Annotated in this window: 83 protein-coding genes and 2 tRNA genes (2 of these 85 running past the window's edge); 49 read left to right on the forward strand and 36 right to left on the reverse strand. The window is 69.0% G+C overall.

From position 1 onward, the window contains the following. The 3 genes from NWFMUON74_RS09735 to NWFMUON74_RS09745 form a co-directional block, all read right to left on the reverse strand. A protein-coding gene (locus tag NWFMUON74_RS09735; RefSeq protein ID WP_187687505.1) for a MarR family winged helix-turn-helix transcriptional regulator crosses the window boundary here: on the reverse strand, positions 1-141 show its 5' portion. Its footprint begins 309 nt before the window's first position; 141 of the gene's 450 nt are visible here — the first part of the coding sequence; the start codon lies at positions 139-141; its stop codon lies off the left edge, out of view. A gap of 176 nt (positions 142-317) precedes the next feature. Continuing rightward, positions 318-1,736: an alpha/beta-hydrolase family protein gene (locus tag NWFMUON74_RS09740; RefSeq protein ID WP_187687506.1), complete on the reverse strand. Its 1,419-nt coding sequence runs from the start codon at positions 1,734-1,736 to the stop codon at positions 318-320. 233 nt (positions 1,737-1,969) lie between these two features. Beyond that, positions 1,970-2,761 (reverse strand): hypothetical protein, encoded by a 792-nt coding sequence (locus NWFMUON74_RS09745; RefSeq protein WP_187687507.1) that lies wholly within the window; start codon positions 2,759-2,761, stop codon positions 1,970-1,972. Between the two features lie 184 nt (positions 2,762-2,945). On the opposite strand from NWFMUON74_RS09745, the gene NWFMUON74_RS09750 reads away from it, so the two are divergent. The 3 genes from NWFMUON74_RS09750 to NWFMUON74_RS09760 all read left to right on the forward strand — a co-directional run bounded on the left by NWFMUON74_RS09750 (position 2,946) and on the right by NWFMUON74_RS09760 (position 7,001). Then, complete coding sequence (locus NWFMUON74_RS09750) at positions 2,946-4,223, forward strand: sensor histidine kinase (RefSeq protein ID WP_425300714.1); 1,278 nt, start codon at positions 2,946-2,948, stop codon at positions 4,221-4,223. Positions 4,224-4,507: 284 nt separating this feature from the next. Beyond that, the gene (locus NWFMUON74_RS09755) at positions 4,508-5,167 is read left to right on the forward strand and encodes a response regulator (protein WP_187687509.1); all 660 of its coding nucleotides are present in this window, start codon (positions 4,508-4,510) and stop codon (positions 5,165-5,167) included. 49 nt (positions 5,168-5,216) lie between these two features. Further along, a complete protein-coding gene (locus tag NWFMUON74_RS09760) occupies positions 5,217-7,001 on the forward strand; it encodes a serine/threonine-protein kinase (protein ID WP_187687510.1) in 1,785 nt (594 codons plus the stop codon). Positions 7,002-7,338: 337 nt separating this feature from the next. On the opposite strand, the gene NWFMUON74_RS09765 is transcribed toward NWFMUON74_RS09760, so the two are convergent. The 6 genes from NWFMUON74_RS09765 to NWFMUON74_RS09790 all read right to left on the reverse strand — a co-directional run bounded on the left by NWFMUON74_RS09765 (position 7,339) and on the right by NWFMUON74_RS09790 (position 16,176). Continuing rightward, entirely contained in the window at positions 7,339-8,370 is a 1,032-nt protein-coding gene (locus NWFMUON74_RS09765; RefSeq protein WP_187687511.1) for an ATP-dependent 6-phosphofructokinase, read from the reverse strand. Positions 8,371-8,437: 67 nt separating this feature from the next. Continuing rightward, positions 8,438-9,415, reverse strand: a complete 978-nt coding sequence (locus NWFMUON74_RS09770) for a serine hydrolase (RefSeq protein ID WP_232110935.1) — start codon at positions 9,413-9,415, stop codon at positions 8,438-8,440. Between the two features lie 128 nt (positions 9,416-9,543). Next, on the reverse strand, positions 9,544-10,485 hold the full coding sequence (locus NWFMUON74_RS09775; protein ID WP_187687512.1) for a serine hydrolase: 942 nt from the start codon (positions 10,483-10,485) through the stop codon (positions 9,544-9,546). Beyond that, positions 10,475-14,017, reverse strand: coding sequence for a serine/threonine-protein kinase (locus NWFMUON74_RS36855; protein WP_425343084.1), 3,543 nt, complete (start codon positions 14,015-14,017; stop codon positions 10,475-10,477). Before NWFMUON74_RS36855 ends, NWFMUON74_RS09775 begins: the two co-directional genes overlap by 11 nt. 72 nt (positions 14,018-14,089) lie before the next feature. Continuing rightward, positions 14,090-14,803 carry a response regulator gene (locus tag NWFMUON74_RS09785; protein ID WP_232110936.1) on the reverse strand — a complete coding sequence of 238 codons (714 nt, stop codon included), beginning with the start codon at positions 14,801-14,803 and terminating at the stop codon, positions 14,090-14,092. Beyond that, positions 14,800-16,176: a histidine kinase gene (locus tag NWFMUON74_RS09790; protein WP_187687513.1), complete on the reverse strand. Its 1,377-nt coding sequence runs from the start codon at positions 16,174-16,176 to the stop codon at positions 14,800-14,802. Before NWFMUON74_RS09790 ends, NWFMUON74_RS09785 begins: the two co-directional genes overlap by 4 nt. Positions 16,177-16,359: 183 nt before the next feature. Here NWFMUON74_RS09790 and NWFMUON74_RS09795 point away from each other — a divergent pair, with 183 nt between their 5' ends. From NWFMUON74_RS09795 to gatB, 4 genes are all read left to right on the forward strand, one after another. Beyond that, positions 16,360-16,680: a hypothetical protein gene (locus NWFMUON74_RS09795; protein WP_187687514.1), complete on the forward strand. Its 321-nt coding sequence runs from the start codon at positions 16,360-16,362 to the stop codon at positions 16,678-16,680. 22 nt (positions 16,681-16,702) lie between these two features. Next, entirely contained in the window at positions 16,703-17,476 is a 774-nt protein-coding gene (locus tag NWFMUON74_RS09800; protein WP_187687515.1) for an ABC transporter ATP-binding protein, read from the forward strand. Next, positions 17,473-19,965 (forward strand): FtsX-like permease family protein, encoded by a 2,493-nt coding sequence (locus NWFMUON74_RS09805; RefSeq protein ID WP_187687516.1) that lies wholly within the window; start codon positions 17,473-17,475, stop codon positions 19,963-19,965. The genes NWFMUON74_RS09800 and NWFMUON74_RS09805 overlap by 4 nt, the downstream gene beginning before the upstream one ends. Positions 19,966-20,041: 76 nt before the next feature. Then, entirely contained in the window at positions 20,042-21,553 is a 1,512-nt protein-coding gene (gene gatB, locus NWFMUON74_RS09810) for an Asp-tRNA(Asn)/Glu-tRNA(Gln) amidotransferase subunit GatB (RefSeq protein ID WP_187687517.1), read from the forward strand. A 9-nt stretch (positions 21,554-21,562) separates the two neighbouring features. Here gatB and NWFMUON74_RS09815 read toward each other — a convergent pair whose 3' ends face one another. Together NWFMUON74_RS09815 and NWFMUON74_RS09820 are read right to left on the reverse strand one after the other, a co-directional pair. Next, on the reverse strand, positions 21,563-22,780 hold the full coding sequence (locus NWFMUON74_RS09815) for a glycosyltransferase (RefSeq protein ID WP_187687518.1): 1,218 nt from the start codon (positions 22,778-22,780) through the stop codon (positions 21,563-21,565). Positions 22,781-22,877: 97 nt separating this feature from the next. Continuing rightward, the gene (locus tag NWFMUON74_RS09820; RefSeq protein WP_187687519.1) at positions 22,878-24,002 is read right to left on the reverse strand and encodes a PQQ-dependent sugar dehydrogenase; all 1,125 of its coding nucleotides are present in this window, start codon (positions 24,000-24,002) and stop codon (positions 22,878-22,880) included. A gap of 146 nt (positions 24,003-24,148) precedes the next feature. Here NWFMUON74_RS09820 and NWFMUON74_RS09825 point away from each other — a divergent pair, with 146 nt between their 5' ends. Further along, complete coding sequence (locus NWFMUON74_RS09825) at positions 24,149-24,979, forward strand: DoxX family membrane protein (protein WP_187687520.1); 831 nt, start codon at positions 24,149-24,151, stop codon at positions 24,977-24,979. Between the two features lie 636 nt (positions 24,980-25,615). Here NWFMUON74_RS09825 and ilvD read toward each other — a convergent pair. Next, the gene (gene ilvD, locus NWFMUON74_RS09830; protein ID WP_187687521.1) at positions 25,616-27,457 is read right to left on the reverse strand and encodes a dihydroxy-acid dehydratase; all 1,842 of its coding nucleotides are present in this window, start codon (positions 27,455-27,457) and stop codon (positions 25,616-25,618) included. Positions 27,458-27,810: 353 nt separating this feature from the next. Then, complete coding sequence (locus NWFMUON74_RS09835) at positions 27,811-28,362, reverse strand: PH domain-containing protein (protein ID WP_187687522.1); 552 nt, start codon at positions 28,360-28,362, stop codon at positions 27,811-27,813. 359 nt (positions 28,363-28,721) lie between these two features. Here NWFMUON74_RS09835 and NWFMUON74_RS09840 point away from each other — a divergent pair, with 359 nt between their 5' ends. The 3 genes from NWFMUON74_RS09840 (at position 28,722) to ilvC (ending at position 32,298) form a co-directional block, all read left to right on the forward strand. Beyond that, positions 28,722-30,671, forward strand: coding sequence for an acetolactate synthase large subunit (locus NWFMUON74_RS09840; RefSeq protein ID WP_187687523.1), 1,950 nt, complete (start codon positions 28,722-28,724; stop codon positions 30,669-30,671). Continuing rightward, on the forward strand, positions 30,668-31,171 hold the full coding sequence (gene ilvN / locus NWFMUON74_RS09845) for an acetolactate synthase small subunit (protein ID WP_187687524.1): 504 nt from the start codon (positions 30,668-30,670) through the stop codon (positions 31,169-31,171). Before NWFMUON74_RS09840 ends, ilvN begins: the two co-directional genes overlap by 4 nt. 125 nt (positions 31,172-31,296) lie before the next feature. Then, positions 31,297-32,298, forward strand: coding sequence for a ketol-acid reductoisomerase (gene ilvC / locus NWFMUON74_RS09850; RefSeq protein WP_187689046.1), 1,002 nt, complete (start codon positions 31,297-31,299; stop codon positions 32,296-32,298). 69 nt (positions 32,299-32,367) lie between these two features. Here ilvC and NWFMUON74_RS09855 read toward each other — a convergent pair whose 3' ends face one another. Continuing rightward, on the reverse strand, positions 32,368-32,892 hold the full coding sequence (locus NWFMUON74_RS09855; protein WP_187689047.1) for an SMI1/KNR4 family protein: 525 nt from the start codon (positions 32,890-32,892) through the stop codon (positions 32,368-32,370). A 201-nt stretch (positions 32,893-33,093) separates the two neighbouring features. On the opposite strand from NWFMUON74_RS09855, the gene NWFMUON74_RS09860 reads away from it, so the two are divergent. Continuing rightward, the gene (locus NWFMUON74_RS09860; protein WP_232110937.1) at positions 33,094-34,134 is read left to right on the forward strand and encodes an acyl-CoA thioesterase; all 1,041 of its coding nucleotides are present in this window, start codon (positions 33,094-33,096) and stop codon (positions 34,132-34,134) included. Positions 34,135-34,154: 20 nt separating this feature from the next. Here the strand turns inward: NWFMUON74_RS09860 and NWFMUON74_RS09865 are convergent, their stop codons facing one another. After that, positions 34,155-34,796 (reverse strand): TetR/AcrR family transcriptional regulator, encoded by a 642-nt coding sequence (locus NWFMUON74_RS09865; RefSeq protein WP_187687525.1) that lies wholly within the window; start codon positions 34,794-34,796, stop codon positions 34,155-34,157. A gap of 130 nt (positions 34,797-34,926) precedes the next feature. Here NWFMUON74_RS09865 and NWFMUON74_RS09870 point away from each other — a divergent pair, with 130 nt between their 5' ends. Next, positions 34,927-35,931, forward strand: a complete 1,005-nt coding sequence (locus tag NWFMUON74_RS09870) for an oxygenase MpaB family protein (protein ID WP_187687526.1) — start codon at positions 34,927-34,929, stop codon at positions 35,929-35,931. Positions 35,932-35,976: 45 nt separating this feature from the next. Here NWFMUON74_RS09870 and NWFMUON74_RS09875 read toward each other — a convergent pair whose 3' ends face one another. Further along, complete coding sequence (locus NWFMUON74_RS09875; RefSeq protein ID WP_187687527.1) at positions 35,977-36,213, reverse strand: hypothetical protein; 237 nt, start codon at positions 36,211-36,213, stop codon at positions 35,977-35,979. A 199-nt stretch (positions 36,214-36,412) separates the two neighbouring features. Beyond that, positions 36,413-36,829 (reverse strand): PPOX class F420-dependent oxidoreductase, encoded by a 417-nt coding sequence (locus tag NWFMUON74_RS09880; protein ID WP_187687528.1) that lies wholly within the window; start codon positions 36,827-36,829, stop codon positions 36,413-36,415. 580 nt (positions 36,830-37,409) lie between these two features. On the opposite strand from NWFMUON74_RS09880, the gene NWFMUON74_RS09885 reads away from it, so the two are divergent. Continuing rightward, positions 37,410-37,628: a hypothetical protein gene (locus NWFMUON74_RS09885; protein WP_187687529.1), complete on the forward strand. Its 219-nt coding sequence runs from the start codon at positions 37,410-37,412 to the stop codon at positions 37,626-37,628. On the opposite strand, the gene NWFMUON74_RS09890 is transcribed toward NWFMUON74_RS09885, so the two are convergent. Next, on the reverse strand, positions 37,613-38,800 hold the full coding sequence (locus NWFMUON74_RS09890; RefSeq protein WP_187687530.1) for a DNA cytosine methyltransferase: 1,188 nt from the start codon (positions 38,798-38,800) through the stop codon (positions 37,613-37,615). The two genes, NWFMUON74_RS09885 and NWFMUON74_RS09890, sit on opposite strands and share 16 nt — an antisense overlap. Positions 38,801-39,159: 359 nt before the next feature. Here NWFMUON74_RS09890 and NWFMUON74_RS09895 point away from each other — a divergent pair, with 359 nt between their 5' ends. Both NWFMUON74_RS09895 and NWFMUON74_RS09900 read left to right on the forward strand, forming a co-directional pair. Continuing rightward, positions 39,160-39,600 carry a very short patch repair endonuclease gene (locus NWFMUON74_RS09895; RefSeq protein ID WP_269475346.1) on the forward strand — a complete coding sequence of 147 codons (441 nt, stop codon included), beginning with the start codon at positions 39,160-39,162 and terminating at the stop codon, positions 39,598-39,600. Positions 39,601-39,648: 48 nt separating this feature from the next. Then, complete coding sequence (locus NWFMUON74_RS09900; protein WP_187687532.1) at positions 39,649-40,425, forward strand: NgoMIV family type II restriction endonuclease; 777 nt, start codon at positions 39,649-39,651, stop codon at positions 40,423-40,425. A 48-nt stretch (positions 40,426-40,473) separates the two neighbouring features. Here the strand turns inward: NWFMUON74_RS09900 and NWFMUON74_RS09905 are convergent, their stop codons facing one another. Further along, positions 40,474-41,307 (reverse strand): hypothetical protein, encoded by an 834-nt coding sequence (locus NWFMUON74_RS09905; protein WP_187687533.1) that lies wholly within the window; start codon positions 41,305-41,307, stop codon positions 40,474-40,476. A 387-nt stretch (positions 41,308-41,694) separates the two neighbouring features. Here NWFMUON74_RS09905 and NWFMUON74_RS09910 point away from each other — a divergent pair, with 387 nt between their 5' ends. The 3 genes from NWFMUON74_RS09910 to NWFMUON74_RS09920 all read left to right on the forward strand — a co-directional run bounded on the left by NWFMUON74_RS09910 (position 41,695) and on the right by NWFMUON74_RS09920 (position 45,676). Then, positions 41,695-42,330 carry a hypothetical protein gene (locus NWFMUON74_RS09910; RefSeq protein ID WP_197986995.1) on the forward strand — a complete coding sequence of 212 codons (636 nt, stop codon included), beginning with the start codon at positions 41,695-41,697 and terminating at the stop codon, positions 42,328-42,330. A gap of 74 nt (positions 42,331-42,404) precedes the next feature. Beyond that, the gene (locus NWFMUON74_RS09915; RefSeq protein ID WP_187687535.1) at positions 42,405-43,838 is read left to right on the forward strand and encodes a ParB N-terminal domain-containing protein; all 1,434 of its coding nucleotides are present in this window, start codon (positions 42,405-42,407) and stop codon (positions 43,836-43,838) included. After that, positions 43,835-45,676 (forward strand): DEAD/DEAH box helicase, encoded by a 1,842-nt coding sequence (locus tag NWFMUON74_RS09920; protein WP_187687536.1) that lies wholly within the window; start codon positions 43,835-43,837, stop codon positions 45,674-45,676. The genes NWFMUON74_RS09915 and NWFMUON74_RS09920 overlap by 4 nt, the downstream gene beginning before the upstream one ends. 139 nt (positions 45,677-45,815) lie before the next feature. On the opposite strand, the gene NWFMUON74_RS09925 is transcribed toward NWFMUON74_RS09920, so the two are convergent. Next, the gene (locus tag NWFMUON74_RS09925) at positions 45,816-46,160 is read right to left on the reverse strand and encodes a VOC family protein (RefSeq protein ID WP_187687537.1); all 345 of its coding nucleotides are present in this window, start codon (positions 46,158-46,160) and stop codon (positions 45,816-45,818) included. 283 nt (positions 46,161-46,443) lie between these two features. Here NWFMUON74_RS09925 and NWFMUON74_RS09930 point away from each other — a divergent pair, with 283 nt between their 5' ends. The 8 genes from NWFMUON74_RS09930 to NWFMUON74_RS09965 all read left to right on the forward strand — a co-directional run bounded on the left by NWFMUON74_RS09930 (position 46,444) and on the right by NWFMUON74_RS09965 (position 52,958). Further along, positions 46,444-47,655: a DUF418 domain-containing protein gene (locus NWFMUON74_RS09930; protein WP_187687538.1), complete on the forward strand. Its 1,212-nt coding sequence runs from the start codon at positions 46,444-46,446 to the stop codon at positions 47,653-47,655. Positions 47,656-47,705: 50 nt separating this feature from the next. Beyond that, entirely contained in the window at positions 47,706-48,098 is a 393-nt protein-coding gene (locus NWFMUON74_RS09935) for a MerR family transcriptional regulator (protein ID WP_187687539.1), read from the forward strand. Continuing rightward, entirely contained in the window at positions 48,095-48,958 is an 864-nt protein-coding gene (locus tag NWFMUON74_RS09940) for a TIGR03619 family F420-dependent LLM class oxidoreductase (protein ID WP_187687540.1), read from the forward strand. Before NWFMUON74_RS09935 ends, NWFMUON74_RS09940 begins: the two co-directional genes overlap by 4 nt. A gap of 206 nt (positions 48,959-49,164) precedes the next feature. After that, on the forward strand, positions 49,165-49,926 hold the full coding sequence (locus NWFMUON74_RS09945) for a bestrophin-like domain (RefSeq protein ID WP_187687541.1): 762 nt from the start codon (positions 49,165-49,167) through the stop codon (positions 49,924-49,926). A 20-nt stretch (positions 49,927-49,946) separates the two neighbouring features. Beyond that, positions 49,947-51,047 (forward strand): hypothetical protein, encoded by a 1,101-nt coding sequence (locus NWFMUON74_RS09950; protein ID WP_187687542.1) that lies wholly within the window; start codon positions 49,947-49,949, stop codon positions 51,045-51,047. 70 nt (positions 51,048-51,117) lie between these two features. Beyond that, positions 51,118-51,579, forward strand: a complete 462-nt coding sequence (locus tag NWFMUON74_RS09955; RefSeq protein ID WP_187687543.1) for a VOC family protein — start codon at positions 51,118-51,120, stop codon at positions 51,577-51,579. A 43-nt stretch (positions 51,580-51,622) separates the two neighbouring features. Beyond that, on the forward strand, positions 51,623-52,081 hold the full coding sequence (locus tag NWFMUON74_RS09960; protein WP_187687544.1) for a pyridoxamine 5'-phosphate oxidase family protein: 459 nt from the start codon (positions 51,623-51,625) through the stop codon (positions 52,079-52,081). Between the two features lie 73 nt (positions 52,082-52,154). Beyond that, positions 52,155-52,958 carry an SAM-dependent methyltransferase gene (locus NWFMUON74_RS09965; protein ID WP_197986996.1) on the forward strand — a complete coding sequence of 268 codons (804 nt, stop codon included), beginning with the start codon at positions 52,155-52,157 and terminating at the stop codon, positions 52,956-52,958. A 3-nt stretch (positions 52,959-52,961) separates the two neighbouring features. Here NWFMUON74_RS09965 and NWFMUON74_RS09970 read toward each other — a convergent pair whose 3' ends face one another. Then, complete coding sequence (locus NWFMUON74_RS09970; RefSeq protein WP_187687545.1) at positions 52,962-53,246, reverse strand: antibiotic biosynthesis monooxygenase; 285 nt, start codon at positions 53,244-53,246, stop codon at positions 52,962-52,964. A gap of 29 nt (positions 53,247-53,275) precedes the next feature. Further along, positions 53,276-53,677, reverse strand: coding sequence for an SRPBCC family protein (locus NWFMUON74_RS09975; RefSeq protein WP_197986997.1), 402 nt, complete (start codon positions 53,675-53,677; stop codon positions 53,276-53,278). 453 nt (positions 53,678-54,130) lie between these two features. Here NWFMUON74_RS09975 and NWFMUON74_RS09980 point away from each other — a divergent pair, with 453 nt between their 5' ends. After that, positions 54,131-55,123 carry a M48 family metalloprotease gene (locus NWFMUON74_RS09980; RefSeq protein WP_187687547.1) on the forward strand — a complete coding sequence of 331 codons (993 nt, stop codon included), beginning with the start codon at positions 54,131-54,133 and terminating at the stop codon, positions 55,121-55,123. 132 nt (positions 55,124-55,255) lie between these two features. On the opposite strand, the gene NWFMUON74_RS09985 is transcribed toward NWFMUON74_RS09980, so the two are convergent. The 3 genes from NWFMUON74_RS09985 to NWFMUON74_RS09995 all read right to left on the reverse strand — a co-directional run bounded on the left by NWFMUON74_RS09985 (position 55,256) and on the right by NWFMUON74_RS09995 (position 58,852). After that, complete coding sequence (locus NWFMUON74_RS09985) at positions 55,256-56,653, reverse strand: alpha/beta fold hydrolase (RefSeq protein ID WP_197986998.1); 1,398 nt, start codon at positions 56,651-56,653, stop codon at positions 55,256-55,258. Positions 56,654-56,840: 187 nt separating this feature from the next. Beyond that, the gene (locus NWFMUON74_RS09990) at positions 56,841-57,845 is read right to left on the reverse strand and encodes a Gfo/Idh/MocA family protein (protein ID WP_187687549.1); all 1,005 of its coding nucleotides are present in this window, start codon (positions 57,843-57,845) and stop codon (positions 56,841-56,843) included. After that, positions 57,842-58,852, reverse strand: coding sequence for a LacI family DNA-binding transcriptional regulator (locus tag NWFMUON74_RS09995; RefSeq protein WP_187687550.1), 1,011 nt, complete (start codon positions 58,850-58,852; stop codon positions 57,842-57,844). The genes NWFMUON74_RS09990 and NWFMUON74_RS09995 overlap by 4 nt, the downstream gene beginning before the upstream one ends. Positions 58,853-59,115: 263 nt before the next feature. Between NWFMUON74_RS09995 and NWFMUON74_RS10000 the strand changes: the two genes are divergently transcribed. From NWFMUON74_RS10000 to iolD, 6 genes are all read left to right on the forward strand, one after another. Continuing rightward, positions 59,116-60,018, forward strand: coding sequence for a TIM barrel protein (locus NWFMUON74_RS10000; protein WP_187687551.1), 903 nt, complete (start codon positions 59,116-59,118; stop codon positions 60,016-60,018). Positions 60,019-60,153: 135 nt separating this feature from the next. Beyond that, positions 60,154-61,161, forward strand: coding sequence for a sugar ABC transporter substrate-binding protein (locus NWFMUON74_RS10005; protein WP_232110939.1), 1,008 nt, complete (start codon positions 60,154-60,156; stop codon positions 61,159-61,161). A 17-nt stretch (positions 61,162-61,178) separates the two neighbouring features. Then, complete coding sequence (locus tag NWFMUON74_RS10010) at positions 61,179-62,228, forward strand: ABC transporter permease (protein WP_187687552.1); 1,050 nt, start codon at positions 61,179-61,181, stop codon at positions 62,226-62,228. Beyond that, the gene (locus tag NWFMUON74_RS10015; protein WP_187687553.1) at positions 62,225-63,007 is read left to right on the forward strand and encodes an ATP-binding cassette domain-containing protein; all 783 of its coding nucleotides are present in this window, start codon (positions 62,225-62,227) and stop codon (positions 63,005-63,007) included. The genes NWFMUON74_RS10010 and NWFMUON74_RS10015 overlap by 4 nt, the downstream gene beginning before the upstream one ends. Next, entirely contained in the window at positions 63,004-63,981 is a 978-nt protein-coding gene (gene iolC / locus NWFMUON74_RS10020) for a 5-dehydro-2-deoxygluconokinase (protein ID WP_187687554.1), read from the forward strand. The genes NWFMUON74_RS10015 and iolC overlap by 4 nt, the downstream gene beginning before the upstream one ends. Beyond that, positions 63,972-65,807, forward strand: a complete 1,836-nt coding sequence (iolD, locus tag NWFMUON74_RS10025) for a 3D-(3,5/4)-trihydroxycyclohexane-1,2-dione acylhydrolase (decyclizing) (protein WP_187687555.1) — start codon at positions 63,972-63,974, stop codon at positions 65,805-65,807. The genes iolC and iolD overlap by 10 nt, the downstream gene beginning before the upstream one ends. Positions 65,808-65,823: 16 nt before the next feature. Here iolD and NWFMUON74_RS10030 read toward each other — a convergent pair whose 3' ends face one another. Further along, positions 65,824-66,471, reverse strand: coding sequence for a dihydrofolate reductase family protein (locus NWFMUON74_RS10030; protein ID WP_187687556.1), 648 nt, complete (start codon positions 66,469-66,471; stop codon positions 65,824-65,826). Positions 66,472-66,571: 100 nt separating this feature from the next. Here NWFMUON74_RS10030 and NWFMUON74_RS10035 point away from each other — a divergent pair, with 100 nt between their 5' ends. The 3 genes from NWFMUON74_RS10035 to NWFMUON74_RS10045 all read left to right on the forward strand — a co-directional run bounded on the left by NWFMUON74_RS10035 (position 66,572) and on the right by NWFMUON74_RS10045 (position 68,111). Then, positions 66,572-67,060 (forward strand): winged helix-turn-helix transcriptional regulator, encoded by a 489-nt coding sequence (locus NWFMUON74_RS10035; RefSeq protein ID WP_187687557.1) that lies wholly within the window; start codon positions 66,572-66,574, stop codon positions 67,058-67,060. A 92-nt stretch (positions 67,061-67,152) separates the two neighbouring features. Then, positions 67,153-67,365: a cold-shock protein gene (locus NWFMUON74_RS10040; RefSeq protein ID WP_187687558.1), complete on the forward strand. Its 213-nt coding sequence runs from the start codon at positions 67,153-67,155 to the stop codon at positions 67,363-67,365. Between the two features lie 542 nt (positions 67,366-67,907). Further along, positions 67,908-68,111, forward strand: a complete 204-nt coding sequence (locus tag NWFMUON74_RS10045; RefSeq protein ID WP_187687559.1) for a cold-shock protein — start codon at positions 67,908-67,910, stop codon at positions 68,109-68,111. Between the two features lie 63 nt (positions 68,112-68,174). Here the strand turns inward: NWFMUON74_RS10045 and NWFMUON74_RS10050 are convergent, their stop codons facing one another. Next, the gene (locus tag NWFMUON74_RS10050) at positions 68,175-69,251 is read right to left on the reverse strand and encodes an alkaline phosphatase family protein (protein ID WP_187687560.1); all 1,077 of its coding nucleotides are present in this window, start codon (positions 69,249-69,251) and stop codon (positions 68,175-68,177) included. 258 nt (positions 69,252-69,509) lie between these two features. Between NWFMUON74_RS10050 and serA the strand changes: the two genes are divergently transcribed. Beyond that, positions 69,510-71,108: a phosphoglycerate dehydrogenase gene (gene serA, locus NWFMUON74_RS10055; RefSeq protein WP_187687561.1), complete on the forward strand. Its 1,599-nt coding sequence runs from the start codon at positions 69,510-69,512 to the stop codon at positions 71,106-71,108. 120 nt (positions 71,109-71,228) lie between these two features. Here serA and NWFMUON74_RS10060 read toward each other — a convergent pair whose 3' ends face one another. Next, complete coding sequence (locus tag NWFMUON74_RS10060) at positions 71,229-72,101, reverse strand: VOC family protein (protein ID WP_187687562.1); 873 nt, start codon at positions 72,099-72,101, stop codon at positions 71,229-71,231. A gap of 85 nt (positions 72,102-72,186) precedes the next feature. On the opposite strand from NWFMUON74_RS10060, the gene NWFMUON74_RS10065 reads away from it, so the two are divergent. After that, a complete protein-coding gene (locus NWFMUON74_RS10065; RefSeq protein ID WP_187687563.1) occupies positions 72,187-73,143 on the forward strand; it encodes an Lrp/AsnC family transcriptional regulator in 957 nt (318 codons plus the stop codon). Positions 73,144-73,672: 529 nt separating this feature from the next. Then, entirely contained in the window at positions 73,673-74,680 is a 1,008-nt protein-coding gene (locus tag NWFMUON74_RS10070; protein WP_187687564.1) for a 3-isopropylmalate dehydrogenase, read from the forward strand. Between the two features lie 234 nt (positions 74,681-74,914). Here the strand turns inward: NWFMUON74_RS10070 and NWFMUON74_RS10075 are convergent, their stop codons facing one another. After that, positions 74,915-76,102 (reverse strand): MFS transporter, encoded by a 1,188-nt coding sequence (locus tag NWFMUON74_RS10075; protein WP_187687565.1) that lies wholly within the window; start codon positions 76,100-76,102, stop codon positions 74,915-74,917. Between the two features lie 172 nt (positions 76,103-76,274). Between NWFMUON74_RS10075 and NWFMUON74_RS10080 the strand changes: the two genes are divergently transcribed. The 4 genes from NWFMUON74_RS10080 to NWFMUON74_RS10095 all read left to right on the forward strand — a co-directional run bounded on the left by NWFMUON74_RS10080 (position 76,275) and on the right by NWFMUON74_RS10095 (position 78,905). After that, positions 76,275-77,048, forward strand: a complete 774-nt coding sequence (locus NWFMUON74_RS10080; RefSeq protein WP_187687566.1) for a fumarylacetoacetate hydrolase family protein — start codon at positions 76,275-76,277, stop codon at positions 77,046-77,048. A gap of 14 nt (positions 77,049-77,062) precedes the next feature. Next, positions 77,063-78,523: a glutamate--tRNA ligase gene (gene gltX / locus NWFMUON74_RS10085; protein WP_187687567.1), complete on the forward strand. Its 1,461-nt coding sequence runs from the start codon at positions 77,063-77,065 to the stop codon at positions 78,521-78,523. Between the two features lie 124 nt (positions 78,524-78,647). Further along, positions 78,648-78,719: transfer RNA gene (locus tag NWFMUON74_RS10090), tRNA-Gln, on the forward strand. Between the two features lie 113 nt (positions 78,720-78,832). Beyond that, positions 78,833-78,905, forward strand: a tRNA-Glu gene (locus NWFMUON74_RS10095). A gap of 38 nt (positions 78,906-78,943) precedes the next feature. Here NWFMUON74_RS10095 and NWFMUON74_RS10100 read toward each other — a convergent pair. Together NWFMUON74_RS10100 and NWFMUON74_RS10105 are read right to left on the reverse strand one after the other, a co-directional pair. Then, positions 78,944-79,441, reverse strand: coding sequence for a pyridoxamine 5'-phosphate oxidase family protein (locus NWFMUON74_RS10100; protein ID WP_187687568.1), 498 nt, complete (start codon positions 79,439-79,441; stop codon positions 78,944-78,946). A gap of 55 nt (positions 79,442-79,496) precedes the next feature. Beyond that, on the reverse strand, positions 79,497-80,198 hold the full coding sequence (locus NWFMUON74_RS10105) for an IclR family transcriptional regulator (protein WP_187687569.1): 702 nt from the start codon (positions 80,196-80,198) through the stop codon (positions 79,497-79,499). Between the two features lie 113 nt (positions 80,199-80,311). Here NWFMUON74_RS10105 and leuC point away from each other — a divergent pair, with 113 nt between their 5' ends. From leuC to NWFMUON74_RS10120, 3 genes are all read left to right on the forward strand, one after another. Continuing rightward, on the forward strand, positions 80,312-81,736 hold the full coding sequence (leuC, locus tag NWFMUON74_RS10110) for a 3-isopropylmalate dehydratase large subunit (RefSeq protein WP_187687570.1): 1,425 nt from the start codon (positions 80,312-80,314) through the stop codon (positions 81,734-81,736). Between the two features lie 34 nt (positions 81,737-81,770). Continuing rightward, entirely contained in the window at positions 81,771-82,379 is a 609-nt protein-coding gene (gene leuD / locus NWFMUON74_RS10115; protein ID WP_187687571.1) for a 3-isopropylmalate dehydratase small subunit, read from the forward strand. A 156-nt stretch (positions 82,380-82,535) separates the two neighbouring features. Then, positions 82,536-83,195: an HU family DNA-binding protein gene (locus NWFMUON74_RS10120; protein WP_187687572.1), complete on the forward strand. Its 660-nt coding sequence runs from the start codon at positions 82,536-82,538 to the stop codon at positions 83,193-83,195. 78 nt (positions 83,196-83,273) lie between these two features. Here NWFMUON74_RS10120 and NWFMUON74_RS10125 read toward each other — a convergent pair whose 3' ends face one another. From NWFMUON74_RS10125 to NWFMUON74_RS10135, 3 genes are all read right to left on the reverse strand, one after another. Next, the gene (locus NWFMUON74_RS10125; protein ID WP_232110940.1) at positions 83,274-84,242 is read right to left on the reverse strand and encodes an NUDIX hydrolase; all 969 of its coding nucleotides are present in this window, start codon (positions 84,240-84,242) and stop codon (positions 83,274-83,276) included. 35 nt (positions 84,243-84,277) lie between these two features. Then, on the reverse strand, positions 84,278-86,461 hold the full coding sequence (locus NWFMUON74_RS10130) for an RNA degradosome polyphosphate kinase (protein ID WP_187687573.1): 2,184 nt from the start codon (positions 86,459-86,461) through the stop codon (positions 84,278-84,280). A gap of 66 nt (positions 86,462-86,527) precedes the next feature. Then, positions 86,528-87,307, reverse strand: coding sequence for a CofC family guanylyltransferase (locus NWFMUON74_RS10135; RefSeq protein WP_187687574.1), 780 nt, complete (start codon positions 87,305-87,307; stop codon positions 86,528-86,530). A gap of 174 nt (positions 87,308-87,481) precedes the next feature. Between NWFMUON74_RS10135 and NWFMUON74_RS10140 the strand changes: the two genes are divergently transcribed. Together NWFMUON74_RS10140 and NWFMUON74_RS10145 are read left to right on the forward strand one after the other, a co-directional pair. Beyond that, a complete protein-coding gene (locus NWFMUON74_RS10140) occupies positions 87,482-88,477 on the forward strand; it encodes an NAD(P)H-dependent glycerol-3-phosphate dehydrogenase (protein ID WP_187687575.1) in 996 nt (331 codons plus the stop codon). A 34-nt stretch (positions 88,478-88,511) separates the two neighbouring features. Next, complete coding sequence (locus tag NWFMUON74_RS10145) at positions 88,512-89,609, forward strand: D-alanine--D-alanine ligase family protein (RefSeq protein WP_187687576.1); 1,098 nt, start codon at positions 88,512-88,514, stop codon at positions 89,607-89,609. 27 nt (positions 89,610-89,636) lie between these two features. Here NWFMUON74_RS10145 and NWFMUON74_RS35650 read toward each other — a convergent pair whose 3' ends face one another. Together NWFMUON74_RS35650 and NWFMUON74_RS35970 are read right to left on the reverse strand one after the other, a co-directional pair. Beyond that, a complete protein-coding gene (locus NWFMUON74_RS35650) occupies positions 89,637-101,510 on the reverse strand; it encodes a sigma-70 family RNA polymerase sigma factor (RefSeq protein ID WP_342452781.1) in 11,874 nt (3,957 codons plus the stop codon). Between the two features lie 232 nt (positions 101,511-101,742). Continuing rightward, positions 101,743-115,343, reverse strand: the 3' portion of a protein-coding gene (locus NWFMUON74_RS35970) for a LuxR C-terminal-related transcriptional regulator (RefSeq protein WP_187687577.1). 58 nt of this gene lie beyond the right edge of the window; 13,601 of the gene's 13,659 nt are visible here — the last part of the coding sequence; the start codon falls outside the window, past its right edge; it ends in the stop codon at positions 101,743-101,745.

Below are 115,343 nucleotides of genomic sequence, written 5' to 3' on the forward strand. Positions count from 1 at the left end.
CGGACCGGCAATGGCCAGGCGGCTCAGCAGCAGGTAGGCGCTGCGTTCCAGGCGGGTGTTGTCGCGGCGGTATCGCGGGTTGAGGGTGTACCGGCCGAGCAGCATGGTCTCGAATTCGACGAGGTCCGTGGGCTTGTCCATGCCGTCCTTCCGCCTGTTCGCGCTGCCGGTCCGCGGGGACCGGTATAGCACGGGCACCGTTGCCCGGGCCGATGATGTGCGCGGTACACATACTATGTGCCGTGCACACCGCTCCGGTGGCCCGGTGCCGCGGGCAGGTCACCGCGGCGGACACCGTGGTCACCAGGCAGGCGTCGTCAGCAGGACCCCAGGGCGGTCCCCTGATCCGTACCGTAGCGGTGACCGTGGCCCGGCGGCGGACCGAGAGCCGTCAGCAGATCGGCCGTCGTCTGTATGAAGCCGAGCACAGGCAGCCAGCGCGGGTGCGGGGCGTCCGGCCGGGTGCCGGTGAGATCCGGTGCGCGCCAGAGCAGTTCGGGTGTCCACTGGACGACCGGGTCGGAGGAGTTGGCGAGAACCGTCGCGCCGGCGCGGTGCACGCGCCCCGCGGGCGGCCCGGCCCACAGCGCGGCGCAGACCCGGCGTTGCTGATCGGCCTCGTCGGCGAAGATCGCGCTGCCCGCGGTGGCGCCGAGGCTCTGGCCGTAGACGTAGAGGCGGGGCCGCTGCGCCAGCGTGGCGATCCGCCGCTCCACGGCGGTGAACAGCGCGCGGGCGGAGTCCTCGGCGGAGCGGCGGCCGAAGACGAAGGTCGCCCAGCTCGGCGCGGCCGAGTACTGCAGGCCGACCAGTGCGACATCGCCGCCGAACCGTCGCTCGAGGCCGTCGGCGGCGTGCGAGTCGATCCAGCCGGACCCGGTCGGCACCGTCACGACCAGATGGGCGCGCTCGAAGCCGCCGGAGCGTTCCAGTTCGCGGATGGCCAGGGCCACGCGGGACTCGAGGTCGGGCGCGGAATCCAGCCCGACGTAGGTCCGCACCGCGCGCGAGGTGACGGTCCCGGCGACGAATTTGCGGCCTTCGGCGCCGAGCGTATCCCAGCCGACCACCGAGGCGGCACTGCCCGATCGGGCCATCGAAAGTGGTTGTGTCAGTGTGGAATCCGAGCCCGCATCGGCGACGGCGACGAAGCGGTGCCGATCCATCGCGGTCGGCAGCAGCACGAACTGGGTGGACAGCGCCGCGACCAGAACCAGTCCGGCGCTGCGGCGCCGGCCGATGCGTCCGGCACACCAGCGCAGGCCGCGCACCGTGCCGACCAGAATCAGCACGATCAGGGCGGCGCCGACGGCGCAGCGGCCCCAATGTCCGAGCGAGACGGCCGGTACGCCCATGGCGGCCCGCAAATCGTTCTGCCACTGCTGAGCCCGTACCAGGCACGCGCTGACCACCAGCGTCCCGGTGAGCGCCACCGGCATCCGGGCGCCGGGAAGTTCGCGGTTGATGTCGAAGCCGCGACGTCGAGTGAGCGCGCGCAGCGCACCGGCGACGGCGAACGCGAGGGTGACCAGCAAGGCTGTCAGGATCGCCTGGGCGGTGGCGGTGCGGGGCAGCAGCCCGGGCGACAGCGAGGCCGCGGCGCCCAGCGACACGGCCAGTGACGTCCCGAGGCGGGGCGGAGTGCGGAATCGGCGGCGGGGCGCGCGGCCGATCACAGGCGGGCGGAGCTCGAGTCGGGCAAGGCGGCCCTCTGGCCCGGCAACGGTGGTAGACATGCGAAATCCTCAGTACGGCTGGGTAATTCGAGACGGCGCGGGATGCGCTGACGGCGGGCACGCCGAAGACGCCGTGCCACCCGTCGGCGGTCAGGTACCGCGCGCACCGGCACGGCCGTGCGGGTGCGGCGGGGAATGCGGCCGACGAGTCGGCCCTCACGAGCCCACCGGGCTCACGAGTGTGTGTGTCCGGGTGCGTCGGCGACGCCGCCCGGTGCGGGTCGTGCCCGCGGTCAGTACGCAATCCGCGGCCTCCGGCGCAGCAGTGCGGCCGGTGTGCTGCCGCGGCGGCGCAGCCTGCGGATGCCCAGGATCACCGCGAGCACGGCGACGATGCCGCCGACCACCGGGGCAACCACCTGGTGACCCACCTCGGCGCCGGACAGCTCGGTGCCGAACACGTACTCCGGCACGGGCGTCGCGTAGTTCTGGCGACGGGAGTTGAGATCGACGGCGGTCGTGGCGACGCTCGCGAGGACCTCGCACCGGGTCTTGTCGAGTGGCTCGGAATGGTTGCCGCAGGCCGCGTACATGCGGTGTTCGAGGGCGGCGTCGACGGCCTGCCGCGCCCACGGGCCGAGCGGCTGATGCTCGCGTTCGGCGTAGCGGAGCAGATCGTAGCCGAGGTCGTGGGCTTTGCACGCCGTCTCGAAATCGGGTGGCAGCGGGATGGGGGAGGAACAGCCGCCGCTCGGGTCGATCAGCAATCCTTCCGCTACTACGGGTCGATAGCCCTGCTGGGCCGGGAAGTCGTCGGGGATCGCCGCCTCCCAGGGACGGTCGCCGGTCAGCTCGGTAACCGCGGTCCGCGCCGCCGCGCTCTCGGGGGCGGGGTGCGAGATGGCCGCGGCGGCCGCCGGGGCGAACGCAACGGTCGACCCCGCCACCATCGCGACCACACCCGCGGCTCCCGCCATCCGCCGTAGCCGTCCGGAGCTGCCGGGCGGTGCGCCCGCATCCCGCGAATTCGACGAGCCGGCGATCGACTCGGCGCGGGATGGGTGGTCCTGCGTTGCATCGCTCATGACAGCCTAGGTTATGGACCGGCACCTCACCCGTCCTCACGCCGGGGATAGATTCCGCGGCCGCAGCCGCGGGGGACACCGGCGGGCGGCTCGTACCGGGGTAGGGGGTGTGAATTCACCCGGGGGTATGACGACGCAGGTCGAGCGGATTTCTACTGTCGTAGGCATGGCTCGGATGGCGCGGATGGCGCGGCTTGTGACTGGGACGGCACGCGACCCACAACGGATGCGGCTCGCCTTCGACGGGTTCACCGCGTTGGTCACCGCGATCCTGTTCGCCGTGGCGTGGCCGACGCTGCACGTCACCCATCAGGTGCCCGCGGCGGCGCAGCCGTTCATCGCGGGACTGGCGGCCGTGCCGTTCGCGCTCGTGCGGGTGAATCCGGCTCTCGGCTGGGCGATTTCGGCGGCTTCCGCACTGGTGATCGCGATGGCCATTCCCAACCAGCCGGGCGATACGCTGCCGTTCCAGGTCGTGCACATCCTGGTGTTCTTCTCGCTGCTGTTCGCGGTGGCGGTGCGGGCGCAGATGCAGATCGTCGCGGTGGCGTGGTTGTTCTCGTCGCTGCTGTTCGCGACCAGCATGGCCCGCACCGGTGATGCGGCGTTCGGTTGGCCCATCGCCATGTCGGGGCTGGTGGTGTTCGGTCTGCTGGTGCGCTGGCTGGCACTCTCGCGCCGGGCGCTGGTGCGGCAGGAAGAGGAGAACGAACTCGAACGTGCCCGCCGGGCGATTCTCGAGGAGAAGGCCCGCATCGCCCGCGACCTGCACGACGTGGTCGCCCACCACATGTCGATGGTGGTGGTGCAGGCACAGACGGCGCCCTACCGGGTCGCCGACGTGTCTCCCGCGGCGCAAGCGGAGTTCGCCTCCATCGGCGCCTCCGCGCGCGAGGCGCTCAACGAGATCCGCAGCATGCTCGGTGTCCTGCGCAGCGACGGACAGTTGCCCGAGCACGCACCCCAACCCGCGGCCGCCGACGTGCTGGCCGTGCTGGACGGCGCCCGCCGGGCCGGTGTGTCGATCGAGTGGGCCATCGACGGTGAATTGGCGACCATCCCCGACACCACAGGGCTCGCGCTCTACCGGATCGTGCAGGAATCGCTGTCCAATGCCTCGCGCCATGCGTCGGGCTCGGCCGTGCGGGTCGCGATCAGCGTCCGCCCGGGCGCGGCGGAGGTCGTCGTCACCAACGGCCCGGGAACGAGCGTGGCGAGCGGCACCTCCGGCACCGGCGTCGCGGGTATGCAGGCCCGCGCCGAGGCTATCGGCGGGGCCCTCACCGCCGGCCCGCGCCCGGACGGCGGTTTCGAGGTGCGTGCGGTACTGCCCTTCGGCACCGACGCGATCGCCCCCGCACCCGCCCAACCCGAGACTCCCGCCCTCGATTCCCCGACTCCCGCACCCGATTCCCCCACTCCCGCCCTCGAACCGTCCGCCGCCCCGACCGACCGGGCGTGACGTCAGGTCGCGCCCGATTCTGTGGTCGTGTCGTGGTTGGGCCCGTTCCTGTGGTCGTGTAGTGGTCGCGTCCGTTCCTGTGGTCGTGTAGTGGTCGCGTCCGTTCCTGTGGTCGTGTGGTGATCGCGCCCGATTCTGTGGTGGTGTGGTGGTCGTATCGATCCCGCGGCCGTGCGGTTCGTCCGAGGGGCCTGCCGGTGCGGTGGTTCGGTGCGCCGCGTGCGAAACTCGTTGCGATGTCCATCCGTCTTGCGGCGATCGCCCTATAGCTGAGGTCTCGTCACGTGCCGATTACCGTGTTGATCGCCGACGATCAGGCGATGGTGCGGCAGGGCTTCGGCGCCCTGCTCGCCGCCCAGTCCGATATCAGCGTCATCGGTGACGCGGCCGACGGCAAGGTCGCCGTCGAAGAGGCCAAACGGCTACGCCCCGACGTCGTGCTGATGGACGTGCGCATGCCGGAGATGAACGGCCTCGACGCCGCGCGGGCGATCCTGGCCGCGAATTTCGATCCGCCCATCCGGGTGCTCATGCTGACCACCTTCGACATCGACGACTACGTCTACGAGGCGCTGAGCCTGGGCGCCAGCGGATTCCTGCTCAAGGACGCGCCCGCCGAGGAACTGGTGCGCGCCGTGCGGGTGGTCGCGGACGGCCAGGCGCTGCTGGCCCCGACGGTGACCCGGCGGCTCATCGCCGACGTCACCCGCCGCCGCGCCCGGCCCAAGCCGACACCCGCGCTCGACGCCCTCACCCCGCGCGAACGCGAGGTGCTGGAACTCATCGCGAAGGGCATGTCCAACACCGAGATCGCCGAGGCGCTGTTCGTCGCCGAGCAGACCGTGAAAACCCATGTGTCCAAGGTGTTCTCGAAGCTGGAGCTGCGTGACCGCGCGCAGGCGGTCGTGCTGGCCTACGAGTCCGGCCTGGTCACCCCCGGCTGACGGGGCAGGTAGGATCCCGGCTCGTACCTCGCAGGAAGGGGATCGCCAGGTGTACAGCAGCGGTGACGTGTTCGCCGGGTTCTCCATCGAGCGCCTCCTCGGCCAGGGCGGGATGGGGTCGGTGTACCTCGCGCGCCACCCGCGCCTGCAGCGCCTCACGGCCCTGAAGCTGCTGAACCGGGAACTGTTCGCCGACGCCGAGATTCGCGCGCGGTTCGAACGCGAGGCCGATCTGGCCGCGCAGCTGGACCACCCGAACATCGTCGCCGTCTACGACCGCGGCGTCGAGGACGAGCAGCTGTGGATCAGCATGCAGTACGTCGACGGCGTGGACGCGGCCACCGTGCACCCGCACTCGCTCCCGCCGGAGCGCGCGGTGCAGATCATCGAGGGCGTCGCCGCCGCGCTCGACTATGCGCACGGCAACGGCGTACTGCATCGGGACGTGAAGCCCGCCAACATCATGCTGGCCCGCTCCGGCGGCGGCAAGGGCGAGCGGGTGTTCCTGACCGACTTCGGTATCGCGCGGCTGCGCGAGGATTCCCAGCACCTCACCCAGGCCGGGATGTTCACCGCCACCCTCGCCTACGCGTCCCCCGAGCAGATGACCGGCGCCGAACTGGATCACGGGTCGGACCAGTACTCCCTGGCCTGCGCGCTGTATTGGCTGCTCACCGCGACCGGCCCGTTCGATTCCGAGGATCCCGGCGAGGTGATCCACGGGCATCTGCAACTGCCGGTGCCGCCCGCCAGCATGCGCCGGATCGGGCTGTCGCCCGCCATGGACGTGGTGATAGCCAAGGCGATGGCCAAGCGTCCGCGCGAAAGGTTCGCCAGCTGTAGCGAATTCGCGGCCGCCGCCCGGCACGCGCTGACCGCTCCGGCCCCCGTCGGGCCGACGACGGGCCAGCTCCCCGCGGTGGGCACGCCGCTCGCGGCGGCGAGTCCGCCTGCCCCGCAGGCATATCCGGCGTCCGTGCCGGTAGGTGCGCCGCTCGAGGCGGCGGCGGGCGCGGTGGCGCCGGGAGCCGCCGTTCCGCCGCTCGTCGCCGCGGGCCTTCGGCCCGGCATGCCCGTGCCCGCGCCGGGTGGTCCCGCCGCGCCGCCCGCGACCGCGACCCCGGCGCCGGCCGCACCCGGATTCGGCCCGCACCCGGCGCCCTATCCGCCGTCCCGGCGCTCGTCCGGCGTGCTGGGCTGGCTCATACTCGTGGTGGTGCTGCTGGTCGCGGCGCTGGCGGTGGTCATCGGCGTCGTCGCCTCCGGTGACGACGACGCGGACACGGACGGTTTCGACACCACCACACCGCCGCGGATCTCCGACCCGGTGCAAGGTCTGCAGGCGATGCACGCCGCCTTCCCGCGACTGGTGCCCGACCTACCGGCCGGTGACAGCGCCGGTAACGGCATCGGCTTCGGCGGCAAGGTGTGTTACGCGACCAGGGCGGGACATCCCTTGGTCCAGCACAACGAGGGCCAGCCGCTGCTGGGCAACTGGATCGCCGCGTGGGACTGCTGGGCGGGTGACGACGAGCAACCGGACTACGCGCTGCTCGCCTACGGTTCGCCCGCGGACGTGTACACCGTCCTCGCGCGCCTGCCCCCCAACCGGAAACTGGTGGAGCACAACAGCGGCAGCCCGTACACCAACCACCGCTGGAACACCCCCGAAGATCAGCCGCGCACCACCTACTACGTGACAACGTCGTTCGAGAACGACGCCGAGCGCTCGCACTACCTGCTGTTCTGCAGCGACGACTACTGGCCGTCGACGCCACGCGGCTTGTCCGCCGCCGCCTTCGCCGAGTGGTGGAAGTCCTTGCCCCTCAGGTGATTCACAGCCCCTCAGGCGATTCGCAGCCCCTCAGGTGATTCGCAGCCCCGGTCACGGGGCCGCGCGTTCGTCGAGGACCATGTGCCCGGCATCGACGAGGATCTGCCTGGCGCGGCGGCGCACCCGGCAATCATCGACGGTGCAGCACCTGTGGATCTGCATCGCTTCGTGCGCTCGATCGGGTGTCAGCGGACCGGGATCCACAGTGCAGTCGAAGAGGAACATCATGGTGGCTACCAGCGTTCTTCGCGGAAAGTCCGGGCGGGGATACGACCCCGGTAAGCGTATCCAGGTTCGGGGCACCGCGTGAGCGGTACGGGGTACCCGGAGACGACGCTCAGCCGAAGAACGCCGCCGCTTCCTCGTGCCGGTCGGCCGGCACCAGCTTCAGCTGCTTGGTCGCCTCCGCCAGCGGCACCAGTTCGATCTGGGTGCCCTGCAGCGCCACCATCTGCCCGAACTGCCCGTCGTGCACGGCCTCGGTGGCGTGCACCCCGAACCTGGTCGCCAGCACCCGGTCGAACGCCGTCGGTTTGCCGCCGCGCTGCACGTGCCCGAGCACCGTGGTGCGCACCTCCTTGCCGATGCGGCGCTCGATCTCGACGCCCAGCTGATGCGCGACGCCGGTGAAGCGCTCGTGGCCGTATTCGTCGACGCCGCCCTCACGCAGGTGGAACGAACCCTCCGTCGGCTTGGCGCCCTCGGCCACCACACAGATGAAATGCGAATCACCGCGCTGGAAGCGGCGTTTGATCATCGTGCACACCTCGTCCACGTCGAAGGGCACCTCGGGGACCAGGGTGAGGTGCGCGCCGGAGGCGATGCCGGAATTCATGGCGATCCATCCGGCGTGCCGGCCCATCACCTCCACCAGCATCACGCGCTGATGCGATTCGGCGGTGGTGTGCAGCCGGTCGATGGCGTCGGTGGCGATGGTGATCGCGGTGTCGTGGCCGAAGGTGGTGTCGGTGCAGTCGATGTCGTTGTCGATGGTCTTGGGCACGCCCACCACCGGGACGCCCTCGTCGGCGAGCCAGCTGGCGGCGGTCAGGGTGCCCTCGCCGCCGATCGGGATGAGCGCCTCGATGCCGTTGTCGTCGAGGGTCTGTCTGATCCGGCCCAGGCCGGCGCGCAGCACGTCGGGGTTGGTGCGCGCGGTGCCGAGCATGGTGCCGCCCTTGGTGAGCAGCCGGTCGGTGCGGTCGTCGTTCTGGATCTGGATCTTGCGATCCTCGAGTAGGCCGCGCCAACCGTCCTGGAAACCGACGATCGCGTCGCCGTAGCGGCCGTTCGCGGTGCGAACGACTGCCCGGATGACCGCGTTCAAGCCTGGGCAGTCCCCGCCTCCGGTCAAGACTCCGATGCGCATGCCAGCTATCTTGCCGGGCGCACCGCGGCAGCGCAGCCCCGGCCCCGTGAACCCTCGGTAACAGTGCTCAGCGCGTGACGGGGCACTGCCCGGCGGGCAGTTCCCCGAGGTGCTTGCCGACCAGGGCGCCCAGCTTGCTGAGGATCTGGGTACCGTCCTCGAATCCGCCCGAATTGGATTGCGCCGCAAGGGCGATGGCCATCTGCCCGGACGGCGTGGTCACCAGCCCGAACTGGCGGACCAGATAGCTGCCGCTCGGGTCCGGACCCCAGCCGCCCTTGTACTGGGCGTTGTCCAGCCGCCCGATGCCCCACTGCTGGCCCCACACCACCTTGCCCATCAGCCCGACGACGGTGTCGGCGTCGGGCAGGCAGGGGAGCCGGGAGGCGAATCGCACCTGGTCGGCCAGGGACCACTCGGCCTGGCCGAAGGCGGAGTACTCCGCGCGGCGGCGGGTCGCGGGCACCTCGGTGGTAGTGTCGCCGCCCTCGCGCAGGACCGCCTCCACGGCCTGCGCCGCCTTGTCCGGCGCGCCCAGCGACTGCCACAGTCCGTCAGCGGCGCTGTTGTCGGATTCGGTGATGGCCGCCGACATCTGGGACGTGCCGGTATTGCCGTTGGCGCGCAGCACCGCCAGCGTCAGCGGCACCTTCATCGTCGACCAGGCCGGGCCGGAGGTCCAGTCGCCCATGGACGTCAACCGGTCGCTACCGACGGCCATCAGCGCGATACCGGCGTGGCCGCCCAGGGACGGTTGCACGTCCTTGAAGTCGGCGGCCAGCGTGCCGGGCAGGGCCACCATCGCGCCGACGGTGGCGTTGGCCGGGCGCGTCACCGTGGTGAGCGGGTCGGTGTCGGTGGGGGCGGAACAGGCGGCGGCGCCGAGGACCAGCGCGCCGCACAGTACCGCGGTCAGCCGCCGGATCGCTCCGGTGCGCGGCCGTATTCGCTCGGTTTTCGTCGCTCCTGCACCGAAAAAGCCTGGCTGTGGGCATTTTTCGGCCCGCCCGGAACGGCCGCCCGGACGCCCGTGTGCTGCGTCCACCGGTTCACCTCCACCATCACGGGGCGGCCCGCCAACCGGACACCCGTCAGTCGAGGCATTGTGTGCTTTCCGGGCGCAGCGGTCAAATGCCGCAACTCACGGTGGCACATCTGCGACGGCCGCCGCGCTCACCTCCGGCACTCGCCGCCGCCCAACTCGCGGATGTGTTTTGCCAGCAGAGCGGCCATCTTGTCGAGCATCGCGGTGCCGTCGTCGAACGTGCCCGAATCCGGCTGTGCGGCAAAGGCCACCGCGAGCTGGCCGGACCAGGTGGGGATGAGTCCGAACTGGCGGACCAGGTACGCGCCCGTCTCGTCGTCGGGACCCCAGCCGCCCTTGTACTCGGCGCCGACGAAGGCGCCCAGGCCCCAGGACTGGCTGGAGGTGATCTCGCTCATCAGATCCACCACCCGCGCCGCCTGGGGCAGACACGGCAGGCGGCTGGCGAAGCGCACCTGGTTGAGCAGCGTCCACACGGTCGCGCCGAAGGCCAGCGGGTCGTCGACCGTCTCGCGCGCCTCCGGATTGTGCCGGTCGGCGACATCGGTTGTGGTGTCCCCGGTTTCGCGCAGCACCGCCTCCACCGCGTCGGCCGCGCGATCGCCGCCGCCGATGGCGTCCCACAGCTGCTGGGCCGCCTCGTTGTCGGACGCGGTGATTGCCGCCGATGCCGTGTCGAGCAGACCCTCCGGATCGTTGCGCAAGGCCACCAGCGCCAGCGGGACCTTGATGGTCGACCAGGCGATGCCGGTGGTCCAGTTGCCCAGGGTGATCACGCGGTCGCCGCCGACCGGCATCACGGCCAGGCCCATGGTGCCCGGCAATTCGGCTTGCAGCGCGGCGAATTCGTTGGCCAGCGAGTTCGGGACGGCGAGATCGTCACCGACGCGATGCGGTGCGGGCTGCTGCTGCGCCTCGTTCACGGTCGGGGCCGCGATCACGACCGGCTCGTCGGCCACCGGAAGCGGAGCACCGGCGTGCGCCGTGCACGCCGCGATCGTCGCCGTCGACACCACCAGCAGCGCCCATCGAAAACCTTTGCGCCGGAAACACTTCACCTCAGTAGACATACACCACCGCGTTCTCGCCACCGGTACAGGTGATGATCCGGCCCGACGGCGAGCAGTTCATCGTGTACGACCGGCCGGTGACCGGACTGACAGCGACCACGGAGGTCGGTGTGCCGGAACCGGTCTCCGCCTCCTCGGCGTAGGCCGCGCGCACCGCCTCGGCGAACGCGCACGACGTGACCGAGGTGCCCGTCGCCGATTTCGTGTACTTGCCCTGCGAGCGGGTCGCGCCCTGGCACTCGGTGGCGCCGGCGGGCACGGCCGCGGTGGTGGTCGCGGTGGACGTGCCGCTGCTCGACGCCGTCCGCGGAGGCGGCTGGGAGACCGGGACATTCGAGTCGGTCGGGCCGGAAGCCACCGACGGAGCGGTGCTGCCCGGCTTGCTCACGAACCGCCAGCCGACCACGGCCGCCACCGCCGCGAACGCCACCGCCAGCACGCAGAGCACGATCGGCAGCACGATGGAACGTCTGCGCGAGCCGCCGTACCCGTCGTCGTGCTCGGGCGCGGCCCGGTCGGGGTCGGGCCGGCCGCCGAAGGCGTAGTCGTATTCCTCGTACTCGTCGCCGTATGCCTGGGGGTGCCGGTAGTTGTCGTCCGGGTGGCGGTAGTTGGCATCCGATCGGGTGTACGCGGACTGTGCGTAGTTGCCGGGGTACTCGTCGTCGGGGAGGGGGTAGTTGTCGCCGGGCCGGGCGTAGTCGGCCTCGGTGCGGGCATAGGGATCGTCGGTGTCGGCGTAGGCGCCCCCGGGTGCCCGGTAGTCGGATTCGGTTCGGCCGTAGGCGTCCTCGGCTCCGGCGCGGTCGGCCGCGGACCTGCGATAAGGATCGCTGAGTTCCGGGCGTTCGGCCGCTCCAGCGTAGGCGTCGTCGGATTCGGCGTACGGGTTGCTGCTCCGGGGGTATTCGTCGTCGGGTCCGGGGTAGTCGGCCTTGGTCCGGGGGTACGTGTCGTCGGAGCCTGGGTAGTCCGCCTTGCTCCGGGCGTAGGTCTCCTCGGGATCGTTGGGTGCCTTGGTTCGGGGGAAGTCATCCTCGGGATCGGAGTAAGCCGCTGGCCGGAGGTAAGGGTCGTCGGATCCGGTGTCGAAATCGTCCGGCCGGGCGTAATGATCTTCGGAGCCGCGGCCGCTGGATTCGGGCCGGAGGTAAGTGTCGTGGGGTCCGGCGTGGATGTCGGGCTGGTGGTAGGTGTCGTCGGGTCCCGCGTAGGTGTCGCGCCGGGGGTAGGTGTCGCCGGGACCGGGTTTGGTGTCGGGCTCGGGGTAGGCGTCGTCGCGTCCCGCGTGGGTGTCGATGCGCCGGGTGTAGTCGTTTTCTGTTGCGGTGTAGCCGCTGTGGTTGTCGGGTTCGTGTAGTGGGTAGGCGCTCGGGGGCTCGACGTATTCGCCGGGGCTGGGGTTGTCTGCGGCGGGATGAGTGGAATTCCCGGCCAACGGGGTGAACTGGAATTCGTCGGGGCGCACCAGCGTCGGGTCCGTCGGCCGGATCACCGGGAGGTCGCCGGAGGTGTCGCGGTCACGATCCGGGTCGGCGGGCGGGATGATCCGCAGCGACCCCGTGGTCGGAAACCCGGTGGCGGGACGGCGCGCGGCATCCTCGCCGGGGCGTGAGCGCCGTTGTGTGCCAGCGGCTTCGGTGCCCGGGGGAGTACCGGGCCGCCGCTGCGGCAGACCGGTCGCGGATCCCGCCGTTCCGGTTCGCATCACGGTGGTGGGTTGCGTGGCAGGCGGTTCGCTCTCGGGAGTCGCGACCGGGCCGCGCGGTGGGAAGCGGGCGGGAATGGTCGGGCCCTCCGGCCCGAACGGCTGGAACAGATTCGGTTCCCGAGCCGCTGCGGCGGGCTCGTTCCCTACCCCTTGCGAGGCCCGCGGGTCTCCGGCGCTGCCGATCGGGTCTCCGGCTTCGGAGCCGGGCCGCCGTCCGGCAGCAAGATCGGCCAGACTTCCGGCAGAAACGTCGGATGGTGCTCCGGCAGCAGTGGGGGATGGGCCTCCGGCCGGGGTGTGGGATGGGGTTTCGCCAGGGTGGGGCGGAGTCTCAGCAGGCGTGCGAGATGAGGCTCCGGCACGAGTGGGGGATTGGCCTCCGGCAGAAGTGAGGGACGGGGCTTCGCCAGAGGTGTGGGACGGGGCCTCAGCAGGCGTGCGGGAAGGGCCTCCGGCAGAAGTGTGAGATGGGGCTCCGCCAAGGGCGTGGGATGGGCTGGCAGGAGGGTAGGGGCGGCTTCCGGGTGCGGAGTCGAGCGGGCTTTCGGCGGGGTTTCGGGGGGAGCTTGCGGCGGCAGGGTGGGAGGGGCTTGCGGCGTCGGCGCGGGGGGAGGCCGGGGGCTCGGCTGGGGCACGGTCGAGACTGAATGGGCGTGGGCGTTGCGGATTCCCGGGTGGTTGCGCGCCGACCCGCGAGGATGTGTTCTCGGTATCGGATCCGGGGCCGTGTCCGACCACGTACCGGCCTCGGGGCGGATTCGGGTCGGCGGGCGGAAAATGCTGTACCGCCTCCGATTCGGCGGGCGTGCGGACGGAATCATCGAATGCGCCTGCGGCGGTGGAGAATTCGCCGGTGCTCGCCGCGTAGCGATCGGACGCGTAGTCGTCCTCGGCCTGGTGGCTCGTGTCCTCGGCGAACATGTCCGGCCCGTCGTAGCCGGGGGTCGGAATGCTCCCGGTATCCACCGGGGTGTGGCCGTATCCCACCGACAGCCCGAATGCCGCGCGGGCGGCGCCCGCGAACTCGCCTGCGGTGGCGTAGCGATCGTCCGGCGCCTTCGCCATCGCGTGCGCGATCACCGCGTCCAGTGCGGGCGGGACGTCCGAGCGTTGCAGGCTGGGCCGCGGCGGCGGATCGGACAGGTGGGCGCGGATCAGGGCGCTCACGTTCTTCGACGGATACGGCGGTGCGCCCGTGAGGCATTCGTGCAGCACACACGCCAGAGAGTAGATATCGGCACGGCCGGTGACCGGGCCGACATCGAACCGTTCCGGCGCCATATAGGTATAGGTCGCGGCGGCGGTGCCCACCAGCGTCACACTGCTGTCGCCCTCGCTGCGGGAGATACCGAAATCCGAGAGATACGCGAAATCCGATGCGGTGACGAGGATATTGGCGGGTTTGACATCGCGGTGCACCAGGCCCGCGCTATGCGCGGCGTCGAGAGCGGCCGCGACCTGCTCGACCAGAGCGACGGCACGGTCCGGGTCCATCGGACTGTGCCGGCGCAGCAGCGTGCGCAGGTTGTCGCCGCGCACCAGCCGCATGTCGATGTAGAGGACGCCGTTGATCTCGCCCCAGTTGTGAATCGGAATGACGTGTGGTTCCGACAAACCGGCCGTGGCCTGTGATTCGCGGCGAAACCGGGCCTGGTACGCGGGATCCTCCGCCAGTGCTCTCGGCAGCAGCTTCAGCGCGACGACCCGGTCCCTGTTGGTGTCGTAGGCCTCGTAGACCTCGCCCATGCCGCCTCTGCCCAGCAGCGAGCGCAGCTCGTACGGGCCGAATCTGTCGCCGGCCCGCGACCGCGGTGCGTCCACCGGTGCAACCTCCACATCCTGGGCAGGGTGCGAAACCCGTGCCCGGTGTGCCACCGGGGTTGTGCCTGCCCCTCAGACTGCCGATTCTCCGGGTGCGACCACGCCGTGGTCAAACGCGTACACGATAGCGGCGGCCCGATCCCTTAACCCGAGCTTGCCGAAAATGTGCCCTACGTGGCTCTTTACGGTCACCTCCGAGATACCGAGCTCGTCTGCGATTTCGGAGTTGACCTGACCGCGACCTATCAGCCGGAGCACCTCGAACTCGCGAGCGGTCAACTCGGCGAGGCGGTTCTGCGCTTTCGCCGGGGCGGGACGCACCGATCGATACGCCGAGAGCACGCGACCGGTGACCGACGGGTCGAGCCAGGACCCGCCCGCGGCGACCGTGCGGACCGCGCGGATGAGGTCTTCGGCGGGGGAGTCCTTCAGCAGGAACCCGGCCGCGCCCGCCCGCAGTGCGCCCGACAGTAGCTGCTCGTCGTCGAAGGTGGTGAGCACCAGGACCGGGGGCGCGCCCTCGCGGGCGCGGAGCAGGCGGGTGGCGTCGATGCCGCCGACCCGTTTCATTCGCAGATCCATCAGCACCACGTCGGGGCGCTGGGCTGCCACCGCCGAGGGCACCTCGTCGCCGTCGGAGCATTCGGTGACGGCGAAGCCGTCGCGGCGGCGCAGGATGCGGCGCAGTCCGCCGCGCACCAGTTCCTGATCGTCGACGACGAGGACCGTGATGGTGTCGGCCTCCGCCTCCACCGCGCTGCCCGCGGTATCCGCTCCCGTTGTCACGTGCCCTCCTGCATTTTCCTGGTCATCGAAACGAAGGCATCGCGCACCACCCGCAGCGGATCCTCCGTGCCGGTGACCACGCAACCGCCCGTCGGCTTGCCGGCCCCGAGCGGGATGTGGGCGCGCACCTGCCAGGTGTTGCCGTCGTGCGGGCCCGCGGTCAGCGAGCCGCCCAGCAGGGTGGCTCGCTGGCGCATGCCGGAGATGCCCATGCCGCCGCCGCGATGCACGGTCCAGCCGGGCAGGGTGTTGATCACCGTGGCTGTCACCGCTGCCTCCGTCACCTCGATGCGGAGGACTACCTCCGCGCCGGGCGCGTGTTTCGCGACATTGGCCAGCGACTCCTGGCTGATCCGGTACAGCGCCAGGCCCGTGGTCGCCGAGACCGCGGCGGTGTCGCCGGTGATCGTGCAGTCGACCGGAAGGCCCGCGCGCACGAAATCCGTTACCAGACCGTCGATGTCGTCGAGCCCCGGCTCGGGTGTGCTGCTGGACGGGCGCTGATCGAGCAGGCCGACCGTGCGGCGGATGTCGGACATGGCCTGGCGGCCGAGGCGTTCGGCGTCGGTGAGCGCGTCCACCGCCTCGTCCACGTCGCGGTCGGTCTGCAGAGCGTGGCGGGCGGCGGTCAGGTGCAGCATGGTGACGCTGAGCGAGTGCGCGATCACGTCGTGCACCTCCCGGGCGATGCGGCGGCGCTCCTCGTCGGCGGCGCGGATCGCGCGGATCTCCTGATTCTCCCTCTCCTGGTAGAGGAATCGGCGCTGGAACTGCAGCATCAGTCCGACCATCCAGCCCAGTACGACGCCGACCAGATACATCGGCAGCCCGCCGTCCACATTGCCCATCGCGGCGAAGACGACGAGTTGGAGCATGGCGGCGAGGGTGGCCGCGATGCTTATCTTCTTCGGGGCGATGGCCGCGACCTCGCCCACGACCACCGTCAGCACCAGAGGCGCGCAGTCGGGGGATACCGGCTGCGCCAGGAAGATCGCCGCGGCCGTCATGGCCGATCCGGCCAGTACGACGGGGTGCGGCTCCAGGTCGAACAGGAAGATGATCGGGTAGCACAACACCAGGATCGCCACCGCGACGAACGGCAGCGTCGTGGCGAAGTAGTCGTGACGTAGCGCGGCCGCGGCGATCGCGGTGATGATCATCGCGCCGTCGGCGGTGTAGACGACCGAGGCCGGGTAATCGTAGCTGCTGTCCTCGATTTTGCGACGGACCGAATTCACCGGGTCGTGCAGGAATTCGCGGAACCGGGCGCTGATCCGGCCGGACAGCCGCGCCTGGGCGGCGGTACCGGTCGGCCCGGTCTCGCCTTGCCCGGGGGCCCTGTCGCCCCGCCCGGTGGCGTCGGTCACAGCCATTCTGCAAGGCTAGCCGCCCGGCCGGGACCGCGGCATCGTGCCGTGAACGCACCGGTTCTCCTACCACGGTAGGAGTGGAAGTCTCGTCCGCGGCACGACGACTGCGCGGCCCGGCCGCCGTAGCGTGAAAGGCACCGTGCCCGGTGGTGAGCGGCGGGCACACGCACAAAGGAGGTGGGTGCGATGACGTGGCGCGATCTGCACGCTCGTACCGAAATCCTGCACGAGGTACTCGCCCGCGCGGCCGCGGACCCGGCCACCCCCGGCATGTTCTACGACCTTCCCGACTGCGACCGACTCTTCGGTGGCCCCGCCGGCGTGCTGGCCGCACTGCAGTACCAGTGGGACAACCACATGCGCGCAAAGCTGGATCAGGCCCAGATGGTGGGGCAGTCGGCCGCCGAGGCATACCTCGAGCTGGCGGCCGAGCAGCCCGTGCTCAGGGCCGTGCTGGACGCCCAGGACGCCCGCCGCTGGCGGGAGGCCCGGGCGTTGGCCTCCTGATCCGGCACCGACAGCCAGCAGCATGCCGGCGTGCGTAGCACCGCGCCGAAGTACGACAGAGAGGGCGACCGCCGTGTTGGAACTGACCGATGTCACCAAGGAGTATCTGGTCGGAAAGCAGCAGGTGCGTGCGTTGGACGGCGTGAGCCTGCGCATCGAGGCAGGTGAGTTCACCGCGATAATCGGCCCGTCCGGCTCCGGCAAGAGCACCCTGCTGCACCTGCTGGGCGCGCTGGATACGCCCAGCTCGGGCTCGATCCGGTTCCGCGGTGAGGAGATCGGCACACTGGACGACAACCGCCAGTCCGAATTCCGGCGTCATCGCGTGGGTTTCGTGTTCCAGTTCTTCAACCTGCTGCCGACGATGTCGGCGTGGGAGAACGTCGCGATCCCGAAACTGCTCGACGGCACCGGGTTACGCCGCGCCAGGCCACGCGCGCTGGAGCTGTTGGATCTGGTCGGCCTCGGTGACCGCGCCGAGCACCGCCCGGCCGAGCTGTCCGGCGGCCAGATGCAGCGCGTGGCCGTGGCCAGGGCGCTGATCATGGACCCGCCGTTGATCCTGGCCGACGAGCCCACGGGCAACCTGGATTCCAAGACCGGCGCGGCGATCCTCGAACTGCTCGGCGAGATCACCGGCACCGGCAATTCGGTCGTGATGGTGACTCACGACATGGGCGCTGTGCAGTACTGCGACCGGGTGGTCACGCTGCGCGACGGCCGAATCGGCTCGAACGACAAGGTCGAGCGCGGGCACGCGAGCGTCGCCGAGATCGAGAAGGCGGTGCGCGCGTGATCGGTGCGGGCTGGGATCGGCTGCGGCTGTTCAACATCGGCGAACTTCTGATCCACCGCGGCCGCACCCTGATGTCGATGGCGGTCATGGCGGTTTCGGCCGCGCTGCTGGTCGCCGTGCTGAGCATCGCCGGCTCGGTCACCGGCTCGGTGGACAAGCTCACCCACGCCCTCGGCGGCAAGGCGCAACTGGAGATCTCCGGCATCACCGAATCCGGCTTCGATCAGCAACTGCTGCCGGAGCTGCGGGCCGTGCCCGGCGTCGAGGCGGCCGTCCCGATGCTGCGCACCCGGGTGGGCAACCACGGCGACCGGACGCTGCTGGTCGGCGCCGACGCCAGTGTGGCGGCGCTGGGCAGCGACCTGGACGGCCCGATGCGCGGGGATGCGGCGAAGCTGCTGTCGGTTCCTAACGGCGTCCTGGTCGGCGCGGCTCTCGGACATGCCGAGGGCGAACGATTCCGGCTCGGCTCGGCCACCGTCACGGTCGCGGGCGTGCTCGACGAGGCCGCCTCGAAGGACCTCAACGGCGGGCATATCGTCGTCGCCACCCTGCCGGTGGCACAGCAACTGGTGAACCGCGTCGGCATGCTGGACTCCGTCCAAATCGTCCCGAGGCCGGATACCGATGTCGGACAACTACGTTCGGACCTGACCGCGGTGGTGAACGGGCGAGCGGTGGTGGCCGACCCGAGCCTGCGGACGGCGCAGGCCGGAGGCGCCATTCAGCTGGTCCGCTACTCGACAACGATGGCATCCGCCGCCGCGTTGATCGTCTCGGGGTTCCTCATCTACAACGCGATGAGCATGGCCGTGGCGCAACGGCGTCCGATGCTCTCGCTGTTGCGCGCGATAGGTGGCCGGCGCGGGCCCATGGTGCGCGACCTGGTCGCCGAGGCCGCCCTGCTGGGCGTGGTGGGCGGCGCCATCGGCGCGGTGATCGGAATGTTCGCGGGGCGCACCGCGATCGACAAGATCCCGTCGGCGATGGTGGCCGCGGTGGAGTCGCGCACCGAGTACATGGTGCCGTGGTACGCGATTCCGGTCGCGATCGCCGCCTGCGTCCTCGCGAGTGTGGCGGCCGCCTCGATCGCCGCCCGGCAGATCTACAAGGTCGAGCCGATCGAGGCGCTGGCTCCGGTCGGGGTGTCGAAATCCGATCTGGTGCCCCCGCTACTGCGGTGGCTGGCCGGGCTCACCGGCGTGGGGATGATCGTCGCGGCGGTATTCGTCGCCGAGGCGAAGCTGGGCCGGTTGTCCCTGGCGGCCATCTCGCTGTCGATCGCGGGAGCGGTGGGGCTGTGCTTCGCGGCGTCCGGGCCGATCATCCGGTTGGCCGCGGGAATCGCGCGACTGTTCGGCGCCCCGGGCGCCCTGGGCGCGACCACCATCGAGCGTGCCCCGCGCCGGGTCTGGGCGACCACCATGACGGTCATGATCGGCGTCACGGCGACGGTCGCGATGGGCGGCGCATCGCGCAACCTGGTCGATTCGGCGGCGGCGTCGTTCCAGGACCTCGCCGACCGCGACGCCTACGTGAGCCCGTCGGCGCTGGCCGAATTCCCCACGGGCCCATTGCTTCCGACCGACCTGCGGGAGCGGATCCGCGCGGTGCCCGGAGTGGAGAACGTCGGCGCCGCCCAGATGGCCTTCGCCACGCTCGGCCGCGACCGGGTGATGCTGCAGGCCTACGAGAACGGGGTGCGCTCCTCCCTGATCGGCGAGCTGGACCCGGCTGTGCCGAAGCAGATGGCGTCCGGCGAGGGTGTGGTGCTGTCGCGAGACGTCGCCAAATCACTGGGCGTCCACCAGGGCTCGGTGCTGGACATGCCGACTCCCACCGGCATCCACAACGTCCGGGTGCTCCAGGTGATCCCGTACTTCTCGGCCGTCTCCGGCATCGTGCTGCTGGACATCGACATCATGCGGCAGTGGTACGAACGGCCCGGCGAGACGATCCTCGGCGTCGATTTCGCCCCCGGCGCCGACGAGGCCGCGGTGCTGGCCGCTCTGCGCCGGGTCGCCGGGCCCGACCTGGCCGTCGACACCGGCCAGGAGGCGGTGGCCGCGGTTTCCCAAGGCGTGCAACAGGGAACGTCGTTGTCCAGTTCGATTCTCTGGATCGTGGTTTTGGTATCCACCGCGGCGTTGCTCAACACACTGATGCTGTCGGTGCTGGAACGCCGTCGCGAACTCGGCGTGCTGCGCGCGATGGGCACCAGCCGTCGCTTTCTGTTGCGCACCGTGATCACCGAGGCCATCGGCATCGGAATGGCCGGTGCCGCAATCGGATTGGTCACCGGTGCCGCCGTGCAATACCTCGCCACGCTCGCGATGGGCCAGGCCATGACCATCGACGTGGTCTACCGGCCGAGCCCGATCCTGTTGGTCTACGGTGCCGCCGCGCTGATCCTGGCCCTGCTGGGTGCCATCCCACCGGCCTTCCGCGCGGCCCGGATGCCGATCGTCGAGGCCATCGCCGCCGACTGATCGGTCGAGGAGGGGAACCCTCACCCGGCTCGGGCGGGTGAGGGTCACCGGGGCGACCTTACTTAGACTGAGAGACATGACTGCACCCACGGTGGACTTGATGGACTATGCCGACGTCGTCGACCGGTACGAGCCGGTGCTGGGCATGGAGGTCCACGTCGAACTGGGCACCGAGACGAAGATGTTCTGCGGGTGCCCGACGACCTTCGGCGCGGAGCCGAACACCCAGGTGTGCCCGGTGTGCCTGGGCCTGCCGGGCTCACTGCCGGTGGTGAACCAGAAGGCCGTCGAGTCGGCCATCCGCATCGGCCTCGCGCTCAACTGCTCGATCACCCCGTGGGGCCGGTTCGCCCGCAAGAACTACTTCTACCCGGACCAGCCGAAGAACTACCAGATCAGCCAGTACGACGAGCCGATCGCCACCAACGGCCACCTCGAGGTGCCGCTGGACGACGGCACCACCTTCCGGGTGGAGATCGAGCGCGCCCACATGGAGGAGGACACCGGCAAGTCGGTGCACGTGGGCGGCGCCACCGGCCGCATCCACGGCGCCAGCCACTCGCTGCTGGACTACAACCGCGCCGGCGTGCCGCTGATCGAGATCGTCACCAAGCCCATCACCGGCGCCGGCGACCGGGCGCCCGAGGTGGCCCGCGCTTACGTCACCGCGCTGCGCGATCTGCTGAAGTCGCTCGGAGTGTCCGACGTGAAGATGGAGCAGGGCTCGCTGCGCTGCGACGCCAATGTCTCGCTGATGCCCAAGGGCGCCACCGTCTTCGGCACCCGCACCGAGACCAAGAACGTCAACTCGCTGCGCAGCGTCGAGGTGGCGGTGCGCTACGAGATGCGCCGCCAAGCCGCGGTGCTCGCCTCCGGCGGCACCGTGATCCAGGAGACCAGGCACTTCCACGAGACCGACGGCAGCACCTCGTCGGGCCGCGTCAAGGAGACCGCCGAGGACTACCGCTACTTCCCCGAACCCGACCTCGAGCCCGTCGCGCCCGACGCCGCCTGGGTGGACGAGCTGCGCGCCACCATCCCGGAGTACCCGTGGCTGCGCCGCGCCCGCATCCAGGCCGAGTGGGGCCTGTCGGACGAGGTGTTCCGCGACCTGATCAACGCCGGAGCGCTCGATCTGATCATCGCCACCGTCGACGCGGGCACCTCCGTCGACGCCGCCCGCTCCTGGTGGGTCAACACCCTGACCGAGCGGGCCAAGGAGCGCGAGGTCACCCTGGAGGAGCTGCCGATCACCCCGAAGCAGGTCGCCGAGGTGGTGGCGCTGGTGGACGCCAAGACCATCAACAGCAAGGTCGCCCGCCAGGTCGTCGACTTCGTGCTGGCGGGCGAGGGCGATCCGGGCCAGATCGTCGAGGCCAAGGGCCTGGGCATGGTGTCCGACGACTCGGCCCTGCAGGCGGAGGTGGACAAGGCGCTCGCCGCCAACCCCGACATCGCCGACAAGATCCGCTCCGGCAAGGTGCAGGCGGCCGGCAAGATCGTCGGCGACGTCATGAAGGCCACCCGCGGCCAGGCCGACGCCGCCCGCGTCCGCGAACTGGTACTCGCCGCCTGCGGCGCCGCCTGACGCGGACGGCTATCCGCCGTTCGGCGCTTGCTCCTGCGCGACCAGCATGGCCGCCGCCACGGCCGTCCCGCCCGTGCGGAGCGACCCGGCCAGGGTGGTGGCGCGGCCTCGGGCCGCCGGAGCGAGCGCGATCTCGAATGCGGCGGAAAGGGATTCGGGGCTGGGAGCCGACCCCGGACCGAAGGCCGCGCCGATCCGCAGCTCGGCCACCCGGCGTGCCCAATACGGTTGGTCGGCCAGCTGCGGTATCACCACCTGCGGCGTGCCGGCGCGGGCGGCCGCCATCGTCGTGCCCGCACCCCCGTGATGCACGACGGCCGCAACTCGGTCGAACAGCTCCTGGTGATTCACGTCGCCGATGGTGAGGCAGTCCTCCGATTCGTCGGCCGGTGCCGGCTCGGCCCAGCCGTGGGAGACGATCACCCGGCGGCCCTGCGCCCGGATCGCCTCGACGGTCAGCCGCGTGATGTCCGAGGCGGCCATCGGCATGCTGCCGAAACCCACGTACACCGGTGGTGCGCCGGCGTCCAGAAACGCCGTCACCTCGGCGGGCAGTGGACGCGGGTCGGGCAGCAGCCACGCGCCGGTCTGCACCACGTCGAGGTCGGCCGGCTCCTGCCACGGATCCAGCACCGGGTCTGTCGCGAGCAACGGCCGATCGGTGAAGGTGTGGTCGCGGATATCGCGCAGCGGTGCGAGACCAGCCGCTGCCCGATGGGTGTTGAGCGCCGGGCCGAACAGCGCATCGATGTTCCGGGCATCCAGGTCCCAGAGCGCGCGGTTGCCGGTCTCCGGGGGGAACCGCCAACCAGGGTAGGGCGGCGGGCGATGTGGCGAGGGCAGGGTGAGTTGCTGAAAACTGGCGTATACGTAGCGAATTCCCAATTTCTCGGCCACGGAGTGGGCCGCGGCCGCGGCCGGGAACTGCCCGGCCGCCATCAGCACATCACATCCCTCGGCCGCCGTGGCGACGGTGTCGAACTGCGCCGCGATCAACTCCGCCGCGCGGTCGAGCAGTTCCTCCGGCGATTGGTCACCGCCCGCCAGCATCCGCCGGACCGACGGGCCGACCGGGATCATCGGCACCCCGACCTCCGCCAGCCGTCCCGCGAAGTCCGGCGGCGCGCACAGCCGCACCTCGGCGCCGATCTCCCGTAACCGGATCGCCAACGCGACCATCGGCTCGACGTCCCCGCGCGACCCGTACGTCGACAACACCACACGCACTCGGCAACTCCGTTTCGATCGGACCGGCTTCGGCCACAGGCTATGCGCCGACAAGGTTCTCGCGCCCGGACACCGGCCAGGACTGGGGAGCCGCGACTCAGTCCGGCGTGCCGCCGCCGCCACCCGACGGCGAGATGACGACCACGCGGTCGTCGGTCGGGGTGGGCTGACCGCCGACCTTGTTGGCGGTGCTGGCCCAGATCAGGCCGTTCGGGCCGGGGGCGGCGTCGTTCAGGCGGCCCCACTTGTCCTGGTACATCAGCGCCGGGGCGGAGGTGATGGCGTGTGAGTCCTTCTCCACCTTGGCCATCGCCAGGCCCTTCGCCTCGGACATGGCGACGGCAACGAAGTCGTCGCCCGCCACGCAGCCGGCGACGCCGGGGTGATCCGGCCAGTTCCAGGCGGTGGTGATGGCGCCGTTCGGATCCAGGCGCTGCAGGCGGTCGGCGACGGCAGTGCGGTCGGTGAACCAGATGTTGCCCTCGACGTCGGGGCACACGCCGCCGGCCGTGCCGATCCCGGACGCCAGCACCTCGGGCGCGCTGCTGCCCGGCGCGGGGTTGGTGAGCCGCAGCAGTTTCCCGGCCAGCGAACCCTGGTCGGCCGCGGCGCCGGGGTTGCCCGCGTCACCGGTCAGCACCAGCATCTTGTCGGCCGCGATGAACTCGATCGAACCGCGATTCCCGCTGTCACTCTTGGGAATTCCGGTGAGGATCGGCTTGGCGGTGCCGTCCGCGCCGATACGCACCACGCGGTTGTCGCTGCCGGTGGTGATGTAGGCGTAGATCAGCTTGTCCTCGCCGTAGGTGGGCGAGAGGGTGATGTCGAGCAGGCCGCCGTCACCCGAGGCGTCCACATCTACCTGCGCCATCTGCTTCAGGTAGTACGGCCACGGCCCGGGATCCTGCGTGTCGATCATGAAGATCATGCCGGTGGCGCGCTCGGCGACGACGCCGGTGGTGCCGTCCGGCATGGCGAGCACGCCCGTGGATTCGTTGATGCAGCTGGCGACGACGCTCGAGTCGGGGTCCTCGCACGGCCCGGGCGGCCGCTTCTTGGTGCTCGGCGGTTGCGGAGTGGTCGGCTCGACGCCTTCGGGCCGGATGGTCGGTGCGGGGGTGAACGGATCCGACGCGGATTCGTCGAAGCGCGCACAACCGGCCAGCAGACCGGCGGTGACGGCCAAGCTCAACGCGACACGGCCGGCGACAACCACACTCATGGCTCAGACGTTACGGAAATACCCCGCCGGACGCTCGCACGGGGTTGGCCCGCGGGCGCGGGTGTGCCGCCGCGCGGGCGCGAGTGTGGCGGGACACGCCGAGATCGGACAGCGCCCGGACTGTCCGCCCGTCATACTCTGAGCCCGTGACCGACAAGCCGAACCAGACACCGGAGTCGAACGAGCCGCCGGACAAGGCAGCGCACGAGACGGCCAGTCACGCGGCCACCAGCCCTTTCGACAACCCGACCGGTGAATTTCCGCCGGTCCGACCGGAATCGGGGAAGCAGGTCCCGCGCACCGACGACGAACTGGGTCTCGAGCCCGAGGTCCCGGCCGCCGGTGCGGCGGGCGCCGCTGGGCCCGGCGAGTCGGACGAGCCCACCTACGCGTTCGCCACCATCCCGCCCGCCCCGGCGGCCACGGCCGAGAACGGCCGCAAGCGCCGCCGCGACACCCGCCGCGGCACACTGGATCTGGGCCTTCTCGGCCTGCGTCTGATCCTCGGCCTCACCTTCCTCTATCACGGCGTGCAGAAGCTGGCGGGCTGGTTCCACGGCCCGGGTCTGGACGGCACCCGGCACATGCTGGAGCAGGGCGGCTGGAAGCACATCGAGCTGTCCACCGCGATGCTCACCATCTCCGAGGTCGGCGGCGGCGCGCTGGTGCTGCTGGGCCTGGCCACCCCGCCGGCGGCCGGTGCGCTGCTGGCCTCGATCGCCGACGCCTGGCTGTGGAAGCAGGGCATGGACCCCGGATTCCAGTACAAGACAACGGAGTTGGAGGCGATCCTCGCGGGCTTGGCCGCAGCGCTGATCCTCACCGGTCCCGGCCGCCTGTCGTTCGACCGCAACCGAGGCTGGTCCACCCGCCCGGCCTGGGGCTCGTTCGTGGTCCTCGTCCTCGCCATCGCCGCGGCCGTCGGCGGCTGGCTCGTGCTGCACGGCGGCAACCCTTTCGTCGGCACCATCGACTGACGTCCCCTGCATTCCCGGCACAAAGCACGCCGGGAATGCAGGGAATGTGGGGGCACAGTGCTCAACCGCATGGCACGGAATGTGCGGGGCGCTCAACCGCATGGCACGGAATGTGCGGGGCGCTCGATTGCGTGGCAGGGGATGTGCGGGGCGCTCAACCGCATGGCACGGAATGTGCGGGGCGCTCGATTGCGTGGCAGGGGATGTGTGGGGTGCTCGGTGGCGTGGCTGGGAATGTGTGGGGCGCTTGGTGGCGTGGCTGGGAATGTGTGGGGCCGCTTGGCCGCGTGGTGGGGGGTGTGGGGCGCTCGGTGGCGTGGCAGGGGATGTGTGGGGCCGCTTGGCTGCGTGGTGGGGGATGTGTGGGGGTCTCGGTTGCGTAGCAGGGAATGTGTGGAGTCGCTCGGCCACGTGGTAGGGAATGTGAGGGGGCTCGGCGGCATGGCAGGGGATGTGGGGCGCCCGGTGGTGCGGTAGGGAGGATGTGGGGCCGCTCGGCCGCGTGGTAGGGAATGTGTGTGGAGTGCTCGGCTGCGTGGTGGGGAATGTGTGGCGAACCATTTGCGGGGGACGCTCGCCGAACGGCAGAAGGCCGGGATCCCGTCAGGGGTCCCGGCCTTCGGGTGGGGTAGGCGTTCAGGGCACCCGGCGAACCGCGCCCTTGTCGGCCGAGGTCGCCAGCGCCGCGTAGGCCCGCAGCGCGGTGGTGACCGTGCGGTCGCGGTGCAGTGGCTGCCACGGCCGTTCGGACGCTTCCATCTTCGCGCGCCGCTCGGCGAGAACCTCGTCGGGAACCAGCAATTCGAGCGCGCGGGTGTGCACGTCGACGCGGATGCGGTCGCCGTTCTCGATCAGGCCGATGGCGCCGCCGCTGGCCGCCTCGGGCGAGATGTGCCCGATCGACAGACCCGAGGTGCCACCGGAGAAGCGGCCGTCGGTGATCAGCGCGCACTGCTTGCCCAAGCCCAGCCCCTTCAGGAACGAGGTGGGATGCAACATCTCCTGCATGCCCGGCCCGCCGGACGGCCCCTCGTAGCGGACCACGACCACATCACCCGGCTTGATCTGCTTGCCGAGGATGGCCGACACCGCCTCCTCCTGAGACTCGACCACCACGGCCGGGCCCTCGAAGGTGAACAGATCCTCATCGATACCGGCGGTCTTGAGGATCGCGCCGTCGGGAGCGATATTGCCCCGCAGCACGCACAGCCCGCCCTCGACCGTGTACGCGTGCTCGAGATCGCGGATGCAGCCCCCGGCCGCGTCGGTGTCCAGCGACGACCACCGGTTGTCGGTGGAGAACGGCTCGGTGGTGCGCACCCCGCCCGGCGCGGCGTGGAACAGCTCGAGGGCCTCCTCGGAAGCCTTGCCGGAGCGGATGTCCCAGGTGTCGAGCCACTCCTCGAGGGTCGGGGTGTGCACGGTGGTGACGTCGGTTTCCAGCAGGCCAGCGCGGCGCAGCTCGCCGAGGATGGCGGGGATGCCGCCGGCGCGGTGCACGTCCTCCATGTGGTAGTCGGAGTTGGGCGCGACCTTCGACAGGCACGGCACCCGGCGGCTGATCTCGTCGATGGTGTCGAGGGTGAAGTCGATCTCGCCCTCCTGCGCCGCAGCGAGGGTGTGCAGCACCGTGTTGGTGGAACCGCCCATCGCCACGTCCAGCGCCATCGCGTTGCGGAAGGCCTTGGCGTTGGCGACGTTTCGCGGCAGCACCGACTCGTCGTCGTCGCGGTAGTACCGGGTCGCGAGGTCGACGATGGTGGTGCCCGCCCGCTCGAACAGCGCCCGGCGGGCGGAGTGCGTGGCAAGGGTGGAGCCATTGCCCGGCAGCGCCAGGCCCAGCGCCTCGGTGAGGCAGTTCATCGAATTGGCGGTGAACATGCCCGAACACGAACCACAGGTCGGGCAGGCGCTGCGCTCGACCTCGGACAGGCCGTCGTCGGTGACAGCGCTGGAGGCGCTGGCCGAGATGGCGGTGATCAGGTCGGTCGGGGCCTGGGCGACGCCGCCGACCACCACGGCCTTGCCGGCCTCCATCGGCCCGCCGGAGACGAACACGGCCGGGATATTGAGCCGCATCGCCGCGTTGAGCATGCCCGGAGTGATCTTGTCGCAGTTGGAGATACACACCAGCGCGTCGGCGGTGTGCGCGTTGACCATGTACTCCACCGAGTCGGAGATGATCTCGCGGCTCGGCAGCGAGTAGAGCATGCCGCCGTGCCCCATCGCGATGCCGTCGTCCACGGCGATGGTGTGGAACTCGCGCGGCACCCCGCCCGCGGCGCGTACCGCATCCGCCACGATCTCGCCGACGTCCTTCAGATGTACATGGCCCGGCACGAACTGGGTGTAGGAGTTCGCGATGGCCACGATCGGCTTGCCGAAGTCGGAGTCGGTGAGGCCGGTGGCCCGCCAGAGGGCGCGAGCGCCCGCGGCATTGCGTCCGAAGGTGGTGGTGCGTGAGCGAAGCGGTGGCATGGGTATGGGTCCTAGGTCGTCGGGTACGGGCCCGCCGGGCCGTCGGCGAGGACGGATCTCTCACGGTCCCCGAATCGGCGCTCGTCGTTCCGGTGCTGCCGGAATCGGGTCGCCCGGGCTGGTCGGCGACTGTGCCGAGAATCTCGGCGGCTGTTCCAAGGTACTCCCGCGGGTGACGGACAGATGCGCCGGTAGGCAGCCCGCGGGAAGTCGTCGGCGTCGCGCGGGCACCAGCTGGTCCAGCCGTGGCGTGCGCGCCGCGAAGAAGAGCGGTATCGGGTTGCAGCGCGGCACCCGTCCTTGTTGTTCCCGGCACGGCGGCACGGGTGACGTCCCGCCGCGGGTATCGGCCGCTATTTCGGCTCGGTGCCGTCCGCATCCGGAGCGTCGGCCGCGGGCTCGGTATCGGGAGCGGACGCGGCGGGCTCGGTATCGGGAGCGGACGCGGCGGGCTCGGTATCGGGAGCGGACGCGGCGGGCTCGATATCCGGAGCGTCCGCCGCGGGCTCGGCATCCGGAGCGTCCAGGTCGGGCTCGGTGTCCGGCTGGGCGAAGGGGTCCGGGATGCGGCCGTTCGACGCCGCGACCAGCAGCCGCAGGCGGTCGTAGCTCACCGCGGGCAGCGCGACCTCGGAGTCGTCGGTCAGATGCGCACGTACGAAGCCGCGCTTGGGAATTCGCAGACCCTTGATCTGCGACCAGTCCAGGTGCCGCGACCCGAACACGGTCCGCAGCCGTAGCCCGCCCTCGGACACCGTGGTCCGGGACCGCTCGATCCACAGGGACACGGCGGCCGGTATCGCGAACAGCACCCACAGCACCGCGGGCCACCCGAAGAACGGGAACGCCACGCAGAACACCAGGATGAGCACTCCGATATGACCGAGCCGGGGAATTCTGATCACCCGACCCGTATCCGCTCCGCTCGCGGCGGTATGCGACGATCGAGCAGGTGGCACGGATTGATGCGGCGACGACACACCCCCATCCTCGCATCACGGTAGACAGACAGACGAAACCGCCCCGTCTCACATAATGGGACACCACATGTCAAGGAATTTGACTCATCGGCTCTCGCACGCATACCGTCGTGCGCGTGAATCGAATCGAGCTTCTCGTAATCGGCCGGCGCGTCCAGCGCTGAGCCTGACAACGTCAAGCTCGCAGCTGCGACGCGCCACCCTCGATCAGCTTCGGCTGTCGGGGGCTTTTTTATGTTCAGGCAAGTTCTGTGACCAGAACAACAAGCAGTAAGGAAAAGACGGTGAGCGCACCTACCGCACGGCCCGGGCCCTCGGCTCGCAGGCCCGCGCCTTCGGCCAACCAGCCGACACCGGCGGCATCCGGAAACCGCCGCCAGGTCCCGCCCGAGAAGGTGACCGGCGCGCAGTCGGTCGTCCGCTCCCTCGAGGAGCTCGGCGTCGACACCATCTTCGGCATTCCGGGCGGTGCGGTACTCCCGGTCTACGATCCGCTGTTCGATTCCACCAAGGTGCGTCACGTCCTCGTCCGGCACGAGCAGGGCGCGGGTCACGCCGCCACCGGCTACGCGCAGGCGACCGGCAAGGTCGGGGTGTGCATGGCCACGTCCGGTCCGGGCGCCACCAACCTGGTCACCCCGATCGCCGACGCGCAGATGGACTCGGTGCCGCTGGTCGCCATCACCGGCCAGGTGGCACGCTCGCTGATCGGCACCGACGGCTTCCAGGAGGCCGACATCTCCGGCATCACCATGCCGGTGACCAAGCACAACTTCCTGGTCAACGATCCGATCGACATCCCGCGCACCATCGCCGAGGCCTTCCATCTGGCCGCCACCGGCCGCCCGGGCGCCGTGCTGGTCGACATCCCGAAGGACGTGCTGCAGGCGCAGACCACCTTCAGCTGGCCGCCGGAGATGCGGCTGCCCGGCTATCGTCCGGTGACCAAGCCGCACGGCAAGCAGGTGCGCGAGGCCGCCCGCATGATCATGGAGGCGAAGTCGCCGGTCCTCTACGTCGGCGGCGGCGTGATCAAGGCCGACGCCTCCAAGGAACTGCTGGAACTGGCCGAGCTGACCGGTATCCCGGTGGTCACCACGCTGATGGCGCGCGGCGCGTTCCCCGACAGCCACCAGCTCAACATGGGCATGCCGGGCATGCACGGCACCGTGGGAGCGGTTGCGGCACTGCAGAGGTCGGATCTGTTGATCACTCTCGGCGCGCGCTTCGACGACCGCGTCACCGGCCGCCTGGACTCCTTCGCCCCGAACGCCAAGGTGATCCACGCCGACATCGACCCCGCCGAGATCGGCAAGAACCGGCACGCCGACGTCCCGATCGTGGGCGACTGCCGCGAGGTGATCGGCGAGCTGATCGAGACGCTGAAGGCCGATCCCGCCGCCAAAGGTGTTCCGCTGCTGAACCTTTCGGAGTGGTGGTCCTACCTCGACGGCGTCCGCAAGCAGTACCCGCTGGGCTGGACCCCGCCCAGCGACGGCTCGCTGTCGCCGGAATTCGTGATCGAGAAGCTGGGCGAGCTGGCCGGTCCCGACGCCGTCTACGTGGCCGGCGTGGGCCAGCACCAGATGTGGGCGGCGCAGTTCATCAAGTACGAAAAGCCGCGCACCTGGCTGAATTCCGGTGGTCTGGGCACCATGGGCTACGCCGTCCCGGCGGCCATGGGCGCCAAGATGGGCGCGCCGGACAAGGAGGTCTGGGCGGTCGACGGCGACGGCTGTTTCCAGATGACCAACCAAGAGCTGGCCACCTGCGCGGTCGAGGGCGTGCCGATCAAGGTCGCGCTGATCAACAACGGCAACCTCGGCATGGTCCGGCAGTGGCAGACCCTGTTCTACGAACAGCGCTACTCCAACACCGACCTGGGCACCCACACCCTGCGCATCCCCGACTTCGTGAAGCTCGCGGAAGCCTTGGGCTGCCACGGAATTCGCGTGGAGAAGGAAGAGGATGTCGAGGCCGCCATCCGGGAGGCGCAGTCCATCAACGACCGCCCCGTGGTGATCGACTTCATCGTCGGCAAGGACGCCCAGGTGTGGCCGATGGTCGCCGCGGGCACGTCCAACGACGAGATCATGGCCGCCCGCGGCATCCGCCCGCTGTTCGACGAGGACGAGGCCGTCGCCGAGCCCGCGGTGATCCACGAGGCCATGTCGCATGAGAAGGCCACGCTCAACGCGCACGAGCGGGCCACCCGGAAGGGGACCGAACAATGAGTACGACCCACACCCTGAGCGTGCTCGTGGAGGACAAGCCGGGCGTGCTGGCCCGCGTGGCCAGCCTGTTCTCCCGGCGCGGGTTCAATATCGAATCGCTCGCCGTCGGCGGCACCGAGGTCAAGGACATCTCGCGGATGACCATCGTGGTGACCGTCGAGGACCTGCCGCTCGAGCAGGTCACCAAGCAGCTGAACAAGCTGGTCAACGTCATCAAGATCGTGGAGCAGGACGCCGAGAATTCGGTGGCCCGCGAACTCATCCTGGTGAAGGTGCGCGCCGACGCCAGCGTGCGCACCCAGGTGATCGAGGCGGTCGGCCTGTTCCGGGCGAAGGTGATCGACGTGTCGCCCGACGCGCTCACCGTCGAGGCGACCGGGACCAGGTCCAAGCTCGACGCGTTGCTGCGAATGCTGGAGCCGTACGGGATTCGCGAGATCGTGCAGTCGGGTGTGGTGGCCGTGGGACGCGGGCCCAAGTCGATCACCGCGACTCGTTAGAGTTGTCCGGATCGACAGGGCAAATTCTCAGCTCGTGGATCCGAACTTTGATACCGCGCGCCCGCCGGCGCGCTGACCGAATGCTTATAGAGATTCCAGAAGGGATATAACCAGTGGCTGTCGAGATGTTCTACGACGACGATGCCGACCTGTCGATCATCCAGGGTCGCAAGGTCGCCGTCATCGGTTACGGCTCCCAGGGCCACGCGCACTCGCTGAGCCTGCGCGACTCGGGTGTCGAGGTGCGCATCGGCCTCAAGGAGGGCTCGAAGTCGCGGGAGAAGGCCGAGGAGGCCGGGTTGACCGTCGGTACGCCCGCCGAGGTCGCGGAGTGGGCCGACGTCATCATGGTGCTCGCCCCCGACACCGCCCAGGCCGGCATCTTCAAGGAGGAGATCGAGCCGAATCTGAAGGACGGCGACGCGCTGTTCTTCGGCCACGGCCTGAACATCCACTTCGGCCTGATCAAGGCGCCGGGCAACGTCACCGTCGGCATGGTCGCGCCGAAGGGCCCGGGCCACCTGGTCCGCCGTCAGTTCGTCGACGGCAAGGGCGTGCCCGCGCTGATCGCCATCGACCAGGACCCGAAGGGCGAGGGCCAGGCGCTGGCGCTGTCCTACGCCAAGGGCATCGGCGGCACCCGCGCCGGGGTCATCAAGACCACCTTCAAGGAAGAGACCGAGACCGACCTGTTCGGTGAGCAGGCCGTGCTGTGCGGTGGCACCGAGGAGCTGGTGAAGACCGGTTTCGAGGTCATGGTCGAGGCCGGTTACGCGCCGGAGATGGCCTACTTCGAGGTGCTGCACGAGCTGAAGCTGATCGTCGACCTGATGTACGAGGGCGGCATCGCCCGCATGAACTACTCGGTCTCCGACACCGCCGAGTTCGGTGGCTACCTGTCGGGCCCGCGAGTCATCGACGCCGGCGCCAAGGAGCGCATGAAGGAGATCCTGCGCGACATCCAGGACGGCACCTTCGTCAAGCGCCTGGTCGCCAACGTCGAGGGCGGCAACAAGGAACTGGAGTCGCTGCGCAAGCAGAACGCCGAGCACCCCATCGAGGTCACCGGCGCCAAGCTCCGCGGCCTGATGAGCTGGGTCGACCGGCCCATCACCGAAACCGCCTGAGCTACAGCGCTTTCGGGGCCCCCGCCGGGATGGCGGGGGCCTCTTGCGTTCGGGCTGCGCGTTCCCGGACTACCGGGTGTGGACCTGTTGGACGTGGTGGACGGGGAGGGGGAAGTGCTTGTCGGAGAGCAGGACCGAGCGCAGGTCGCCGGTGAGGGCGGAGGCGAGGAACTGGGTGCAGGTGTGGGGAACGTGTTCCCAGAGGGGGCCGCGGCCCTCGTTGATCAGGACGGTCCAGTCGTCGGGCTGCCGGCCGGGGCGGACGAGCCAGTAGAGCATCTCACCGTTGTCGGTGGTGGCCCAGGGGATGATCCGGGCGCCCGCTTCCTCGAGTTCGGCCGGTTTGGGCTCGAACTCCCACAGGTCGTTCAGCTCCTCGGTCTGCCAGTCCTTCCACTCGAACAGGTCGTAGCTCGCGTCGGGGCAGCCGGGCGCCATGACGCGGAGGTAGTTCTCCCAGTGGCTACCGCCGTAGGTGTCGACGAACTCCTTGTAGTCGGTGGGCAGCCGGAATCCGAGCGTTCGTTCCACGTTGTCCCAGTTGGTATCTGGCGCGGGGGCGGGCGGAGGGACGATTTGCCGGAGTTGATCCATGGACGCGGTCACCGGTCGATTCTCCAGCAAAACCAGCGCTCGCTCGGCAAAACGTGGGAAGGATCGCTCGACTTTCGGACGGCCGCGCCCGCCGCTACCGGGAAGCCCGGCTACTCGCCCGTAAACCGCCGCGGTGTCTATGGTGCTTCGCGACAACGGAGTCAGAGAACCGAACTCTGCCCGAACGGATAGTGACACCCCTTGCCCTCAGCACAACTCGCGCCCACCGTTCCCAGCCCGGCCTCGGCCGGCCGGCGGTCGGAGGCGATTCACCGGTTCCTCGTCAAACCCGCCGACGCGGGCATTCTCGGCTCCGTCGACGGCGGGCGATTGCTCGAATGGATCGACAAGGTCGCCTACGCCGCGGCGGCCCAGTGGAGCGGCCGCTATTGCGTGACAGCGTATGTCGGCAACATCCACCTCGACCGCCCGATCGTGCCCGGCGAGCTGGTCGAGCTGCACGCCAAGCTCGTTCACACGGGCCACACCAGCATGCATATCCTGGTGACCGTCTACTCGACCGATCCCACGCGGGTGAAGCCGGTACAGACCTCGCAGTGCCTGACGATCTTCGTCGCGGTGGACGACGACAAGCGTCCCGCCCAAGTGCCGCAATGGGATCCGGCGACCATCCTCGAGCTGGAGCGTCACCGGCAAGCCCGCGCGCGGATCTCGGTACGCAAGCAGATCGAGCAGGCCATGGCCACCCAGCAGTACACGGCGGCGGGCACCGCGCCCAGCGCCACACTGCGTTTCCTCGCCGCGCCCTCCGACATCAACTGGGGCGGAAAGGTGCACGGCGGCCGCACCATGGGCTGGATCGACGAGGCGGCGTGCGTGTGCGGCGCGGATTGGTCCGGGCGGCACGTCATTACCTCCTATTTCGGCGGAATCCGGTTCTATCGGCCCATTCTCATCGGTCACGTGGTCGAGATCACCGCGCGGCTCATCCACACCGGGCCGCGCAGCATGCACATGAGCGTCCACGTGACGGCGACCGAAACCCATTCCGACGTACCGGAACTCGCCGCGCACGGGCTGGCGGTCGTCGTCGCCGTGGACGAGCACGGCAAGGCGCGGCCGGTGAGACGGTGGCAGCCGGTGTCGGAGGAGGACCGGTCGCTCGATGCGCACGCCCGGCAGCTGATCGAATTGCGTTCTCTGGTCGAGCCTTTCACCCTCGCGGCCGCGGTTCCCGCGGACGCGGAGCCGAGTCACTTCCGGATTCCTGCCGCGAAGTAGGTTGTGGCGCGGTCGAAGCGCTACCCCGAGGCGCGCTGTACGCCTCGGGGTTTCGTGACACCGGCGGTCAGGAGGTCGGCGATCACGTCTACGAGATGGTCGCGGTCGGTGTGGAATTCGCCGCGCAGCCAGGCGCCGACGAGTTCCAACGTCCCGCTGACCAGGACGTAGGCGTTGAGGTCGATGTCGCGGGGGTCCGGGGCAGGTGCGAGGAGCAATTCCCGGGCGACCGCCGCCATGGCGTCCGCGATGGCGTGCTGGGTGTGCACCCGCGCCCGCTGCAGCACCTCGGTGCTGTTGGCGAGCAGCAGCGCGTTGCGGCGCGGGTCGGCGGCCAGAAAATCCAGCGAGGATTCGGCGGCCGCGCGGATCTGCACGTCGATGTCCGGTCCGGCGGCGAGCGTGGCGGCGATGACGGCCTGGATTCCTCGCGACGTGACGTCCTCGGCGAGCGCCTCGAGTAGCGTGTCCCGGTCGGCGAAGTGCTCGTAGAAGTAACGGTCGTTCAGCCGGGCGCGAGCGCAGACGGCCCGTTTGGTGACCGCGCCCGCGCCGCCCTCGGCCAGCAGATCCAGGGCTGCGTCCAGGAGAGCGGCGCGGCGGCGCTCACGGCGTTCCGGCGCGCCGACGCCGCCGTAGGTCCGAGGGGTCTCGTCACTCATGATCTTGACCATCTCACATTTCTGGTGCACTCTGACACCAGAAATTTTTGGTGCCGCTGTGCACCAGAATAGCCGGATGCGGCGCCCGCAGCCCCGAGCAGCGCGGATGCTGGAACAAGGGAGTTCTCCGATGACTTGCCCCGTCACCCATCAGCAGCCGTCCGCCACGTCGCAGGACCAGACGCCGGCGGTGGTGAAACGGTTCGAGCGCGTGGGCGGCTCGGTGTTTCTGCGCTTGTTCGGCATCGGCCTGTACGACCAGACGATGCTGCCGCCGATCTCGGCCGCCCTCGAGCACACCGGCCGGGTGCGCTACGAGCCGTGGGGTCGCGCGATCCGCACGACCGCGTCGGATCAGATGGTGTTCCACGGCGAGGAGGCCGACCGGCTCGCCGAATCCGAGCGGCTGTTGCGGCTGCACCGCGACGTCAAGGGTATCGGTCCTGATGGTGAGCGGTACTCGGCGCTGCATCCGGAGACCTGGAACTGGGTCCTGTATTCGTCGTTCTTCGTGCAGCGCACCGCATTTCTCGCCGTCACCGGCGAACGACTGTCGGCCACGGACGACCAGGCGATCTGGGATCACTTCCGCGCCAAGGTATCCGGGCTGGAACTGCCGGGCCGCTCGCGTCTGCTCGAGGACTATCGCGACGTGGTCGCCCACTACGACCGCATGGTCGAGGAAAAGCTCACCACCACCGCGACATTGGCGGCGGCAGTCGGTGCGGTCCGCCGCGCGCCCCGCCCCGACTTCCTTCCCCCGGCCGCCGAGCCGCTCTGGCGCCTCGGCGCTCCGGCGATTCGTCACGTGATCACGATCCTCGGCTGCGGCGGCATGCATCCCGGCGTCCGCGCACGCATGCCGATCACCTGGACTCGCCGCCACGAGCGGGAGTACCAGGCGATGACCGCGGTGCTCCAGCTGGCCTACCGCTGGTTGCCGGCCACGGTTACGGACACCCCGCTGGTCCGCAACCGCCGGCGCTACGAGAAGCTCATCGCGAAATACCGGGGGATGGGTTTGGAATCGTTCGTCCCCGCGCCGGGCCGTGGCGACTCGTTCGCGCGGGCCGCCGATTCGAACAACGCTTCCGCGCCGGACGAGTCCGCCGAACGCATCGACCCGGCCCGGTAGCCGCACCGCACGACGGCGTGCGGTACCGGGCCGCGGCACCGTGAATCAGCTGCTGCCGAGCCACCCCGGCGGCACGGCCTGCCGCCACCCGTTACCCGGGTGATTGCGACGACGGTCGCGATCCCAATCGTCCCAGTGATCATGGCGGTCCCACGGGTTGTCCCACAGCCCCGGCCGATCCCACGGATGGTGCCCGTGCCCGCCGTGAACCTCGGTAACCCCCGGCCCGGCACCCGCATCGGCCTGCGCCGGAATCGTCACAACAGCCAGCGGAGCAGCCACAACGGCTCCCGCCACAGCCACCCGCGCCACAGTGCGCCTGGTTATCGATAACAACATGCATCCTTCCAACTCAACTGCCGTGCCAGCAGTCTCACCCATCTCGATGGGAACGTCACGGGGGCTAGCACCAGTACGGGGGACAAATCCGTCCCCGGGCTGATCCGACCTCAGGGTCTACCCTGACCCCGTCTCGCACCACTCACGGCACATCCCGCGCCCCGCCATCCGGATTCGCAGGATCGATGTGCCAACTGTGAATCCGCCGCGGACGGATCCGAATCACCTCATCGCAGAACCACTCCGGATTCACCGGAATCTCCTCGACCCGCACAATCTCCGCAATCCCCCGAACCTCCACCCCCCGCCCCCACCCAGGCTTCACTTCCCCCGGCTCATCGGGAGTCATGTCATCCACCACAAAACTCACATTCGGGTTCTTCCGGATGTTGCGGTAGCGCTGGGCATTGGGATTGGGACCCCCGATGTCGATCGTCCCGTCGGGGTTGAGGCGGAAGCCGACGGGGACCTGATGGGGGTGGGAGGCGGGGGTGACGGTGGCCAGGCGGCCGAGGCGCTGGGATCGGAGGTAGGCAAGTTCGGCTTCGGTGAAGGACATGACCATGACACTAGGACCTCAACAGGGGTTGAGATCAACGCTCGCTATCATGCAGCTGGGGTGCGGTGATAGCGTGCGCGCAGCGACTGATTTCCTCATCTGTAGGTAGCTCGACCGATCATATTTGGTCGGTTTCGCCATTTGTAATGTGACGAAGCGGAAGCGATTCCGGTCTCCGAGAATCTGTTCCGCGCGGTGCTTACGTCCGTGGTCTTCTCTTCGGTAGCGTGGGTTCTTGATATAGATTTCCAGGACTGTGTTGCCGCTCCACATGTCTGTACGGAACAGTGCATCGGCTAGCGGGTGAGCTAATGCGTCGATTCCCATCTGACGTAAGCCGTACCGATTCGCCATCGGAGAGCGCTGCGAACGGCTGTGGTGGCTGCCTTCCTTGTGTATTTCTTGTATCTGATCAGGCGGTCCTCTGCCTTGTGTCGGATGTCCCACACGGGCTCTTTAAGCCACCTTTTCGGGACGGCTCCTCACTCCATTCATCCCTGAACTCTTGATAGCTATATACCTTGCCCAGGTCCTCCGCGCAAAAATGAAACAAGTGTGAGAACGCAAAATCAGGACGCCAGTGCCGGATGATCTGAACGGTTTCCTCAAAGCTCTCGTGAAGGTCGCCGAGCGGGTGCTCGGTATCGAGTTTTCGGATTTCTTCCGGATCGATCTCGAAAATTGCCGAACTCTGGTGACCGAGAACATTTTCAGACTAGGGCAGAACACCGACACGGTCTCTGTCGCCGACCGTGACCGGTCGTGTTGGCGACGAAGTCTTGGTCACCTCTTCGCCTGATCGCGTTTCTGCGCCTTCTGCAGCACATCCAGGATGGACTCGCCTACGGCCTTGGCTACCGGCGGCGGAAAGGCATTGCCTACCTGGCGGTACTGCGCCGTCTTGCCACCTGAAAACTCCCATTCGTCCGGAAACCCCTGGATGATCGCCGCCTGCCGAACGGTGAGCATCGGGCCGTCCGGACCGAAGAGGTCTCGCTCCTCGGTGCGCTTCTCGAGGCACGTTTCGATATCGTTGGCAACGCCCATGCCGGAGACCCCGAGTTGCTTCCACGACGCCTTCGCCCGGCTCGGCCCAAGGTCCGCGCCCCCGTGTTTCTTCGATCCCCCGACGAGTGTGGGTGCGATGCCCCCGCCCTTGCCCTTGAGTTCAGCATCGCGTCGGCGCGCCGTCTTGCGCCATCTTTCGTAGGCCCTGCGCGCTTTCTCGGCGTGAATGCCGTCGAAATATCGCTCATACCTCTCGCGCATCGAACTGTCGAGGCTTTCTGCGACGCTGACCGGGTCTTCGTGCGTCTGGGTAGGCCATTTATAGGCCAGTTTTCCGATGACGTCATTGCGGAAAGCGACGAGAACCGCGCGCGGTCGCAATTGCGGTACACCAAAATCGCTGGCCTCTAGGATGCCCCACTTGCCAATAGTGTACCCGAGGCCGGGTTCTTTCACTTTTTCGTCATCGTCATCGATATAGGTCCCACCCTCCAGCCTTGCCTGGATCCAGTCGCGATAACCCGAGAACTTCGGGTCCATGATGCCGCGGACATTTTCGATCAGGACGGCGCGTGGCTTGAGAATGTCGACCAATTCCAGCATGCGCGGAAAGAGATCGCGTTCATCATGTTTGCCCAGCTGCTTGCCTGCATGGGAGAACGGTGGGCAGGGTACGCCGCCGGCAAGAAGATCCAAGCCGTGCTGGCTCAAAATATCAGCGCTCTTGCGCAAGTCGTCGTCCGGGTGGAACTTCTTGACATCGATGGAAAGGATGTCGCAGTGCTCCCGCTCCCACGCCCAAACTTCGTGGTCTTCGATATTGAGTTTGAGAGTCTCGACGGCGTGCTCGTCGATCTCGATCAAGGCCAGATGGCGAAACCCCGCCTGGTGCAGGCCTACTGCCTGCCCGCCGGCTCCGGCACAAATTTCGATAGACGTGAATCCCTGTTCCAACGGCAACATTCCGGTGGTGTCATGCTGCTTAGGCCGACGAGGCCTGCTGGTTCGGCGCTGGGGGGCAGTCGATCGGCGTTGGGTTCTGCTTTTCTTTTGCGGTAGTGTCTCCCGGGCATTGTGCCCGACCGCTTCGAACAGTGGCTCAGTCGCTGCGGGGATAGATGTCGCCGGCACTCGCTCACCGTCTGTGTCTGCGTCGATGAAGCAAAGGTCGGTCACACTGATGCCTTTCGATGCGGAGGCCGGGGTGGGGCGGACGTGTGTGCGGGAGTATCTTTCCGCACGACATTCGCCCGCCTCGAACTGGGACCGCTGTGACTGGAAGCCGATCGGAAGAAGCCAGGAGAAAGGCCCACGAGCAGGGCCTGTACCCCGCACCTCTCAATGAGGGGCGTTCCCGGAACATGCGAGCCAACCGCCGATCCGATACCAAGCCTGAGGTTGCACTGCGAAGCGCGCTTCATCGGCTGGGGTACAGGTACCGCAAGGACTTCCGGCTCGACCTCGGCTCGATCAAGGTCCGGCCCGACATCGTGTTCACGGCCCGCAAGGTGGCTGTCTTCGTGGACGGTTGTTTCTGGCATATGTGTCCCGAGCACGGTCGTGAGCCGACGACCAACGAATGGTATTGGGCCCCAAAGCTTCGGCGGAACATCGAGCGAGATCGAGCTGCGGACGCGGCTCTGGCCGCTGCCGGATGGCAGGTGGTTCGGCTGTGGGAGCACGAGAGCCTGGACCGTTCCGTCGCCACCGTCACCAGAGCTTTGGAGAGCGGACCCGAACATGTGAGCGATCATATGGGATAGATCGGGAGATGGCGGAGAGACTCTCCGGACGCGGTAGATTACCCGGCTATGGGCGCGATGTTCCGGACCGACTTGCTGGGCTGGAAGCCGAGCAAGAAGAACAAACTCGGCTGGAGCTGGGTCCCGAACTCGGCTGACACCGACAGCGTGTCCAGCCTGCGGCTGGCGGCGCACGTCCTGGAGCGGATCAATGAACCAAACCCGAACTCGACTGGGGTGAAACCCATTGTGCCGCCGGATAATCCAGGCGGATTGCTTGAGACGCAGGTGCTGGCGGATCTGGACACCCAGCTTCGTGTCCTGGATCCACGCCGGGAGTGGTGTTTCGCCCGCGGCCGAGGCATCGACGAGTACGCGCAATACCAGCATCTAGCGGGTGTGGAGGCCGCAATCGCCAAGAATCCGAATCTTCGAGTGACCCTCGGCACCGACTACCTGATCAAGCCAGATGTGCTGGTCGGGATACTCGGAACGCCTACCAGCACAAATCACCCTTGGCTGCACGCTGCAATCGCGTGCAAGTGGACGATCAGGTCGGACCGTGTGCAGAACATCCGTCACGAAAACGGCAACATGATCAGGCACAGACGGGGCCGCCTGCCGCACTTGGTGACGGTTACGGCCGAACCGCTGCCGACGCGGCTGGCTTCGATCGCACGCGGTACGGGCGAGGTCGATGCGACCTACCACATTGCCTACGACGAACTGGCCGAAGCTGTTGCTACACACGGGAGCCTGGAACAGCGGGATGCGTGGGAAGAAGTGACCAAGCAGGGGCGGCTACTCGACTACAAGGACTTGGCAAGGTCGCTGGTGGACTGGTAGACGCTGGAAACCGCCGCCACATCGGGATGGCGGTGGCCGTGGGTCAGCTCACGACATCGCTGTAGATTCAGAGCTGGCAATCGCGTGGGCGAGTAGGGCAGTAGCATCATCCACCCTGCTCTGTCCTAGTAACGCATGCGCGATCTGCATCGCCTCGCGACTGCCCGAGGCGCGTTGTTCAGGTCGGCCGCCGGCGTAGCTGATGATCGTGTCGCTCGCTTCGGACAGGTGCAAATCACGGCAGGTGCCGATAGCATCGGCGGTCTCCGCCGGATCAGCCTGGGTGCCGACATGACGGATCAGTCCGTTGGCGTGCTCAAGATTGCCGGCGGCGAAGTACTCGATCAGGCTTGCAGCGGGCGGCCACACCAAGTCGGTCCTTTTGTCGTTGTGCCGGTCCCCTCGCTGGTGGGGGACCGGCACAACGGCGGAGGCGATCGCGGACCGGATTTCAGCCGGCTTGGCCATCGCCCGCGCCCCGCGTTCCGGCCTAGTACCGCCGCATGCCGGGCATATTGTCGGCAACTGGTGGTTCTCATCAGCAACCGAGCCGCTCCTGGTGGACTGGTTGGCGAGTGCCCGTCGGCGCCCGTTGAGCTCGTTCCAACCTTCCTCGGTCCCATCGTCCCCGTACGCGAGTTCGTACAGCGCTTTGAGCTGCGCTTCTCCTGGCGGCCGCTTACGTATGCCGTGGACCAGGTCCCACAGGGCTGTCTTGCTGAAGTACCTTCTCTCCTTCAGTTGCTTTTCCTCGTCTGAGCTGAGCGGTCGTTCGTTCGCAAGTTTCCGCAGCGCTTCGCACCTCTCCTGCGACTTCTCCTCGAGCTTCGCCGCGACGCAGGCTAGTGAGGAGAGGCCGGTTCGCTGGATAAGCTCGCGCACCGCGTATCCAAGCTCGCGCTGTGCGGTTGGTGCGGTTCTGATCCGGTCCTCGTGAAAATCTCCAGGTCTTCCCAAACTCGTTCGCCTCCAGTCGAAGTCGTTGACACACGCCCTACGATTCTGCCTGCTCCTGGACGGGTTGCGTGGACGATCCTGTCCTGGATTCGTCCTGAATCTCGCGTGGGGACAAGTTCCAGGAACCAGGACACGCTGACCGAAAACCAGGACGCGATTTGCCTTTCCAAACTGTTGCCGCTCGTGTTCTCTGGTAACCAGCTTGGTGGGCGGGCAGGCGTGCACAGGTGGCTTGGCTGTCGCTTCGGCGAGAATGGGAAGGTAGATTTCTGAATGACTATTCCGTCATGGACCGATTCGAAACTCGGCACTATGAAGCGCGTAGCGCTCTGGCTTTTGGAAGTGGTTGGCGAGGGTGAGTCGTTCACCAAGACTCAGCTGCGCGAGGCGTTTCCCGAGACGTCTCAGATCGATCGCCGCATGCGCGATTTGCGTGATTTCGGCTGGCGCATCGACACCAGCCGCGAAGATCCCACGCTCGGGTCACACGAGCACCGATTCGTCAGCTGGGGCGAGGCGGTGTGGGAGCCTGGCAAGGGGACGCGGAAGGTCGGTGCGACGGTGACAGCCGCTGAACGGCATGAGGTGTTGATGCGAGACGGCCACAAGTGTCGATCGTGTGGGATCGGCCCGGGCGAGAAGTACGTCGGCACGTACATCACTTCGCAGCTTGATGTCGCACGACGTTCCGTTCGAATGCCCAACGGAGAGACGGAGATGCAGTTGGTGATCGAGTGTAACCGCTGCCGTATCGGCGGGCGGGAGCTAACTGCCGACGTCGGCGATGTTCTGGCCCGCATCGAGCGTTTGCCTGTCTATGAGCGAATGATGCTGGCTGCCTGGGTTGATCAGGATGCCAGGGGGTTTAGTGAGGCAGAGGATCTGTGGGCCGCCTATCGGACCCTGCCAGCTGACTCCAGAGAAGTCGTCCGAGCGGCCTTGAGATAGTCGGCTGGAAAGTCTCCGTCGCCGGCCGGGGGCCGACCGCATTTCTGCACAGCCTATTTAGGAGAATTTCCATCATGTTCACTGACTACGGGCTTCCCCCGAACGCTGCGGCTACCCGTTCGATGGTCGAGCAACGGCTACAGGAGCAGCGCGCGGGTGCGGGGGTACCTGAGACCTTGACGGTGGAGTGGCGTGGTGGGCCGCTTCACATCGAGGTAATCGACATGCCGCTCGATGTTCTGTCTTATAACCCTGGGACGCATCGGATCCGCGCGCAGCGCAGTCTCGATCCAGTTCGTGACGCAGCACTGACAGCGGACCCTTGGAGTCCGGAAAGCCAAGACTACCTACGGCATTTGCTGACGATACGGCCCTCGGAGCCTGATCATCGCGATCCGGCCTTCGATGATTTGAAGAAGAGCCTCGAAGAGCACAAACAGATCGAACCCGGCCTGATCACGCGTGATGGAATCCTCGTCAACGGCAACACCCGTTGTGCCGCTCTTCGAGAACTCAACAACATCTCGAGTATCCGTGTGGGAGTGCTGCCGGCGTCCTGTACCTGGGATGACATCAACGACGTCGAGCTGTCTCTTCAGCTCCGGCCTGACGAGCGACGTAACTACTCGTACATCAACCATCTGCTCGCGATCGAGGAACAGAATATTCAACTCAATCGCGATTTGTCGGTGATCGCCAAGGCGTTCCATACCACAGTGAAGGCCTGCGAGCGCGATCTCTGGATTCTGGCTCAGTTGCGGGATTTGATCCAGCGCAGCACCACTGCCGACGGTCAGGCGCTGCGGCTCATGGATCTGGAGCGCTCGAAGGAGAAGCTCCTCGAACTCTACCGCGCCTACATCAAGGAAAGCGGCAAGAGCAAAGAACGAGCCGAGGTGTTGAAGGAGGCTCGGCTCGCGGCGATCGTGCTCGACTACTCGAAGACAGACATTCGCTGGATCGAGCCAGATTTCCAGAGTCGATATCTGGACAAGGCTTTGCCCGATGAGTTCAAAGTGGCTGCAACCGATGCCCCGCCTGCCGTCGAGATTCCTGGATTGGGTCGGTCCGTGAAGCCGACTGGAGCGAATGTCGTTGCCGCGCGTGCGATGACCGACAGGTTACTCCAGGCGAAGGCTGTCGAAGCGGCCGGCGAGGCAGTTGCGCCTGCTGTGCTGGCGGTTGCTTCCAAGGTCGTCGAGGCGTACAACCGCGCATTCGAAGAGGCCATTGAATCAGCCGGCCGGGACGGCCGGTTGCGGAAGAAGCGACTCGCTGCGCCGGACCGGATCAATGATGCGTGCAAAGACCTCGAGCAGTCGATCACCGACTTGGTTATGTCCAGGGGAAACTCGAGTCTGGACGAGGATGCATTCGACGACGCTATAGATCGGCTTCGTCTTGTCTTGGACAACCTCGCGCTCGAGGCGCAACGCACTATCGCATTGCCAGGAGACGGTCTTGCCTGGCTGATCGCTGCTGTGAATGTGAAGGCACCCGAGCTGTGACTCGACCTGCAGATGCGCCATCGCTGCGATTGGCCTTCGACGTAACGCGCACCCGTGTGGAGCTGCGGACGCTGCCGGCATTCCAGCACGATTTTGCTCAGCTGACGGCGCGGATATCGACGAGCGGTCGTCGCGGCGCGCTATCCGCGGAGGTTGATCTCGACGATTTCCTGGTGAATCTGTCCGAGCTGGCCACTTGGCCAGAACTCGATGTCGAATGGGATGCGGACCTCAGAGAGCTTGTCAGTGGTGTTCTCGATGATGCCGACGCGATGCAGCGCAGCCTGGAGCAGGGGCCGTCAGCACGCGCGATCGATACAGTCCGGCCCGACGAAGTCTTGGGTTTGCTGGGTACGGACTGGGTTGCGGACCTCACAGCCTTCCAGCAACGCGATATCGCGCACCTGCTTTCTCTGCGCCACGGGGCCAACTTCAGCGTGCCTGGCGCGGGTAAGACTCGGGTGGCCCTTGCGGTCTATGCGGCGATGCGTGAACGCGGAAAGGCCCTGCGGCTCTTGGTAGTAGGGCCAAAATCGGCATATGAGTCGTGGGAGTACGAGAGCTCGATCTGTTTCAGGGAACCTCTGCGCACCGCAGTGGCTGGGCGAACAACTGATCCTCTCGCAGAACTGCGCGTCGTGAATTACGAGCGACTGGGCCGCTCGCTGCCCGGCATGGCTGCATGGCTGCGAACAGGGCCGTCGATGATCGTGCTGGACGAGGCCCATCGGATGAAGCTCGGGGCCAGAGGTACTTACGGGTCATCGTGCCTGGCGCTGGGGCCCCTGGCGGATAGGCGGTTGATTCTCACTGGTACACCGGCTCCCAATGGAGCAAAGGACCTGGAGAGCCTTCTATCGTTCGTGTGGCCGGGTCACGGAAAGCGGGTGGTGACAGAGGCTGTCGGTGGCGGAGATCTGGCCTACGCCAGTTCGGTGCTGCGGCCGTTGTTTACCAGAACGACCAAGCATGAACTGGGTCTGCCACCATTCGAGCCGAAGATCCACTACCTGGACATGCCGCCTGTTCACCGGGAGGTCTACGAGGCGCTCAAAGGCAACTTTTCTGCCCGGGCCGAGGGGTCGCGGTCGGGTATAGAGGCATTGGGCCGGGCCATGCTTCGGCTGCTGATGGCAGCAACTTGCCCGACCTTGCTGCTGGAGGGCGCAAGTCGATACGAACCGCTGGAATATCAAATCCCCGCGCTGGTTCCATCGCCTGGTGACTCGTTATTCGAGCTCCTCCAAAAGCTTCCGAGTGTCGAGCTGTCACCCAAGTATCAAGAGACACTGAAGATTATCGCCGACAACGTTGCGCGAGGACGCAAAACGCTGGTGTGGACCACTTTCGTTCGTAGTGTCACTACATTGGAGAAGCTTCTCGGTAGCTATAATCCGGCCACAATTCATGGAGGAACTCCCGATCGTGATGAGCAGCTGCGCCGTTTTCGCCAGGATCCTGCTTGTCATGTCCTGATATCCAATCCGGCCACGCTCGGCGAAGGTATCAGCCTTCATCATGAATGCCACGATGCGGTGTATGTGGATCGGGACTTCATGGCTGGCCGTTTTCTTCAGAGTCTAGACCGTATTCATCGACTCGGCCTGGCGCCCGATACCGAGACGAGGGTCACTGTGCTGGCAACTCGCGGTACTGTCGACGAAATCGTGGAACTTCGGCTTGCGGAGAAACTCGAGTTCATGGGCCGTATCCTGGACGATCCCGCAGTCCAGCAACTTGCCGATCTGCAGGAAGAACCGGCAGTCGGTGCGGGGATGGACGCTGCCGACGTTCGTGCGCTTCTGAGGCATCTCGATAACGCGCCCCGGACGAGCTAGGGGTGGCCTGTGCCAGGTGGCGTACCGCGTGGCCGAAGTGGATCACCTTGGCAGAGCGTTTCGGGGTACGCCGATCTGGGAGAGGAAAAGGGACCGCCGTTCCGGCGGTCCCATCCGAGGAAGTACGGCGTATCGGGGTTCAGTTCTGGGCCAGGCCGATGATGTTGCCCTGGGGGTCGGCGATGATTGCTACCTGTTTGCCGCCGCCTACGTCGTGGGGCTCTTCGGTTACCTTGGCGCCTGCCTCGACCAGGGCTTTGACCTGGGCGTTGATGTCGTCGACGGTCCAGAAGGGGGTGGCGCCGGTCATGCCTCGCTGCCGGCCGTTGGGGACCAGGCCGACTGCTATGCCGTCGGGGGTCTCGAAGTGGACGTAGTAGGGCTGGTCGACGGCGGGGTCGGTGCCTAGTAGGGCGGTGAACTGGGCTTTGGCTGACTCGATGTCGGTTACCGGGTAGAGGATCGCGTCGAGTTTCTTCGCCATCGGAGGGGGTCCTTTCGCTGTGGGGACTTCGTTGATTCCCACGCTATGCTGCGGCATTGCCGAGGGCTTCTCGATTCCTGACCGATCGCTCGGGTCCGAGTGTCAGGTGTCGTCCGGCAGATGACAGCGGCCGGAGGTCCCCTGCCGGTGCGAAGCAGGGGAGTGGAACGAGGTCAATACTGCGGAGGTCTCATCCCCGTGCTGCCCGCGGAGGATTCGATGAGCCAGGTAATCGGCACAGTGGGCGACGCGAAGGTGCGGTCGCGCGGCATAGCGTGAGTGGATGTCAGGTTCGATCGAGTCGACGCGCACCGCGGTGGGACGGCGGATCGCCGAGGTCGACATGCTGCGCGGGTTCGCGCTGTTCGGCATCCTGGTCACCAATGTCGTGGTGGTGACCTCGCTGCTGAATCTCACCGGGCCACGCGATGATCCGAGCCCGCGCTTCGACGGCGGCCTGGACACCTTCTCCACGGGTGTGGTGGACGGGCTGTTCCTCGGGCGGTTCTACCTGCTGTTCGCCTTCCTGTTCGGCTACTCGTTCACACTGCAGATCGCGGCGGCCGAGCGTGCGGGGGTGTCGCCGCGGGCTCGGCTGCTCCGGCGCTGCGCCGGGCTGTTCGCGATCGGACTCGCGCATGTGCTGTTGCTGTGGATCGGCGATATTCTCACGTTGTACGCGGTCTTGTGCCTGGCTCTGATCCTGCTGCGCAAGCTCCGCCCGCGTACGGCTGTCATCACCGGCGTGATCCTCTACTGTCTGTTCGCGCTGCCGGCGCTACTGCTGCCCGGATCCGACACCGGCGGCGGGCAGATCGCCGACTTGGCCCAGGTCTTCGACCTGCAGCGCCTCTCCGACGGATTCACCGGCAGCTTCACCGACACGCTCCGGACGCAGCTGTTCTTCGGACCGCTGTTCCTGTTGTTCACCTGGATCGGCCAGGGCATACCCAGCCTGGCGATGTTCCTGATCGGCATGGCGGCGGGCAAACGCCGGGTCTTCGAAGACGGCGAGCTGATCCGCCGCTGGACTCCGCGCACGCTGTGGGCGGGATTCGGTGTGGGACTGCCGATTTCCGCTGTTACCTGTGCCGACGGTGCCGGGTGGGTGCACATGCCCGCCTTCTGGTTCGGTGTGCAGGAACTGGTGAATCCGCTGATGACCTTCGCGTATATGGCGCTGGTACTCCGGCTCGCCCGTTCGCGGTGGGCGTCGCCGGTCGCGCGGCTGGCGCCCGCCGGGCACATGGCCGCGACCAACTACATAGGCCAGTCCGTGGTGTTCATGCTCGTCTACACCGGCTACGGGTTGGCGCTGGCCGATGACATCCCGCCGCCCGTGGTGATCGGCATCGCGGTGATCACGTTCGCGGCGCAACTGTGGTTCAGCGCCCGGTGGTTACGCAACCACGCCTACGGCCCGGTGGAGTGGGTGCTGCGCGCGGTGACCTATCGCACCCGGCCGCAGTGGCGCGCCACGCACAGCTTGCCTTGACATCAACGTCAACGTTTAGCGTCATGGCAGCGGTAGAGCGAGGAGGTTGCATGTTGATCGGAGAACTGGCCGATCGCGCCGGGACCAGTACGCGGGCGTTGCGGTACTACGAACAGCAGGGCCTGGTGCGGCCCGCGCGGTCGAGCAGTGGGTATCGCGTGTACGACGAGCAGGAATTGCAGGTCGTGCGCAAGATTCGGGCGCTGCTCGAGCTGGGGTTCGACCTGGCCGATACCCGCCCGTTCGTCACCTGCCTGCGCGCGGGGTATCGCAGCGGTGACGAGTGCCCGGACTCCGTGGAATCGTTGCGCCGCAAGCTGAGTGAGGTCGACGAGGCCATGGGCAGGCTCGCCGAGGTCCGGGAACGCCTGCGCGAACAGCTGGCCGAGCCACTGTGTGAATTCACGTATCCGGCGGAGCCGACAGGAGGAGAGCGGCCGTGAAGTTCGCGATCAGTTACAGCACGGCCTTCAACGGCACCGATCCCGATCGGCTGGTGGCCTTCGCCCAGCATGCCGAGCGCTGCGGTTTCGAGGCGCTGTATGTGCAGGACCATATCGCGCTGTATCCGGGTGCGGCGTACGGTGCGGGGGAGTTGCCTCCGACGCTGCCGTACTTCGATCCGCTGGACTGCCTGAGTTTCGTCGCCGCGGCGACGCAGCGGTTGCTGCTCGGCACCGGGGTGTTGCTGCTGCCGTATCGGCATCCCGTCGTGCTGGCGAAACGCCTTGCGACAGTGGACGTTCTGTCCAAGGGTCGAATGCGGCTGCTGACGGTCGGGCTCGGCACGCTGCCGGGGGAGGCGAAGGCGACGGGTGTGGACTTCGCGAGCCGGGGCCGTCGTGCGGACGAGGCCATCGATGTGCTGCGGCTGCTGTGGTCCGGCGGCCCGGAGGGGGTCGACTACCGCGGCGAGTTCTTCGCCTTCGACAAGCTGTGCAGCTTTCCGAAACCGGTTGGGGTGCGCGAACTGCCGATTCATGTCGGTGGATCGAGTCGCGCGGCCGCCCGGCGCGTCGGCCTGCGGGGTGACGGGTACTTCGCCGGTGGCATGTTGACCGAGCACGAACGGGATCATCAGATGTCGTTGGCGCGCAAGGCAGCTGCCGATGCCGGTCGCGATCCCGCGGCCCTGGAGTACACGCGCTGGGGGTCCGGCGACATGTCCGCCGAGCGGGTACAGGAACTCGCCGAGCATGGGGTGGATCGTGTTGTGGTGAACTTCGCGGGCGCCGACGCTGCAGGGCAGCTCGACCAGATGGCTGAATTCGCAGCGAGATTCGGCCTCGCCACGAGCAACTGACCTACAAGGATATCCGCTGCCGCGCCCGGTGTGAAGCCCTTCCGCCGAGCCGGTCCCGCAGCTCCCGGCCGGATGAATCCGGGATCGTGTCGCGCCCATTCGGCCCGCCTGCTGCGACGAATACCCTTCGACCGCAGTTACTTTCGTCGGACCGGGCCTGTCCCGGTTGTGTCGGCGTGCCCGGATGTGGTGTGTGAAGGGGGAGCATGGTTCCCGAGCTGATCGTCGCTGTATTGGCCGCGATCGCGGCTGTGCTGGTGTTCATCGCCGGCGCGCGGCTGCGGCCTACATCGTGGCAGGAGACCGAGGAGCACGCGGCGGGGGAGCTGGTGCTCGATGTGGTGAAGAATTTCTTCGTCGCGGTGGTCGCTTTCGTGGTGGTGCTGTGCTGGCAGCAGTACGACAATGCGCAGACCCACACGGTGGCCGAGGCGAAGGCCCTGGTCGAGACCTATTGGGCCGCACACCAGATGCCGGAGCCGGACCACCAGCGCATCCAGAGCCAGGTGCGCGAATACACCGAGCAGGTCGCCGGGCCGGAGTGGTCGATCATGGCCCACGAGGGGCGGCTCAGCTCGGACGCCCAGCGGACACTCGATTCCCTGCGTGACTCGGTGCACGCGATGCAACCCGCCGATCCCGAGGTCGAGGACCTGCGCTCCAAGGTGCTCGACAGCCTCGACGACGTGGCGGACGCGCGGCACGAACGGGAGGTCGATGTGCGGCGCAGTGTCCCCGGTTTCCTGTTCCTCGCACTGGTTTTCGGCGCGATCCTGATGCTGGTGATTCCGGTGCTGTCCGGTGTCAAGCCGACCATCAGCAGCGTGCTGATGATCGCGCTGCTCGGTGTGGTGGTGGGACTGATCCTGCTCGAAATCCGAAACCTCGACCGCCCCTTCTCCGGAGCGACCATCGTCCCGCGCGACGCCTACGAACTGGCACTGGCCCGCTACCAACACGTCGACTGACGCCGAATGCGAGGTGTGGGATGCACGTCGAGAAACACACGGCCACAGCGGCGCTCGCCGCGACGGCCGTCCTGGCCTCGTTGACGCTGTGCGGTCCCGCGCGAGCGGAGGCCCCCGACATCCGTCCGCTGGTCGATGAAATCGTGAGCGGGAGCGCGGCGCGGCCGGGCGATGGTGCTCCGGCGTCCGGTGACAGCGCCCAGGGCCCCGAAGATACTTCTGATCTCGAAGGCGACATTGCCCTTTCCGTACCGAATGCTGTTGCGGCGCAGAGTATGAGCGGTAACGCTGCGCCGGGCCCGACCGGCAGCGCGGCGTGGGGGGCGGGCGCCAGTGGCAGCGCCCCTGCAGGGGACGAGAGCGGCTTCCTGGAGAGCCCGCTCGGGTTGGGTGGCGGCCCACCCGCTCGGGCGGTCGCCGGGGGCGCCCGTCCCGAAGCCGAGGAGCGTGGTGAGATCGAGATCGGAAACCCCGTGGCGGCGTTCGGACTCGACACCGGAAGTGTCGCGACGGCCTGTGCCGGGAGTGCGGTCGCGGGCAGCTCGGCCGTGCTGCTCGGATCGGCGACCGGTAGCGGCCTGGTGCCGGGCCTGATAGGTCCCGGATCGGCGGGTTCAGGCGCGGGCAGCGCGGCGGTCGGACTCGGATCCGCATCCGGTAGCAGTCTCGTGCCCGGCCTGGTCGGCACCGGATCGGGCGTGGGGAGTGCGGGAGTAGCGCTCGGTAGCAGTCTCGTGCCGGGGCTGATCGGTACCGGTTCGAGTGGATCGGCTCTGGGTAGCGCGGCCGTAGGGAGCGCCCTGAGCGGAAGCGCGCTGCTCACCTGCCTCCTGTTGTTGCCGTCCATCCCACCGCTGCCGGAACTGCCGCTTCAGTTTCCCCCGCTACCCGCGCCGCCCCTGCCGGTCGCGCCGCCCAGCCCGAACATCGTGAACGCCCCCAGTCCGCCACCCGCCCCCGAACAGCAACAGGCAATGCCCGCACCGCGCCGCGAACGGCCACCCACCCCTGCTCTTCCCGACCATCACACCGCGATCAACACCGTTATCCTCATGACCCTCCTGGTCGTCGCCGCCGCGGCGAGCCGCGGTCGCGCGACGATCCGCCGCACACGCCTGTAGGCGCGGCCGGGATTCGGCCGTGACCAGCGGCAGGTCCGCGACGATCTACCAGACTGATAGAACCCACACGGTGAACACCTTCTATCACTGCTTCGTCGTCCAGGACATTCAGCACGCGACCCACGATCTCACCCGCGCGCTGGGCGTGCGGTGGAGTCCGATCCGCACGGGAAGGCTCGGCGAGTGGGACTACCGCATCGTCTTCTCGGTCGAGGGGCCGCCGTTCTTCGAGGTGATCCAGGGCGACCCCGGCAGCCCGTGGGATGCGACCGGCGGGTCTCGGTTCGACCACATCGGCTACTGGTCCAGCGACGTCACGGTGGACAAACGCCGCCTGGAGGAACGGGGCGCTCGGATCGAATTCGACTCCTGCCCCTACGGTCGGTCCTTCACCTATCACCGCATCGACAGCATCGGTGTGCGGGTCGAATTGGTCGACATCGCGGTGCAAGAAGGGTTCCTGCACTCCTGGAGTCCCGGCGGGGCCGCGATGCCCGCCCTCGATCTGGACCGGCCGACGCCCGAGTCGTAGCAGACGCGCCGCGATCGTGTGGTCTCCCGCTACTGTGCCTAACGTGCGGGAACGGGAACTGCTGGAGGAATACATCGCGGGTGCCGGGCTGATGCAGCTGTCGACGGTGTGCGCGGACGGTACGCCTGTGGTGTGCACGGTCTGGTACGTGCCGAGCTTCGCTCCGGACCGGATGCTGTTCATATCTCGGCAGGATCGGGTGCACTCCCGAAATATCCGGCGTAACCCGGCAGTCGCGGGGGCCGTGCTGGCGGACCCGCCGACCGAGTTGGGGTTGACCGGGCGGGGCGTGTCGTTCACGGGGCGGGCGGCGGAGTTGCCCGGTACCGGAATCGACGCGAAGAAGCGGGCATTCGCGGCGCGGTGGCCGCGTTCGACGGGGGTACTCGGTGCGATGCCGGACTGCGCGTCGCGGATGTACGAGATCGCGGTCGAGCGGTGGGTGTTGTTCGACGAGGAGAACTTCCGGGAGAGTCCGCGCCGGGAGATCGCCGGGCAGTAAGGGCGTGGACCATCCGTGCCGGAGGGGCGATGATGGCAGGGCAGGGGCGAACAACCGAGTGCGAGGAGGTCGCGTGGAGCGCACGCCCGATTGGTCGCCCGACGATATCGACCCGACGGTGCCCAGCTCCGCCCGGATGTACGACTATGTGCTCGGCGGATTCAACAACTTCGAGGTGGACCGCAAACTGTCGGACTGGGTCTCGCAAACCATGCCGGAGGTGGCGCGGGGCGCCCGCGACAACCGCGCGTTCCTGCGGCGCGTGGTGACATTCCTGGTGCGCGAGGCGGGGATTCGGCAGTTCCTCGATCTCGGCTCCGGCATACCGACGGCCGGAAATGTTCACGAGATCGCGCAACGGCTGGCGCCGGAGACGCGGGTGGCCTACGTCGACATCGATCCGGTGGCGGTCTCCGTCGCCCGGCGCCTGCTCACGGGCAACCCGCACGCCACCGCCGTGCGCGGCGACCTCACCGATATCGAGTTGGTCCTCGCCGATCCCGACGTCCGCGACCTGATCGATTTCACCCGGCCGGTGGCCGTGCTGCTGGTGTCGGTGCTGCACTTCGTGCCCGAGTCGGCGCGGCCCGCGGACATCATCGCCCGGGTGCGAAAGGTGTTGGCGCCCGGCAGTTTCCTGGCCATCTCGCACTTCACCGACGACGGTCAGGAGGAGTACGCGAGGCGCATCGTCGCGATGTCGCGCCAGACCCCCACCCCGACGACGCCGCGCACGTGGGCCCAGGTCGCGGACCTGTTCACCGGATTCACCCTGGTCGCGCCGGGGCTGGTGGACGCCGCCGAGTGGCGGCCGGAGGAGCCGGACGCGCCCGCCGCCAAGTCGGGCTGGTACGGCGGCGTGGGCGCACTGGATTGAGCGCTATCTGGAGTACAGCTTGTAGATCTCCCGGGGACGGACCTCGCGCTCGTCGAAGGCGATATCGATGTCCGGCGCGCCGTCGAGGGTGAACGCGGCGGTGTAATCGTCCTCCGTCTCCCAGTGCGCGGCCGACACCACGGCGGCATTGTCGTCGGTGACCCAGTAGTCCACCGACAAGCAGCCGCGTGTCGTACCCAAGAACTCCGCGACCCGGCCGACTCGATCGACGAAGTCGTCGAAATGGGCGGCGGCGGGGTAATGGAATGCGACGAATCCGACAGACATGTCGGGTCTCCTTTCTCGTGCGGGTGATGTCACCCGCGGGCCTTCACAAGGGTTTTCGGGCGATCGGCCGAGGGGGCGAGGGCTCGCAGCGCCCGCACCGGCAGACTCCAGCGCGCCGGTCGGCGCACCGACCCGGTGAGCGCCAGCTCGGCGCGATCGAAGCAGTCCTCCAGGCAGGCGTCGTGCAGCCACCGGAAACCGAACGGCCATGTCAGCCGCGCCGGACCGCGCAGACGCAACACCAGCAGATGCTCGAGCTCCACCGCCTCGTCCCCGGCGGGCCGGACGGTGAACTCGTGGAACCCGTCGAAGCCGCGCGGTCCGGTGAACCGGCACCGAACCCGCAGCCCGGGCTGGTACTCCTCGACGGTGTAGCGGACCGGCCCGTGCCCACCGGCCGCACCGGCGCCGAGTGGCCGGTCGAAACGCATCGGCGGCCAGCGCCGGCCGGGCCAGAGTCGATCATCCTCGCTCGCAAGGGAATCGAGCAGTGCACCGGCCTCGGCAACCGTTCCTGGAACCCGACGCGTGTGGATATTGAGCACGGCCATGGGTCGTCAACCTTCCGATGTCGTTATAGAGGGAATGCTCTAAAACGAATTAGAACATACACTCCATAACGGGGGAAGTCGCCCGCCGGATGATCCGCGCCACTGGTACTCGGCGAATCACCGTCGGGGACGGGGTGGCCGGAAGTTGACGGTGGCGTGATTGCGTAAGGTGCCTCGTGTGCTGATGGGCACCGGCCTGACCGCAATGGTTCGGCGCGATTGCCGCGATGTTGCCGGATGGCATAGGGGTTCGCGGCGTGAAACTGTTCACAATCGCGCCCCGCACTCCCGTGCGGCCCGGCGTCGCGGGCTCGATTCGCTGTACCGTCGTGCATGACCTCCGAAGTGATCGCGAAGGCGAACCACCCCGGTGGGGCGGCCGTCAGGAGCACGCCACTGGATCGGATGCGGGTATGGGTGGCCGTATCGCTGGCCGCGCTGCCGACCGCGGCGGTGCTGACGGTGCTGCTGTACGGGCTCGGTCTGGCGATGGGTTTATCTGTCGCGGCTGTGATTCCGGTGCTGTGGCTGCTCTGCTGCCTCGCCTGGGGCGCGATGTACTTCCGTGGCGCGCAGCGGCGATGGCCCGCGGCGCGGTTCGGCCTGCGCCCGCCTGCCTACGCTGAGCAAGCCGGTGTGGGCGCGGCGTGGGACACGGTCGCCCGGCAGGCCGGGGCGCCGGCCGCGGCGTATTCGCTGTGGGTGCGTGACGCGGACCGCCGGGACCCGCCGCCGGACCGGGTGATCGCGATAACCACGGAGTCGCTCGCGCATTCGACGCCGCGTGAGGTGGAGGCGGTGCTGGCCCGCGAACTCGGTGCGCGGGTGCACGGCCGGGCCGCGTTCGCGCGCTTCGTGTTCCGCCGCTACAACGCCCCGGTGGTGCTCGGTGAGCGGGCACTGCTGTCCGGGCTGGTCGGCATCGGCGAGACCCTGGCGCAACGGGTGCCCGTCCGGGGCGCGCGGGTCTTCAGCGGAGTCTGGAATGCCGCGAGCCGGTTGCTGGTGGCCTGCCCGATCGTGGCCATGGCCACGGTGATCGTCGGGCTCCCGGCGGCTCTGCTGCTCCGCCTGCTGCCCGAATTCGCGTCGTTGGCGCTGGCCCCTCTCGTCCGCCGGACGGTCTACCGCGCCGACGCGACGGCGGCCGACCTGGGATACGGGCCGGATCTGTGCGCGGTCCTGTCCCGGCACCTGCCCGAGCATCGGGCTCGCGAGTCGGATCCACTGTCGCTGTCCGCCACGGTCCTGGGTCCGACGGCCGACGAGCGGATCGGGCGGGTGCGAGACCGTCTGGACGAGCTGGCTCGGCTGACACGCACCTGATCCGCTCGCCCGGGTGCCTTCGCCGATCCGCGCGGGGGTGCGGCTCGGTGATCACCCGGATCATCGAAGTGCCCGATAGCTTTGGGCTGAACCGGAATTCGGTGGGCGGAATGCGCCTCGGGCGCGGAACTGCTACGGCTGGCAGTGGCTGTCGTGTTGGGGGAGGGCCTGATCGATGAAGTAGTTGTCGGCGGCCGCGGTGGTGCAGGTGTTGCGGCCGTAGACGCCGTGACCCCAGCCCTCGTAGGTCAGCAGCACGGAACCGGGCGTGTCGGCCGCGACGCCGGCCGCCCATTCGTACGGGGTCGAGGGGTCGTGCCGGGAGTTCATCAGCAAAACCGCTGGGGCGTCGGTGATCCGCGGCCGGTGCGGTGGGTTCGGCGGTGGCGGCCAGTTCGCGCAGATGCTGCCGGCGATCCAGGCGAAGTGGGATCGGAGCGTTCCGGCGTGCCGTTGCTGGTCGCGCCACAGCTCTTCCCACCGGGCCTGATCAGGGATGTCGAATGACCAATCGGAACAGGCGATCAGCTCCGGTGCGGGAACCGGCTCGCCGCGACGGACCGGGGCGGTGGCGGCCGTGACCACGGGTGGACGATCATCCATCGCCCGCAGCTCGTCGGCCGAGCGCCGCCAGTCGGGCTGGTACAGCGATTGCAGTGCGGTATGGCTCAGTTCCGTCGGCCCCAACGGTTTTCCGGCCGGATCGGACAGTTCGCCGCGCAGCGCGCGGCCGTACAGCCGATCGAACAGTGCGGGCACATCGGTGCCGTGCAGCGAGCAGGCGGATACCCGCTCGCACCAGGATACGAACTCGGCGAACGCGTCTCGGCCGCCGTGCGCCTCGGTGGCGAGGAATTCGGTCCCGGCCAGGCTGTGGTCGTCGATGCTGTCGAGCACCATCGCACGAACCCGCCTCGGGAACAGTTCGAGATATGCCTGGCCCGACATGGTTCCGTACGATCTGCCGTACAGGCTGACGGTCTCCTCGCCCAGTGCGTTCCGCAGCGCGTCGACGTCTCGCGCCACGCTCGCGCTGTCGAGGTGATCGAACAGCGGCCCGGTGTACTCCCGGCAGCTGTCCACGAGTTCCCTTGTATACGAGGCCACTTCGGTGAGTCGGCCACCGGCATCGGGTACCAGGTTCGGCCGCGTCGCGGCGAGACCGGCATCGCAGCGCAGCGGATGACTGCGCCGCACGCCGCGAGGATCGAAACCGACAAGGTCGAAACGCTCCCGCAACGCCGGAGAGAAGCGATCGCCGTGCAGCAGCTCGTCCACTCCGGAGGTGCCGGGACCGCCCGGCAGGGATATCAGGGTGCCGATCCGGCCGGGGTCGCGGGTTCGCTTCCGCGCCACGGCCATATCGATGGCCGGGCCCTCGGGCTGGGACCAGTCGACCGGCACCGCGATGGTCGCGCATTCGACTTCGGCGTTCTCTGCGCACGGCCGCCAATCCAGGCTCGGCGCCCGGGTGGCCGCGGTGGTGCACGCGGCCAGGCCGGCCGCGAGGCCCAACAGGGCCGAGACCATCGGAAGGACGCTTCGCCGCAATCGCATGGGTGGAGCATGGCGGGCCTGGCCACGCCTCGGCATCACCGTGCAGAGGGATTCCGGGCTCGCTCTCGGGTAGGGGATCGCGGTACTTCTCGTCCGTCTCGCGCGGACTTGCCGCGTGGTCCCGGTTCGCGGAGCGCCATCGGCGGCACGCCCACGGCGGTCAGCGGACCTCGGCGAGCGTGACCGGCCGGTGTTCCCGCCGGGACAGCTCGCAGGCTTCGGCGATATAGAACGCCTCCAGGGCTTCCCGCGGCCCGCACGGGTTCTCGGCCCGCCCGGCGGCAACCTCGGTGAAGACCGATAGTTCCGCGGCGTAGGCGCGGCCGAAGCGCTCCAGGAAACCGGGATGCGCCGGGAAGGGTGACGCCGGGTGGTCCGGCTCCATCGAGCGCAGCGGCGCCCGGTCGCCCAGCCCGACAACGGCATTGCCGCGCGAGCCCAGCGCCTCGAGGCGGACGTCGTATCCGGCGCCGTTGTAGCGGCTCAGCGAAACCGTCGCCAGCGCACCGTCGTCCAGCCGCAGTAGCGCCGCGGCGGTGTCCACGTCGCCGGCGTCGGCGAAGAACCGCTCACCGCGGTTGGCGCCGAGCACGAACACCTCGCTCACCTCGCGCCCGGTGACCCAGCGGATGATGTCGAAATCGTGGACGCCGCAGTCCCGGAACAGGCCCCCGGAGCGCGGAATGTAGTGCGCCGGAGGCGGTGCCGGGTCGAGAGTGGTGGCGCGCAGCGTATGCAACCAGCCCAGTTCGCCGGACGCCACGGCGGCGCGCGCGGCGGTGTACCCGGCGTCGAATCGGCGCTGGAAACCGACCTGCAAGGGAACGCCTGCGTTCTCGACGTGCCGGATTACCGCGAGCGTGCCCGCGATATCGGCAGCGACCGGCTTCTCACAGAACACCGGGATGCCGCGATCGGCCGCCGCGACGACGAGTTCGGGGTGCGAATCGGTCGCGGTGGCGACCACCAGCCCCGCGATGTCCGAAGCCAGGAGGGTTTCGATGTCGGGGGCGAACTCGGCGCCGAGTTTGGTGGCCGTGGCCCGTGCGCGTTCGGCGTCGGCGTCGGCGACGACGACCTCGCTCACCGTGGGCAAGGCTTTCAGGATCTCGGCGTGCGCGCTGCCGATCCGGCCCGTGCCGGCGAGGCCCACCCTGATGGTCATGACGAACTCCTGGGCGGGGCCGTGGTCGCGCGGACGACCAGCGACGGTGGCACGCGCATGCGCACCGGGGCGGAGCGCTCGTCACGCAGCCGTTCGATCAGCGCCGCCATGGCGAGGCGGCCGATCTCGACGCGGGGCTGGTCGACAGTGGTCAGCGAGATGTGGTGCAGGGCGGCCAGCGACGAGTTGTCGTAGCCGACGAGCGAAACGTCTTGCGGGACCCGTAGTCCGGCCTCCGCCAGCGCGGACATCGCGCCGACGGCGTTGAAGTCGTTGCCGCACAGCAGGGCGGTGGGAAAATCGTTGGGGGAGAAAAGGTTCAGCAGCGTGCGTACGGCCGCCATCCCGGCCGCGTCGGTGTGCTCGCTCGGCACCACCAGGGGCTCGAGGCCGTGGCGGCGCATGGCGGCCAGGTAGCCGCGCCGCCGTGGTGTCGCCGTGAACGCCGCGCCGCCGTCGAAATGCACGATCCGCCGATGTCCCAGCGACACCAGGTGATCCACGGCCAGCCCCGCGCCGGTTTCACCGTCGTCGTTGACGGTGTCGATGCCGGGGACCACGGAACTGCGTGACACCAGCACCACCGGGTAGTGGCGGGCCGTCTCGCGGATGGCCGCCGCGGGCAGCACCGGTGAGAGCAGGATGATCCCGCCGGGGCGGAACGACTGCAGGCTGTCCAGGGCGGTGCGCTCGCGAGAGGCGTTGCGGCAGCCGGTATTCAGAATCAGCTCCAGGCCGGCCTGCTGCGCGGTGGCATCCATGCCCTCCACGACGTCGGCGAAGAACGCGTTGCGCAGATCCGAGACCAGCACGCCGACGATATTCGAGGTGCGGCTGGCCAGGGACCGCGCCATGGCGTGCGGCTGGTAGCCGAGTTCCTCGGCCGCTCGCAGCACGGCGCGCCGCCGCTGCTCGCTCACCTTCGGCGACCCGCGCATGACCAGCGACACCAGCGCACGGGATACACCCGCCTCGGCGGCGACGTCGTCCATCGTCGGTCGGGTCATCGTGGTCTCCCGGAGTGATCGAACGCGGCGGATCTCCTCGCGTGCCGTGCACGTTACAGCTTCGGGTGTGCGGGCACAATAGAGCGCTCCAATACCGAATTCATGAAACTTCCGGCGGTCGTTCTACTTCGGTTGATGACATATCTGCACAGGTAGAGGCGCTTGGCCCGCAATCGTATGTTTCTTGACACGAGAGTGATCCGGGTTACATAGTTGGAGCGCTCCAACGGATGGAATGCACCCCGACAGGCCGGAGAAGTCCTATGACCGAACCGCTGTATCCGCTGCGAATCGCCGCCGCGCCGATCTCCTGGGGCGTATGCGAAGTCCCCGGCTGGGGCCACGTGCTGGACGCGGGCACCGTGCTGTCGGAGATGACGGCGCTGGGCATCACCGCCACCGAATTCGGCCCGCCCGGATATCTGCCGGGTCGCCCGGACGCCGTGCGGGATTTGCTCGATCGGTACGGGATCACCGCGATCGGCGGCTTCCTGGCGCTGCCGCTGCACAGATCCACCGGCCACGCCCTCGCCGCCGCCGCGACCGCCGCGGCCCACTACGCCGCCACGGGGGCCGAGGTCCTGGTGCTGGCGGCGGCCACCGGATCCGGCGGCTACGACACCCGCCCGCCGCTCGGGGCGCACGAGTGGCGCACGCTCATCGATACGGCGGCGACCATCCGCGACATCGCCGCCGAACACGGCCTGCGCACCGTGCTGCATCCGCATGTGGGCACGCACGTGGAGAGCGAGGCCGAGGTGGACCGCTTCCTCGCCGACTCCGAGCTGGACCTCTGCCTCGACACCGGTCATCTGCTGATCGGGGGCGCCGACCCGGTGCGGCTGGCCCGCCGCCACGCCGACCGCATCGGTCACATTCACCTCAAGGATGTCCGGAACGCGCTCGCACACGAGATACGCAGGGGAACAATGGATTACAGCCAGGCCGTGCGGCGGGGCCTCTACGCTCCGCTGGGAGAGGGGGATGTCGACATCGAGGCCCTGGTGCGGTGCGTGCGGCAGGCGGGCTACCGAGGCTGGTATGTGCTCGAGCAGGACACGGCGCTGGCCCCGGACGACACCGAGGCCGTGCCGAGCCGCGACACCGCCCGCAGCCTCCGCTACCTCGCCGAACTCGGCACCGCCCCGCAGTCGGCGCGAATCTAGGTTGAAACCATGACGACGAAACCTCGGCCGCTCCGCGGCAAGCATGGCAGGCGGCACTTGCTGCCAACCATGCGGCACAGTTGGCGAGGGGTGCTGCCAACCGCGCGGCACGGTTGGCGAGGGGTGCTGCCAACCATGCGGCACAGTTGGCGCGCGTTGCTGACCATGGGGCACGGTTGGTGGCGGGTGGTGCCGTGGCTGGCCGTCGGTGTGCTGGTGGCCGCGTGCAGTGGGCCGGGGGGTGACGCTCCGGTCGGGCAGACTCGGGTGCCGGTGGCCGCGGGCACACTCGAGTCCGTTGCGGTGGTTTCGCACGGCACGCCCGGCGACGCGTTCTGGAATGTGGTGAAGAACGGTGCCGAGGCCGCGGGTGAGGACCTCGGGGTGCGTGTCGAGTACAACTCGGCGGGTGATCCCGGCGAGCAGGCCAAGCTCGTCGACAACGCGGTCGCGCAGGGTGTCGACGGACTGGTGGTGTCGTTGGCGAACCCGCAGGCGCTGGGGCCGTCCGTCGAACGGGCCGTGGCCGCCGGCATTCCCGTGGTGACCATCAATTCGGGCGAGGCCGAGAGCGCGAAGCTCGGCGCGATCGGGCACGTCGGCCAGAGTGAGCGGACGGCGGGCGAGGCGGCGGGGCGGCGGTTGCGGGAGGCGGGGAAGTCCAAGCTGCTCTGCGTCATCCACGAGGCCGGGAATGTGAGTGCCGCCGAGCGCTGCGGCGGCGCGATCCAGGGCTTCGGCAACGCCGCGACGCTTCAGGTCGATATCAACAACCCCACCGACGCGCAATCGCGGATCAAGGGCGCACTGGAGGCGGACCGGTCCCTCGACGCGGTGCTCGCGCTGAATTCGCAGATCGCCGCCCGCGCCGTGGCGGCCGCGGGCGAGTCGCGGTCCGGCGCCACGGTCGCCACCTTCGACCTGAACTCCGAAGTGGTGGCGGCGATCCGGGCGGGCACGCTGCTGTTCGCCGTGGATCAGCAGCAGTACGAGCAGGGCTATCTGCCGGTGGTGATGCTGCGCCTGTACCGCACCAACCTCAACGCGGTCGGCGGCGGCCGTCCGGTCCAGACGGGGCCGGCGTTCGTCGACTCCGGCAACGTCGACGCCATCGCCGAGCTGGTGGCGCAGGGCACTCGCTGAGGACAGGAGTGGACGAGATGAGTGTTGCCACAACCGCTTCGGACACCGGCCCGGCCGAGGACCGGCGGGCCACGCTGCTCGAGCGGATCGTCGTGCGGCCGGAGATAGGCGCCGCGCTCGGCGCGGTGCTGGTGTTCGTGTTCTTCTCGGTGATCACCGAGAAATTCCTCAGCCCGCTCGGCATCGCCACCTGGCTCGACGACGCCTCCACCCTCGGCATCATGGCGGTCGCCGTGGCGCTGTTGATGATCGGCGGCGAGTTCGACCTCTCGGCGGGTGTGATGACCGCCTCGACCGCATTGGTGACGGCGTTGCTCGCGGTCGAGGCGGGCTGGAACGTGTGGCCGGCGCTGTTGGTGTCGCTGCTGTTCGCGCTGGCGGTCGGGGCGCTCAACGGCTGGCTGGTGATGCGTACCGGGCTGCCGAGCTTCATCGTCACCCTCGGCACCTTTCTGGCGCTGCAGGGCGTCAATCTCGGTGTCACCCGGTTGGTGACCGGCACGGTGCAGGTGTCGGGCCTGCGGTCCGCACCGGGATATTCCTCGGCCGGTTGGGTTTTCGCCTCGACGACCGATATCGGTGCGGCGCGGATACAGGCCTCGGTGGTGTGGTGGATCGTCCTCACCGCATCGGCCGCGCTGGTGCTGATGCGCACCCGGTTCGGCAACTGGGTCTTCGCCGTCGGCGGCGCGCCCGCCAGTGCCCGCGCCGTCGGCGTGCCCGCGGTGCGGACCAAGATCATCCTCTTCATGACCACCGCGTTCGCGGGCTGGGTGGTCGGGTCCTGCAACGTCCTGCGGTTCGCCAGCGTGCAGGCCAACCAGGGGGTCGGCCTGGAATTCCAGTTCATCATCGCCGCCGTGGTCGGCGGCTGCCTGCTCACCGGCGGGTTCGGGTCGGTGATCGGCGCGGCGGTCGGTGCGCTGATCTTCGGCATGGCACGGCAGGGCATCGTGTTCGCGCGCTGGGACAGCGACTGGTTCATGTTGTTTCTCGGTGTGCTGCTGTTGTCGGCCGTGCTGGTCAACAACGCGTTCGAGAAACGGGCGGAGAGGGTGCGGCGATGACGGCGCCACTGATCGAAACCATCGGAGTCGGAAAGAGTTACGGCGGCGTGGTGGCGTTGCGCGACGTGTCGACAGTGGTCGAGGCGGGCCGGGTCACCTGCGTGCTGGGCGACAACGGCGCGGGCAAGTCGACATTGATCAAGATCCTCGCGGGTGCGCACCGGCACGACACCGGCGAGCTCCGCGTCGAGGGCACACCGACCGTATTCGGGTCTCCCCGAGCGGCTCTCGATGCCGGGATCGCCACCGTCTACCAGGATCTGGCGGTGGTGCCGCTGATGAGCGTGTGGCGCAACTTCGTGCTCGGTTCCGAACCGACCGTCGGCGTCGGCCCGTTCCGCCTGCTCGATCGGCGCAAGAGTACGGAGATCACCCGCACAGCGCTGTCGGACATGGGCATCGACCTACGCGATCTGGAGCAGCCGGTCGGCACGCTGTCCGGTGGGCAGCGCCAGTGCATCGCCATCGCGCGTGCGGTGCACTACGGCGCGAAGGTGCTGATCCTCGACGAGCCGACCGCGGCGCTGGGTGTCAAGCAGGCCGGCGTGGTGCTGCGCTATGTCGTGCAGGCCCGTGACCGGGGCCTGGGCGTCGTTCTCATCACCCACAATCCGCAGCACGCCTATCCGGTGGGCGACCGGTTCCTGCTGCTCGAGCGGGGATCGGTGCTCGGCTCCTACGAGAAGTCCGAGATCGATCTGCCGGAACTGACCCGGCAGATGGCCGGTGGCGCGGAACTGGAAGCGCTGCAACACGAATTGAGGCGGGTGGTGCCGTGAGTGACTCGCCACTGGAGGCGCTGACCGTCGGCCGCGTCGGCGTGGACCTGTATCCGCTGCAGAGCGGCGTGCCGCTGGCCGAGGTGCGGACCTTCGCGAAGTCTCTCGGCGGCACCGCGACCAATGTCGCCGTCGCCGCCGCCCGATTGGGCCGCCGCAGCGCGGTGCTGACCAAGGTCGGCCCGGACGGTTTCGGGGACTTCGTGCGCACGGCGCTCACCGAGTTCGGCGTCCGCGCCCACTACGTGTCGACGGCGCCGGAACTGCGGACACCCGTGGTGTTCTGCGAACTGAATCCACCGGCGGATCCGCCCCTGCTGTTCTACCGCGCGCCGCTCGCGCCCGATCTGACCCTCACCCCGGACGATGTGCCCTGGGAGGTCGTGGAAACGGTTCCGCTGCTATGGGTTACGGGGACCGGTGTCAGTGCCGAGCCCGGCCGTTCGACCCAGCGGGCGATGCTGGAGCGGCGCGCGCGATTCGGCCACACCGTGCTGGACCTGGACTATCGGCCGATGTTCTGGCCCGATCTCGCGACCGCGCGCCGCGAGATCGGCTGGATGCTCGAGCACGTGAATGTGGTGGTGGGTAACCGGATCGAGGCGGAGGTGGCGGTCGGCAGCGCCGATCCCGACGCGGCCGCCGATCGGCTGCTGGCTCGCGGCGTGCGGCTCGCGCTGATCAAATGCGGCGCCGAGGGCGTGCTGGCCGCCACCGCCGCGGCACGCTGGACGGTCCCGGCCTGCCCGGTGGAGGTGGTGTGCGGGCTCGGCGCGGGCGACGGCTTCGGCGGCGCGCTCGTGCACGGGCTGCTGTCGGGCTGGGACCCGCTCCGCCTCGCCACCTACGCGAACGCGGCCGGGGCGCTGGTCGCCGCGCGGCTGGCGTGTGCCGATGCCATGCCCACCGCCGCGGAAATCGAGGCCATGGTGGATACGAACGGATCGGCGGAGAGGTTGCCGCTATGCGATTGACCACCGCACAGGCGCTGGTCGCCTGGCTGCTCGCCCAGCGCTCGGAGACCCTCGACGGCCGCGAAGTCCCGTTGTTCCCAGCGGTTTTCGCCATCTTCGGGCACGGCAACGTACTCGGCCTCGGCACCGCGCTGGAGGAGCGCCGCGACGTGCTTCCGGTCTGGCGCGGCCACACCGAGCAGGGTATGGCCCTGGCCGCGGTCGGGCTGGCGAAGGCGGCGCAGCGGCGGCAGGTCGGGGTGGCGACCTCCTCCGTCGGTCCGGGCGCGCTGAACATGGTGACTGCGGCCGGGGTGGCGCACGCGAATCGCCTTCCGCTACTGCTGCTTCCGGGCGACACCTTCGTCGGTCGTGCGCCCGATCCGGTGCTGCAGCAGGTGGAGAATTTCGGCGACGCGACGGCGACCGCGAACGACGCGTTCCGCGCGGTCAGCCGCTATTTCGACCGCATCACCCGCCCGGAGCAGCTGATCGCCACGCTGCCGCAGGTGGCCCGCGTGCTGACCGACCCGGCCGAGGTAGGCCCGGCGACCCTCGCACTCCCGCAGGACGTGCAGGCCGAGAGCTACGACTTCCCCGACGAGCTGTTCCGCCCGGTCGTGCATCCGCTACGCCGGGCGAGACCCGACCGCGGCGAACTCGCCGGAGCCGCACAGGCTTTGACAGCAGCCCGCCGACCGCTGCTGGTGCTGGGCGGTGGCGTCCGCTACTCCGGCGCCGGGCCACGGGCGGTCGACTTGGCTCAGCGGCACGGTGTTCCGATCGCGGAGACCACCGCGGGGCGCACGCTGGTGCCACACGACCATCCGTTGTACGCGGGACCGCTCGGCATCACCGGCTCGTCGTCGGCGAATGCCGTTGCGGCCGAAGCGGATCTGGTGCTGGCCGTGGGCACCCGTCTCCAGGATTTCACCACGGCCTCCTGGACGGTCTTCGCTCCCGGCACGCGGCTGGTCAGCATCAACGCCGCGACCTTCGACGCCGTCAAGCACGGCGCGCTGGCCGTAGTCGGCGATGCGGGCGCCGCCCTGGAAGACCTGGCCCCGCACCTGGCCGGGTGGCAGGTGGAGCGCGCGTGGAGCGCCCGAGCCGCCGCCGTGCGCGCCGAATGGGACGGCTACATCGACTCGCTGCGCGAACCGGCGGACGGTCTGCCTAGCTACGCCCAGATCGTCGGCGCCGTCAACGATCTCAGCGAACCCGCCGACTACGTCATGACCGCGTCCGGCGGTCTGCCCGGCGAACTCGTCGGCGGCTGGCGCGCGGTGGGCGGCGAGCCGACCATGGACGTCGAGTACGGCTTCTCGTGCATGGGTTACGAACTCGCGGGGGCGTGGGGCGCGGCGATGGCGCATCGGCGCGGGCTGGTGACCACGCTGCTCGGCGACGGCTCCTACCTGATGCTCAACTCGGAGCTGTTCTCGGCGGCCTTCGCCGGTCACCCGCTGGTGGCCGTGGTGTGCGACAACGACGGCTACGCGGTGATCGCGCGGTTACAGGAGGCCCAGGGCGGCAACGCCTTCAACAACCACTACCGCCAGTGCCGTTCCAACCACGCCACCCCGCCCCGGGTGGATTTCGCCGCCCACGCCCGATCGCTGGGCTGTGCCGTGTTCACCGCCATCGACGTGGCGGAGTTCCGCACCGCCTACACCGAGGCCCGCGCCGCGGCACTCGCCGAATCCCGGCCCGCGGTGGTCGTCGTCGGGACCCAGCCGTCGCAATGGACCGAGGCCGGTGCCTGGTGGGAAGTCGGTGTGCCGGAACATCTTCCCGGTCGCACCGCCTACGACGAGGCCAAGCCGCGGCAACTGCGATACCTGTGAGCGGCCCGGCGCGTGATCAGGCGTCCACCTTCGTGAAGCGGACGTGGGTGACCCGCTCCGACGACACCGGCTCGCTGCATTCGTAGCCGGGCAACGTTCCGAGATCGTCGAAGATTCGCTCGCCTCCGCCCAGCAGGATCGGCACCACCGCGAGATGGAGCATGTCGACCAGTCCCTCGCGCAGGAACTGCCGCACGGTCGCCGCCCCGCCGCCGAGCCGCACGTCCTTGCCGCCCGCGGCCTCGAAGGCGCGGTTCAACACGGCTCGCGGGGTGTCGTCCACGAAGTGGAAGGTCGTGCCACCGGCCATCTCCACCGACGGCCGGGAGTGGTGGGTCAGCACGAAGACGTCGTGGTGGAACGGCGGGTTCGGGCCCCACCAGCCCGTCCAGGAGTGGTCCGGCCATTCGCCGCGCACCGGCCCGAACATGTTGCGGCCCATGATGGTCGCGCCGACATTGGCCTCTCCGGCCAGGGCGGCGTCGTTGTCGATGCCGGTCTCACCGCCCGGTTCGCCCATCATCCCGTGGCCGAACCGGGTGGCGAAGATCCACTCGTGCAGTCGTTCACCGTCGACTCCGAGCGGATGCTCCGAACCCTGGCCGGGGCCGGCGAGGTAGCCGTCCAGGGAGATCGACAGGTTGTGGGCGCGCAACTGAGGCATGACAGGTCCTTCGTAAGTGGTTGTGATTTGCAATCGGTAGCTACGTTAACGCAAGCGGTTGTAGAGTGCAATCGGTTGGTCGAATCGGAGGTGAGTGATCGTGCGAGCGCGTTCGGGATGTCCTATCAACGCCACGATCGAGGTGATCGGCGACAAGTGGACGATGCTGGTGTTGCGGGACGTCATGTTCGGCAACCGCCGGCACTTCCGTGAGTTGCTGGCCGGCTCCGAGGAGGGCATCGCCTCCAACATCCTCTCCGACCGGCTCAAACGCCTGGTCGCGGCCGGGCTGCTCAGCCGGGAGGACACCCGCCCGGGGCAGAAGGCCGAGTACCGCCTGACCGAGGCGGCCATCCAGCTGGTGCCCGTGATGGCGCAGCTGGGCAGCTGGGGATTGCGGCACCGCCCGACCACCGAGCGCCTGCGCGTGCGCGCGGAACTGCTGGAGGAGGGCGGCCCCGCGCTGTGGGCGGAGTTCATGGACGAACTGCGAGAGTCGCACCTCGGCATCCCGCGTCCCCCCGACGCCGGACCGCCGCCCTCGGAACGGCTGCGCGACGCCTACGAACGGGCCGTCGCGGAGGACTGACAGCGTGCCGCCGACGGCGCGCCGGGCCCGTCTGGACCTTCGTGAGTCACCTCGTTATCGTCTGCCTGGCTCGAGGCGAGAAGGTAAGAGGGATGGCGCACGGCACGGTCAAGTGGTTCGACAGTAAGAAGGGGTTCGGTTTCATCACCGCCGACGACGGCGGCCCGGACGTCTTCGTCGACTACGCCGAGGTCGAGGGCGTCGGCTTCCGTTCCCTGATCGAGGGGCAGCGGGTGCAGTTCGAGATTCGCCGCGCGAAGGCCGGGCCCGAGGCCAGGGGCGTGCGAGTGCTCCGCGACCGCTAGCTGTGTCCTGTCGCACATTCGCGCCGATCTGTCACCCGAGTCACTTTTCAGCAAATCCGGATAACGGGTGTTTAACTCGGTCGGATATACCGGTTGTCAGCCAGTACGACTGAGTTTTACGAAGGAGAGTCAATTTCATGATCCCCGTTATCATCGACACCGGTAGCGCCGCCCTGAACGGCCTCTTCAGCACCGTCGGTGCCGCCCTCCACGGTCTGGTCGACACCCTGTGGACCGGCTCGTTCGGCGGCTGACCTCGTACGATGGTCGTAGTGAACGACCTTGGGCCCGGCCCCGGACGAATACCGCCCGGGGCCGGGCCATTTTTCGCCCCGGCGGGCCGGTGACGTGACCCGTATCGCTATCACAGGGCGATAACTTCGGCCCGCTCCGGACACAGCGAATAATCTTGCGGCGCAGCCGTAAACACTCCTCGCACGCGCGCGCGGTGGCGAGTATGCCGCCCGGCATGGCAGTGTGGATGGGTGAGACCGGGTCGGCTGTATGGCTGGTCGGCTCGGCTCGTCTACAGAAGGTATGAAATGGCGCAAGGCGTAGTTAAGTGGTTCAACAGCGAGAAGGGCTTCGGGTTCATCGCACAGGACAACGGGGGGCCCGATGTGTTCGTGCATTACTCGGCCGTCTCCGGGTCGGGCTTCCGCTCGCTCGATGAAGGTCAGCGCGTGGAGTTCGAGATCGGCCAGGGCCAGAAGGGCCCGCAGGCCCAGGGCGTCCGCGTGATCTGATCCCGCGACTTTGCCGAGGGGCCCCGCGCCGGGAACGGTGCGGGGCCCCTCGCGCGTCCTGGTCTAGTCGCCGGTGGATGCCGCGCCGACCTTGCATCCGGCATCGGCCGGGGACGGCAGCGCCGCGAGGCGGGTGGTGGCGGGATCGGCGGGATGCCCGACCACCGGCGTGCGTGGCGGCGACGCCGACGGATCACCGGAACCGCCCGCGCGCAACGACTTTCCGTCCAGATCGGGTACCGGCGGGAGGCCGAGCAGATCGAGCACCGTCGGGGTGACATCGATCAGCGAATACCCGTTGTGCGTGCGGCCCGCCGCGAAGTCGGGACCCCACGCGATGACGAAGCTGGCGGTCTCGTAGGCGCTCCGGCCGCCGTGCCCGCCCTCGGGCTTGTGCCCGTGGTCGGTGGTCACCAGAATCGACCACCGCTCCCCGGGGTGCCGTTGCGAGCGCGACCGCACCGCGTCGACGATCCGGCCGACCAGCACGTCGACCCGGCTGATCGCGTCGCGGTAGGCCTGTGGGTTGCTCGCGCGCAGCCGGTGCCCGGCGATGTCGACCTGGTCGAAATGGGTGAACACGAAGTCGGTGCCGTCGGCGATCGCGCGGACCGTCTCCGCCGCGGTCGCGGTGTCGATGTCGGCCTCGCAGCCGTAGGTGCCCAGCGGGTTCGCGCCGGTGGTGAGCACGACGTCGGCGTGCGGATCGCCCAGACGGGCGATCATCGAGATGGTGTCCCACGTGGCGATCGAGGCCGTCCTGCGCTCGGGCGCGGCGCGTTTGATCCGGTTGAACACCGTCGGGAAGCGGCTCAGGCGTTCGGGCGAGCAGCTGTCGCCGTTGTCGCAGACGCCGGTGCGGGTGTCCCACACCCCGGTCAGCACTGCCGACCAGGACGGGCACGACACCGTGGTGTGCGGCGCGATCGAATACCGGCTGAGCGTGCCCTCGGCGGCCAGCCGCTGCAGATTCGGTGTGACGGCGGCGAGCAGTTCGCTGTACAGGCAGCCGTCGATGCCGATCACCGCCACCTTGCCCGCGCCCGCGGCGGCGCTCGCCCGCGGCAGTGTGGCGCCGGTGACGAGCGCCGCGAAGGAGGTCACCAACAGTGCCGAACAGGTGCGCCGGGTGATGGCCATGATCACACCATGACCGGCCGAAAGCCCGCTCTCCAGCGAAAACGCCCGTCCCGCCCAAGGTTTCGCGCAACTCTCACGCGGGCGTCGGGCCCGGTTCACCATGTTCACGCGCCGGTCGCGCGGCGGACACACGCGCCGCCGAGGGCGGGTCCGCGCACTGAGGGCAGCTGCCTGCCGGGCGGTACCCGAGCCCGGAATCCGGCCCATTAAGCTGGGCGGCGGTAAATGCCGATCCCCATTCCCCAGGAGTGCCGCACAGTGAGCCAACATGGCCGTCCCGTAGTTCTGATCGCCGACAAGCTCGCCCAGTCGACCGTCGATGCGCTCGGTGACGGTGTCGAGGTGCGCTGGGTAGACGGCCCGAACCGGCCCGAGCTGCTGGCCGCCGTGCCCGAGGCGGACGCACTGCTGGTGCGCTCGGCCACCACCGTCGACGCCGAGGTGCTCGAGGCCGGGAAGAACCTGAAGATCGTCGCCCGCGCCGGTGTCGGCCTGGACAATGTCGACGTGCCCGCGGCCACCGAGCGCGGGGTCATGGTGGTCAACGCGCCCACCTCGAACATCCACACCGCCGCCGAGCACGCCGTCACGCTGCTGCTGTCGGCCGCCCGCCAGATTCCGGCCGCCGACGCCACCCTGCGCGAGCACACCTGGAAGCGCAGCAAGTTCAACGGCGTCGAGATCTTCGGCAAGACCGTCGGCGTGGTCGGCCTGGGCCGCATCGGCCAGCTGTTCGCCGCACGCCTGGCGGCATTCGAGACCAAGATCATCGCGTATGACCCCTACGTGTCGCCCGCGCGGGCCGCGCAGCTGGGCATCGAGCTGGTGTCGCTGGACGAACTGCTGCAGCGCGCCGACCTGATCTCGGTGCACCTGCCCAAGACGCCGGAGACCAAGGGCCTGTTCTCCAAGGAGAAGCTGGCGCTGACCAAGCCGGGCGTCATCATCGTCAACGCCGCCCGCGGCGGGCTCATCGACGAGCAGGCCCTCGCCGACGCCATCACCTCCGGCCACGTGCGGGCCGCCGGTATCGATGTCTACGAGACCGAGCCGTGCACCGACAGCCCGCTGTTCGAGCTGCCGCAGGTTGTCGTCACGCCGCACCTGGGCGCGTCCACCGCCGAGGCGCAGGACCGGGCGGGCACCGATGTCGCCAAGTCCGTGCTGCTGGCGCTGGCGGGCGAGTTCGTGCCGGGCGCGGTGAACGTGACCGGTGGCGCGGTGGGCGAGGAGGTCGCGCCGTGGCTCGAGATCGTGCGCAAGCAGGGCGTGCTGCTGGGCGCGCTGGCCAGCGAGCTGCCGGTCAGCCTGGAGGTCGTGGTGCGCGGCGAGTTGTCCTCGGAAGACGTTGCGGTGCTGGAGCTTTCGGCGCTGCGCGGTATCTTCACGGCGCTGGTCGAGGATCCGGTCACCTTCGTCAACGCACCGCAGCTGGCCAAGGACCGCGGTATCGAGGCGTCGGTCTCCACCGTTTCGGAGAGCCCCTCGCACCGCAGCCTCGTCGACCTGCGCGCGGTGTTCGGTGACGGCGCGACCCTGAACGTGGCCGGGACGCTGACCGAGCCGCAGCAGGTTCAGAAGATCGTCAACATCAACGGCCGCAACTACGACATGCGCGCCGAGGGCCTCAACCTGGCCGTGCTCAACTACGACGACCGCCCGGGCGCGCTGGGCCGCATCGGCACCAAGCTCGGGGAGGCCGACATCGACATCCAGGCCGCGCAGCTGAGCCAGGACGTCGACAAGGAGGGCGCCACCGTGGTGCTGCGCGTCAACAAGGAGGTTCCGGCCGACGTCCAGGCCGCGATCGCCGAGGCCGTGGGCGCGGCCAAGGTCGCCCAGGTCGACCTGAGCTGAGATCACGAGACATCGCAGGGCCGCCGACACCACCCGCGCGGGTGGCGTCGGTGGCCCGTTCGTCTTGCGCGGGAACGGAACTCACCTCGGCGGTCGGATTGCCGTCCATCGCGACGTTGTTCACCCCGTGAAGAACAGCCCGGCGCCGAAGGCGTCGCGGGCCGAGACGAAGAAGCCATCGGGGGTGGTGCGCGTCGCGATCGCGGCGTTGTCCACGACCTCGCGCGCCCGATAGACATCGGCGACGCGGATCGTCATCGCGGCGAGATACGAACCGGACGGTGCGGGCTCGCCGGGAAGCAGCGCCTCGGCGTCGCCGGAGCGGACGATCTCCAGCCGGGCACCGCCGACGTCCACCAGCGCGAGGGGTCCCTCCTGGTCGGCGGGGCGGCCCGAGATACGCGCGTAGCGGTCGACCACGGTGTCGAACACGGCGGGGTCGGCGACGATCAATACCGCGCCGATCCCGCGCGCCCCGTTCTCGTGCCCGAGATAGCGCGGCTGATGGACGTATTCGCGCGTGAGATGTTGCGCGACACCGAGATACCCCTCCGGCGTCGCCCGCGGGTCCACGTGCACCGCGCGGGCCCGCAGGGTGCGCGGGCCGGAGGCGGTGTCCACGGCGCGCTCCAGGTCCAGCACGCCGGAGGTGGTCAGCCCGATCTCGCGCAGCCGGGCGTCCGCCGCGTCCGCGTCGCCGGTTTCGAGGTTGAGCAGGCGGAAACCCTCGTACTCGGCGGCCATCGCCCGCGTGTGCCACGGATCGGGCGCGGCGTCGTCGACGATGCCGAGCAGTTCGATGTAGGAGTCACCGAACACTGCGCACCGATTGGCCGTGCAGCCGGGGACCGGCGGTTTCCCGGGTTCGGCGGCGAGCAGGTGACGTGAGCGTGGGCTGAGGGTGAAACCCAGCGACTCGTAACGCTTCTCGAGCGTGTCGAGATCGCGGGTGAGCAGGCCGGCGTGGTGGAAACCGTCGAGATGTTCGTTCATGACGCCAATCCTCGAGCGCGGTGCCGGGCGGGGCGAGAAATCGCGAGGGCTACGCCGGAATCCGACACTGTAGTAGCGTCGGCTGGTGGATTCGGTCGAACTCGACGGCGTCGCCTCGGCGCTGGTGCACGCTCTGCAGGTCGACGGGCGGGCGCCGTTCAGCCGAATCGCCGACGTGCTCGGGGTCTCCGATCGGACCGTGGCCCGCCGCTTCGGCCGGCTGCGCGCGCACGGCTTGGTCCGGGTCACGGGCGTGCCGGACAGCGACCGCACCGGATACGCGGAATGGCTGGTGCGCTTGCGGACCCGTCCGGGCAGTGCCGCGCTGGTCGCGCGGGAGCTGGCCCGGCGGCAGGACAGTTCGTGGGTCACGGTGCTCTCCGGCGGCACCGAGGTGGTGGCCGTGATCCGGGTCGAGGGCGAACAGCCGTTGCCGACGCGGGTGCTGACCGGACATGCCCAGGTCGATGCCGTCGACGCGCAACGTCTGCTGCGCCACCTCACCGCCCGGCGCTGGCCCGGCCGCACCCGCGCGCTGACTCCCGAACAGGTCGCCGCCCTGCGAATTCCGGAGCCGGAGACCTCCGGCGCTGTGGTCCTGACCGATCTGGACCGGCGGCTGCTCGTCGCGTTGCGGCTCGACGGGCGCGCGGACTTTCCGAGCCTGGCCCGGGCGACGGGATGGTCCGAGTCGGCGGTGCGGCGCCGCGTCGACGAGCTCCGCCGCCGCGGCGTCGTTCGCTTCGACGTGGAGATCGACGCGGCCACACTGGGATTCGCGGTGCAGGCGATCCTGTGGTTGACCGTATCGCCCGCCCGGCTCGCCGCCGTCGCCGATCAGCTGAACGCCCACACCGAGGTGGCGTTCGCGGGCGCCACGACCGGCCCGCACAATCTCGTCGTGCTCGTAGTGTGCCGCACCGCGAGCGACCTGTTCGACTACCTGTCGACCACGATCGGCCGCATCCCCGGCATCGAGCGAGTCGAATCGGCCGCCCTCACCACCATCGTCAAACGCACCGCCCCGCCTCGGCTGCCCTGATCACCATCGTGACACCTGCGCACCGCTTCGGCGGCCCTCACCACGATCGTGACACCTGCGCACCGCTTCGGCGGCCCTCACCACGATCGTGACACCTGCGCACTGCCTCGGCGGCCCTCACCACGATCGTGAAACGCGCGCACCGCTTCGGCTACCCTCACCGCCGTCGTGACGCGCCGCATCGCGTCGGCGTCCTTCGCCGCCAAGGTGAAACGCGCGCACCCGCGTCCGCTGCCTTTCCCCACCTTCGTGAAATGCGCGCATCCCTTCGGCTGCCGTTTACTACCCATTGCGCAACGCGCGCATCCCTGTGGATGCCCGCGCCACCCATGTGAAACGCGCGCACTGCCTCGGCGGCCCTCATCACCATCGTGGAACGCGCCGCATCGCTAGGGCCGCGCCGGTCGGTTGGCCCGGCGATTCCAGTATGCGGGACCGGCTTGCCCTGGTGAACGCGGGAATCGGGGTAGCGGATAGGGTGTCGATGCTTGTGAGCCCGGCCGCACGAACGAAACGGAGCCTTGGTCAAATGAAGCTGGCTGTCATCCCCGGTGACGGAATCGGGCCCGAGGTCATCGCGGAGGCGCTGAAGGTGCTCGACGTGGTCGTGCCCGGCGTCGAGCGGACCCACTACGACCTGGGCGCGAAGCGCTACCACGCGACCGGCGAGGTGCTGCCGGACAATGTGCTGCCCGAATTGAAGCAGCACGACGCGATTCTGCTGGGCGCGATCGGCGACCCGTCCGTGCCGAGTGGCGTCCTCGAGCGCGGCCTGCTGCTGCGCACCCGTTTCGCGCTCGACCACCACGTGAATCTGCGGCCGTCCAAGCTGTACCCGGGCGTGACCAGTCCGCTCGCGGGCAACCCGGACATCGACTTCGTGGTGGTGCGCGAGGGCACCGAGGGGCCCTACACGGGCACCGGCGGCGCGATCCGCGTGGAGACGCCGCACGAGGTCGCCACCGAGGTCAGCACCAACACCCGGTTCGGCATCGAACGCGTGGTCCGCTACGCCTTCGCCAAGGCGCGGCAGCGGCGCAAGCACCTCACCCTGGTGCACAAGACCAATGTGCTCAGCTTCGCCGGTTCGCTGTGGCAGCGCACCGTGAGCGAGGTCGGCGCCGAATACCCGGACATCGAGGTGGCTTACCAGCACATCGATGCCGCCACCATCCACATGGTCAACGACCCGGGCCGCTTCGACGTGATCGTCACCGACAACCTGTTCGGCGACATCATCACCGACCTGGCCGCCGCGGTGTCCGGTGGTATCGGCCTGGCCGCCTCGGGCAACATCGACGCCTCCGGCGCCAACCCGAGCATGTTCGAGCCGGTGCACGGCAGCGCGCCCGACATCGCCGGGCAGTCCAAGGCCGACCCGACCGCGGCCATCCTCTCGGTGTCCCTGCTCCTCACCCACCTCGGCAACACCGAAGCGGCCACCCGCATCGAGTCCGCCGTGGCCAAGGACCTGGCCTCCCGCACCGGCACGGCCTCCACCGTGGAGATCGGCGACCGCATCGCCGCGGCTCTGTAGGACCTGGCGGGCGATCGAGTCCCCGCCGCCCTCGTGATCGAAGGCGGCGGGATCGGTGTGCCGCCGGACCGGCGCGAGCCGCCGAATGCGCAGGCGGACGCGGTTTCCGAATCGGCGTGCCTCGATTGTGTTGCCACACTTGAAGGTTCATCCTGACGCACGCCGGTTCGGTTCGGCGCCAACGATCTTCGCCGCCCCGCTTCCGCACGCACGTTCGTGCTCGCCGCTCCGGTGTCAGACGGATTTTCCACGCCGAGCGAGCGGGACCAATGGGATTGCCGCGGTGGCTATTACGGCGGTGACCAAGTAGGTCGCGGGGAAGCCGGAGACGGTGATCAGTGCGCCGAACAAGGGGGCGATGGCCGCGGAGGCCAGGTTCTGGCCGGTGTTCTGGACGCCCAGGCCGCGGCCGCTCCAGTACGGTCCGGCGATCTCGGCGACGGCGGTGAAGGCCAGGCCGTTGTCGGCGACGGTGATGACCGAGGCCGCCACCAGGATCGGGATCGCCGCCCACCACCAGTGCAGCCAGGACGCGATCGCCAACGCGCACATGGAGATCGCCGCCGCGACCGCCACCGTGCGCAGCGGGCGCAGGCGGCTGCCGACCCGGTCGGACCAGACTCCCGCGCCGATGCGGCCCGCCGCGCCCAGCAACTGCGTGCCGGTGACCAGGACACCGGCCGCGGCCAGGGACAGCCCGACATCGCGGTGCAGCCACAGCAGCGCGAACGTCCAGACGGTGGCCTGCGGAATCACCAAAAGTACCGATACCGCGTGGATTCGCCACAGCGTCGCGTCACCACGGTATGGATTGGCGGGCCGCTCGCCGCCGGACAGTCTCGGGCGCGGCGGGTCGATGATCCCGACCGCGCAGCCCACCGCGGCCATCCCCGCCATGGCCGCCGGCACCAGGATCGCGGTGGAAAACCCGTGTGCCGCAGCGACGGCCGGGATCGTCAGCGCCGCGACCGCGACGCCCAGCGGCTGCGCCGTCTGCCGGATGCCCATCGCCAGACCGCGCTGATTCGGCGGGAACCAGCCGACGATCACCCGGCCGCTGGCGCCGTTCGTGGCCCCCGCGCCCATGCCCGCCGCGAACAACAGCGCCCCCAGGGCAACGTAGTTGGTGACCGTCGCCGCGGCCACGCCCGCGACGCACATCACCACCGGCCCCGCCACCAGCACCGCGCGCTCGCCGAGCCGGTCGACGGCGTACCCCCACGCGATCAGGGTGCACACCAGCCCGACGGTCGGCATCGCCACCAGCAGACCCGCTGTCGCCAAAGACATTCCGCGGTCGGTCAGCTCCGGCAGCAGGAACGGCGTGCCGTGCACGATGACCGCGCTGGAGCTCTGCGCGAAGACCCCGAGGGCGAGCATGATCCACCGCCGGGTCGCGTGCGACGGGGTCACGGTAGCCATGCCTCCACCTCCGAATCTCATATATTGGGAACTGGGTCTTACTGTGTGAACACCGTGTCACGGTACACCCGGCCGGGAGACGAAGCCACCACCGGTGGCCGGTCGACGTGCCGGGCCGCTCGGCAGACCACCCGGTCCGGCGCATACCACGAGGTGGATAGACTGTCGAGCCATGCGCCTAGGTCGAGTTGCCAGCCCCGATGGAGTCGCGTTCGTCAGCATCGAGGGATCGAGTTCGGACGCGGTGGCCAGGGAGATCGCCGAGCACCCGTTCGGCACGCCGACGTTCACCGGCCGCAGCTGGCCGGTGGCCGACGTGCGGCTGCTGGCCCCGATCCTCGCCAGCAAGGTGGTGTGTGTCGGCAAGAACTACGCGGCGCACGCGCGGGAGATGGGCGGTGAGGCCCCGGCGGATCCGGTGATCTTCCTCAAGCCGAACACCGCCATCGTGGGCCCGAATGTGCCGATTGTGCTGCCGCCCAGTTCCTCTCAGGTCGACTACGAGGGCGAACTGGCCGTCGTGATCGGCCGCCCGTGCAAGGACGTTCCCGCCGCCCGCGCCCGGGACGTGATCCTGGGGTACACCGCCGCCAACGACGTCACCGCCCGGGACCAGCAGCGGCACGACGGCCAGTGGACCCGTGGCAAGGGCTACGACACCTTCTGCCCGCTCGGCCCGTGGATCGAGACCGACCTCGACCCGGCCGATCTGGAAATCACCACCGAACTCGACGGTGAGGTGCGCCAGCGCAGCCGGACTTCGCTTCTGCTGCACGATATCCCGAAGCTGATCGAATGGGTCACCACGGTCATGACGCTGTTGCCGGGTGACGTGATCCTCACCGGCACACCGGAAGGTGTAGGACCGATGCAGGATGGGCAAACCGTCTCCGTGACGGTAGAGGGCATCGGCACCCTCACCAATCCCGTTGCCGCCAAACGTTGATCGAGAGAAGGAACATGTCTGACGTACGGGTCCGATTCTGCCCGTCACCGACCGGCACGCCGCACGTCGGCCTGATCCGGACGGCGCTGTTCAACTGGGCCTACGCCCGTCACCACGGCGGCGCCTTCGTGTTCCGCATCGAAGACACCGATGCCGCACGCGATTCCGAGGAATCCTATGCCGCGCTGCTCGACGCGCTGCGCTGGCTCGGGCTCACCTGGGACGAGGGCCCGGAGGTCGGCGGTCCGTACGGTCCGTACCGGCAGTCGCTGCGCCGTGAGATCCATCTCGACGTGGTGCGGCGTTTGCTGGCTGCCGGGGAGGCCTACGAATCCTTCTCCACGCCAGCCGAAGTCGAGGAGCGCCACCGTGCCGCCGGTCGCGATCCCAAGCTGGGGTACGACAACTTCGATCGTGATCTGACGCCCGAGCAGATCGCCGCCTACCGGGCGGAGGGCCGCCCGGCGGTGGTCCGGCTGCGCATGCCCGACCACGACCTGTCCTGGAACGATCTGGTGCGCGGCGAAACCACCTTCAAGGCGGGCACCGTGCCGGATTTCGCGCTCACCCGCGGCACCGGTGATCCGCTCTACACGCTGGTGAATCCGGTCGACGACGCGTCGATGAAGATCACCCATGTGTTGCGTGGCGAGGACATTCTCTCGTCCACTCCGCGGCAGATAGCGCTGTACGAGGCGCTGCAGCGGATCGGGGTGGCGGAGTTCACCCCGCAGTTCGGGCATCTGCCGTTCGTGATGGGGCAGGGCAACAAGAAGTTGTCCAAGCGTGATCCCGAGTCGAATCTGTTCGTCCACCGCGACCGCGGATTCATCCCGGAGGGTTTGCTGAATTACCTGGCATTGCTGGGTTGGAGCCTCACCGACGATCGTGACGTCTTCTCCATGACGGAGATGGTCGAGGCCTTCGATATATCGAAAGTAAATTCGAATCCGGCGCGCTTCGACCAGAAGAAGGCGGACGCGATCAACGCAGAGCACATTCGTTTGCTGGAGCCCGGCGATTTCACGCGGCGACTGCGCGACTACCTGACCGCGCACAACCACATCGGCGCCGAAGTGGACGAAGCGCTTTTCGCAACCGCGGCCGAGTTGGTGCAGACCCGGATCGTGGTGCTCGGTGACGCATGGGAGCTGCTGAAGTTCCTGTTCGTGCCCGACGGGGAGTTCGTGATCGACCCGGCCGCGGCGGAAAAGAATCTCGGTCCCGATGCCGCGCCGGTGGTGCGGGCCGCCATCGCCGCGCTGGAGGGCGTTTCGGAGTGGACGGCGGCAGGGCTGGAAAGCGCGCTGAAAACGGCGCTGGTGGACGACCTGGGCCTCAAACCGCGCAAGGCCTTCGCGCCGGTGCGGGTCGCGGTGACCGGATCGCACATCAGCCCGCCGCTGTACGAGTCGCTGGAGTTGCTGGGACGCGAGACCACGATGCGGCGGCTGCGGGCGGCCGTTCCGGCGTAGCGCGCCCGCGAAACGGCTTCTGACCTGACGATTTGTAGGTTTCGGGGAGGTGTTTGGTAATCTTTCTCTCGGCCCGGAACGAGGTCCTCTCCCCGCCAGGGAGCTGGCTGAAAGCCCAGGTCATTGGGGTATGGTGTAATTGGCAACACAGCTGATTCTGGTTCAGCCATTCTAGGTTCGAGTCCTGGTACCCCAGCGGAGCGTGTTGATTCGACTTGGTTCGCGGTCGAGACGGACGACACCTGGCGATTTGTTTCGCCGGGCTCCGGCCGGTTAAGCTGGCCGAGCCTCCTCGGAGACGATCCTCCTGGCCCCGTCGTCTAGCGGCCTAGGACGCCGCCCTCTCAAGGCGGTAGCGCGGGTTCAAATCCCGTCGGGGCTACTGAAACCCTCCAGCTCGTGAGCTGGAGGGTTTTCTCGTCAATTCTGCGGCCAGGTGCTGCCGCCCGGCGGCAGCTCGGGCAGTCCCAGCTTGCGGTGATCCCAGCTGCGGGTGCGCTCGGGTACCACCCGGATCGCCACGCGCTTGTTCAGCATCGCCTCCACCATCGGGCGGACCTCCTCGCTGTACGGGCCGGTGTAGCGCTCCCAGACGCTCACTCCGACCCGGAACAGCGCCTCCGCGTCGTCGACGATCTCCGCCCGCCCCTCGATCGAGACCCCGCGCAGCTGGTCGTAGGTGTCGCCGGCCTCCACGAGCACCGTCACGCGCGGATCGCGGCGGATGTTGACGGCCTTCTGGGACTTGGCCTTGGTCTCGAACCAGATCGCGCCGTCGACCAGCCCGTACCACATGGCGGTCAGGTGCGGCAGGCCCGACTTGCCCAGCGTGGCCAGCGTGATGATGCGGCTGCGCTCGAGGAAATCGGCGATCTCCGCATCGGACATGACGATCTGCGCGCGTTGATTAGCTCCCATGGGCCGACTGTACTTTACGGCGTATGGCCTACGTCACCGTCGGCGGCTCGCGCGGTCAGAGCCGCTTGTGCAGGGCGTCGGCGGCCGCCACGAGATCTGCCGCCCACCGGGCGCCCGGCCGCCTGCCCATCCGATCGATCGGGCCCGACACCGAGACCGCGGCGACCACTGCGCCGGCCGAATCGCGCACGGGCGCCGAGACGCTCGCGACCCCGGCCGCGCGCTCGGCGGCGCTCTGCGCCCAGCCGCGGCGGCGCACCTCGGCCAGCGCCCGCTCGCCGAACACGGCATCCAGCAGCACACCGCGCTGCAACTCCGGATCGGCCCAGGCCAGCAGCACCTTCGCCGCCGAGCCCGCGGTGAGCGGCAGCCGGGCGCCGACCGGCACGGTGTCGCGCAGCCCCGACGTGGGTTCCAGGGCGGCGACGCAGATGCGCGAGTGGCCGTCGAGCCGGTAGAGCTGCACACTCTCCCCGGTGATCTCACGCAGGCGGGGCAGGATGGCCGTCGCGGCCTCCAGCAGCGGGTCCTCCGCGGCGGTGGCCAGCTCCGACAGCGCGGGGCCGGGCCGCCACAATCCATTGACGTCGCGGGCGAGCATGCGGTGCACCTCGAGCCCGACGGCGAGCCGGTGCGCCGTGGCGCGGGGCAGGCCGGTGCGGGCACACAACTCGTTGAGGCCACAGGGCTGCTCGGCCGCCGCGTAGAGCACGGCCATGGCTTTGTCGAGCACCCCGATACCGCTATGCTGTCTCATAGAACGATATTAACGTCTCGCATGTTGGGATAGTCAAACGTCCTGCGCCGCGCCGGTGCGCGGGAGCCGCGACAGCGAAGCCGGCGCGATCAGACACAGAAAGGTGACGAAGGATGGCCGAGCGGCCACGCACTCTGGCGGAGAAGGTCTGGGAGCAGCACGTCGTCGCGCGCGGCGCGGGGGAGGGCGAGGCGCGCGAACCGGACCTCATCTATATCGACCTGCACCTGGTGCACGAGGTGACCAGCCCGCAGGCCTTCGACGGCCTGCGCGCGGCCGGGCGTCCGGTCCGGCGGCCCGATCTCACCATCGCCACCGAGGACCACAACGTCCCGACCGTCGACATCGACAAGCCGATCGCCGACCCGGTTTCCCGCACCCAGGTCGAGACGCTGCGGCGCAATTGCGAGGAGTTCGGGGTCCGGCTGTACCCGATGGGCGATCTCGAGCAGGGGATCGTGCACGTGGTCGGCCCGCAGCTGGGTCTGACCCAGCCGGGAATGACCGTGGTGTGCGGTGATTCGCACACCTCCACGCACGGCGCGTTCGGCGCGATCGCGATGGGCATCGGCACCAGCGAGGTCGAGCACGTGCTGGCCACCCAGACGCTGTCGCTGCGGCCGTTCAAGACCATGGCGATCAACATCGACGGGCAACTGCCGCCCGGCGTCACGAGCAAGGACGTGATCCTGGCCGTGATCGCGCAGATCGGCACCGGCGGCGGCCAGGGCTACGTGCTGGAGTACCGGGGCGAGGCCGTGCGGGCCATGTCCATGGAGGCGCGGATGACCATGTGCAACATGTCCATCGAGGCCGGAGCCCGCGCGGGCATGGTGGCCCCCGACGAGGTCACCTACGAATTCCTGAAGGGCCGCCCGCACGCACCGCAGGGCGCGGACTGGGACGCCGCGGTCGCCGCCTGGGAGGCGTTGAAGACCGACGAGGGCGCGGAATTCGACGCCGAGGTGCACATCGACGCTTCCACGCTGACTCCGTTCGTCACCTGGGGCACCAATCCCGGTCAGGGCGCGCCGCTGGGCGCGGCCGTGCCGGATCCCGCCGATATCTCCGACGAGACGGCGCGGGAATCGGCCGAGAAGGCACTGCGATACATGGATTTGGAGCCCGGAACTCCGCTTCGCGAGGTCGAGGTGGATACGGTATTCGTCGGCTCGTGTACCAACGGCCGTATCGAGGATCTGCGCGCCGTGGCCGAGGTATTGCAAGGTCGCAAGGTCGCCGAGGGCGTCCGGATGTTGATCGTGCCGGGTTCGATGCGGGTGCGCGCGCAGGCCGAATCCGAGGGATTGGGCGAGATTTTCACCGCGGCCGGTGCGGAATGGCGGCAGGCGGGCTGCTCGATGTGCCTGGGAATGAATCCCGATCAGCTTTCCCCCGGTCAGCGCTGCGCCTCGACTTCGAACCGGAACTTCGAGGGCAGGCAGGGCAAAGGCGGCCGTACACACCTGGTTTCGCCGCTGGTCGCGGCCGCCACGGCGGTGCGCGGAACGCTGTCCTCACCTGCGGATCTGAACTGATCGGCCGATTTTCACGGACTTTGGAGGAGAACTCATGGAACCGTTCAAGGTACACAAGGGGATCGGCGTTCCGCTGCGGCGATCCAACGTCGACACCGATCAGATCATCCCGGCGGTCTATCTGAAGCGCGTCACCCGAACGGGATTCGAGGACGGGCTGTTCTCGGCATGGCGGTCGGATCCGACCTTCATTTTGAACACCGAGCCCTACAACCGGGGATCTGTCCTGGTGGCGGGTCCGGATTTCGGCACCGGCTCCTCGCGCGAGCACGCCGTTTGGGCGCTGATGGACTACGGCTTCCGGGTGGTGATCTCGTCGCGCTTCGCGGACATCTTCCGGGGCAACGCCGGCAAGGGCGGCCTGGTGGCCGCTCGGATGTCACAACATGATGTCGAATTGCTCTGGAAGTTGCTCGAGGAACAGCCCGGACTGGAATTGACGGTCGATCTCGGGGCGCGCACGGTGGCCGCTGGAACCACCGTGTTGCCCTTCGATATTGACGACTACACCAGGTGGCGCCTGCTCGAGGGCCTGGACGACATCGGACTGACACTCCGGCAGGAAGGCGCCATCAGTGCCTTCGAAAAGGCAAGGCCGGCATGGAAACCCACCACCATTCCGGACGCTATTTCGCAGGCGTAAACAGTCGGGGGTGTTAGCTGGGAGCTACCAATCACGGTTGCTGCGCGTGTGCCACGCCACATGAAATTTGGCGTGGCACATAGACTCTTGCCCATTGAGGGTTTACCGTGGTACCTAGTCGGTCCGACGACGGGCCATTAGTCTGCGGAGGATTCAATGAACAAGGCGGAACTGATCGACGTTCTGACCGAAAAGTTGGGTACTGACAGGCGCACGGCCACTGCGGCAGTCGAGCAGATTGTCGACACGATCGTGCGCGCGGTGAACAAGGGTCAGAGTGTCACCATCACCGGATTCGGTGTGTTCGAACAGCGCAAGCGCGCGGCGCGGGTGGCGCGTAACCCCCGCACCGGCGAAACCGTGAAGGTGAAGCCCACTTCGGTGCCGGCTTTCCGGCCGGGCGCGCAGTTCAAGGCGATCATCGCGGGTAAGCAGAAGATCGCCGCGGCCGGTCCGGCCGTGAAACGTGGTGTGGCAGCGCCGGTGTCGGGTGCGGCCAAGAAGACGACGGCCAAGAAGACCGCCGCCAAGAAGACGACGGCGAAGAAGACCGCCGCCAAGAAGGCCCCGGCCAAGAAGGCCCCGGCCGCCAAGAAGACCACCACGGCCAAGAAGACCACGGCCAAGAAGGCCCCGGCCAAGAAGACCGCGACCGCCAAGAAGACCACGGCCGCGAAGAAGACCACGGTCAAGAAGGCGGCTCCGGCCAAGAAGACGGCCACCAAGGCCACCGCGAAGAAGACGGCGGCCAAGAAGGCCCCGGCGAAGAAGACCGCCGCCAAGCGCACCGCTGCCAAGCGGACCACGCGCCGCTGACGGCTCCCCACGCGAAAGCGGCCCCGGCCATCAGGCCGGGGCCGCTTCGTTGTGCGCGGTTCGTCGGGCGGGGCAGGTTTAACGTGCTTCGTCCGTGGAACTCGTTCCGCCCCGCCCGGATTCGTGCCTGTGGCCGTGCACGCGCAGGGCCTTGTCGAGGTGGTCGGCGGCCACCAGGCGGCCGTCCGCGACCGAGAGCACCCACAGGCTGCCCTTGCGGTTGCGCGCGGGCGGCAGTGTGACACCGTCGATTTCGGCCCAGCGCCGCAGCAGCGGGGGAATCACCTTGCCCTGACTGCAAATCGTGCGCACGACCGGGGCGGACACCAGCTCGCGCACGCGCGCCAGCGCCTCGTCCGGTGCTGCGGCATAACCGCTTTCGGACAGCAGCGGCTCCAGCTCGATCTCGACGCCGAGGGACTCCGCGAGCGGGGCCATCGTCTGCACGCAACGCAGCGGCGGCGCCGAATGAATCTCGGCGGCACCGAATGCCAGCAGATTGGGGGTCAGTGCCGCCGCCTGATCGCGGCCCGCCTTCTCCAGCGGACGTTCGTCGTCGGGGCCGCGGAAACGCTCGCGCCGGCCCGCCTTGCCGTGACGCACCAGCAGCAGCGTGGCGGTGTCGGGCGGCAGCCGCAGGAAATTGCGCACCATGGTGCGATCCATCGGGTAAGACAGCTGATCCATCACGCGGTCGACGCGGTGCCACCGCAACTGATCGACCTCCGAATTGGGCACGAAGGCGCCCTCGGCGACCGACGCGGCCCAGTAGTCCACTCGCTTGAGTTTCCGATGCCCGGTAACCGGATAGGTCACGTGACCGAGATAGCGGCTCAGGCGGCTGTGCAGCCCCGTTTCCTCGGCCACCTCGCGCACGGCGGTCACCATCGGGGTCTCGCCGGGGTCGATCTTTCCCTTCGGCAGTGACCAGTCGTCGTATTTCGGGCGGTGCACGAGCGCCACCTCGATCGCGTCGCCGCCCGGCGCCCGGCGCCACAACACCGCGCCCGCGGCGAGAATATTGGCCTTCACCCGGGGATCGGACACCCCGACGTCCTCGAAATCCTGTGTAGCCGAGCGATTCACTGCTGACCCGGTCGCCGCAGCCGCATGAGGAACTCCTGGTGGTCGCGCACCTGTTCGTCGTGCACGTGGTCGGGATCGGGCTGGGCCTGCCAGCTGCCGTCGGGTTCCAGCACCCAGCAGCGGGTCGAGCGATGCAGCGCCGAATCGAAGACCTGCTCCAGCTGCTCGCACAGCCTGGCATCCTTCACCTGCGCCATGACCTCCACCCGCCGATCCAGATTGCGGTGCATCATGTCGGCGCTGCCGATCCAGAACTCGTCCTGCGCGCGGAAATGCAACACCCGCGAATGCTCCAGGAAGCGGCCGAGGATCGAGCGCACCTCGATGTTGTCGCTCATGCCGGGCACGCCGGGGCGCAGCCCGCAGATGCCGCGCACCACGATCTGCACCGGCACCCCGGCCTGCGAGGCCCGGTACAGCGCGTCGATGATCTGCTCGTCGACGATCGCGTTGGCCTTCAACCGGATCCGGGCCGGCAGGCCCTGCTGCGCCAGCTCGGTCTCACGACGGATCCGTTCGACGATGCCCGAGCGCACGCTCGACGGCGCCACCAGCAGATTGCGATAGTTGGCCTTGCGCGAGTACCCGGTCAGCGAGTTGAACAGATCGGTCAGGTCGGCGCCGATTTCCGGTGCGGCGGTGAGCAATCCGACATCCTCGTACAGCCGCGCCGTCTTCGGGTTGTAGTTGCCGGTGCCGATGTGGCAGTAACGGCGGATGGTGGCACCCTCGCGGCGCACCACCAGACAGGTCTTGCAGTGTGTCTTGAGGCCGATCAGACCGTAGACGACGTGCACACCGGCCTGCTCGAGCTGGCGGGCCCACTTGATGTTGGCCTGCTCGTCGAAGCGGGCCTTGATCTCCACCAGCGCCACCACCTGCTTGCCTGCCTCGGCCGCGTCGATGAGGGCGTTGACGATGGGGGAGTCGCCGGAGGTGCGGTACAGCGTCTGTTTGATCGCCAGCACCTGCGGGTCGGCGGCGGCCTGTTCGATGAACCGCTGCACGCTGGTGGAGAACGAGTCGTACGGATGATGCACGAGCACGTCGCCCTCACGCAGGGCAGCGAAAACGTTTCGGGGCGTCTCCCTTTCGCCGAACGCCGACGGAGTGGCCGGGACGTACGGGGCGTCCTTGAGATGCGGCCGGTCCACCCCGTACACCTGCCACAGGCACGACAGGTCCAGCAGGCCCGGCACCTGGATGACGTCGCCCGGATCGACGTCGAGTTCGCGCAGCAGCAGATCGAGCATGTGCTCGGTCATGTCGTCGGAGACCTCCAGCCGCACCGGCGAACCGAACCGCCGCCGCGCCAGCTCGCGCTCGAGCGCCTGCAGCAGGTCCTCGTCACGGTCCTCGTCGACCTCGAAGTCGGCGTTGCGGGTGATCCGGAACGAATGCTGTTCCACCACATCCATTCCCGGGAACAGCTGGTCCAGATGCGCGGCGATCAGGTCCTCCATCGGGAGGAAGGCCGCGAGCCGGGCGGTGGTGCCCTCGGCGGTGGTGCGGCGCACCCGCACGAAGCGATCGACATTGTCGGGCACCTTCACGCGCGCGAAATGCTCGCCGCCGGTCTCGGAATCCTTCACCGTGACAGCGAGATTGAGGCTCAGGCCACTGATGTAGGGGAACGGGTGCGCGGGATCGACGGCCAGCGGGGTCAGCACCGGGAAGACCTGATCCTGGAAGTACCCCGACAGCCGCCGCCGCTCCTCGTCGTCCAGATCCGACCAGCCGATGATGGCGATGCCCTGCTCGACCAGCGCCGGCTGCACCTGATCGAGGAACACCCGGGCGTGCCGGACCGCCAGATCCTGGGTGCGCTTGGCGATCAGCTCCAACTGCTCGGTGGGGGTCAGGCCGTCGGCCGACCGGACCGACAGACCGGCCTCGGCGCGCCGCTTCAGGCCCGCGACCCGGACCATGTAGAACTCGTCGAGATTCGAGGCGAAGATCGCGAGGAACTTGGCGCGCTCGAGCAACGGCTCCGACACGTCCTCGGCCAGGGCCAGCACCCGGGCGTTGAAGTCCAGCCAGCTCAGTTCGCGATTGAGGTAGCGATCGGCGGGCAACTGCGGTGTCGCGGTGTCGGAGGGCGGCGGTGTGGCCGCCGGTGGCGCGGCCGGTAGTCGCGGCGGCTGCGGGACGGTCTCCGTTTCACTCACACTCACGATCATCCCTTACCCTCGGGCGGTGTCACACGCAACACCACCGTTGCACTCTCTACGGCGCCGCTCCGGCGATCATCCAGCACACATGTGATTCATCGCGAACGTCCGTGTGTGCTCCCGGTGAACATGTTCGGGCCATCCGATGGCGTGCAGCGCGGCGGCGGTGGCCGGGCCGACACCCAGCGCGACGGCGCGGTGCAGGTCCGCCTCGGTGTCGACGTCGAGCCGCAGGCCGGGCCACTCGCCGTCGAGTTCCTTCGCGCCCGAGTCGCGGTGCCGCCGGGCCGAATCGCCGCCGAACAGCGGGTGCAGCGCGGCCGTGCCGTCGCGGATCAGGAGCGCGGCCGTACCGCGGGCCGCGTGGTCGGCGACGAACGCGCGACCGGTGGGAGCGGCGGCCAGCATGTCGGTCAGTTCGGCGGGACGCAAGGCGGGGAGGTCGGCTTGCAGGGCCAGCAGATGTACGGCGCCGTGGCGGGCGCGGACCGCCGCGGCCCCGGCGGAGAGGGCGATGTTCAGGCCGGTGTCGGTGGGCGGTGCCGGGGTGGTCGCGACCGGTGCCGTCGCAGTGTCATCGGGTGGCCCGGCGAGGTTCACGAGTGGTCGCGGCGTGCCGGCGGGATCCGGGTGCACGTCGGCGCCGAGAACCGCGACGGCGGCGGTGACCGCCGGGTCCGGCGTGACGACCGTCACCGAACCCAGGCCCGCGGCGAGTGCGGCCGAGACGGTGTCCGACAGCATGGCCAGCACCAAGCGCGACCGGTCGCCCGGGGGCAAGCGGTCGGCTAGTCGGCTCTTGGCGCGATCGAGGTGCTTGACCGCGATCACGGCGTGGACGGAATCCGGACGCATGGTCTCGAGTCTATGGGTGGTGCGCCGGGTGGCGCCGTCCTCGGTGACGAGGTGGACGGGATTGCCCGCTGTGCGGAGGATCGACGGGCCCGATCGTGCGGAAGCTCACAGGTGGGGCGTCGGGTTCGAGCGGACTCGGGGATGTCGGCCGGTCACGAGTGGCATATTGGCTGCATGACAAGGGCGGCGGTAATGGGCGCGGGGTCGTGGGGGACCGCGTTCGCGAAGGTTCTGAACGATGCGGGTACCGAGGTGACGGTGTGGGCGCGGCGGCCGGAGGTGGCCAAAGCGCTTGCGACCGAGCATCGCAACCCCGCGTATCTGCCCGACGTGCTGTTGCCGGGTATCGCCGCCACCGACGACTTCCGCGCGGCGCTGGACGGAGCCGACACCGTGGTGCTGGCGGTGCCGTCGCAGTCACTGCGGGCCAATCTCGCGGCGTGGCGCGACGCGATCGGCGCCGATGCCACCCTGCTGAGTCTGGCCAAGGGCATCGAGACGGGGACGCTGCTGCGGATGAGTGAGGTGATCGCCGAGGTCACGGGCGCTGCCGAGAACCGCATCGCGGTGCTGTCGGGGCCGAACCTGGCTCGCGAGATCGCCGCGCAGCAGCCCGCCGCCTCCGTGGTCGCCTGCGTCGATGCCGCGCGCGCCGAGGCGGTGCAGCACGCCTGCGGCACGGGTTATTTCCGCCCGTACACCAACACCGATGTGGTGGGGTGTGAAATCGGCGGTGCCAGTAAGAACGTCATCGCCCTGGCCTGCGGGATCGCGGCGGGAATGGGGTTGGGCGACAACTCGATCGCCAGCTTGATCACCCGCGGGCTGGCCGAGATCATCCGGCTGGGTGTGGCGCTGGGGGCCAACCCCGTCACCCTCGCGGGCCTGGCGGGGGTGGGTGACCTGGTGGCCACGTGCACCTCGCCGCTGTCACGCAACCGGTCGTTCGGTCACGTACTCGGCGCGGGCGGTTCCATGCAGGCCGCGCAGGAGGCCACGCACGGTCAGGTCGCCGAGGGGGTCAAATCGTGCACCTCGATCCGCGCGCTGGCCGAACGCAACGGCGTGGAGATGCCACTGACCACCGCGGTGCATCGGGTGTGCCACGAGGGGCTGTCGGTGGCGGAGGCGGTCGGGCAGTTGCTCGGCCGGCGGATGAAGCCGGAATGATTGGCCCGTACCCGGCCCGGGTACGGTTCGGTCTATGAGTCGGATCAGGGTGGCGGTCGTGTTCGGCGGTCGCAGCAACGAACACGCGGTGTCGTGCGTGTCGGCCGGTTTCGTGCTGCGCAGCCTCGACCCCGGGCGATTCGACGCCGTACCGGTCGGCATCACCCGCGCGGGCACCTGGGTGCTCGGCGGCTCCGACACCCGCGAACTCGCCATCAGCGACCGGGCCCTGCCCGCGGTGGACTCGACCGGGGCGGAGTTGGTGCTGGCGGCCGATCCGACCCGGGCCGGCAACCTGCTGGCACTCGGCGATATCGATGCCGGGCCCGGCGCGATCGACGTCGTCTTCCCGGTGCTGCACGGCCCGTTCGGCGAGGACGGCACCATTCAGGGCCTGCTGGAGTTGGCGGGCCTGCCGTACGTGGGGCCGGGCGTGCTCGCCAGTGCCACCGGCATGGACAAGGAGTTCATGAAGAAGCTTCTCCTCGCCGAGGGGCTTCCGGTGGGCGACCACGTGGTGCTGCGGCCGGGCAGGGTGACCCTCTCGGAGGCGGAGCGGCAGCGGCTCGGGTTGCCGGTGTTCGTGAAACCGGCCCGCGGCGGTTCGTCCATCGGCATCACGAAGGTGAACCGGTGGGCGGAACTCGACGCCGCCGTCGCCGCGGCGCGGCAGCACGATCCGAAGGTGATCGTCGAGGCGGCTCTCGTCGGACGCGAAATCGAATGCGGCGTACTGGAATTCCCCGACGGCCGGGTGGAAGCCAGTGTGCCCGCGGAGATCCGGATGCCGGAGGCCGACCACGCGGAGACCGCGGGCTTCTACGACTTCGACACCAAATACCTCGACGACGTGTGCGAGTTCGACATCCCCGCCAAGCTGAACGACGATGTGGCCCAACAGGTCCGCGATCTGGCGGTGCGCGCGTTCCGGGCGCTGGACTGCCAGGGCCTGGCCCGCGTCGACTTCTTCGTCACCGCCGACGGCCCGGTACTCAACGAGATCAACACCATGCCCGGCATGACCTCCATCTCCATGTACCCGCGGATGTGGGAGGCCACCGGCATCGACAACCGAACCCTCGTCACCACCCTGATCGACACCGCCCTGGCCCGCGGCACCGGCCTGCGCTGAACGGTTCGCGCATACGCCGCACGGCGCTCACGCACGGCTCTCGCGCGGCACGCCGAGCCTCTCGGCGACCTCCCGGAGAAATTCCGGGCGCGGCCGGACCGCCCCGTTCTCCCGCTCCGAAATGTATCGGGTCGGCCGGTCCATCCGCCTGCCCATCTCCGCCTGGGTCAGCCTGTGGTACAGGCGCATCGCCTTCAACCAATCGGCATCCGACACGTAATCGCTTCGGACCGGGATCGTTTCGCCGGCCGGATCCATCCGATAGCTGAATCCCCAGGCGTCCGCGAGGTCGTTCCACGGGCCTGCCCGATGCAATACCCGATGGAACAGTCTCAGCATCGTGAGGTCCCGGCCCGTGGCGGCAGGGTTGTCCTCGTGGTGTTCGATGGCCTCGACGAACAGGCCGAGCAGCCGTCCGGCATCCGTCCTGGTCAGGTGGTTCACGCGGCGGAAGTGCCGTAGGTATTCACCGAAGGATCCGGCCACGTACGGACTCGGGAAGAGCAACGGTTCCCGCGGCAGGTAGGTCGACCCCGCCGCGAATTCGTCGTAGGTCACATCGGTGGGGAACGGCAGGACGTCGAACAATTCCTCGACCACGTCTCGCGGCGGCCGGACGGTGCCGTTCTCCCACTCCTCGATGGTGGTGGGCCACTTGCGGATCCGTTCGGCCAGCATCGGCCGGCTCCAGCCCGCGGACTCGCGCAGATGTCGCAGATAGGCGCCGTTGTGCGGGTAGCCCTCCGGGTAGGCCGGCTCGCCGGTGGCCGTGAGCAGGTCCGGAAACAACCGGGCCACGGATCGGTAGGTCCGGCGGGCTCCGGGCACGCGGCGCAGCAGGGTGCGCACGTGCACACGGCGCAGCGTGCCCTCGCCGCGCTCGGCCGCGGCCCACGTGCCGGGCGGTGCTCCGATCAGGTCGTCCATGCGTTCCGGCGCGACACCGAGATATCGGCGCACATCCGGCAGCCATGCGGCCGGGTCGTCGTCCGAAGGGCCGGTGAATCGACCGATCGGCGGAATGTCCGGTGCGTCGGGCCCGATTCCGGCGTTCGACAACCAGCGTCGCGCCTGATCGGGCTCGAGCTGGTGCATCTCGAGGTACTCCGCGAGGCCCTGCCTCGGCAGGTTCGACCGGTCGGCCGTCCGGAACCAGTACCACTCGAGGAAGCGCGCCTCTTCCGCGCTGCGGCCGCCCTGCTGGGGAACCAGGCCGACGACGATGCTCGGCACGGCCGGGGGGAGGATGCCGTAGGACCGCGCGGCAGCCACGATCTCCGCTGTGTCACCGGTCCGGAATTCGCGAGCGAGATGCGCCTTGGCGGTGTTCACGTTCGCTGGCGTCAGGTCGAGCGCGTCGGCGATCTCCGCCGAGGTTCGGCCCGCGGCCATCATCGCGACGACGTGAATCTGGGTATCGGTCAACTTGTGGGGAAGGGTGACCGCCGGCCGCGGTGCGTCCGTGCTCGGGAAACCGACGCCCCACGGTGTCTCGTTGGTTCCGGGCTCGGTCATCTCGGCGGCCGGCACTCCCGCGATCGCCTGTGCGGCATAGTGATCCAGGATTCGGACGGTGGCGGCCGGGAGCTTCATCGCCGCCGCCGTCTGGTCCACGGTCAGCCCCCAGATCCGGCGCAACGTCAGGCTGCGGTGCTGAGCCGGGCTGGTCTTCGACAGTACGGACAATCGCTGCCGCAATTCCTCTCGGGTGAGCCGGATCAACTCGTCCCCCCGGGGTCCGGCGGCCACCTCCGGCGGTAGGGCCGAGCGGATGCGCTGCCGTTGTTCGGCGAAGTCGACGTACTGGCGAATCCTGTTCCCGCAGACGGTCGCCAGCAGCCGGCCGACGTCCGCGACGGGAGTGGTGCCGCGGCGCAGCGCCTGGAACGTCTCGTCGGTGATCCCGTGCGCCAGCGCCAGTCGCTGCTGCTTGTCGAGAGCCAGATCGCCGCGCTTCGCTCGCTGCTCCACGGCGGCCAGTGCACGCTGAAACACCTGGCGCCCGAACCGTTCTCGCAGCCGGTCCACGGCGTCCGGGGCGCGGCGCGCCGTGGTGTCCGGGCCGGTCGCGCGCGCGAGCGCCTCGGTGAGATCGGTGTAGGCGTCCCGGATTTCGGCTGGAATCTCCTGCTCGACGATGTGTCCCCGGGCGGGCGACTCCATGAGTCCGCGGACCTCACTGAGGATCGCGGACACGATCTCCGCGGGCGCGGTGAAACCGCCTGCCTCGGAACGCAATCCGTGACGGATGTAGTTGTCGACGGACACGTGCGGGGTCACTATGCCGATGTGGCGAACCTCGGGTGTCTGCTTCTTGATCGTCGCCCACACGCGCCGCGCGTGCTGCGGCGTGCACGCGATGACGAGCGAGTCGGTGCCGTGGCCGCGTTCACGCAGCAGTGCCACGGTATTGATCGCGTTCTGCCGGGTGTTCTGCGCGTGCGGCTCCTCGATGGCCCTCGCGGCGTTCAATCCGAGTCGCTCGGCGGCGACCCTGAACGTTTCCGACTCGGGCCGCCGCGAACCCGCCTCCTTCCCGGCCCAGCCGGAGAACACCACCGGGATGCCGCCGAGATCGTGCTCGGCGAGGAAATTCGAGACGACCGCGCTGGTGCCGATATCCGGGCTGCCGAACACGGCCACGGCATCGTATTCGTGCTCGGGCCGGAAAGCCCACTTCGGATCCCGGCTCAGGTAGTCCCAGACCGTCTCCAGGTTCGACATCATCCGCTCGGTATCGACGCCGCGATCCTGCAACTCCCGCAGCCACTGCGCGAACGCATCGTTCGCCGGAGCGACCGGAGCGACCGGAGCGACCGGAGCGACCGGGGTTGACGTGGTGGGCGTCGGGTCCGGTGTGGCCCGGTCGGCGCCCAGTTCGACGACCGGACCCGCGGCGAACACGGGCAGCATCGGCCGCATGTTCTCGAAATGTATTTCGCCGTAGGCGGCGAAGACCTTCGTGCCGGCGGCCATGTAGTCCCGGATCTTCTGTGCGGCGACGTGCTCCCGACGGACCTGGCAGGCGATGGCGACGGCGCGCACTCGGCTCTGCCGGGTACGTTCGTCCATGTCGGTGGTCTCGCTCAGCAGCCAGTTCTCGTCGAACTTCGCGAAATTGCGCGGAAAGTTGAGGTCCGGGTATTCGCGCGCCATGAGGCGGAAGAATTCGGTCCGGGCGTCGACGCCTTCGGGGAGCACGAACGAATACAGATCCAGCGCCTCTTGCAGGTGGCTGTCCATGTCCGCCACCTCTGCCCGCAGGCCCTGGGGCATCTGGCGCAGAATGTAGTACAGGAAGACCGCATCCCGATCGTGGCCCTGTTCGATGAGTGCGGCAACCTGTGCCGCGGGCTGCTCCTCGAGCGAGACGACGTCGATGTCGTGTTCTCGCCCGATATAAGCCATCATCGCCATCTCGCCGCGCGGTCCGGCGAACGATTCGCGTGCCGTCGCGCCCGGCTGCGGCACCCGGCCTTCGACCGCGATAACCCGATTCTGTCCGGCGGTTTCGGCGGCCCACCGCTCGGCCCGCCGGGTGAGCAGTTCCGACTGTGGATGGTCCGGATCGGAACGGTGGACGGTCCCGGCGAAGACGCTGCCGTCCCCGGTGAGCAGCCGGTGCGGTCCGGCGTCCGCGTCGGGACCGGTCACCCTGGACTGCCGCCCGGCTCGGGCTTCGGCATCGGATTCATTGTGCCGCACCGTAATTGCGGTGACCGCCACATCTTCCGCCCGATACCGGCCCGAGTAGGCCGCGGTGTCGGCGCCGGGGACGCGCGCCTCGAACCAGCCCGAGCGGGGGTCCACCGGGTCGGGGTGCAAGTCGACCGCGAGATCGGCCGGCCCCGGTCGCTGCCCGGTCAGTCGGTGATGCACGTCGGCGGCGTTGTCCTTCGCGGAGGCCAGTACCTGCTGCCAGTGCACGCCGGGGTGCTCGCGAGCGAGGCGCCGCAGGCTGCCGCGTTCCTCCCAGCGCGCGGTGAAGAACGCCCGAGTGGCCTCGACCGGCAGGTGTTCCCTGGCGTCGAGGCCGAGGGCACGGACGGTGCGCCGGGACGCGACGGCCGCGACCGCGCAGGAAGTGGTCCGAGCGGTCGCGCCCACCGTGTCGTCCGGCCATCGGGGGCCGTCGTCGGCGACGGTGATCGGCGCGTTCGACATGCCGAATTTCCGCAGCACCTGCTCCGTGCACAGCCGGACATTGTGCACGGAACTGCGCTCTCCTCCGAGGATTTCGGCGCTGTGCACGTCGGTGGGCAGCACGTGCGCGAACAGCGAGGCGTTCGGAGACGGCGCGGTTACCGAGCGAGGCCGTGCCGCGGTGACGCTCGACTCCTCCACGGTCGGGGCGGCCGACGCGGGCTCGGTCCGGCCGTGGTCGCGCAACACCCGCAGCGCTTGCTCGAGCACCGAAACGGTGCGTGAGTCGGTTTCCAGGTGCCGGACGACGAGGCCGCGCATCCGGGCGGAACGGCGTTGCGCGGACGACGGTTCCGCGGCCGCTGTCTCGAGCCGTGCCCGAAGTTCCCGCACGGCCTGGGCGGCGTCGCGCAGGACCGGCTCGTCGGGCAGCAGGTCCCGGCACGCGATCAATACCTCTTCCGCGCTGTGTATCCGATCGAGTCCGGCGGTGCGGTCGTAGGTCGAGGTCAGGGTGAGCAGGGCGTCGTTGAGCAGTGCCGACAGATACGGAGCCGCCGCGGCGGCCAGGTCCCGGGGTGTGCCGTCGCCGACCGCGGCGAACGCGGACGCGTGCTCGGCGAGCGCCGCGCGGGCCGCGGCCATGTCCCGCGTCGACGGCGTATCGGTGCCGCGCGCCAGTTCCGCGTTGGCGGCGGCGAGGAGGGCGAGGTCGATCTCGTCGCGCGCCGACGGCTGCTCGGTGGCGGCGGTGGACTCGTCGGCATCGTCGGTCCGATCGAGCAGCCCGAGCCGCAATGCCGTCAACGCGATCGGAGTTCGCCCTTCGACGCCGAGCCGGACGCCGATCCGATCTCTGCGACGCTGGACGGTGTACTCCGCCACCCCCAGCCGTCTGGCGATGATTCGGTCGGTCAATCCTTCGGTCATCAGGCGCAGCAGCTCGAGGTCCTGCGGCGACAGCCGGACGGACGTCGCCGCCTGTGGCCGGTCGCCGGTTCCGACCAGCCCGCGGTGCCTGGCCTCGGCCACCGCTTGGATCAGATTGCCGGCCCCGAGCAGCCGGACCGCGTTGGACAGATGGTTGCGAACGGTTCCCACTTCCAGGCCGAACCTCGACGCGATCTCCGGAACGGACAGACCCTCGTAAACCAGTGTGAGCACCTGCAATTCGCGCCGGGACAGCTCCCGGCCGTCGGCTCGCCACCTGCGGACCGGCCCCGACCCGCGCTCCGGCCCCTCGCCGGTGGGCGGCCCGAGGATGCGGCGCCGGCGATGCGAGCGGTCGGCCGGGTCGGGTCGGCGGCCGGGACGGGGCTGCAGGCCCTGGTCGGTCGCGACGAATTCGAGCACGAACGCCCGCTGCGCGCGCGGGAACGACTGCCGCCAGTTCGCGCGCGTCCGGACGCGGGCGACGCGAGTATCAGGGGCTTCCGGACCAGCGGCGCGAGAAGGGATATTGGTGTCGAAGATGACGACTTCGCCGGCGACGGAGGTGGCCAGGTATCCGTGCGCCCGGCCGCCGGCGTCGCCCTCGTCCACGACGATGACGGCGCTGTCCAGATCGTTGTCCGGGTCCGCGATGGCGTCGAGAAGGTAGCCGAGCGGGTCGTGGTTCTCGTCGGTGGTGGCCGCGATCGGCGTCGGGCTGAGGTGGCTGCCCAGGCTAGTTTCGAGTTCGTCCCAGCTGTCGGCGTCATCGGTGGGTATGAGGGCGCCGTCGTAGCCGACCGCCCATGCGGCGCGGACGGTCTGCACCACACACTTGCGGACGTGTTCGGGCACCGGGTGCGGCTGCGCGGGCTCGGCCGCCGGGGATGCGCCGTTGTCCCCGGCCGGGGGTTCGGTCCACGGGGTCCGACCGGCTCGGTTCGATCCGCTCCTTGCCGCGTGCCGCCGGTCGCTCCACGGCGTCGGGGCGTTCGGCTCCGATCCGGACACATCGTCGGCGTCGCTGTAATCCTCTGCGTGCCAGGGGAACTCACCGGCCGGGAGCAGACCGGCCGCTGTCTCGGCCACAATCCCGCGCCGCTGCGGTGTCCACCCGAACCGTTCTGCGGTAGCCCGCACCCGTTGCGCGGTCTCGGCATTGGTGCCGCCGCGACCGTTGAGCACTCGGTCGGCGGACACCTTGCTCACGCCCGCTTGTTCGGCGATGTCCGCCAGTGTCACCCGGCGCAGCGAGCCCAGCTCGATCGTCTGCCGCACCACGCCGGTGGGCAGTTCCGCCGCCAGGATATGGGCGATGCGGTACAGCGCCGTCCTGACGGTGCTCGGGCTCCGGTTCGTCGCTTCGGCGACCTCGGGCTGTGAAAGACCTTGCACCAGATATAGATCGGCGTATTCCCATTCGATCTGCGACAGCTGCGAGTAGCACGGCGTCAACAACTCCGGCTGGTTCGCCGCCACCGTCTCGACCAAGCTCAGCGCGGTACCGTCGGACAGCAGCACACCCGTCGACAGCAGGGTCGCCAAGCGCGGGGCGGCCACCTGGCGCAGCATGCTGATCCGGGCGGACGAGAGCCCCAGCGCTCTCGACTTCTCGGCGATGGTCAGCTCGTCCGAATACAGCAGCGTGCCGCCGACCCGATACGCCGGGGGGAGCATGTCGACGCTCGCCGCCAGGACGTCGGGGTCCGCCGCGCGGATTATCCGGAACGCCCGGCCACGCCGCGGATAGTCGACCGTTCCGGCACTCGCCACCGGAACCGGAGAGGTGCCGTCATCGCGGCCGACCACCACACCGGGCCGTCTGCTCGTCCAGCCGAGCCGTTCGGCCTCGGCGCGGATCCGTTGCGCGGTCCGCGGATCACCGCCGCCGGTGGTGAGCACCCGCCGCGCCGTCACCTCGCTCACGCCGGATCCCGCGGCGACATCCGCCAGCGTGGCTCGGCGGAGCGGGCCCTGACTCATATAGTGCCGCACGAGAATCGACGGCAGTTCCCGGACGAGCACCCGGCCGATTCGCTGTAGCAGCCGGTTGACCGTGTCCTGCCGGACACCGCGGGCGGCGGCGATATCGGCTGTCGACCGTCCTCGAGTCAGATACAGGTCGGCGTACAACCGTTGCGTCGGCGTGAGTTTCGAGAAGGCCTCCGCCAGGACGGCCGGGTCGTGCGCGGCAACCGCCTCGGCCAGCAGCAGATCCCAGTTCTCCGTGGTGAGCATCGCCGCCAGCAGCACCGCGATGCGATGCTGGGCCTGCCGGATCGAGGGGACCGGACGGTCCAGCCGTTGCGCGGCGGTGGTGGCGGAAACACTCTCCAGCAGGAGCAATCGGGCGACCTGCTGATCGCCCTGACTCAGGAACGGAATCAGCCGCCGCAGGTCGGCGGCCGGCGCGGCCCGGACGATCTGCAGTTCCTTGCCGCGGAGCTGGTAGGGCACCCGGTCGTCGTCACGCACGATCGGCACCGGTGAGCTCGACGTGGCCTCGTCGCCGTCGGCGACCACGCCCGGGCGTCCGCTCCCCACGCCGAGGCGCCGGGCCGCCGCGCGGATCCGTTCGATCGTCTCGGGATTGGCGTCGAGTTGACCGCGGAGAACCCGTTTCACGGTCGGCTCGCTCACGCCGGCCTCCCGGGCGACATCCATCCGGTTGGCCGCCCGGAGTCTGCCGCCGCTGAGGTATCGCTCTACCACGCCGGGCTCCAGCCCCGTGGCGAGCCGCTGTGCCAGTCGATGCAACCGGCGGCGCACCGATCGCGGCTTCCGCCCGAGGCTCGCGGCAATGTCCGGCACGGTGCGGCCATGGACGAAGTACGGCTCGAACCACTCCCGTTCCTCCGTCGACAGCGGTGGATCCACCGACTCGAGCAATTCGGGTTCGTGCGCCCAGACCGCCTCCATCACCAGCAGTGTCATTTCGTCGGTAAGGTCGGAGGCGACGGGCCGCGCCGGCGCGCGCCGCCGTTCGGGGGTGATCTCTTCGCCGGTCAGCATCTTCGCCACGGTGCGGATCCCGGAAGCCAGTCGTGGTTCGATGACGGATCGGCGTTGTCCGGTCGCCGCCGCGATATCGGCCACCGGTTGTCCCATGAACCAGCGCACGAAGCATTCGCGCGTCTCCGGCCGGAGACGCCGTACGAACATGCCGAGGTCTTCCTGCCGTTCGCCCCGCGCCGCGTCGATCACGGCCACCTCGGTCGCCAGCGTCTCGTCGGGCGGGGCCAGGGTCTCGTCGCCGGCGGCGAGCGCGTCGGTGAGCCCTTCGCCGTCCGCGGCGAGTGCCGCGAGGGCGGCGACGAACGGACCGCGCTCCGGCCGCGCGGCCGCGAAGGCCGCGGCCAGTTCGGCACGCGCTCGGGCGGTGAGGTCATCGATCGCCGCGCTCGTGGTCCCGAGTTGCTCGGCGACCTCCGCCGAGGAGTAGCCCTCGACCTCGACGAGCCACAGCACCCTGCGGAGTTCGTCGGGCAGCGATTCGAAGGCGCCGCTGATCGCCGAATCGCCCGCTTCCGCTTCCGTGTGCGCCGGTTCGCGATCGAGGTGTCGGCGGTCGAGCGTAGCCGCCTCTTCGACGGGCACCATCCGGTCGGCCCGGTCCCGGAACCTGAGTGCGGCTCGGCGGACGGCCTGCGCCAGGTAGGGCGCGAAACCCTCTTGCGGCCCGACTCCCCGGCGAATCTGCTCGAGCAGGGTGGCGAAGGTGTCGGCCACGACGTCCTCGGCGGCGGCTCGGTCACGGACGATCGGCATCGCGGCGCTGAGGGCCAGCCCGTAGTAATCCCGATACAGCCCGTCGAATGCCGTGAGGTCACCCGCTCGGATCGCGGCGATTCGTTCCTGGTCCCGAATGCGTTCGAGCTGCCATCGTTCCGGGATGTCTCCGTTGCGCCGGCCGTCGCTGGGTGGTCCTTGGATGGGGTTGGTGGTGCCGTGGAGGTTGGTGCCGGGTGGTGGTGGGGTGGGTTGGAGGGTGCCGTGGGGGGTGGTGTGGAAGTAGGTGATGAAGGCGCGGTGGATGTGGGGGTAGGACTGGGTCCATTGGGTGTGGGTGCGGAGGCGGGGGATGCGTGTGGGTTGGTGGGGTGGTGGGTTGGGGTTGTGGTGGGTGGGGGTGTTGGTGTCGTAGATGAGGGCGTGGGGTTGGCCGTGGGTGTCGGTGGTGTGGGTGATGTAGTAGCCGTGGGCGGTGGTGCCGTCGTCGATGATGATGGTGGCGCTGGTGGTGTTGTTGGTGGGGTCGAGGATGGTGTCGATGATGTGGTGGAGGGGGTCGGTGCCGGGTTGGGTGGTGGGGATGGGGATTTCGTGGAGGTGGGTGTGGAGTGCGGTGGTGAGGTCGTTCCAGGTGTGGGCGTGGGGGTTGGTGGGGATGGTGGCGTTGTCGTAGCCGTCGGCCCAGGCGGCGCGGACGGTGTTGGTGAGACAGCTACTCACATGCGACGGCACGATGTTCGAATTGCCCTGGGCCGCTGCGGATCCCGCAGCATCGGAACGACCGTTCCACGGTGTGCGAGAGTCGTGGGCGGCCGCGCGCGTCCGGCGCCACGGCGTGGGCGTGGGCGGCTGTGACGAGTCTCGGTGGGGAGGGGTGTCGTCCCCGAGCGCCTCGCGGAGAGTGTCGGTGGCCTCGACGAGGAGGTCCCGGACCGTTTCCGGCGGTAACCCGTGCGCGGCACCGATTTCCTCGAATGTGTAGCCCTCCACCAACTTCAGCACGATCTGTTCGATCGTCTCGCCGGCGGGCAGTCCGGACACCGCACGCCGCAGGTCGGCCCTGAAGTCGAACGCCGCCGCGGCGTCGCCCGAGGTTTCGTCCGCGGTCTCGGTTCGCCAGAGATCGCCTGTCTCGCGCCGCCCGGTAATGGTGTTCGTCCTGGTGTATCGGAGTGTCGCGTAGAAAGCCGACGCCCATGCGACCGCGACGAAATCGTCCACGGGTACAAAGGATTTGATGGCCTTGAGCACCGCTTCGGTCGCCGACTGCTCGAGGTCCTCCCGGTCGGCCGGACTGCTGGTCCAGCGGCGTGCCATGACCTGCGGGACCCACGCGTACCGTTCGAAGATCCGATTCTGTAGTTCGTGCTCCTCGGTCGAGCCCGGCCGGGTCGCGACCAGATCCCAGAACAACTGTTCGGTGGCGGGGTCGAGCGATGCCGCCTCGGGGCGAGAGTAGAAGCGCCGCAGCGCCTTCTGCAGCACGTCCGGCGAGAAACCCAGATTGTCCCGCAGCGTGCGCAAGACGATCAGCCGCGGCTTGCGGTCCTTCTCCATCGCTCGGATCGATCGGACGCTTCGCCCGGCCTGCGCGGCGAACTCGGAGCGGGTCGTCCCGGACTGCGCTTGGAAGTACCTACGCAGCGCCCTGATCCACTGGTGGACGGTGTCGTAGGCGTCCGGGTCGGGGACGGCGTCGGTGACGGGATCCAGGCGGGTGCCGTATCCCCAGGCGCTCGCAAGGTCGTTCCATGTCGTCGCCGACAGCGCGGCGGCGTCGACCACACTCGGCCCGGTCTCGCCGTCCTCCGCCACGATGTGGCGATAGAACCTCAGGGCCGTCGGCTCGCTCGCCGCGTGTTTCTCGTTCTCGACGACCTGCAGGGTGGCCTCCGGAATCCCGACGATCTCGGCGGTCTCGGCTCGGGTGAGATTGTTCCGGGTGCGTAGGTGCCGCACGTATTCGCCGAGTGACACCGACATCAGCGGGTCCGGAAATACGACGGGGCGGCGGGGGTAGGAATACGTCTCGGCGATCTGGTCGTAGGTCACACCGAACGGCGGGGCGAGCAGTTCGACGATGCGATGTACGGCCTCCTTCGGCGGCCCGTATTGCCCGTTCTCCCAATGCTTCACGGTGTCCGCCGACTTCCCCAGTTCGCGAGCCAGCCACGCTCGTGACCTGCCCTTGGCGTCACGGAGGAATCTGATGTACGCACCGACGTGCGGGTATCCCTCGGGATAGGCGGGGTCGTAGAACTTGGTGAGCAAGCCGTCGACGTGGTCCACCAGCGCGAAATAGGCCGTCCGTGCGCCGGGCACCCGCCGCAACAGGGCGCGCGCGTGTGCCGATTCGAGTGCTCGGTCGCCGCTTTCGATCGCTGCCCAGCTTCCCGGCGTCGCGTCGACCAGCGCGTCCATATCCGCCGGGGTCAGCCCGAGGTAGCCGCGGACCGCCGCGGGCCACGCCGCGATGCCGGTCGCCTCGGGAGCCGGGAACTCCGCCGAGGGCCGGGCGGCGTGCTCATCGGCGTCGAACCCCGCTTCGGTGAGCCACCGCCGCGCCTGACTCCACTCCAGACCGAACATCTCGATGTGGTCCGCCAGGCTTTGCCGAGGTGCGCCGGAGCTGTCCTCCACGAGGTTTCGGTACCACCGGAGAAGCCGCTCTTGCTCCGGGAACACCTCCGGCACTTGATGAGTCAGGTCGGCGGCGGCAGCCGGGGCGGGCGCGGAGGACTCGGGTCGGGCAGCTTCCGCGGGTGGCGCGTACGGGCCCGCGGGATGGTACCAGTACCCGGCGGCGGCCAGTAGCTCGCGGAGCCGGGCGGCTTGGTCGCGGCCGGTGCGGCCGCGAAGGGTCCGACGCGCCATCTCTTCGCTCATGCCGGCTGTCCTGGCGATAGCGTGCAGTCGCGGTTGCGCTGTGAAGCGGCCGGGAACGAACTCGCCGTCGACGAAACTCGGTGGGACGAAACGCTGTTCGACGAACACCGGGTCGATGATGTCCGCGAAGTTGTCGAGGCAGCCGAGCCAACGGGCGGCGACGAGCACGCGTTGCGCCGGTTCGGAATACGTCGGCTCCGCGCGGGTCATTACCGTCCGAACGAATTGCTCTGTGACGCCCGCCAATTCGGCAACCTCGGCGTGCGTCGGCCGCTGCTCGAATTCGTGGTCGCCGAGCCACAGCCCCCATTCGGCGACCAATGCCGAGTGCAGCGAATTCCGCTGCTGAGCCAGCCGCTGTAGGTGCTCGCGGGTGACGTCCTGCGGTGCGATGCCCAGTGCTTCGGCGGCATGGACGCGAATCGTCCACGCCTGCAGGCGATCACGGGTGGGAACGGGGAGGTCGCCGTTGTCCCGGTCGAGATAGCCGCTGACGGCATCGACCAGGGCGCGGACCTCCGCCGCCCCCGTCGCCGCCACGACGTGACGCAACACCGCCAGCGAGTCGTCGCCGGACACGCGCCCCATCGGCCCCGGCGACGACAGCCCGAGCAGCTGTGTCAGGCGGTTGTCGAGGTCGGTGTTCTCGTCGAGGAGCGCGAAGCTGCTGGAGGGCAGCGGCGTTCGACTCGCCCGCCGTCAGCAGCGCCGGATTCACCGCGGTGGGTGGCTGCCACACCCGCGCCGCTTGTTCGTAGGCATAGGCCATGCCGAGCAGGGGAGCCTCGGTCAACGCGGTGCCGACCAGGGTCATTCCGAAGGGTTGACCGGTGCCGGGGTCGTAGCCGATCGGGACGGCGACAGCCGGGTACTTGGCCCTCGGCGCGACAGGCCAGGACGAGTTGTGGATGAAGACCAAGGCGTCGAGCTGGTTTTCCGTCAGCAGCGAGTCGATCGCGTGCCGGGCGCTCGCCACGCCGCCGTCGCGGTTGGCCTCGTACTCGGCTCTGACCTGTGGGTCGTCCAGGTCGACGGCGTTGGCCTCGGCCAGGATCGAGTCCCCGAATTCGATCGCTCCGGCATCGGAATGGTCGCGATTGAACCGAACGATGTCATCGAGCGATCGCATCGGCGCGTCCGCCGGTAGGCGCGACAGGTATCGGTTGAGGTCTCGCTTGAATCCGTAGGTCAGGATCGGTCCGTACGTCGGCGGCCGCACCGTGACCGGGACCAGGGTTGCGCCCTGTGCCGTCAGGACGGACTGGGCGTTCGTGAACGCGGTGAGCATAGGCCCCGACACATCGGTGGCGACCACACCGATGCGCTTGCCGCGCAGAGCGTCCACCGAAAGCGCGGCGGTGTAGTCGGTCCCGGCCATCTCGGCGCAGACCGCGGTGGCAGGGTCCTCCGGATCGGTCCCGGCCAGTACGGTGAGCAGGGCGGCGGCATCGTAGACCGAGCGGGTCATCGGCCCCGGCGTGTCCTGGTCGGTCGAAACGGGAAGAATGCCCGTTCTGCTCAGCAGACCGAGCGTGGGTTTGACGCCGACCAGCGAGTTCGCGGCCGCGGGACTGATGATCGAGCCGGAGGTTTCGGTACCGATGGTCACCGCCGCGAGCGCGGCCGCGGCCGCGACTCCCGACCCGCTGCTCGACCCCCACGGGTCCGTATCGGAACTGTAGGGATTGACCACCTGTCCGCCGAGTGCGCTGTACCCGTTCGGCATTCCCGTCGTGGTGAAGTTCGCGAACTCGGTCAGATTGGTCTTGCCGAGGATGACGGCACCGGCCTCGCGCAGCCGGCGCACCAGGAACGAATCCTCGGCCGGAACGGAATCGCGCAGTGCCAGCGCTCCGGCGGTCGTCGGCAGCCCGGCGACGTCGATGTTGTCCTTCACCAGCACGGGAATGCCGTGCAGTGGCCCGCGAACCCGGCCCTGCCGGCGTTCGGCGTCCAGTCTTTCGGCGTCGCGCAGCGCGTCGGGGTTCACCATGCGGATCGCGTTGAGACGGGGGCCCTCGTCGTTCAATAGCCGGATCCGGTCCAGATAGGTCTGCACCAGTTCCGCCGAGGTGATCTGCCCCGCCCGCATGGCGTGCTGCAATCCGGCGATATCCGCGCGCTCCGGGTCGATCGGTGCGCTGGGTGGTCCTTGGATGGGGTTGGTGGTGCCGTGGAGGTTGGTGCCGGGTGGTGGTGGGGTGGGTTGGAGGGTGCCGTGGGGGGTGGTGTGGAAGTAGGTGATGAAGGCGCGGTGGATGTGGGGGTAGGACTGGGTCCATTGGGTGTGGGTGCGGAGGCGGGGGATGCGTGTGGGTTGGTGGGGTGGTGGGTTGGGGTTGTGGTGGGTGGGGGTGTTGGTGTCGTAGATGAGGGCGTGGGGTTGGCCGTGGGTGTCGGTGGTGTGGGTGATGTAGTAGCCGTGGGCGGTGGTGCCGTCGTCGATGATGATGGTGGCGCTGGTGGTGTTGTTGGTGGGGTCGAGGATGGTGTCGATGATGTGGTGGAGGGGGTCGGTGCCGGGTTGGGTGGTGGGGATGGGGATTTCGTGGAGGTGGGTGTGGAGTGCGGTGGTGAGGTCGTTCCAGGTGTGGGCGTGGGGGTTGGTGGGGATGGTGGCGTTGTCGTAGCCGTCGGCCCAGGCGGCGCGGACGGTGTTGGTGAGACAGCTACTCACATGCGACGGCACGACCGTCGGGCTCTCGGCCGGCGCCGAGGTGTCGACGAACGGCACCGCCGCGACCGGCACCGACTCGCCGGGGTCGGCGACGACGCCCGAGTCCAGCAGCCCCTCCGACTTCGCCTTGGCGAGTGTGGCCGCCCGGCCCCGCGTGCCGAGCGTCTGGCCCGCGCGCTCCACCAGATGCTTCACGGCGCTCTCGGAGATCCCGAGGTGGTCCCCGATCTGCTTGTACGACAAGCCTTTCACGGCCAGGCGAAGGACTTCGATCTGTCGGCCCGACAGGCCCTGGTAGTCGGGTGTGGCGGGTCTTCCGGCCGCCGGCCCGGTTCGGTCCAGGCCCCAGCGTTCGGCGAGCTGTCCCAGCACCAGCCGATCGCCGGTGCCCAGCTTGACCCCGAGATGGAACAGGTGCGTCTTGACGGTGGCGACGGACAGGCCCAGCCGAGCGGCGATCTCGCTGTTGGATAGCCGTTGGGCCAGCAGCCGTAGAATCTGTTCTTCCCGCTCGGTAAGTCCGGCATCGGGTGTCTCGGTGCTCAGACGTGCTGCCGCCGCGGGCATTTCACTACGGTCGCCGGTACCCAGCTTACGCGCCATGCGGGCCAGGTGATTGCGCACGGTGTGCTCGGACAGTCCCAGCTCGGCGGCGATCGCTCGGTTCGTCCGGCCCAGCTCGACCAGTCGCAGGACCTGGGCCTCTCGCCCGGTCAGCCCGGTAGGCGCCGCGTCGGCCGATTCGATTGCGGGCGTGTGGACTTCGAGCCAGACGGTTTTGCCTCCGGTGCGTTCCAGATCGACGCCCCAGGCGGTGGCCAGCTCCTCCATCATGCCGATCATGCGGCCGTGCGTGCCGGCGACCAGCCCGCCGGACTCCCAGGCGTCGGACTCGTCGTCCAGGAAGTCCAGGCTCAACTCCGCGCCGAAGTCGCTCTCGGCCTGTCGTTTCGGCAGCCCCCGGCTCCGGTCGCGGACTCCGACGCGGATCACGTCGCCCTGTCGCCAGACCTGGACGCGCGCATCGCTGTCGCCGGCGTGCCGTTCGACGTTCTGCACCAGATCCGAAACGAGCATGACGAGGTCGTAGCGGTCCTGGTCCGCCTGCCATCCGATCCGCTCCAGGCGATCGGCCACCGCGCGGCGCGCCGCACTCGCGCCGGCGCCGACCGTTCCCTGGGGCAGGTGCAGGTCCAGCAGGAGTTCGGGCTCGGCATTCGCATGGTCGTCGTCGGCGGCGGTCTCGAAGAGGTCGAACCACACCCGCCTGCCGCCCTCGCGGGGTAGCGCCCACCCCCACGACTCGGTGCGTGCGTCGAGCAGATCGACTGCCGGCCAACCTGTTTCGTCGTCGGCGCGGGTGGGCAGCGTCCGATTGCCGTCGGCGACCTCGATCCGAAGGCGGCGGCGGCCCGGTTCGCCGACCACCGTCCCCGAGACGCGCGGAACCTCGTCTCCCTCGGCACGGCTCTGCAACGCCAGTTCCCAGGCGATCGCCACCGCCGTGTCGGCGTGTTCGGCCACCGGCCAGTCGGCCGTCAGCCGGTGTACGGGTTCGACGGCCGCCGCGATCTCGGCCAGGCCCAGCCGCTCGGTCGCGGCATCCACGAGCTGCCGGAGTTCGGCGGGCGTGCCCTCGCGGCGGCTGAGCTTCCGCAGCTCGTGCGCCGGATCGCGGCTGGCCGGCGCGGTCCAACCCGTTCCCGGTTCCCGCAGGCCGAGGATCCGGGCGAGTTCGTGGTCGAGTCGCTCGGCCTCCTGTTGCCACGCGGCTCGCTGTGTGGCGGTGCTGCTCTCGCGGACGAGCTCCTGCGCCCGGGCCTCATGTGCGAGCCGGTCGACCACCCATCCCGGCAGCCGGGTGAGATCGGCGCGGGTCACGGCGGCGCGGCGCTGCGCGTCGTCCATGCCGCGCAACTCGACATCGATGAGATCGAGGATCTGCCGGACCGCGCCGGGCAGACTCCGCTGCAGCGCGGCGGTCACCTCCGCGCCTATACCCCGGCGGCCGTCGTCGGTGGGCGGGCCCTGGACGCGGTGTTCGCGGTGGTCGGTGTTCGCCGGCCGGGGTCCGGGCCGGGGCACGAGCGTGCCGTCGGTGTAGGCGAAGTCGAGGACGAAGGCTCTGCTGATGTGCGGGAAGGACTGCGTCCATTGCTCCCGGGTGCGCACTCGGGGGATACGGCGAGGCCCGCCGGGGGCCGGGTTGTTCCGACTGGGCAGGTTGGTGTCGAAGATGACGGCTCGGCCGTCGACGTTCGTCACGACATAGCTGTGCGCGACGGCGCCGTCGTCGATGACGATCACGGTGCTGTCGATGTCGTTGCCCGGGTCGGTGACCCGGTCGATGAGGTGGCCCAGCGGATCGCCGTTCTCGCGGTTGCGTTCGGCGGGCACCTCGATCTCGGTGAGATGGGTGTGGAGGCTGTGCTCGAGTGCGTCCCAGGTGTCGGCGTCGCCGCCTGGAACGGTCGCGGCGTCGTAGCCGAGCACGGAGGTGGCCCGGACGGTCTGCACGAGGCACCCGCGCACGTACTCGGGTACGTCGCCGACGATCGCGAGGGGGACGGTGCCCGTGCGCAGCGCGGCCGCGACCAGACCCGCCCGGTGGCTGGTGCCCATCTTCTTGTTCAGTTCGAACACATAGGTTTTCACCGTCTGGGCGGTCAGCCCGAGCGCCGCCGAGATCTCCGCGTTCGTCTTGCCCGCGACGATCAGGTCGAGCACACCGCGTTCGCGCTCGGTCAGTTCGACGGGGCCGTCACCGTAAGCGGGTGCGGCGGCCGGGCCGGTGCTCGGGAGAAAGCCGGCGCGTATGCCGATCGCCACCGCGCCCGCGCGGGTGCCGGCACCGAGCTTGCGCCGGGCCCGGGACGCGTACGAGTCGACGGTCTGTTCGGTGAGTCGGAGAGCGGTCGCTATCTGCGCGCTCGTCTTGCCGAGAGCCGCCTGGGTCAGCACTTGGACTTCGCGATCGTTGAGTTCGGCGATCGGGCCGGGTTCCGGGTCCGTCAGCGGCAGGATGCCGGTTCGCAGTGCCGTCGCCACCATCCCGGCACGGGAGTTCGTGCCGAGTTTGGCGCCGATGCGATCGACGTGCGCGTTGACGGTGTCCACGGCGAGACCGCCCAGCGCCGTTGCTATTCCACCACTCGTCAAGCCCTGCGCGAGCAGGTCGAGGACTTCGTGTTCCCGTTCGGTCAGCTCGGGCGTCGCCGCGGTGGCGCGAGCTCGCGCGGTGATCCCGGCGTCGGTGCGCGGAAGGATGCCGCGGGCGATGGCGGCCGCGACCGCGGCCGCGCGATTGTCGACCCCGAGCGCCTGCTGGACGCGGCGCAGATGGGCCCGCACCGTGGTGTCCTTCGAGCCCAACGCGACGCCGATTTCGCGGAGCGACATATCGGCCGCGGCGAGTTCCAGCTCGACGTACTCCAGATCGGTCAGTGTCCCGGTGCTGTCGAAGGGCACACTCGGCAGCGCGTCGAGCAGCTTCTGAATAGCGTTGCGCTGCAGCAGGGTGAGATCCCGGCCGCGATGTCCCGCGTTCGCCACTTCCCGGAGCACTCGGCGCTCGGTGAAGGTCATCCGGTCGGCTACCGCGGTGAAGTCCCTGCTGTTCATTCCGGCCAGGATCCGGCTGCCCGGGTGCAGGGTCGACACGTTCGCGGACTTCCGGTACGCGGCCGCGATGCCCGCCCGCAAGCGGAGAAACGCCCGGTTCGGCGGCCCGGTGATCGCGCCGTCGCGCGGGTGCTCCCGGCTGGATGCAGCCGGGTCGATGGGCCGGAGTTCGCCGCTACCGGTGTCGGTGAAGTAGGCGGCGAACGCTCGGGTGACGTGCGGGAAGGATTGTTTCCACTCGTGCTCGGTTCGTACTCGGGCGATTTCCCGGTCACCGTGCGTGCTGTTGGTATCGAAGACGACGACGGTCCCGCCGGCATTCGTGAGGAGATAGGAGTGCATGGTGGTGCCGTCGTCGACGAGGACGACGGCGGTGTCGACGCCGCCGCGGCGGCCGCGGACGGTGTCCATGAGTCCGGCGAGAGGGTCGCCGGTCTCGCCGGACGCGGGTTCGGACAGCTCGACGGGGACGAGTTCGGCGTCGACGGCGTCGCGCAGCGCCCGCCAGTTGTTGCCGTCCGGCACACGGGCGGCGGTGTAGCCCAAGGCATTCAAGTTGTGGGCCACGCGGGTGACGCAGTCGAACAGCAGCCGATCCGCGCGCGACCGTGGCCGATCACCTTCGCGCGGATTCCCGACCACCGTGCCCACCCCATGGTGAGTGACCACGTACCGCTCCTCGGCGAGCCGTCGATACGCCCTGCTGATCGAGGTTCCCGACGACATGCCCAAGTGCCGCGCGAGTTCCAGCGCCGGTGGCAGCAACTGCCCTTCGGGCAGCGCACCCGAGTCGATCGCCCGGCGCAGTGTCGACACCACCGTCTCCCGCCAGCCTCGGCGAGCGCCGCTGTCGGCCAACGGTTCCCGGGGTGACGCGGCGGCGAGGATCTCCGCCAGCTTCGCGGCGGTCATCGGGCGGTCGATCGCCGCCGGTGCCGCGGTCCATTTCACCGGTGCGTTGACCGTGGTGCCGACCCCTCTTTTGCTCATCACGTAGCCCTCGGCGGCGAGCTGCCGATACGCCCGGCCGACCTGGCTCTCTTCCGACAAGCCCAGTCGTTCGGCCACCAGGCGCGCCGGCGGCAACGTCGTCCCGGGCGGCAGCGCGCCCGAGCGGATCGCACCGCGGGCGGCATCCGCCAGCGCTCGGACCCAGCCGATTCGGTCGGCGTCCGCAGCGATCTGCGCGCTGGTCAGCAGATCGATCGGGGGAGCGGGCGGGTGCGTGGCGGTCCGCTCGGCCTCCGGCGCCGCCGCGTCGCTGTCCCTCGTTTCGGGACGCGGGACGGCCTGGCGCAGCGTTCCCCGAATCTGCTCGATGAGATTCTCGGCGGCGTCGACCGGAATGCGGAGGCGGGCAGCCACTTCTGCGGGTGAGTACCCCTCGATGAAGTGCAGTTGCACGATGTCGGCGGCCTGCCGCGGATCCTGGAAACCCGCCAGGGCCGCTTTCAGCGCCTTCTTGATCCGCTTGTCGGTGATGGTCGAACCGCCACGGGCGATCGGTTCGCGAGCGGGCCGGTTCTCGCTCACCCCGGTATTCGGTGCCCCGGTTTCCATCAGGTCCCTGATGTGCGCCATGGTCGCAGTCGTCATGCCCAGGGCGGCGGCGATCTCGGCGTCGCTCGGTTCGGATCCGGTGCGCTGCTCGGCATTCCTGGAGTACGCGGTGACCCGAATTATCTTGTTGAGTTCTTCCGCATTGGCGAAGGGGTATTTGTTCTCGTAGTACGTACGGCTGAGCGCGTACCGGGCATGCGACCATGCGACCGGACCGAAGCACCCCGGCGGGACGAAGTTCCCGGTAGCGTTCATGATTCGCTCGGTGATCCGGCTCACGAGATCGTCGTGCTGTTCCCCCCGGATCCGCCAGCCGCGAGCCGCGATCTCCGGCATCCACGCGTAATTCTCGAAGATCTCGTTACGGATCTCCTTTTCCTCGGCCGATCCCGGACGCGTCGCGATCAACCGCCAGAACAATCGCTCCTCGGCACGATTGCGCACCCTGACGTCCGGGCGCGAATAGAAGCGGCGCACGGCAGCGACGAAGACGTCCTCCGGGATGTTCAGGGCGTCGCGAAGCTGACGCAGATATCGCAGGCGTGGTTTGTTGTCGTTCTCCGCGCGCCGCACCCGGTTCGCGGAGACTCCGACGGCCCCGGCCAATTCGGCCCGGGACACTCCGTAGTGTTGCCGCACCACTTTCAGCCAGTCGTTGATCGTGTCGTAAGCGGCCGGGTCGGGAACCGCCAGACCGGGCTCGCCACGCGCCGACCCGCCGAGCTTCCGATTGATCCGTTCGACGTGGTGCGCAACCGAACTCGCGGATATCCCCAGCTGCGCGGCTATCTCGGTGTTGCTCTTTCCTTGCGCGACGAGGGACAGAATCGTCCGCTGGCGTTTCGTCAGCGGGCGCTGTCGACGGTTCGTCGCGGGTGCGGCCTGGTTCGCGTCGACGAGCGCCGCCAATTCGTCGAGCACGAACCGCTGTTCGCCGTCGCGAACATATCTCAGCTCCGGTTCCAGCCCGTCCCGATACTCCGCGCGCTGCTCGGCGCTCATGCCGCGCCATGTGCGCGCCAGCGTGGCGGCGACGCCGTCCGGCGCGAAACTGGCGGCGGATGCCGTCGCGGCCGGGACGGCGCCGCGATGGTACGGCCGGAACCCGGTGGCCTCCGGGCCTCGGCGCAACGCCTCGGTGACGCTGTAGCCGTTCAGCAACGCCCGCAGTGCGTGGACGGGATGAGTGGGATCGGCGGGTGCGCTACGGCCGAACGAATTGCTCGCCTCGGCCAGCGCCTCGGCCGCGTTGAAGTCGCGCTCGGCGCCCCACCAACCGGAATCGGGGTCCATCTCCTCGGTGATGCGGGAGGCGGTGCCGTCTCTGGTCGCGGTCCTGGATTCGTGTTCGCGGTGGCGAAAGCTGTAGCCATCGAGACGATCCAGCCATTCGTCGAATCGTGCGTCCGGCGCGAGATCGCCTCTGCCGCGCAGCCCCACGAAGTACTCGTGCAGATAGCCGAACGCCCTCGGTGCCAACTGGTTACGGTAGTCCTGCTGCCGGTCGAAGCGGGCGTCCGGCGGAAGCTCTCCCGCGTCGCGGCGGCGTCTGAGTTCGCGGTACCGAGTCGCGCCGAGCGGCGGATTCTGATGGGAGAGCAGTTCGGCGAGGTCTCGCAGATGGGCCAGTTCATGGCGGAGGGTGTCGTAGACGGGGTTGCCGGTGGGTGCCGCCTTGAAGCCGGTCCGGAAGTCCAGCTCGGTGCGCTGCGCGAAGCTTTCCGGGTGGGTCAGCCGGTCCTCGTTGAGGAACAGGAGCGGTTGCCGCTCGCCGAGCATCGCGTCGGCGGCGGCGAACGCGTTACCCATCGGAGTGACGATGACCGCAGCGGGCCGGGCGGCCGGATCCTCGGCGATCGCGTCCGCGATCGCATTGCGGACAGCCAGTGCCGTGTCGACGGAGATACCCGGCTTGTCCAGGCCGAGCACTTCGACGCCGAAAGTGCCGAATATCTGTGCCGCGACCGCCCGTCCGACGCCCGGGTCGGCGTGTGCGGCGGTATCGGTCGCCACCGCGGGCTCGAAAGGCGCGGCGGACTCGTCGACCGACTCGGGCCCGGGTGCGGACATGTGCAGCGTCCCCGCCGGGCGCGGCGTGGCCGCCGTGTCGTCCTGCGCGTCGACTGCCGTCATCGAATCGGACTGCGGCACTACCGATTCGGCGCCGTCCGGGACGTCTTTGTACGCGGCGGCGGGATCGGGCCCGGCGGCGGGGGAGCGCGACTTGTGATCACCGGCGTCGTCGGCCACTCCGGTTTCCGCGGGAATGGGCGGCGGGTGTTGCGGTTGCCGGGTCGTGGGGTCGGTAGGCGTGGCGTCGGCGGCCGGAGGCGCGTTGGCGAGGTGTGCCAAGTCCGGATCGAAGGTCGAGGGGCGGCGGACCCCGATGGGTTGCAGTTGCGAAACCAGCCCGCGCAGTTCGCCTTCCGCCGCGACGAGGCTGCCGCGGGCGGCCGCCAGTTCGGTCGTGGCGGCGTCGAGGTGGGCCCGCGATTGTGCGGTGGGCGCGGCCTGGTGCTCGGCGAGGGCGGTGCGGTGCGCGGCGAGCGCGGTCTCGTGATCGGCGACCGCGCCGGTGTAGCGGATGACGCTGATGCGGGCCTCGGGAACATGGTGGTAGAGAGGGTCGTCGGGTGCGGTGAAATACTGGGCGCTGCCTTGCCCGCCGCTGCGCGCGGTGCGGTTCTCGGCCTGGATGTCGACGTCGCGGGACTCGGCGGAGCGACTGGAGATGAGAACGTGCAGCCCGCCGCGGGCATCGACGTCGGCGCCCACGGGAATATCGACGCCGCGACCGCCCTGCCGATTGATGACCAGCACCTTGCCCTGTTCACCGGCCTCATCGAAGATCTTCTGCAGGTCGGCCTCGGCGTCCTTCCCGTGTGCCAGAAACCATTTCGCGTCGACGGCGACGTGATCGACGCCCTGTGCGGTGAGTTCCGCGGACAACTGCGCGACCTCGCTGTTGCGGTTGCAGATCGCCAGCTGCGGGCGGCCACCGGCTTGCCGTTCGGCGATGCTGTCCGCCATGGCCCTGATCTTCGCCGCCTGGTTCGGGGCGACGTGATCCTCCGCCACCTCGAGTTGCGAGGGTTTGAATCGGGGGACCTCGACCACCTGGTCGACGCCGTTGGTCCGCAGCTCCCCGGCCACGCCCTTGGCCGTGCCGGAGGCGCCGGAGAGCTTGTCGACGTTGTCCCGGGAGACCAGCTCCTTCGCGGTCACGGAGGTGGTGCCGCCGGGATCGTCGCGGACCGCGATACCGTGCTTCGCCTCGATGGCCTGCGCCAGACCACCGTTCCAGCGGCTCTCCGTGGAGGTCTCCGGGTCGTACATGACCTTGTGCGACGTCGGATCGAGGATGTAGATCTTGTGCGAATCCGGGTTCCGCACCTGGGTCCCGTCGGGGTTGGTGCGGAACTCGGGACCGAGTTCGGGGTGGTGCCAGACCACGTAGTGGTCGTTCTCGACATACTCCCACTTGGCGGTGGCGGCCATCGTCAGCCGGTGCGCCTCGGCGTCGGTGAGGTCGCGACCGAGGATCTCGCGAACCTTGGCCCGGCCGCCCTCGGTCAGGGCGGTGCCGCCACCGACCTGACCCGGCCGGCGGCCGAAGTCGGCCTCGCTCAGCAACGGTTCCCCGGTCGGTGCCGGTTTGCGTAGCGCCCCCTCCAGGAAGCCGTGGGCATCGGCGACCTGACCGGCGACCTCCCGGCCGGCCGGGCTGCCGGTGCCCTCGGAGAGGATGAAGGTGGTGTTGGCGTGGACGAGCGCTTCGTCGATCTCGTCGATCGAGACGTGGCGGCCGGGCGTGACATTGCCGCGCAGCCGGCCGAATCCCGCGTCGTTCATGGTGCCGACGTAGATGGTGGCGCGATTCTCGGCGGGCGCGGCGTAGGGGCGGTCGGGATTCATGCGGACGATGTCGTATCCGTACTTGCCCAGGATCTTTCGGTATTGACCGAAGGCGTGGTTGGCGAGCGTGTCGCGGGTGGTGATCACCTGCGCCGGGCCGGTGCGCGCCGAGTCGAGCGCCGCGGCGGCGAGGAACACCAGGGTCTTGCCCTCACCGGCGTCCATGTTGACCACGCCGTCGCGCATCGCGAGCATGGCCATCACCTGCGTCCACCGCAGCGTCTTGCCCTCCTCGCGGTTGATCACCTCGATCACCGCCAGTGCCGCGTCGCGGTCGTCACCGCCGTGCAGCATCGCCGTCAGATCCCGCTCCGACACGGCGGCCCAGTCTCGCGACTCGTACTCGGTGAGCAGGTCGTCGGCATCGGACCGGTACTTCGCCGCCAGGGCGTCCGCGGCGGAGTCCTCCGGAACATCGTGTGCGCGACCGGGTTCGGAGTCGTGCGGGGAGGGTGCCGCATTCGCGTCGTCATGGTCGGCCGAATGCCGCGCCGGTCCGTCGTCCGCCGCGCCCTCGGGCTCGGAGTCGTGCGGCGGGCGAGGTCTCGCGCGGCCGTCCGCCGCCGGGTCCGCCTCCTCCGCCGAGCGCGGCTGCCAGGCCGCGGCGTGGCCCTCGTCGGCCGCGCGGCCGTGTTCGGGCTCCGGTTCGCTCGCCCTGGTTGACGCGGTGCGGCTGGGCTCGTGACCGCCGCGGGCGTTCCCGGACTCGCCGGTGTGGTCGGCCGCGCCCCGGCCGGGCTGGGCGTGGTCGATCACCGGAGGGCGTTCAGCCGCAGCACTTTTCGGAGCCGACACCCGCGGCGGCCCGGCGTCGGACGCGGGCCGTGGACCGGACGCCGCTCGGTCGCTGCTCGTCTCCGGATGGCCGTGCCCACGCGCCGCGTAACCGACGGGGGAGTCGCTGGACCGGTCGCCGCGCGCGACAGGGGCACGAGAGGCGGTGGATGAACTGTCGGCGCCCGAACGCGCTGGGGCGGTGGTGGTTTCGGCCACGAGCGGGGAGTCGCCACTACGGGTTGCCCCGGACATCGCCGCCGCCGGACGGTCACCTGCGGTCGCGACGTGCGCCTTGCCGGGATCCGCGGCCGCCGCGTTGTCGAGGTGTGCGGCGAGCGCGTTCTGAAGTGGCGTCGGCGCAGGCGCTCCCTCCGCGGAATGCGCCGAGCCGGGCTGCGCCGCGACACGTCCCGGTGTCGTACCGGCAGGCCCCGGCTGGCGCAGCATCGCGACCACATTGTCGATCTGCTGCTGATGCTGGGTGTGGGACGGATTGCTCGGATCGAAGTCGGCGGTGACTATCCCGTGCTGAGCCAGCGCGTCGGCCAAGGCGCGCCGCGTGCCAGGGGTGTTGGGGACGGGCGCAGGTTTCGGTGTCTCGGCGCTAACCGGCGCCGAGCCCCGCAGGCCCTGTGCCGCGTAGCCGGCGGCGCCGAGGAACCCGCCCGCGAAGCCGGGAATCAGGCCCTCGGTGAAGGCCTTGCGGGTGAACGCCTGGTCGGTGAGCAGAAGCGAGACCGCGGTGCCGCCGATCGCACCCGCCGCGCCGCCGGCGCCGCCGACCAGAGCGGTGCCGGCGAGTTGCAGGGCGACCCGCCGACCGGTACTGGTGGCATCGGCGCCGAAGCCCGCGACCTTCGGCCCCAGCCAGCGCCCGACCACCGCACCCACGCCGCCGCCCACGCCCCCGGCGGCCGCCGCCACGCCCGCCGACTTCCAGTCCATCGAGTCGCGATGGTCCTCGGCGATCTGGATGCCCTGCGCGACCGCGTTGATGCCGCCGCCCTGCAGCACCCCGATCAGAATTCCATTGCGCACCAGGGTGAACGCGCTGCGTTCGGCGGCGAGCTGGGCGCCGCGGCCGGTGAGGAAGGCCACGAACTTCTGCCACGCGGTCTGCACCGAGGTTCGTGCCGCCGTCTGGGCGACGCCGGCCTGGACCGTGCCACCGGCCGCGAACATCATGGCGCAGCGGGCCAACGTCGCGGCGAGGACCACGGCCGTGCCGATGACGACCATCTTCTGCAACTCGATGCTGTTGGCACCCTCGTACAACTGCTCGGCCAGCTTGTCGCAGTAGGTGGCCTGATCGCGAAAACGCTCGGCCAGGTCCTGGTGCTTGCGTGCCACCGCGGCGGCGGTGTCGCCCAGGGCGTCGCCCGGCGACCGGGCCATGGCCTCGTGGTAGTCGGCCTGCTCGCGGCACCATTCGGCCTTGTCCGACCACACGTCGGCCGCGCGGCGCATCGCGTCCTCGTCGCCCGTCGGGAAAT

Origin of the sequence: Nocardia wallacei, from assembly GCF_014466955.1 — a bacterium.
Taxonomy (GTDB): domain Bacteria; phylum Actinomycetota; class Actinomycetes; order Mycobacteriales; family Mycobacteriaceae; genus Nocardia; species Nocardia wallacei.

Excerpts from the sequence above, each read along its gene's own strand:
- NWFMUON74_RS09795 (WP_187687514.1), top strand. The coding sequence starts at position 16,360 with ATGACGTGGCGCGATCTGCACGCTCGTACCGAAATCCTGCACGAGGTA.
- NWFMUON74_RS09890 (WP_187687530.1), bottom strand. The coding sequence starts at position 38,800 with ATGTTGCCGTTGGAACAGGGATTCACGTCTATCGAAATTTGTGCCGGA.
- NWFMUON74_RS09990 (WP_187687549.1), bottom strand. The coding sequence starts at position 57,845 with ATGACCATCAGGGTGGGCCTCGCCGGCACGGGCCGGATCGGCAGCGCG.
- NWFMUON74_RS09925 (WP_187687537.1), bottom strand. The coding sequence starts at position 46,160 with ATGGCGAAGAAACTCGACGCGATCCTCTACCCGGTAACCGACATCGAG.
- NWFMUON74_RS10040 (WP_187687558.1), top strand. The coding sequence starts at position 67,153 with ATGGCGCACGGCACGGTCAAGTGGTTCGACAGTAAGAAGGGGTTCGGT.
- NWFMUON74_RS09750 (WP_425300714.1), top strand. The coding sequence starts at position 2,946 with ATGGCGCGGCTTGTGACTGGGACGGCACGCGACCCACAACGGATGCGG.
- NWFMUON74_RS10060 (WP_187687562.1), bottom strand. The coding sequence starts at position 72,101 with ATGAACGAACATCTCGACGGTTTCCACCACGCCGGCCTGCTCACCCGC.
- ilvN (WP_187687524.1), top strand. The coding sequence starts at position 30,668 with ATGAGTACGACCCACACCCTGAGCGTGCTCGTGGAGGACAAGCCGGGC.
- NWFMUON74_RS10075 (WP_187687565.1), bottom strand. The coding sequence starts at position 76,102 with ATGGCTACCGTGACCCCGTCGCACGCGACCCGGCGGTGGATCATGCTC.
- NWFMUON74_RS09930 (WP_187687538.1), top strand. The coding sequence starts at position 46,444 with ATGTCAGGTTCGATCGAGTCGACGCGCACCGCGGTGGGACGGCGGATC.
- NWFMUON74_RS09970 (WP_187687545.1), bottom strand. The coding sequence starts at position 53,246 with ATGTCTGTCGGATTCGTCGCATTCCATTACCCCGCCGCCGCCCATTTC.
- NWFMUON74_RS09745 (WP_187687507.1), bottom strand. The coding sequence starts at position 2,761 with ATGAGCGATGCAACGCAGGACCACCCATCCCGCGCCGAGTCGATCGCC.
- NWFMUON74_RS09910 (WP_197986995.1), top strand. The coding sequence starts at position 41,695 with ATGAAGCGCGTAGCGCTCTGGCTTTTGGAAGTGGTTGGCGAGGGTGAG.
- gltX (WP_187687567.1), top strand. The coding sequence starts at position 77,063 with ATGTCTGACGTACGGGTCCGATTCTGCCCGTCACCGACCGGCACGCCG.
- ilvD (WP_187687521.1), bottom strand. The coding sequence starts at position 27,457 with ATGCCACCGCTTCGCTCACGCACCACCACCTTCGGACGCAATGCCGCG.
- NWFMUON74_RS10100 (WP_187687568.1), bottom strand. The coding sequence starts at position 79,441 with ATGGGAGCTAATCAACGCGCGCAGATCGTCATGTCCGATGCGGAGATC.
- NWFMUON74_RS09800 (WP_187687515.1), top strand. The coding sequence starts at position 16,703 with ATGCCGGCGTGCGTAGCACCGCGCCGAAGTACGACAGAGAGGGCGACC.
- NWFMUON74_RS10010 (WP_187687552.1), top strand. The coding sequence starts at position 61,179 with ATGAGTGTTGCCACAACCGCTTCGGACACCGGCCCGGCCGAGGACCGG.
- NWFMUON74_RS09790 (WP_187687513.1), bottom strand. The coding sequence starts at position 16,176 with ATGGCTGTGACCGACGCCACCGGGCGGGGCGACAGGGCCCCCGGGCAA.
- NWFMUON74_RS09740 (WP_187687506.1), bottom strand. The coding sequence starts at position 1,736 with ATGTCTACCACCGTTGCCGGGCCAGAGGGCCGCCTTGCCCGACTCGAG.
- NWFMUON74_RS09945 (WP_187687541.1), top strand. The coding sequence starts at position 49,165 with ATGGTTCCCGAGCTGATCGTCGCTGTATTGGCCGCGATCGCGGCTGTG.
- NWFMUON74_RS10015 (WP_187687553.1), top strand. The coding sequence starts at position 62,225 with ATGACGGCGCCACTGATCGAAACCATCGGAGTCGGAAAGAGTTACGGC.
- NWFMUON74_RS10045 (WP_187687559.1), top strand. The coding sequence starts at position 67,908 with ATGGCGCAAGGCGTAGTTAAGTGGTTCAACAGCGAGAAGGGCTTCGGG.
- NWFMUON74_RS09765 (WP_187687511.1), bottom strand. The coding sequence starts at position 8,370 with ATGCGCATCGGAGTCTTGACCGGAGGCGGGGACTGCCCAGGCTTGAAC.
- NWFMUON74_RS10135 (WP_187687574.1), bottom strand. The coding sequence starts at position 87,307 with ATGCGTCCGGATTCCGTCCACGCCGTGATCGCGGTCAAGCACCTCGAT.
- NWFMUON74_RS09865 (WP_187687525.1), bottom strand. The coding sequence starts at position 34,796 with ATGAGTGACGAGACCCCTCGGACCTACGGCGGCGTCGGCGCGCCGGAA.
- NWFMUON74_RS10050 (WP_187687560.1), bottom strand. The coding sequence starts at position 69,251 with ATGGCCATCACCCGGCGCACCTGTTCGGCACTGTTGGTGACCTCCTTC.
- NWFMUON74_RS09775 (WP_187687512.1), bottom strand. The coding sequence starts at position 10,485 with ATGTCTACTGAGGTGAAGTGTTTCCGGCGCAAAGGTTTTCGATGGGCG.
- NWFMUON74_RS09995 (WP_187687550.1), bottom strand. The coding sequence starts at position 58,852 with ATGACCCGACCGACGATGGACGACGTCGCCGCCGAGGCGGGTGTATCC.
- NWFMUON74_RS09855 (WP_187689047.1), bottom strand. The coding sequence starts at position 32,892 with ATGGATCAACTCCGGCAAATCGTCCCTCCGCCCGCCCCCGCGCCAGAT.
- NWFMUON74_RS09975 (WP_197986997.1), bottom strand. The coding sequence starts at position 53,677 with ATGCGTTTCGACCGGCCACTCGGCGCCGGTGCGGCCGGTGGGCACGGG.
- NWFMUON74_RS10105 (WP_187687569.1), bottom strand. The coding sequence starts at position 80,198 with ATGAGACAGCATAGCGGTATCGGGGTGCTCGACAAAGCCATGGCCGTG.
- leuC (WP_187687570.1), top strand. The coding sequence starts at position 80,312 with ATGGCCGAGCGGCCACGCACTCTGGCGGAGAAGGTCTGGGAGCAGCAC.
- NWFMUON74_RS09880 (WP_187687528.1), bottom strand. The coding sequence starts at position 36,829 with ATGTCCTTCACCGAAGCCGAACTTGCCTACCTCCGATCCCAGCGCCTC.
- NWFMUON74_RS10080 (WP_187687566.1), top strand. The coding sequence starts at position 76,275 with ATGCGCCTAGGTCGAGTTGCCAGCCCCGATGGAGTCGCGTTCGTCAGC.
- leuD (WP_187687571.1), top strand. The coding sequence starts at position 81,771 with ATGGAACCGTTCAAGGTACACAAGGGGATCGGCGTTCCGCTGCGGCGA.
- NWFMUON74_RS10120 (WP_187687572.1), top strand. The coding sequence starts at position 82,536 with ATGAACAAGGCGGAACTGATCGACGTTCTGACCGAAAAGTTGGGTACT.
- NWFMUON74_RS09935 (WP_187687539.1), top strand. The coding sequence starts at position 47,706 with ATGTTGATCGGAGAACTGGCCGATCGCGCCGGGACCAGTACGCGGGCG.
- NWFMUON74_RS09870 (WP_187687526.1), top strand. The coding sequence starts at position 34,927 with ATGACTTGCCCCGTCACCCATCAGCAGCCGTCCGCCACGTCGCAGGAC.
- NWFMUON74_RS09900 (WP_187687532.1), top strand. The coding sequence starts at position 39,649 with ATGGGCGCGATGTTCCGGACCGACTTGCTGGGCTGGAAGCCGAGCAAG.
- NWFMUON74_RS35650 (WP_342452781.1), bottom strand. The coding sequence starts at position 101,510 with ATGACCCGCGCGGAGCCGACGTATTCCGAACCGGCGCAACGCGTGCTC.
- NWFMUON74_RS09980 (WP_187687547.1), top strand. The coding sequence starts at position 54,131 with ATGACCTCCGAAGTGATCGCGAAGGCGAACCACCCCGGTGGGGCGGCC.
- NWFMUON74_RS09820 (WP_187687519.1), bottom strand. The coding sequence starts at position 24,002 with ATGAGTGTGGTTGTCGCCGGCCGTGTCGCGTTGAGCTTGGCCGTCACC.
- NWFMUON74_RS10070 (WP_187687564.1), top strand. The coding sequence starts at position 73,673 with ATGAAGCTGGCTGTCATCCCCGGTGACGGAATCGGGCCCGAGGTCATC.
- NWFMUON74_RS10005 (WP_232110939.1), top strand. The coding sequence starts at position 60,154 with ATGCGGCACAGTTGGCGCGCGTTGCTGACCATGGGGCACGGTTGGTGG.
- NWFMUON74_RS10000 (WP_187687551.1), top strand. The coding sequence starts at position 59,116 with ATGACCGAACCGCTGTATCCGCTGCGAATCGCCGCCGCGCCGATCTCC.
- iolD (WP_187687555.1), top strand. The coding sequence starts at position 63,972 with ATGCGATTGACCACCGCACAGGCGCTGGTCGCCTGGCTGCTCGCCCAG.
- NWFMUON74_RS09985 (WP_197986998.1), bottom strand. The coding sequence starts at position 56,653 with ATGGTCTCGGCCCTGTTGGGCCTCGCGGCCGGCCTGGCCGCGTGCACC.
- NWFMUON74_RS10140 (WP_187687575.1), top strand. The coding sequence starts at position 87,482 with ATGACAAGGGCGGCGGTAATGGGCGCGGGGTCGTGGGGGACCGCGTTC.
- gatB (WP_187687517.1), top strand. The coding sequence starts at position 20,042 with ATGACTGCACCCACGGTGGACTTGATGGACTATGCCGACGTCGTCGAC.
- NWFMUON74_RS10030 (WP_187687556.1), bottom strand. The coding sequence starts at position 66,471 with ATGCCTCAGTTGCGCGCCCACAACCTGTCGATCTCCCTGGACGGCTAC.
- NWFMUON74_RS10145 (WP_187687576.1), top strand. The coding sequence starts at position 88,512 with ATGAGTCGGATCAGGGTGGCGGTCGTGTTCGGCGGTCGCAGCAACGAA.
- NWFMUON74_RS09950 (WP_187687542.1), top strand. The coding sequence starts at position 49,947 with ATGCACGTCGAGAAACACACGGCCACAGCGGCGCTCGCCGCGACGGCC.
- ilvC (WP_187689046.1), top strand. The coding sequence starts at position 31,297 with ATGTTCTACGACGACGATGCCGACCTGTCGATCATCCAGGGTCGCAAG.
- NWFMUON74_RS10130 (WP_187687573.1), bottom strand. The coding sequence starts at position 86,461 with ATGATCGTGAGTGTGAGTGAAACGGAGACCGTCCCGCAGCCGCCGCGA.
- NWFMUON74_RS09915 (WP_187687535.1), top strand. The coding sequence starts at position 42,405 with ATGTTCACTGACTACGGGCTTCCCCCGAACGCTGCGGCTACCCGTTCG.